Below are 115,343 nucleotides of genomic sequence, written 5' to 3'. Positions count from 1 at the left end.
AAGTCTTCCGTGCGTCTGTCCTTGTAACGACACCGGGAGACCACAGTGAAGGGAAGCTGTCAGTCGGCGATCTGGCTGTAATGGCAAAGAGCTATGGCCTTACCTCAGCTGAGCCAGGCTGGAATGCTGTTAAGAAGAATGACCTGAACAATGATGGCAGAATTGAAATCGTGGATCTGATCATGATGGGCCGCATGATTTTGAACAAATAAGCATGTTGATGAGTAACGGGAGGGGGACGGCTTTATGCCGTCCCCTTCTTTTAGATAAGGAGGCAGTGTGGGAAAAGCGGAAACATGTCAGGTAAGTGGTATCCAGACAGGCGGCGGAAGACGGGATAGTAGCGGAATTCCGGTGAGAAATAGTCATTTGCTACCCCTTGTTTTTTTGATTTTTTCGCTTATTTGTGGTATGGTTGATACAGCTAAAGATGGAATCCACTCACATCCGGCGGGGGTTTAAAGGGTGCTTGCTTTTTCAAACCTTGCGCATGGTGTGATTTTTTTTATTTCTGTCTTGGCCTGTACACTCATATATATAGGAGTGTATGGAAGGTGGACGAGGGATCAGAACACCAAGTCCCACGGCCCAGGCTGGTATAAGAGAGGCGAAGCGTTTGAATGCCGCCTGTGGTATTCCATTCGAATCTAGCCGAGGAGGTTGCATAGCTGTGTATTATTCCCGTAAGAAAGTGGAAGAGGTTCCCGAGGAATTGACCGATATCTGGTCGTGTACCAATGACGGCTGCAACGGATGGATGAGAGACAATTTTGCTTTTGCGGTTGAACCGACTTGTCAGCTCTGTCAATCGCCCATGACCAAGGAGGCCAGGATGCTTCCCCAGCTCGTTAACACGAATCAGGACCAGCGCGCTGTGCGGAATGCAGTTAAATAAAAGCTTGCCGGCCGGCAGCAGTTCTTACCAGGAACTGCTGCCGGCCGTTTGCTTTTCTAAGCCCGGGATATTCGAGCGGCCTATACGCTGCTGATCCTGGCGAGCTCCGCTCTTGTCAGTCGGATAATATCGGCTATGCTTTGTTCCAGAGTAAGGAGGGTCTGTTTGCGGGTGTTGACTTGTCCGCTTAGCGCAAGTGCCTTGCTCAAGGACTTGTGCGCGTTAACGCCATCGCGCTTGCGGAGCGCCTGCTTCGCTGAACTCCACTCCGCAGCAAGCGATTTGGACAAGCTGCTGATTGTGCTTCTCTCCGCCTTCCTCTTAACCTTCACCGTATCAATTCCCGCAAGCATGCCGCGCAGGCGCTTCTTGCGCTCCGCCGCTTCTGCACGGGCGGCCTTAAGCTTAGCCTCCCTGTTCTTAATATCCTGCTTGGCAAGCTGGACGGCGGGCTTGATCTGGCTTGCCTGCGAGCGCAGTGCGGCTGCAAGCTCCTTTTGTCCGAAGGATTTGGCAGCTGCGGCTTGTTTGGACAGAGATTGAGAGAGAGCCAGCAGGGGCTTGTACTGCTGCTTGGTTTGTTCAAGCTCCTTCTTAAGGAAATCAATCCGAGCAGCTCCCACCTGCTGAATCTGCTTGCGTACTTCAAGCAGCGCTCCCTCACTGCTGTACTGCAGCGATTTGACGGTTTGGTCCACGCTTCGCTCTGCCTTAATTGAAGCGCCTAGCTGCTCATAGGTCTTGGACAGACTTGCGGCGAGCTCGGGGCCGGATGTTTCCATGGTCTTGTTAAGACTGGCCCGTACGGAAGCTGTCAATTCAATGGGCGCAGCGCCGGCCGGAAGCGGGATTACGAGCAGAATGAGCATGGCGCACAGGAGCTGCGCAAGCCGTTTGTACAGTGTTAGTAATGGCATGATAACCTTACACCTCCTTGAGTTGTGAGATGGAGCAAGCGGCGGGCAGACGCACAAAAAAAGCACCCGTAAGAGACGCCTATTGGCGATTCTTACGGGTGCTTCCGTCGTAAGCCGTGCTTATTCATCTGCTGCAACTATATCAGGCATACCCATAGTAAGTCAAGGAATTCCAGTTGACTAAAGCTTATGGCTGTCCAGTCGTCTGAGGCTCCTCAGCCTGATAGCCGTTAAGCTCAACCGTTACCTTTTCCATCACAGGCGGGTCTGCCGGACGGTTATTAGCTCCTGCCGGCAGGTTGACGATGGCATCCACCGTCTCCATCCCTTCGGTTACAGCTCCAAAAGCAGCATACTCGCCGTCCAGATGGGAGGCATCCGCGACCATAATGAAGAACTGGGATCCGGCGGAATCGTAAGATGAGCCCAATCGTGCCATGGAAATTATCCCGCGAGTGTGCTGCAAATTGTTCTGATACCCGTTCTTAATAAATTCACCTTTGATGCTGTAGCCGGGCCCCCCTCTTCCATTCCCGTCAGGATCTCCGCCCTGAATCATGAATCCTGGTATGACGCGGTGAAAGACCGTCCCATTGTAGAAGCCTTTACTCGCAAGGGAGATGAAATTGTCCACTGAATTCTTGGCGACCTCAGGGTACAGCTGGACCTTAATCATACCGCCGTCCTTCATCTGGATTGTGACGACTGGATGGGGAGCGGTCTCGTCGATCTGCCCGGCACTAGCTGGAACTCCTGCATTGTTTTGACCATCGGTTCCGTCACTGGTCTCCGGCCTTGGCCCGCAGCCTGCGGCAGCCGTCAACAGCAACACGAGGGCGGCAATGAGCAGAGGCTGAATCCATCTGTGTGTTTGAGTGTTCATGTCGTATAAGCCCACCTTAATTGAAGTGTTAGACTAACTTATTATACGGCCTGGCCGGGTAATGGTACAAATTAGCCGGGCCCCGTCCATTCGAACAGGCAGCTGAGCCTCTGAGGCATATAGTAAGTGATATAAGCTGCAAGAAGACGGGAGTGATTCAGTATGATACTCATGCATCCGGAGGCTCAGTATGTTCAGCGGCTTATGGGTCAGGTGGTCGGCGTAACGCTGAGGAACGGTCAGTATTATATTGGCCGTATAGTTGGTGTGAAGGATGGGGAGCTTGTATTGGCTGGCATACGCGGGGAAGGCCGTGTGACGGGAAAGGGAGGCAAGCGAGATCAAGCCCAGATATCCGGTTTCCTCGGCACTCTGCTCGGCGGGGCGCTAGGTGCCCCTTCAGCAGCGGGTGCTGCTGGCGGGGCTTTGCCAGGTATGTTTGGCCTAGTCGGCCGGGCCTGGCCGACTATTAAGATCGGCCTGGGTATGCTGCGTTACATTTGGCCGCTGGTTGGCAGATTTATTTTCAAATAAGAAAGGATTTAATAGGGCAGGCAGGCCGCCAGTGTGCAGACATTGGCGGTTTTTGCAGGGGAATTGCGGACAAGTACATAGTAATATCATTGGAATGCATTAATTACTGCGTGAAAAACAGACGGATTTGTCGATATGAAGGAAATTGTAAAGAAATTATTAAGATTTTGTTGCGCTTCCTCATCCGACTTATTATTATGGAAATTGTGACTTGGTGACAATAGCATTCGAGCGATGTCGAAAGTTCTATTGGTTACATGGGATGAAACGGGTCAGAAACGGAAACGATAGGCTTCAAAGCTAGGGTTTCTATATTTTAGGGAGGCAGCGGAATGGATTGGCAGGATCTGATATTTAAGTTTGTCGGAGGACTCGGTATTTTCCTGTTCGGTATCAAGTATATGTCCGAAGGCTTGCAAAAGACCGCAGGGGACAAGATGAGAAATCTGCTGGCGACCTATACGTCTAATCCACTGCTCGGCGTGCTGGTGGGTATTGTCGTAACCATCTTGATTCAGACTTCCACCGGAACGACGGTTATGGCGATTGGACTTGTTAACGCAGGCCTGATGACCCTGAGGCAGGCAATAGGCGTCATTATGGGGGCCAATATCGGTACCACCATGACGGCTTTTATTGTGGGGATCAAGATTGAGAATTACGCGCTGCCGATTATCGCGGTGGGTGCATTCTTCCTGTTCTTTATCAGCAAGAAGAGATATCAGTACATAGGACAGATTGTATTCGGTTTCGGCACGCTGTTCCTGGGTCTATCCATCATGGGCGGTGGGCTTAAACCGCTTAGCAAGCTTGATGTATTCAGCAACTTTATGGTCGATCTGTCGCACAATCCCGTATTGGGGGTCATTGTCGGCACCGTATTTACGATGATTGTACAGAGCTCGAGTGCCACAATCGGTATTCTTCAAACAATCGCGGACGAAGGCATGATTAACCTGAAGGCAGCACTGCCGGTTCTATTCGGCGATAACATCGGTACGACCATTACAGCTGTTCTGGCTTCAATAGGCGCAACAGTTGCGGCAAAGAGGGCGGCTTTGGTCCACGTTATATTTAACGTATGCGGAACTATTATCTTTACGCTTGCTCTGCCGCTGGTTTATAACCTGGTGGTCTGGCTGGGCGAGGATGTGAATATCCGTATGCAGATCGCCTACGCACATGGCCTGTTTAATGTCACCAACACGATAATCTTCCTGCCGCTGATTCCGGTGCTGGCGTGGATCGTGACCCGGCTTATTCCGGGCAGCATGCAGGAGCTGGAATTCAAGCCGAAGTTTCTTGATCCGCGCTTGCTGGCCACACCATCGGTCGCACTGGGACAAGCCCAGCATGAGATTATTCGTATGGGCGGATATGCACGGGAAACCTTGAACGACGCATCTTCCTTCTTCTTCGGACGTGATCCGAAGGTGGCAAGCCTGGCGATGCAGAAGGAACAGCTAATCAACGAACTGGACCGCAAGATCACGGAATACATGGTCAAGATTCAGCAGAACGGGCTTCCGGAGGGTGAATCCGAGAAAGCTTCTGTGCTGATGCAGACGATTAATGATATTGAGCGGATTGGAGATCATGCCGAGAATATCGTAGAGCTGTCGGAATTCAGTGTGACGAATAAGGTTGACTTCTCCGAGGATGCGATGCAAAATCTGCGGGACATGCTTGAGCTGGCCGATAAGACGGTCGAGCGGGCCTTGTACGCGCTTGAGCATGGAGACAGGGAAGCAGCTGAGCAGGTGCTTGCTTATGAAGCGGAGCTGGACAGGATGGAAGTGATGTACCGCAAGGGCCACATTCAGCGTCTGAACCAGAATCTGTGCACCGGTAACTCAGGTGCTGTCTTCCTGGACATCCTGAGCAATCTGGAGCGTGTGGGCGACCACAGCAAGAACATTGCACAGTATATTTTGTACGGAGAATAAGGGTGGAAGCAGCGCGTTTGCCGGAACCGGCAGGCGCGTTACTTTTTTTTCCACTTTTTGTGTAAGATTTCCGTAAAGAAGGTTGATATTGGAATTTTCCTGTGCTATTATGGGGCTATCCGAACGTGAACTCCGTTACAATTCATGTGTTGTAAAAGGTGATCAGCTTGGATTGGTACCTTTTACAATATGTGAATTTTTTTATGCATGTTTAAAAAAGGACCATATTAATAACCTATTTGGAGGAATATCCATGCAAACAGGAACAGTGAAATGGTTTAACGCGGACAAGGGCTTCGGCTTCATCGAGGTTGAAGGCGGCAATGACGTATTCGTGCATTACAGCGCGATCACAGGCGAAGGCTTCAAGACGCTGGACGAAGGCCAACGCGTAGAATTCAACGTTGTTCAAGGCAACCGCGGACCACAAGCTGAGAACGTTGTAAAGCTGTAAGATCCTGCATCTCAAACCACGGGCTCTTTCCGCAATCGCGGAGGGGCTCTTTTATATGCTTGTATAGTGGCAAATAATGGGGGCATGGCAATAGGGCTATGCTCCTTTTTGTGCTGCGCGCGATATAGGTTCCGGTGGTCTATACGAATGGTAGAGACAAATTGATATAATGGAAGTATCCAATGCGGTGGTGACGAAGGGGTACAGCTTGGCACACCAGCGGATGTTATCTTACCGGACTGCCGGTACCTAGAACAGCATGAATTACACCAAGAAACGGGAGGAATCGGCTTGAAGAACGAAACATCCAATAGGGGTGAACGGCTTTTCAAATTTATGAAAGCGCTATTCGTTGTGCCTCTTGTACTGTCGCTGATTATAGCGGGTCTATCGGTTGAAGTTATGGCCGGCAGGGATAAGAAAGCGCCGACGGCGCCGGCTTCCCTGCAGCTGACAGGCGTCACGGATACGACGGTCTCGCTATCCTGGAGGCCTTCGACTGACAATGTTGGAGTGATAGGTTACTGGGTTTATCAAGGTACAGCGCTAATTGCTACTACCAAGAACACCGCCTTCACGGCAGCGGGACTGCTGCCTTCCAAAGCCTATTCGTTTTCCGTGAAAGCCGTCGATGCGGCAGGCAATGTATCTGGTGCAAGCAACCGGGTGAGTGTCACTACGTTGAGCGGAGCAGTATCGGAACCCCAACCATATTCGGCAACAGAGCCGGCACCGGCCCCAGCGCCGGTAACTGAGCCGGTTCAACAGCACCGCCAGGCCGTAATCGGCTACTACACGGGCTGGTCGACTTATTCGGGCAGACAGATTGCCGATCTTGACGGGTCTAAGCTGACACATATCAATTATGCATTCGCGAACATTGGAGCTGACTACAAGATAACACTTGGGGACTCCTATGCCGATGTGGAGAAGCGGTTTACCGGTGATCAGACCGGACAGCCGTTTTACGGGAATTTTAATCAGCTGCTGAAGCTCAAGCAGCGCTACCCGCATCTGAAAACATTTATATCCGTTGGAGGCTGGTCCTGGTCGGGAAGGTTCTCGGATGCTGCGCTTACGGATGCATCCCGCACGGTTTTTGCCAACAGCGCGGTTGAATTTATCGTAAAGTACGGCTTCGATGGCGTCGATATTGATTGGGAATATCCGGTAGTAGGCGGGGCGCCAGGCGGTGTGAACAGGCCTGAAGATAAGCAGAATTTCACGCTGCTGATGCAGAAGCTCAGAGAGAAGCTGGATGAGCAGGGAGCGAGGGACGGCAAGCGGTATCTGCTGAGCTTTGCGGGAGGAGCAGGAGCTTACTACGCGAACAACGTGGAGCTGGCGAAGCTGCAGAGCTATGCGGATTTTGTCAATATTATGAGCTACGATATCCACGGCCCGTGGGATACCCGGACAGGATTGAATGCTCCGCTGTATAAGGACCCGGCAAGCGTATTCGCCGGTGCGACAAGCGTGCATGATACGGTCCAGCTTTATATCAGGTCAGGTGTTCCTGCGGCCAAGGTTGTAATGGGTGTTGCCTTCTACGGATACAAGTATGATAATGCCGCAAATGTAAACGGAGGCCTGTACCAGACGTATTCCGGATCTGCTGCGGTAACCTACTCGGAAATTACGGCCAACTACCTGAACAAAGGATATGTCCGCTATTTCCATAAAGATTCACTTGTCCCTTACCTGTTCAACGGCTCTAGCTTTATCACCTATGATGACCCGGAGTCAATGAGGATCAAAGGGGAATATGTAAGAAATCAGAGCCTCGGAGGGGCAATGATCTGGGCGCTCAGCCAGGATTCGGTCAGCGGGGAGCTGCTGCAGGCACTTCATACAGGTATTCAGCCATAATCTATATCTCATCGTATAACCAGGGGCCAGCCGTCTTGACGGCTGGCTTCTTACTTATGTCGGCTTTGGCTTCATGTCGACTTGTTTGGCTGTGAGCATGGATTTCAAAGAGGGGTTCACGGGAGTAGCCCTAATGTGGGAAGTGTGGCTTCAGTATGATTAGTGAGAAAAATAACAGGGGCTGTAGCGCTTTTTCTTTCGCCATAAAATATCAGCATCCGACAGAAAATATTCATATCTCTGGGTCGTTCGAAGCAAAGCACAGGCTTTATATTGAATTGATAATGATAATCATTTACAATCTTCTCAACTTTGAAATATTAGTATTTCAAGCAGCGTATAACCGGAAGGAGAGAATTTATAGATGCCAGATAATGCGTATTATCTGGGAAGCCAGATGCGCAGAGAATCGAATGCGCGTTCATATCCGCGCCGTATTCCGATCGCCATTCGGGAAGCGCGAGGTATCTATGTTACAGATGCAGACGGAAGGACATATCTGGACTGCTTGTCAGGAGCGGGGACGCTGGCACTCGGACATAATCATCCTGTTGTGGTAGAGGCGCTGAGGGAGACGCTGGATTCGTCACTTCCGCTTCACACGCTGGATCTCACTACACCTGTCAAGGAACAGTTTGTGGATGAGCTGTTCAGCCAGCTGCCGGCTGAATTCGCGAAGAGGGCCAAAATTCAGTTCTGCGGACCGGCAGGAGCCGACGCTGTGGAAGCGGCGGTTAAGCTGGTGAAGACAGCGACAGGCAGACGAACGATGGCTGCTTTTCACGGAGCATACCACGGCATGACCAGCGGTGCGCTCGGTCTGACCGGTTCCCTGCATGCTAAGCAGCATGTGGCAGGTCTGATGCCGGATGTGCATTTCCTGCCATATCCATATGCGTATCGCTGTCCGTTTGGTCTTGGCGGGGAGCAGGGGCATGAAGTAGGATCCAGATATTTGGAGCGGGTCTTCGCGGATCCATCCAGCGGCATACTGCCGCCAGCCGGTATTATTGTGGAGGCCGTTCAGGGGGAAGGCGGGGTCATCCCGGCACCGGAGCCTTGGCTGCGTGAGCTTCGAAGGATTACGGCGAAGCAGCAGATTCCGCTTATCCTGGATGAGATTCAGTCGGGAATCGGACGAACGGGTGCCTTCCTGGCATTCGAACATGCCGGTATTACGCCAGATGTGATTGTGCTGTCCAAGGCGATAGGCGGGAGCCTGCCGCTGGCCGTGGTGGTCTATGATGAATCGCTGGACAAATGGGAGCCCGGCGCGCATGCCGGAACGTTCCGCGGCAATCAGCTGGCAATGGCCGCCGGGCTGGCGGTAATCCGGTATATCCGTGAAAACAGGCTTGCGGCGCACGCCGAACAGCTTGGCGCAAGGCTTCGTGTACAACTGGAAGCCATCCAGTCGGAAACTGGCTGCATCGGCGAAGTGAGAGGCAAGGGGCTGATGCTGGGAGCGGAAATTGTGGACCGACGGCTGCCGCAAGACTGCATTGGCAGCTATCCGCAGCACCCGGAGCTGGCTAGAAGAGTGCAGCGTTACTGTCTAGAGAAGGGACTTATTCTCGAGCTTGGCGGCCGCTATGACTCGGTTGTCAGGTTCCTGCCGCCGCTTACGGTGACGGACGAGCAAGTAGATGAAATTGCTGCTATTTTTCATGAAGCTGTGCTTGCGGCTGAGCGGGAAGTGCTGGAGCCTGCAGAGGCAATGGGATGAAGGGTGACGACGATATGAGTTCAGACGTCAAGCAGCAACCGTTATTTTTGCATACAAGCGAGTCTTCTCAAGCGGCATACCGGGCAATGATGGCAGGTGCTGCCGATGTGCTGGTCAGGCATTACGCCGGGCTGGAGCAGCCGTACAGCGGGCTGGGGCCGGAAGTACTGACGACACTGATTGACAATATAGAGGTCTGCCCCGAGGAAGAAGGCATGCCGATACCGGAGCTGCTGGAGCTGGTCGGTTCGGCGCTGCTGCGGCATTCGGCGGTAGTGACCGACCCGCTCTGCATTGCGCACCTGCACTGCCCGCCGCTTATGCCGGCGCTTGCCGCAGAGGCGCTGATCGCCGCTTCCAATCAGTCGATGGATTCCTGGGACCAGAGCATGGCGGCTACCCTGCTGGAGGAGAAGCTGATCCGCTGGCTGAATGGACTGTTTGGTTACGGCCAGCATGCGGACGGCGTCTTTACGAGCGGCGGAACACAGTCGAATTTCATGGGCGTCATGTTAGCCCGTGACCACTATGCGCTTGAGCGCTGGGGATGGAATGTACAGCAGCAGGGGCTGCCGCCGGAAGCGGGCAAGCTGAGGCTGCTGTGCTCGGAGGAAGCGCATTTCTCGGTCAAGCAGGCAGCTTCTCTGCTGGGCCTCGGCCATCAGGCGGTTGTGCCGGTCAAGACCGATGCCGATAAACGCATGTGCCCGGAGCGTCTTGACGAGACAATAGGCAGACTGCTGCGGGACGGCCTGCATCCCTTTGCCATTGTGGCGACGGCGGGGACGACGGATTACGCGGCCGTTGATCCGCTGGCAGCGATCTCGAAGGCCGCTGTGCGGCATGGCCTATGGCTGCATGTCGATGCCGCCTATGGCGGTGCGCTTGCCCTCAGCAGCCGATATAGCGGACTGCTGGATGGTATCGGGCACGCAGATTCGATAACGGTCGATTTTCACAAGCTCTTCTTCCAGCCGATCAGCTGCGGAGCCTTCCTGCTCCGTGACAAGCGGCGCTTTCGCTTGCTGCGGCTGACGGCGGATTATCTGAATCCCGAGGATGAGGAGGAGGCGGGGCTGCCCAACCTGGTCGTAAAGTCGGTTCAGACGACCAGGCGCTTCGATGCCCTTAAGCTGTACATGTCACTTAAGCATCTGGGCCGTCGGCAGTTCGGTGAGCTGATTGACAGTACGATCCGGACGGCGAAGTCAGCCGCAGAGATGATTAGCAGGGAATCCTGCTTCACCTTGATGGCGGAACCGGTAATTAACACAGTGGTGTTCGCCTACCGGCCGCAGCTGGCTGAAGGCCCTGAAAGGCGCAGTTTTGGGCAGGCCACGGTATCAGGAGCTGGGCGTACCGCCGCAGACCAGCTCAATCTACTGATCCGGGAACGGCTGTTAGCCGAAGGTGCTGGCGTCATAGCGAGGACGAAGTCGGACGGCCGGATATGTCTGAAGCTGACGATCCTCAATCCTCTGACAGGGCCGCAGCATATCTCGGCTTTACTGGAGAGAATCCGGACAATTGGATGGGAGCTTGAAACAGGAATTCCTAGCGGAAAGGAGACAGTGGCAAGATGATGGATGCGGTACAGGTCGCGGGACAAGCGGCGATGCAAGGATTGCTGAACTGTTATATAAGGGAGACGGGAGCAGGCGAGTGGCTGAAGTCCGGTAGAGACGGGGCTTCAGAGGAGCTGCAGCTGCTGCTTCCGGGGCAGCAGATCGAAGTGCGGGCGGCAGCCGGTTACCGGTCGCCAACAGGCAGACATCTGTTCCACAGCTTCCGCTATCGTGCAGGCGGCAGCCAGTCGGGAACGGCAGACGATGCGTGGGTGGAAGCGGATTATATGACACTGGCGGCTCTACTTTATAAAGAGCTGGCCCCGGGGGGATCAGCGGCAGCGGTTCACCGCGAGGAGCTGATGCTGCGCACGATCCAGAGCTGCCAGAACGTGGCGGCTTTTATAGAAGCGCGAGGCGGGGACAGGGAAGAGCTTTATGGAGAAGCGTTTGATTTCATCCAGGCGGAGCAGTCCCTGTTGTTTGGGCACCTGATTCACCCGACGCCGAAGAGCCGCCAGGGAATTGAAGGACCAGCCCGCATGGAATATTCGCCCGAGATGAAAGGGAGCTTCCAGCTGCATCTATTCAGGGCTCATGCCTCGATCGTGAAGGAGGATTCAGCGCTGCCGCAGACAGCGACAGAACTGGTGAAGGAGCATTACCGCAGAGATCCCGAGGCGGACCCGGCCTTCGTCGCCGCCTACTGCGGCCATGACGACTGGTCGCTGCTGCCGGTGCATCCGCTGCAGGCCGCATGGCTGCTGAAGCAGCCGCATGTGCAGGCTTGGCTTGCCGAAGGCGTGCTGCAGAACCTGGGACCTGCGGGCAGTGGCTGGCAGGCGACCTCCTCGTTAAGAACCGTCTATCATCCGGATGCGGATTATATGATCAAGGGCTCAATTCCGGTTAAGGTAACGAATTCGCTGCGGGTTAATCTGACGAAGGAGCTGGACCGTGGTGTGGAGGTGTCCAGACTGCTCCGGGCGGGTCTTGGCGAGCTGAAGGAGCGTTTTCCCCGCTTCCGTATTATCGGTGATCCGGCATATCTGACGTTGAAGCGTCCGGGATTTGAGGAATCGGGCTTCGAGCTTGTGCTGCGCGACAATCCATTCCGTGGCAGCAGAGCACAAGGGGTAACACTGATAGCAGGGCTCGGTCAGGACCCGCTTCCGGGCAGCGCCAGCAGGATTGGCGTGCTAATTCGCTCTATAGCGGAGCGCGAAGGCCGGACAACGGCTGAGGTGAGCCTGGACTGGTTCCGCCGCTATATGAATGTGTCGCTGCGTCCTATGCTCTGGCTCTATATGACATGGGGAATTGCGCTTGAAGCGCACCAGCAGAACAGCGTTGTTCAACTGGAGGAAGGGTACCCGGCCCGGTTCTACTACCGGGATAACCAAGGCTACTATTTCTGCCGTTCAACTGCCCATCTTCTGGAGCGTGAGCTTCCGGGCGCCGGGGAGAAGAGCCAGACCGTCTGTGATGACGCGGTGGCCGATGAGCGGCTCCGATATTACTTGTTCTATAATCATCTGTTCGGGCTGATCAACGGCTTCGGTACGGCCGGCCTGATTGATGAGCGGCTGCTGCTTGCCGAGCTGCGAACCGCGCTCGAACGCTTCAAGCCGTTCGACCGCGAGCCTTCAGGCTTGCTGGACAGCCTGCTTCATGAGCCGGTGCTTCCCTGCAAGGCCAATCTGCTGACAAGGCTGCATGATATGGATGAGCTGGCAGGCGCTATGGAGACGCAATCGGTATACGTGCCAATCGATAATCCGCTCGTAAAGGAGGTCAGATTATATGACGGCAGCTGTGTTTCAGCTGAAGCATCCGGGGATCGGGAAGACGATCGCCTTCCGTCCGGTGTCGCTGGAGCTTGATTTTGACCGGCTGTTGAAATGGCAGCATGAGCCGCATGTCATTCCATACTGGAGGCTTAATATTCCGGAGGAGCAATACCGGGAGTACCTGATATCCTCCCTGGCCAACCGCAATCATACCTTGTATATCGGAATGCTCGATGACGTGCCGATGAGCTATTTTGAGTCGTATTGGGCTGCGGGGGACAGGATCGGGCAGTATTACGAAGCAGGTGAGCAGGATCAGGGAGTTCATCTGCTGATTGGACCGCCTGACTATCTGGGAAAAGGCTACGCGCTTCCGCTGCTGCAGGCGATGGTGTGCTTCCAGTTCCGCCATGCTGCTACGGACACCATTGTAGCCGAGCCTGATATCCGCAACAGCAGGATGATTCATATCTTCAAGCGCTGCGGCTTCCGCTTCGATCGCGAGGTGGAGCTGCCCGAGAAGACGGCGGCGCTGATGTTCTGCAGCCGTCAAGATTTTGAGAGGAGCTGGACAGCTGATGATCAACCCGCAACCGGATAAACAGGAGCTTCTCCGTTCCGAGCAGGCTGATATGGCGGATGGAGAGCCATATGATTTGCTGGGCATCGGGATCGGGCCATTCAACCTCGGGCTTGCCGCCTTGCTGCAGAAGACCGCTGTAAAGGCGGTGTTCTGCGAGCGGAAGCCGCAGTTTGACTGGCACTCCGGCATGCTGCTGGAAGGAACGACCCTGCAGGTGCCTTTCTTCGCTGACCTGGTTACAATGGCTGATCCTACCCACCCGCTCAGCTATTTGAATTATCTGCATGAGCATGGAAGGCTGTATCACTTTTATTTTCTTGAACGGTTCCATATTCCGCGAAGAGAATACAATCATTACTGCCAATGGGCGGCATCCAAGCTGCCCTGCTGCCAGTTCGGCAGCGAGGTCGCAGATGTGCGCCTCGTGGAGCGCGGTGGCGTGAAGCTCTTCGAGGCCGTCATTCGTGATACGGCAAGCGGCGCGGCGCGCCGTATTCTTGCCCGCGACCTGGTGCTCGGCGTGGGCAGTGTGCCGCATGTTCCAAGGCCGATGAGCGGCTTTGGCATTACGGAGGGCGTATTCCATGCTGCGGATTACCTCGGGTACCGGGAGCGCTGCTTGGCCGCGCGCAAAATTACGGTCATCGGCTCGGGCCAGAGTGCCGGAGAGGTGTTCCTGGATCTGCTGCAGGAGCAGCGTAATTACGGTTACCGGCTGGATTGGCTGACACGGTCAAAGGGCTTCCTGCCGATGGAATACTCGAAGCTGGGGCTTGAGCATTTCTCGCCGGACTATACGTCCTACTTCTATAACCTGCCGGCAGCAGTGAAGGACCGGGTGCGTGCGGGTCAGGACCTGCTGTATAAGGGGATCTCCGCGAAGACAATCGCCGATATTTATGACCAGCTGTATGATGCCGGGGTGGGCGGGGATCAGCCGGATGTCGGCCTGCTGGCCCTGACCGAGGTTGAAGGCATTCAGCTGGCTGCAGGCGAGGATGCGGCACAGTGCCGCCTCTCCTGCCGTCATATCGAGCAGGGCAGATCCTTTACCCACGACAGTGAGATTGTCATTCTGGCCACCGGGTACCGTCATGCTGTTCCAAGCTGTCTGGAGCCGCTGCGCAGCCTGCTGGTCTGGGATGAACAGGAGCGGTTTGAAGTAACAGAGGACTACCGGCTGGTCTGGAAGGACCGTGAGGTGGCGAACCGGATCTATGTGCAAAACGGCGAGCTCCACACACATGGTGTCGGTGCACCGGATCTCGGGCTTGGTGCCTACCGTAACAGTGTGATTATCAACGGGCTGACAGGCCAGACCGTCTACCCGCTGCGCAAGCGGAATGTGTTCCAGCAGTTTGGGCTGCAGGCGGCAGAACATACAGCAGCTGCTGCCGCGGAACCGGCAGGAGCTGCTGGTTCAGACGGCATGGCGGAAGCGGCTGGAGCTTACCCCGAAGGGAGCGGGAAGGCATGAGCGGAAGTGGGAGCCTGTCTCTTGCTGCAAACGATGGGGAGGCAGCCGGCCTGGAATATGGCGGCTGTAACCGCCCGGCCGTCGAAGCCGCAGCAGACGGGTACACCGCAGTCAGGCGGCGGGTATTCCGGCAGCTGATTGAATCCGTTCTGTATGAAGGCATTGTGCAGGCGGGCAAGGAGGAGCCGGATGACAGCGGCATTATGTTGTTTCGGCTGCATGGCCTTACAGCCGGGATTGAGCCGGTGGTGTATGAATGCAGGGGCAGGATAACCTCCTCATTCGGGCGTGTGCGGCTGAGTGATGCGCCTGTCCTTAGAAGGACAGAACAATCCGTGAAGGAGGCGGATTCTCCTGCTGCCTTCGTGGAGGAGGTGCTTGGCCAGACAGAGGCGGACAGATTAAAGCTTGCTGCATTCGCCGGTGAGCTGGAGCAGACGCTGCTGCATGACACACTTGCTTACGAGGAGCGGATCAGACGCGGGCTGCGGCTTCAAACGCTCGATTATGACGAGTTGGAGAGCGGCGCATTGAACGATGGCCATCCCTATCATCCAGCTTACAAGTCCCGTATCGGATTCGACCCCGCAGATAATCGCGCCTTCGGCCCGGAATTTCAGCCCTCCATCACACTGATGTGGGCTGCGGTGCGGCTGACGGATTCCGTGGCGGTAATCGACAGCGAGGCAGGAAGCCTTGAGGAGCTGTGGCGCCAAGAGCTTGGCGAGACTGTCCTGGAGCAGTTCCGGCATAGACTGATGGAGAAGGGCTGCGACCCGGCTGCCTATGGGTTGCTGCCTGTCCATCCGTGGCAGTGGCGGGAGCATATCAGCCGGCTGTTCCTGGCCGATATACGCAGCAAGCGAATCATCCCCCTTGGTGAAGCGGGGGACTGTTATCTTCCCCAGCAGTCAATCCGTACAGTGGCTAACCGGATGAATCGCGGCAAGCCCTACGTGAAGCTGTCGCTGAACCTGATTAATACATCGAGCAGCCGCCAGCTGCTTCCTCTGTTCGTCGAGAATGCGCCAGTTGTAACCCGCTGGCTGAAACGGGCGGCGGCACAAGACCGGTACCTGACAGAGGAAGCGCGGCTTATTCTGCTTGGTGAATTTGCGGGTGTATCGTACGCGCCGGATCAGGCAGCTGCAGGGCTCCTGGCAGGGCAGAAGAGAGGAGCGCTTGGCTGCATATGGCGGGAGAGTCTCTCCGCCCAGCTGGAGGAGGGGGAGACAGCGGTGCCGTTCACAATGCTCTGTGCGCTGGAGGCGGATGGCCGGCCCTATATCTCTTCCTGGCTTGCCGAACACGGGGCGGATCAGTGGCTGGAGCAGCTGATGGAAGCCTGCGTTCTGCCTGTGGTGCACCTGGCGGTGGTACAGGGGATTGCGCTGGAAGCCCACGCCCAGAACATGGTGCTGATTCACCGTAACGGACGCCCGGTACGGGCGGCTTTGAAGGATTTTCACGAGGATGTGCTGTTCTATCGCCCGGCGCTGCTGCATCCTGAACTGTGTCCGCCGTTCACAGAGGATACGGGCTTTGAGGCGGGCAGAATGGATCAGGTCCGCTATTTGACGCTTGGCGCGTTATTCTTTATAAATCTTAGCGAGCTTGCCCTGCTCCTGGCTGAGCAGTTGGGCTATGAAGAAGACAGGTTCTGGGATATTGCGGCCGGGTCGCTGCTGCGGCATATGGAACGGTTCCCGGAACACGCGGACCGTTTTGAGGCGGTGAATCTGTTCGCGGAGACGACCCGTGTGGAGCAGCTGACGAAGCGCCGTCTGTATCCGGAGGGGCATGGTTTGATGCATGAAGTGCCAAATCCGCTGTACACAGCGGCGAAAAGGAGGGGGATTCATGCTAACCGCAGGACGGGAGCGTATCGGAAAGCCGACGTTTGAAAGGCGCTGGAGCAGCTATCGCAGTCATGAAGCGCTGGGTAATCCGGCGGGCAGGAGGTTCGCCCTCTGTGTGAAGGACCCGGCAGAGCTGGTGGCCCTCGTAATGTATTTGCGGGAAAAGGATGGCTCCGCGCTGCTGCTGCATGGCGGTATGCCGCTGGAGACGGCACTGGCCCATGCCCGCAGGGCAGGGTGCTGCGGATTGATATACGAAGAAGCCGAGACTTATCTGTCTGTCGAAGACGTTAAGGGGTACGCAGAGAGCAGCCATGGCGGGTGCGGCGGCAAGCCGTCGCTGTTCCAATACAGCTCCGGCACGACCGGTGAGCCGAAGCTGATCGGCCGCAGCTGGGAAGAAATCGGCATAGAGCTTGCCGCCTACAACGAAGCGCTTCAGGCCGACCCGTCATGGAAGCCGGTCGTATTAGCTTCTGTCAGCCACTCTTATGGGCTGCTGTGCGGCGTACTGGCTTCCCTGGCAAGAGGCAGCGAGCCAACGGTGGTGCCGAATACGAATCCGAAGCTTGCGCTTGGCATCATCCGGGACACACCAGCGCATCTCATCTATGCCGTACCGATTCAGCTGCATCTGCTGGCTTCGCTTGCAGCAGGCGAGCAGCGGTTTCACCGGCTTATGACTTCGGGAGCGCCGCTGCCTGCCCCGCTGTGGGAACAGCTCGCGCAGCGCTCGGATGCCGTACTGCAGCAGTACGGCTGCTCGGAGGCGGGCTGCCTGACGATCAGCCGGGGGATGCTGGCGCCGGGCGATATTGGTCAGCCGCTGCCGCATGTACAGCTGACCGCCGGTCCCCGGGCGGATTCTCCCGGCGAGCTCATCGCAGATATTGGAGGCCGCATAATTCGTACCGGGGATGTGGGATACAGGAATGAACAGGGTCATATCATGCTGATGGGCCGCGCTGATGATGTCATTAATATCGGAGGCTTGATGGTGTATCCGTCCGAGGTGGAGGATACGCTCCTGCGGATGCAGGGCGTGCGCGAAGCGGTAGTCTACCGCGGCAGGCATCCGGTCATGGGCGAGATGGTGAAGGCGCAGGTTGTAGCCGATCCCGCTGTAACGTCGGACATGATTCGCGCATGGTGTCTGCAGCAGCTGGCGCCTTATCAGGTGCCCGGCGCAGTCGCATGTGTAAGCAGCATTGAGAAGAACGGAAATGGCAAAGTAAGCCGGAAGTTACTGGAGGCAAAGGAGGCGGCATTATGAACCGGGAGCAGCTGAAGGAGAGGCTGCAGGAGCTGATAGCCGGTATGCTGCAGGAGATGGGAGCCGGTCTGGAGGAGACAGCGGGAGCAGACGGAAGCAAGCATGGCCCGTTGGCGGGTACGCTGCGTGAAGAGCTCCGGCTTAACGAGGATTTGCGGCTGGATTCGGTCATGCTGCTGCAGTTGCTGGTGCTTATTGAGACAAAGCTAGGCCTGCAGGTGCCGGAGAATGAAGTGGACCCGGGTATCTTCGATACGGTGGGGTCACTGGTTGATTTTATGCAAGAGCTGGACAACACGAACATACCCGATCCTGCTCCTGGGCCGGGGGTCCGTTAAGGAGGCCGCAATGAAATTTGGCTGGAAGGATATCAGGATTAACGTGCACTGCCTGGTCAGCTGTTACTGTGATATTATCAAGCGCCGCAGCGGGGTTGATTACCGGCCCTTCTACTTCAATGTGTGGGATTCGGCCTTTGATGTGACGGAGGAAGGCAATCTGACCTATTATTCGGATCCGGCCAGTCTGGGCTTCTATCATCACTGGGTGGAGAAGCTCTTCGGACTATGCCCGGTCTATTGGTATGATGCGCTGCAGGGTCCGGAAGCAGGTGCTGCCCGGCTATCCGAGCTGCTGGACGAACGGCCGGATTACCGTTTCGTGATGCCGCATCTGGACATGTTTTATCTGCCGGACCGGGACACGGGTTTTAATCTGAAGCCTTTCCCGCATTATGTATTTGTGGAGCGGGCTGGTGATGATTCGGAGCAGCTAGTGATGCTCGATCCGGATTTTCGCTGGGAAGGCCGCGTTCCAAGGAACCAGGTCATGGAAGCGTTCATCAACAATCCAGACCCGGGCGGCTGGTATATTGATGCGGAGACTGTCAAGGAGCCTTCGCGGGCACTTATCAAAGCGTATTTTGACGCAGGGTTCAAGCCGGATGTGAACGAGCTGATAGACCGCCTTCGGGAGATCGTGACCTCGGTGGAACGGGGAGGTTCGGCGGCTTCGCTGACAGCAACGGTGAAGCATCTTAAGGTAATCGTCATCCGCAAGTACAGCTACGACTATGCGCTGATGTATTTTCACGATCATCTGGAGCTGCCTGAAGAGCATTACGAGCAGTGGGCGCAGACGATCCGGGATCTGGTGCAGCAGTTCACGTCGGTTCAATATCTATGTGTCAAAATGGCGATGACCGGCCAGTCCGCCCTGCAGGGACAAATTCTTGCCAAGCTGGATGAGGCGGACCGGACGGAGCATCTGCTTAAGCTGGAGATGGAGCGGCTGATGCAGGAGTGGTGTGTAAGATACGGCGTGCAACCGGAAGCAGCCACAGGTTTATTATAGATAAATAATAGGGGCAGGAATGAGCAGAGAAACGGGGTGTAGAACGTGAAGCTGTCATTGTGTACGATCTCCTTCCGCCATCAGCTGATCTCGTTTGGCGATATCGTCCGTTTTGCGGGGCAGCACCGGTTCGACGGCATAGAGTTGTGGGGAGCGCATGCCCTTCACTTGTATGAGCGGGAGCGCGAGGAGGCGCTGGCGCAGCTGGGTGTGATGCGAAGCAATAGCCTGGCGGTCTCCATGATCAGCGATTATATTGATATAGGCGGTTCGGCGGACCGTCAAGCGTCCCTGGAGAAGGGCGGCCGATTAGCGGATATGGCCCGCTGGTTCGGCGCCCGGCGAATCCGGATCTTCGCCGGAACGAAGGCAAGCAATGAGATGACGGACGAAGAACGCGCCGATTGTGTGCGGCTGATTCGTGATTTGTGCGAGGGGTGTGCGGGCAAAGGGGTGGAGCTGCTTGTGGAAACCCATCCCGGCACCCTTGCGGATACGCTGGCGTCAACGGTCAGGCTGATCCATGAGGTGGAGCATGAAAGTCTTGGCATTAACCTCGATTTCCTTCATCTGTGGGAGTCGGGAACTGATCCGGTGAAGGCGTTCCGGGAGCTGGAACCATGGGCCCGCCACTTCCACCTGAAGAATATCAGCTCAGCGGATAAGCTGGACGTCTTCCTTCCGCATCACGTGTACGCCGCGGGTGCCAGCCGTGACGGTATTGTGCCGCTCGGTGAAGGGGCAATCGATTATGCTCCGGTCCTGCAGCAGATCGCGGATACAGAATGGTTCGGTTCTCTGGAATGGTTCGGTCATGATCCGTGCGGGGTGCTGGCGGCAGAGTCTGCCCGGCTGCAGCGTATCCGCGGGGAAGCGGGGCGCCATACGGAACCGGTAAGGTAATGAGGGGCCTTGCCCCGCCTTAATTGAAGATACAGCCTAATAACAACGGTACAGCCAGCTTAAAGCTTGCTGTGCGGTTGTTTTTTTGTGCTTGCTTGAAATGCCATCCGGTACATGAGTGTATTATGCATGAATCGTACGATTTTAGGCATGGTAAGGAGTGGAGAAACTTAAGCGGAGGGAGGAAATGTTTATTATTACTACTGACCGGGTTGTGCTGGCTTTCGTCTGGTTTCTTGTCATCGGCTCGTTCTTCCTCCTAGTTCCAGGCCGTAAGAAGAGGGAGTCGCTTATCGTGTTCTTTTCCTGCCAGATGCTTACCTGGTCGCTTAGCCTGCTGTTCGTTGAGTATGGTCTAATTACGAACCCTGTGCGGGAATTTCAGGATGCCACCCAGACGAATTTTACTTTTAACTACGCGTTTTTTCCTATGATCGCGGTGTTTTACAACCTTTGGTTCCCTGAACGGACGGGCCGAACCCTGAAGCTGGCGTATATGGTTCTGGTCCCGATGATTGCAACTGTATGTACGCTGCTGGTAGAGCATTATACAAACCTGATTCATTATAAACATTTCCGCTGGTATATGAACTGGTTTGTTTTTGCGGCGGGTTACTATGCCATGCGCCGTTACGCGATATGGTTCTTCTATAATTCAGGTCCCTTCAGGAAAGGCGGTCAGTCCGTATGACTTGGATATCGGAATGGCAGTTTGACCACTGGTTTCTGGCTTCTGTCTATGCGGTCTGCTTCATCCTTTTGTTCCTAATCCCCAAGGACCGGCGCAGACAAGCCCATGCCGTCTTTCTGTTCCAAGGCTTTATGACCTGGATACTGGGGCTGTTTGTTGTGGAAATGGGCTGGCTGGATTACCCGGTGCGGGAATTCAACCGGGGCACGCAGACCAGCTTTTTATTCGAATATCTGGCTTATCCGACGGTAACAGCCTATTTCAATGTTTATTTCCCGGCCGGACGGCCTGTCATCCGCCGCTTGCTGTATACTGGGGCTTACTGCACAGCGATAACGGTCCCGGAAATTTTCCTTGAGAAGTACACCGGGCTTATCGAGTATCACACCTGGACATGGTACTGGACGTTTATCAGCCTCTATCTGACCTTAATGCTGTCCCGATGGTTTCATAACTGGTTCTTCTATGGAGGTGGAAATGAAGATCCCGTATACAAAGGTCTGATAGGTTCTGAGCGAGCGGAGCAGCATAAGCCGGGACGGTAAAATGGCTGAGGCGACAGCTTTCTTCCGGGACCTCTTTTCTGTTAAGATCAGGACAGGAACTGCATAGGGGAAGGGGACCGGGTGCTGGATGATCCCGAGCTATATTCAGATTAAGGACAAGCTGGACCGGATGATGGTATCCGGTGAGCTGCCTGTAGGTAGGAAGCTGCCTTCGGAGCCTGAGCTGGCAGCTTCCTTCGGCGTGAGCCGGGAGACGCTGCGCGCCGCGCTGAAGCAGCTGGAGCAAGAGGGCAAGCTGCGATGCCGTAATGGTGTGGGACGCTTCGTGATCCGGCCGCTGCATTCAATTCCAAGCTCCATAGACAAGCTGAGCTCAACCTCCGAAATGATTCATACATCCGGTCTGCAGGAGACCGAGGTGCAGGAGTCAGTACGGATTGACCGGTGCCAGCAGGAATGGGCGGAGTATTTGAATCTGGAGGACGGTGATGAAGTAATTGTCATAGAGCGGATTCGCAAGGCAAATGACGATCCTGTATCCTTTAACATTAATGTGCTTCCGCATCATCTCGTCGGTACGGCTTTTGCCCGCAGACCGCTGCAGGGCTCGCTTATGACCTTCCTGGAGGAGGAGTGCAGCATTCGCCTGGTCAGCGCGATGAGTGAAGTCATTGTACCGCCGGCGAAGGATCTGCATGCGAAGAAGCTCCGCGTATCCCCGGAGGCGACAGTCCTGCTGCTGAAGCAGACGCATTTTGATGAAGATAACCGGCCTGTATTATTCTCATACGACTATTACCGCAACGATGTATTTAAGTTTTGGGTGAGGCGCTCCCGCTAACGGGGGCGTTTGCTGTTTAAAAGATCATAACAATTGATAGTGATAGGATAATAAAAAGTACCAGCAGAACGGTAACTGTACGAGGGAGTTTACGTTGGTTTTTGCTTTGGAACCAGCCGCTGAATTGAAGGAAGTTTCTATATACAAGGAAAAGAATAGTGAAATCGACAAGTGCAAGAAGCACTACGTAATTTTTAGCTTGCTCCGTTCCTAAAAGCTGTTCTTCGATTATCCACAAGATATACAAGCCGCCAAAAAGGATCACTAAAGCCCTCAGCCATTCTAGAAAAAAGTGTGATATGGAATTTTTCATAATATCCTCCTTACCATCCAATGCCAGTAATAACAGATAGCAATAGATAATAGTTTATTTTAACCTATAGACAAGCAATGGTGTGTGGACTCATTCTATAATCTAACGTCCGATCGATTTAACATATATTATTTCAAAAACTTATATAAAAAGAAGTAACCTTTATTTTATGGATGTGAATATTTACCTATACACTGGACACTTCAATAGGGTGTTTAGCGTATAGGTTTTTCTATTTTACAATTGTTTCATATGCCAATAACACGCCGCTAATAAAACATCCCGATAATCATAACCGTAAGCTGTCTAGACAGCTATTATGATAATCGGAGGATGGAAACATGAAGAAGAGGTTGTCCATGATGCTGTGCACCCTGGTGGCTGCTATGAGCCTCGCCGCTTGCGGTAACGGAAATAATGCCGGGAACGCCGGCAGCGCAGGCGGTAATGCAGGTACAGGCTCCAATGTGGAGGCCGCCGCGAATACGGCGAACGAGCCTCAGAAGGAAGCTCCAAGCTACAAGGTAACCGTTGCGACAGCAGGTGATACGAATATGACGGAGCTGCAGGAAGAAGCCATTGTTCCGGGTTTCAAGGAGCTGTACCCGGGTTCCGAGATTAATGTGGTAGGTACTGGAGCGGGCGACGCGGGCTCACAGAAGATTTTCGAGAAGCTGAAAGCCCAGAAGGATGCCGGCAAGACGGGGTGGGACATCGACGTGGCGATCGTGCATCAGAGCATGATGAAATCGCTGATTGAGAATGATCTGCTGGAACAGTACGTGCCGATGTCCGCCAACAAGGACTATGTCGTATCGGCAGACAGCAAGAACAGCCTGGGCACAGATGTGGACGGGTATGTTATCCCGCTGTTCCACAGCCAGATTGCGCTTGCCTACAATCCGGATAAGGTAACGGAGGTACCGGAGAACTTTGACCAGCTGGAGAAGTGGATCAAGGATAACCCGAAGCGCTTCGGCTATAACGGCGTACTGAACGGCATGAGCGGTGTGGGCTTCGTAACGGCCTATGCCTACCACAAGACCGGCGACTACACGCAGCTGACAGAAGGCCCGTATGATGCCGAGCTGGAGAAGAAATGGCCGGCGGTCATGAAAGAGCTGAAGGCGCTACCTGCAACGATCACGAACGGCAATAACGGCACACTCGACATGCTGAATCGCGGTGAGATCGACATGGGTCCGGTATGGGTGGACATGTTCCAGCTGTGGATCAGCGAAGGACGCCTGAACCCGAACCTGAAGCTGAAGCTGCCGGAGCCGGGTCTGCCAGGACAACCGATGTACATTGTCATTCCGAAGAATGCGAAGAACAAGGAAGCGGCACTGAAATACGCAGACTACCTGAGCTCTCCGGAAGTGCAGGCGGAGGTCATCGTCGGACGCAACACCTGGTACCCGGGCATTGATGCGAATGTGGTGCTCGACAAGGCCAGCGCCGAAGCGAAGGAACAGCTGTTCAGCGATATTTCCGCGGATGATCTGAACAACCGGGGCCAATCTCTCCCGCTGACGGACTACTTCAAGAATCTGCAGACCGCTTACGAGACGAACTAATTCAACAATAATAGGACGGTGCATGGATGAATAACGCGCAAACAGCACGTGCAGCCGGGAAGGCACGAACAGCGAAAATCCCATCGTCCATATGGAAATGGCTGGCCGGGGCGGGAATTGCCGCCCCAGCCGTTTCTATTGTGGGCATTTTTTTTGTATATCCTTTTATTCAGTCATTGACCGAAAGCTTCCGTACCGAAGATGGTACTTATACATTGGCGAATTACAGCAAGGCGTTCCGGCTCTATGCCGGTGATATGTGGTTTACCTTGTGGGTAAGCGGCCTGAGTCTGGGGCTGCTGCTGCTTCTGTCCGTGCTGCTTGGCGGACTGCTGCGATTGAAAACAGCCTCCCTCGTGGAGTTTCTCTTTAAAATCCCGCTCTTCGTTCCATTCGTCGTGGTGGGACATGCGATGCGGGTGTTTCTTGCTCCGCACGGCACGTTGAATTCGGCGCTTATGCCGCTTGGCTTGTATGATCCGGACCAGGTGCCGTCGATCGCCTTCTCTACAGCCGGCCTGGTGCTGGCGCTCGTATGGAAAAATATCGGCTTCGCGCTGCTGCTCGTGCTTGGCGCCTTCCGCGGCGTTGATAACAGCTACCTGGAAGCGGCACGCAATCAGGGGGCGGGGAGCTTCAGGCTGATCAAGGACATCCTCCTCCCGATGGGCCGGGGCTCGATCGGGGTTGTTGCCGTACTGACATTCAGCTCCATGATGGGCAGCTTCTCCATACCGGCGATGATGGGCAGCGCCGACGGCAAGCAGATGCTGATGGTGGACCTTTACTACCAGATCGTCTACCAGCAGGATTACGGCGTTGCCAACGCGCTTGGTGTCATCTCCTATCTGGTATCAATGGGAGCGGCCATTTACTACATGAAGAAGGTGGTGAAGGCATGAGCACGGAAACTGCTGCTGTACAACCGGCCGGTCCGGGCGTTATAACGGGCGCACGATGGCGCCGGCTGCTGCTGCGGATGATTCTGATGGCAGGGGCCTTGTTCCTGATCATGGGACCGCTGCTCAGTCTGCTGATCTGGTCATTTGCCGAGAAGTGGTATTGGCCAAGCCCCTGGCCGCTGGAGTGGGGGACCTCGTACTGGTCCAAAGTATTTGAAGGAAAAATGATGGATGCGCTTATATCAAGCTTCCTGATCGCGATAGCTGTCACGGTCATCTGCCTGATCATCAGCATACCGCTGTCCTATATGCTGGCCCGCTACCGGATTCCGGGCCGGACGATCCTGCTGCTGCTGTTCCTGCTGCCGCAGGCGTTCCCGCAGCTGCCTGTATTCTCGAACGCAATGGTGCTGATGTACCGCTGGGATCTCGTAGGAACATGGACCGGCGTCATTCTGATTCACCTGGTAGGTTCGGTGGTGTTCTGCATCTGGACGATGGTGTCCGTGTTTCAGTCCATACCGGAGTCGATGGAGGAAGCATCCACGATGCTGGGGGCTTCGAAGCTGAGATCGTTCTTCACCATTACACTGCCGCTGGCTGTTCCAGGCGTCATTGCTTCTTCCCTGCTGGTGTTCCTGTACTCGCTGGATGAATTTACAGGCAGCCTGCTCATCGGCGCACCGTTCAAAACAACGCTGCCGGTCTTCATGTATAACGCGGCGATGGGCTACGAAATGCAGATAGCATCGGTGACGGCCATCCTGCTGATGCTGCCGGGCATTATCCTGCTGCTGATGATGCAGAAGTTCATGAAGTCGGAATATCTAAGCGCATTCGGGAGGGTCTAAGATGCAGATTCGAATTGAGCAGTTGACGAAGACATACGCTAATCAGAGAGGGATAAACCAGATTGACTTGACGCTGCCTGAAGGCGGGCTGACTGCGATTGTAGGTCCCAGCGGCTGCGGCAAGACGACACTGCTGCGCACGCTTGCCGGATTGATCAAGCCGGACAGCGGGGCCATCCGCTTCGGAGGCAAGGATGTAACCTATGCGCCGCCGCAGCACCGCGGGGCCACAATGGTGTTCCAGAACTATGCGCTCTGGCCGCATATGTCGGTGTTCGACAATATAGCGTACGGTCTGAAGCTCCGCCGGACACCCGCCGCAGAGATTGAACGCCGAGTAACCGAGGTGCTGCGCCGCGTAGAGATTGATCCAGCGGATGTGAAGAAGAGGCATCCGCAGCAGTATTCCGGCGGCCAGCAGCAGCGGATCGCACTGGCAAGAGCGCTTGTCGTGCAGCCGCATCTGCTGCTTATGGACGAGCCGCTGTCCAATCTGGATGCCAAGGTCAGGCAGCGCCTGCGGGTAGAAATCCGCAATATTCAGCAGTCGTTCGGCATCACGGCGTTGTATGTAACGCATGACCAGGAAGAGGCGCTGTCGATGGCTGATTATGTAGTGCTGATGAACGAAGGCCGGATCGAGCAGGCTGGCACTCCCAAGGAAGTGTATTACCAGCCGTCGAGTTACTTCACGGCCCACTTCCTCGGTGACAGCCATACGCTGCATGTGCGGCGCGGCTCAGAGACGAGGAGACTGGTCGTCCGTTCCTGCGACATGGCGATTGGGAGCAGGGCAGAGCAGCTGCCTGCTTCAGCGGCCGGAGAATGGCCGCTTGTTGAGGCGGTGGAGGGAGGCTGGCAGCTGACCGGGGAAGTGACGAATCACTTGTTCATCGGTTCGTCCTACCGCCACATGGTCCGGGTTGGCAGCCAGGCCTTCTTCGCTGATGCGGATGAGGCCTGTGAGCCTGGCGTTTACCGGCTTCATCTGCCGGCAGAGCGGGCGTACTGGTTCGAGCTTGAGGAATCAGCGGCAGGAGCCGGACAGCGCCTGGCAGGTGCGTGACAGCATGAACGGATATCCGGAAACACAGCAGACCGCGGCGGCAAGCGTAGCCGCAGTATCTGCAGAGACCACTGTGAATGGAGACGATAATACGTCTGCAGTTGTATACTTTCTGAATGTCGGCTGGGGTGACAGCCATTGTATCCGTCTGCCATCAGGTCATCTGACCTTGATTGACGGCGGTGACGGGTCTCCGCTCCCGGGCAGTGGTGCATCCACTCCTATGGAGTGGATGCAGCAGGAAGGTGCGGAGCAGCTGGATATGCTGATCTTGACGCACCTGCACGAGAATCACCTCATGTGTCTGCTGCCGCTGACGGCTGCGAAGCGGATTACAGAGGCTGTGCTGCCGTATGAACTGTTTGATCTGCCGTCCCTTGATTTATTTAACGGCTGGGATAGGGAGGATTCGTTCGTGCAGCAGGGGCATCAGCTGCTGGACAGCTATCTCCAGCTTGTCCGCACGCTGGAAGGCCAGGGGACGCTGATTACTTACCGGAACGTCTATGCAGATGAGCAGAGCCGGCAGGTATGGTCCATTGAGGGCTATGTATTCGAGCATCTATATCCGTGGACAGGTGATCCGCTCCCGGCTTATGAATAGCTGGTAAATGGGCTTACAGGAGAACAGGCGGCATTGCTGTCCTTCTATGAGCTGTCCAATATGACAGCTCATTCTACCGGCTTGTGCCGGCTGAAACCGGACAGGCAGGATGAAGGCGTACTGTTCGGCGCGGATTAATTGGAGCCCGGCTGGCAGCATCCGGCGCAGCTGAGCAGTCTCGGATGCAGCGTGTTGTATTGAAGGTGCCGCATCACGGCATGGAGGATGGCATGAATGAAGGACGGCTGGCGTTTGCGGAGCCGAAGATTGCCGTCATCCCTAACAGCAGGGCCCAGGCGCTTCATCTTTACGGCATCTATGACGAGCTGTGCAGCGGGCGGCGGACGCAGTGGTATGTGACAGGTGACGTGTCGGGCGGTTTATCCGGCAGGCTTCAAATAATAAAGGGATAGATATTATTATCGGCACGGAGAATGCAGTGGAACGGACAGCCGGCGCGGCTGATTAAATACACTTAATAAGTGCAAAGGATGAGCAGTATGGAAGCACAACTGCTGCAGCATGCGATGCTGTGGGCGAGAGAAGCGGGCACACTAATGAAGAAGATGCTGGATGATGAGCTCCATATCGAGCAGAAGAAGAACGATTCGGATTTGGTTACGCAGGCAGACCGTCAGTGCGAGGAACTGCTGCGCAGCAGGCTTGCAGAGGTTTACCCCGGTCACTGGATTCTGGGGGAGGAAGCGGACAGCGGCATAGATTCCTACACTGCTTTTAAGCAGCAAGTCGGCGGGTATGGCTGGATTATTGACCCGATTGACGGCACGACGAATTACATCCATCGTATTCCCCATTTTGCGGTTTCGATCGGCATTGTGAAGGACGGACAGCCGGTAGCGGGTGTGGTCTACAATCCGCTTACTGATGAGTTGTTTCATGCGGTTAAAGGCGGCGGGGCATACCTTAATGACGCAAGGCTTCAGGTGTCGCAGAAAGAGCGGCGCCTGTCGGAGGCTGTGCTTGCGACTGGCTTTCATGCGGGTGACTGGCACGAGGAGTCCGAAGCACTTCCGCAGATAAGACGCTTCGTGGGCAGCTGCCGCAATCTGCGGATGAACGGAGCGGCGAGCCTTGACCTCTGCTGGGTCGCTTGCGGCCGTTTGACCGGCTTCTGGCACCGGGGGCTCCACCCTTGGGATGTAGCGGCAGGCAGCCTCATTGTGACCGAAGCAGGGGGACGTGTAACGGACCGGTTCGGAGCAAGTTTTCACCTGGCGATGGATTCACTCGTGGCCACGAACGGATGGACTCATGATGAGATAACAAGCATTATCCTTATGGATGTTAAAGAGTCGCTTAAAAATTGAGTTTTGACATATGTAGGGTTCGAATTTGGGTGGTAAACCCACTTACCCACTAAAAGTAATAAAAGAGGATTTGTGGAATAGTAAAAAAATCCCATATAAACAGTCATTAAGAAACTGGTCCTACTTATTTGTAAAATGTATCCTTTTATGTGAGGTTGATGGTTTTTTTGTGCATACTGAATGATTTGTATGTAGATTAAAATCATAAATCACTACCTCAATTACGAGGAAAGGAGGTGCTGTATTAGCTATGCTCAAAAAGACAATTGCTTTAGGAGTGGTAGCACTTGCTGTATTGGGGAGTTCCGCAGCTTACGCTTATAACTACAAATTCAAGTTTGACATGAATACTGGATTATGGCATGGTGCTGCCTACTCTAGTGAAGCGTATAAGTTTACAACAGATGAATCACCGGTGGTTAAAGTCTCCACTGTAGAGTCTAAAGTGCGTATGAACTTTTTGGTTGTTAATTCTGAGGATGAACAAAGGACGGATGTCTTCACTACGAAGACTTCCGGGACGCATTTATTCGAAAATTACGGTATGGCAATTAATAAAAAATACCGACTAAAAGCTTACACAGATGATGGAAGCTGGTATAATACTTATAATGTTACAGGGGCTTGGAATCCTGATTCCTATTAATCCCGCAAACATTCCCCGCTGCATTTAGTATGCGGCGGGGAATGTTTATTAAAAATATAGCCTTCAGGTGATCCTATGTTTTTAAGTGAACTTCGCAGGGCGCTAATGAATATTCGAATGCTGTCTGTGATTCTTGTATCGCTTTGTTTACTGTATTTGTCGGCCTACAACACTCTGCTCTCTACCAGCGTGTTTATTGATTCAGATGCCACGGATTTGAGTGTCCAAGGGCTCGAGAAAATCCATGAGTTTGGAAAAAACAAATATCATATTTGGACCCAGAGTTATATCTATTTGCAAACTATCTTTATATTCGCAGCTGTGCTTCCTTTCACAGCATCCTATATTCAAGAAAAAAATAGCAAGTATCATTACTTACAGATGATTAGAGTCGGAGAGAGGAAGTATCGAGCTATTAAATTCCTGGTGAACTGCCTAGCCGGAGGAATAGCTTTGCTTTTACCCGAGATTATATACTATATATTTCTCACTCTGTTAGCGAGAAATAAAGTTCTTGAACCATTCACTTTCCATCCCGAAGGTCTATATAGTAATCTGTTTACCGAAACTCCCGACCTCTATATATTCTTCATCTTTGGTGTCCATTTCTTAATTGGGTTTGCTTTCGCGGGCTTTGCTTATGGTATAAGTTCATTTTTTACAAAAAACATCTTGGCGTACGTTATTCCATTCGGCTTTTATTTAACATATGACATCATCGTTTCAAACAATGAAATAATGAACAGATATGCTTTGACCAATTTGTATAACTTTATGAGCAGTACTGACTATAGTTTGAGCGACTTTTCGCTGGCTATAATTGGGATGTTAGTTTTGGGGATATCTTTATACTATATTAATTATAGAATGGTAAATAAATATGGATAGCGTAGTAATTCGACGGTATATACGCTTTTTAACCACGATAATTGTTAGGAGTTCAAGGACGTGGTCTCTCCTTGTATTGTCGGCTGTTGTCCCAATTATAATGATGTATATAAATTCTTATCCTTCAAGTGCTAATGGTTGGAATCGTTTCTTTTTTACTTACGGCAATCACTATTTCCGCTATCTTTTTCTAATTCCTATTTATATTGCTATTGTAATGGATATAGTTAATGATGGACCAATTATGCAATATATTCTTCCTTCATTACGTTTAAAGAGAAACTGGCTCTTTACCAAGTTTGTTACTGTTTTTTTGTGGAGTATTGTTTATACATGTGCAACGTACGGAGTCAGTATGCAGGTAGCAGGTATATGGGGAAATGGTGATGCTTGGAGCGAGTATACATTGGGCGGTAATGACATGTACACATCATTCTATTTAAATCTGTTACCTAAACAAGCGGTACTATTATTTGTCGTTAGGTTTTTTATTGGTTTGTTGTTCATTAGCGCACTATATATTAGTCTTCAATGTATAACTAGACGCAGAAGCCATACCATTAGTATAGTTGCTGTTGTTACATACTTGGCTGTAAACATTGTTATGAAAATTGGAAACGTACCGATTCTGCGTTCGATTGATATAAGCAACTTATATGTGTTTCACTTTGAAAGCAGCTACAACTTGGCATGGTTTCTTATTCAATCTAATCTCCCGCTTTCAGTAGTTATTTCGGCATTTATTGGTATTTCAATGTGGTTGGTTAAGGAGGCTGATTATTAATTACTGTTCGAAATATTATCCGAATTGTCTTATCTTATCATCTCGAACAATCTTACCGCCAGTTGTTAATCTTTATTATTTGGCCGCTTTCTATAAGTATGATCCATTTGCTGTTTTCCAAAACGTTCGATAATTTTGGACTCCTGGATGCGGTGATCTTCAATTACGGGGGATACCCTGAACACAAAACTGCTATTATGCAATTGTTTGTTAGTATCTTTCCTTACTTGATGTTTAGTGCGTTTTTGGAGCTCTATATGTTACGTAATATGGGAGCTAAAGCACAACATTACCTAATTCGTCTTAATAACAAATATGAGTATTATTTCTCGCATTTTCTTAGCGTTCTAGTATTTGTTGTTATATATTTCATTACTTATAATGTTAGCCTATTTGGAATGGTTGCGTTAAAATTCCCGTTGAGTAGTATGATGGAACTGAGTGGTAGTAGGACTTATCCGATCTATCATATTATTGTAAACATACTATGTGTTCAAATTATTGGGACTTATACCATTTCACTTATACAGATAATCATCACTCAGATAACAAAGAAATTTCATATTAGTATTATTGTTATAGTAATTATATATATCTCACATTTCATCTATCCAAAGCTGTTATTTCCAATTGGTCAGAATGTTTATCTTACAAAAACAAATGTGTTGTCTTCTATAGGGCCCAACCTCTCTCTAACATTATTTTACCTAGTTAATTTGGTAGTTACTATAGTTGTCGGAAAATTAATTTTTAGTAATAACCGGGCTGTAATACTAGAGATTGATTGACTAACGAGGGAGTGAGTAGTATGGAAAGGTATGCAGTGAAAATTGACCGCCTGTCAAAAAAGTTCAGAGGGCGTATTATATTTGATAACGTATCCTTTGCTCTTCCGACTGGGCAAATATATGGTTTTATCGGACCGAATGGTTCAGGGAAATCCGTTTTTTTCAAAGTATTATGTGGATTTTTGACGCCTGATCAAGGGGAGGTCGAGATTTTAGGGGACAAAATAGGTGAAAAAGTAGATTTCCCTCAAGACACCGGGATAATAATTGAACAACCGGGTTTTTTGGATCAGTATACAGGTATGAGAAATCTCACCCTTTTAGCGTCACTAAGAAGAAGAGTTGGAAAAAAAGAAATACGTGAGACCCTTGTGACAGTTGGGTTAGATCCTGACAACAATCAACCGGTAAAGAAGTATTCACTTGGAATGAAGCAACGCCTGGCTATTGCCCAAGCCATTATGGAAAATCCAAGGTTGCTCATTCTTGACGAACCATTTAACGGTTTAGATAGGGATGGAGTTGAGCTCATACGTTCCTTACTGGTTAGGGAAAAGAACCAAGGAAAAACAATTCTTTTGACAAGTCATATTCAAGAAGATATCACGCTCCTGTGCGATCAGGTGTTCGAGTTTGGTAATGGAACTATCTTTAACATTGAGAATAGAACGTCTATATAGCTCAGTATACTCCAGGTTAGTAACGTTACCCTGCTTCACGTCTTTAGCTGGAAGGCAATATCTCCTATAATGGATACGTACCTATCCGAAGAAGGAGTGAACCAGTGATGAAGTACCGCAAGCTTGGTAAGAATGGACCTGAGATTTCGGTGATCGGCTTTGGCTCATGGGCAATTGGAGGGTCAGGCTGGGCGAGCAGCTGGGGCTCGCAGGATGATGAGCTGTCTGTGGAGAGTGTGCGGGCGGCATTGGATGCGGGTGTTACCTTCTATGATACCGCTGCCGTTTACGGCCTTGGGCATTCGGAGGAAGTGATCGGCAGGGCGCTCGGCAGCGACCGCGACAAGGTTGTACTGGCTACCAAGTGCGGACTGGTGTGGGATGAGGATAAGAATGTAACCCGCAATGGTACCTATGATTCCATTCTGCGGGAAGCAGAGGCTTCGCTGAAGCGCCTGGGGACAGATTACATAGACCTGTACCAGATGCACTGGCCGGACACTGGCACGAATGCACCGGCAGAGGAGACGATGCGGGCGATGGACAAGCTCGTCCAGGACGGCAAAGTGCGTTATGTCGGCGTAAGCAATTACGACGTGCCGTTATTAGAGAAATCGCTTACAGTCCGGCATGTGGATTCTCTTCAGCCGCCGTATTCGATTCTTCGGCCTGCAGTAGAGAAGGAAATTCTGCCGTACTGCCAGGAGAAGGGGATCGGCGTGGTTTCCTACAGCCCGCTGACTTCCGGTCTCTTGTCCGGCAATTACACATATGAAACAACCTTCGACGAGGGCGACTGGCGTTCCCGTTCGGCAGCGCATACCGGCGAAGGGCTCCGGAAGAACGTGGATAAGGCCAACCGTCTGAAGACGATTGCTGCCCGCTACGATATCACACTGCCGCAGCTGGCGGTAGCTTATGTGCTGGCTCATCCAGCACTGACAAGCGCGATTGTCGGTGTTCGCAAGCCGTCACATATTCTGAACATTCTGCCTGCCGCAGAGGTTGAACTGGATGAGGCCACGCTGCAGGAGATCCGCGCAATCGCCGCAGAATAATAATATCCTAACGTTATCAATCGCCCGGAAGGGCAGCGGCAAACGCCTGTACAGGTCTGCTTCAGAGCAGCCTTGTGCAGGCGTTATTTTTTGCGTGCCGAAAGCTAGCAGAACATGCCGCTTCGGAATAATTACCGGAATGTGGACATAAAAATTTATGGACATGGACTTATGGCATGGCTACCAGCAGCAGCGCAGATGGATTGTCGGCGTGCTGCTTTTTGGCGCGTCCGCACTAGCGGTATGTCTTCCCGCTGCGTTTGCCGAAGCTCTGCCGGCCAGCTCTGCAAGTGCCGGATAATTTCTCAGTGCATCAGGGGATAAAAAAATTCATTTGTTGGTATTTTAAAGGAGGTGAGGCTTTCAAAGGTTAGTGGCTCCTCCATGAAGTACAAGGATAACGGAACGAAGTCCATTCTATAACAGAGAGGGTTGAGAGTATGAAATCAGGAAGAAGAAACAGGGTCCTGTCTGCCTTTATTCTCCTTACGGCTCTGGCCATGATCGTGTCGGCTTGCGGCGGGAACAACAACGCAGGCCAGAACGGCGGCAATCAAGGAACGAACGATCCGCAGACCAATACGGGCGGCGGCAATAATGCGCCCGCAGGATCTGCTCTCGAGCAAGCTTATAACGGTGATTTTAAAGGTACGAAGGTCACGATGTTCGGTCCGTTCACAGACGCGGACGAAGTGAAGTTTACGGAGAGTATCCGGGCGTTCGAAGAGACGACGGGTATTGATATCGCTTATGAGGGCTCCAAGGAATTCGAAGCAACGATCTCTGTGCGGGTTAACGGAGGCAACGCGCCGGATATCGCCGATTTCCCGCAGCCTGGACTGCTTAGAGGATTCGTGAAGGACGGCAAGGTGATCGATGTCAGCACGTTCATGAGTGAGGAGCACCTGAAACGTCAGTATAACCAAAGCTGGCTGGATATGGCGTCGATGCCGGGGCCAAATGGTGATGTGATGGCCGGCGTATGGGCGCGAAGCAGTGTGAAGAGCCTAGTGTGGTATAACAAGCCCGAGTTCGAAGCCGCAGGCTATACGGTTCCAAAGACTTGGGATGAGCTGATGACTCTTACAGACCAGATCGCGCAGGACGGTGATCCGGCCTGGAGCATCGGTATTGAGAGCGGTGCTGCAACGGGCTGGCCGGCGACAGATTGGCTGGAGGATATCATGCTCCGGACCACTACGCCGGAAAATTACGACAAGTGGGTAGCAGGCGAACTGCCGTTCACCGACGACATTGTCAAGAATGCGGTGAAGCGGATGTCCGAAATCTGGTTCAATGATGACTATGTTTATGGCGGACGCAAAGCGATCGCGACCACATCATTCGGTGATGCGGTCCGCCCGCTGTTTGACAATCCGCCAAAAGCCTGGCTGCACCGGCAGGCCGGGTTCATTACGAGCTTCTTCCCGGAAGGCCTGTCGGCCGACAACTATGACTGGTTCCCGCTGCCTCCGATCAATGCCGAGTACGGTCAGCCTGCTCTGATCTCTGGCGATATTTATGCGATGTTCAATGATCGTCCTGAGGTTCGTGCGGTCATGGAGTTCTTCACTACGGCCGAGTCGCTGAAGACATGGATTCAATCGGGTGGCGTAACCGCGCCGATGAACGATGCCGATCCAGCCTGGTACCCGAACGAGCAGGAGCGCCGCATGGCTGAATTCCTGCAGACGGCGGACACGATCCGCTTTGACGGCTCAGACTTGATGCCCGGCTCTGTAGGCGCGGGTACATTCTGGAAGGGTATGACGGATTATGTCAGCGGAACAGCCGACCTGGACCAGGCGATGCAGCAGATCCAGACCGGCTGGAAGTAACTTTGTAAGAGGATAGCGGGAGACAGCCGGACAGTTAACAGCTGGCCGGGCTCCCGCTTTTTCCTACACACGAATCGGCTTCGGGTTTATACGTCAGGGGGGATTGTGCAATGGAAGTGCAGGTGAAGAAGGGAAAAGGCAATACTCTGCGTTTGCTCTTGCTGTCCGTGCTTGTGCCAGCGCTAAATATCGCGATACATTGGCTGATCTTTTTGTTTTTTCGTGATTCGGGTCTTCCCCCGGTCTTAAATGCGCTGATAGCCGTAGTTTGGGGAGCGCTCGGCATCTATTCAATTTACTATACACTCAATTGGGTGGTTGAGCAGTATCCGGACCAATGGAAGCGGAGAATATTGCCTTTTGTATTTATTGGTCCGGCTGTCCTTCTGCTGGGCTGGCTGCTGGTGCTTCCGACTCTGCGGACCCTGTACCTCAGCTTTCTGGACGCCGGCTCTCAGAACTTCGTCGGATTGTCCAACTATGCGGCCGTCTTTACAGACCGCCTGCTTGCTACCGCGCTGCGCAACAATCTGCTGTGGGTGTTCGTGGGTACGGTTCTGTGCGTCAGTATCGGCCTGCTGATTGCCATCCTGGCGGACCGGAGCAGCTTTGAGAAGGTGGCCAAGGCGATTATCTTCATGCCGATGGCTATTTCTTTTGTCGCAGCGGGTGTCATTTGGAAGTTCATTTACTACTACCAGCCGGAACAGCAGCAGATTGGTCTGCTGAACGCGATTGTAGTGGCGATGGGCGGAGAGCCGCAGGCGTGGATCAGTATGATTCAGCCTTGGAACAACCTGTTCCTGATTGCAATACTGGTCTGGATGCAGACCGGATTTGCGATGGTCATTTTTTCGGCGGCCATCAAGAGTATACCGGAGGATATGCTGGAGGCGGCGCGAATGGACGGAGCCGGGGAGGTCCGGATCTTCTTCAGCATTATGATTCCCTACATCTCGGGCACGCTGCTGTCCGTGACGACGACCATTATCGTCTTTACACTGAAGATCTTCGACGTCGTCATGATCATGACCGGCGGCCAGTACGACACGGAGGTTGTGGCGACACAGTTTTACAGGCAGCTGTTCATGTATCAGAATGCCGGCTACGGCTCCACGCTTGCGATTGTGCTGCTGATTGCTGTCATACCGGTCATCATGATCAATCTTCGGCAGTTCCGGAGAGAAGGGGGCTTCTAATATGCGTAAAAAAGGACCGCGGCGATCCAAGTGGCTGATCAACACCGTACTTGCGGTAATCTGTATAATCTGGTTTGTGCCTACACTAGGGCTCTTGGTTTCCTCATTTCGTCCTGCGGCGGACATACTGCAGACGGGCTGGTGGAAGATCATCCCCCACCGCGACTGGGCGGCAGTAGACACCATCACGCTCGACCGGGAAACCGATCTGCGCCAGCCGATTACAGTCAACGGGGTCACCTTCAGTGATGCCCAGCTTCGCGAAGGCGTGGTACAGGACGGGAACCGGCTGGTCTGGGAGAACCGCCGCGCGCGCACCATCAGCGTCCAGGAGAAGCAGTGGGTCATGATGACGAACTTCACGCTGCAGAACTACCAGACTGTGCTAGGGGGCAAGAGCTATCAGATTACGATGCCCGACGGGGGCACGAAAACAGAGCAGGGCAGCGGCATGTCCCAGTCATTCTGGAATACGCTCGCGGTCACGGTTCCGGCCACGGTCATCCCGATTTTTATCGCTTCCTTTGCGGCTTATGCCTTCGCCTGGCTGCGTTTTCCGGGGCGGAAGCTCTTCTTCATCATTATCATTGCGCTGCTGGTTGTGCCGCTGCAGGTAGCGCTGATCCCGATCTTGCGGGATTATACGTCGCTGGGTCTTAACGGAACCTATTTCGGCATATGGCTGGCGCACTCGGCATTTGGCCTGCCGCTGATTACCTACTTCATGTATAACTCGATCAGCCAGCTGCCGAAGGATCTATTCGAATCTGCTTTTATGGACGGAGCAACGAATTTCACCATATTCAGCCGGCTTATCCTGCCGCTGTCCGTACCCGCGCTGGCTTCAATCAGCATCTTCCAGTTCCTATGGGTGTGGAATGACTATCTGGTATCGCTCATCTTCCTCGGCAGCCAGCCGAATGTTCAGGTCATGTCTATGAAGATCGCCAATCTTGTCGGCTCCAGGGGCAATGACTGGCATCTGCTGACGGCGGCAGCCTTCATTTCCATGCTGATGCCGCTCGCTGTATTCTTTGCGCTGCAGCGCTACTTTGTCCGCGGCCTGCTGGGCGGATCGGTCAAAGGGTAAGGAGGTCTAAGAGGAATCTGACCCGCCCCGCGGGCTGACAGGGCTGCTGCCGCAGGAGCGGCAGCAGCCCTGTTTTATGATAACCGGCGCTATTGGCTGGACAGCGGTCTTTATAAGGAGTAAACAGATTACTACAGATTTCTAAGGAGGTAAGCCCATGCTTGGAAAGCCGGTATGGTGGAAGGAATCGGTCGTTTATCAGGTGTACTGGAGAAGCTTCTATGATACGGACGGAGACGGCTATGGCGACCTGCAGGGCGTAATCCGCAAGCTGGATTACATCCGCTCTCTGGGCATTACGATGGTATGGCTGAATCCGTTCAACGAATCACCGGACAAGGATAACGGCTATGACATTTCCGGCTACTACGGCATCATGCCGAAGGCTGGAGATGAAGCGGATTTTGAAGAGCTGCTGACGGAGGTTCATAAGAGGGGGATGAAGCTGATGATGGATGTGGTCTTGAACCACACCTCGAATCTTCACCCTTGGTTCCTGGAATCCAGGTCCTCGAAGGATAGTCCAAAGCGGGACTGGTATATCTGGAAGGATGGCCCGGCTGACAAGCCGCCGACCAACTGGCGGTCCTACTTCAATCCTTCCTGCTGGGAATATGATGAATCGACCGGACAGTATTACATGCATTCATTCGCGGTTGAACAGCCTGACTTGAACTGGGCCAACCCTGCGGTGCGGCAGGAAATGTACCGGATGCTCCGCTACTGGCTCGACAAGGGAATCGACGGGCTGCGGCTGGATGCGCTGGCGCTTCTGGCCAAGCCGGAGCAGTACCGTGACGCGGAGAACCCGCATGATATCCGTTATCTGACACATAATCCGGGCCTGCACGGCTACCTGCAGGAGATGAACCGTGAGGTGTTCAGCCGCTATGATATGATGACCGTTGGTGAAATCGCATATGCCACCCCTCAGAATGGGCCCTTGTTCGTGGATGAGGAACGGGGGGAGCTCCATACGCTGTTTCACTTTGAAGTGGCGGATGAAATGCCGGAGTGGGACATGCCCCGCTATAAGCGCATTCAGCGTACCTGGGCTGCTGCTCTGCGCGACCGGGGTGTCAACTCGCATTTCCTGAATAATCACGATCATGCCCGTCAGGTGACACGGTACGGCAATGACGGGAAGTACCGGGTCCAGTCGGCCAAGCTGCTTGCGACGCTTATCCACACATTGCCCGGTATTCCTTATGTCTATCAAGGGGAAGAAATCGGCATGACAGGCGTACGGTACGATTCAATCGGCGACTATCAGGATATCGCGATGCGCAACCGGTATGCCGAGGAAGTGGGCCTCGGGAAAGATCCGGCGGCTGTTCTCCGGTCGCTGCAGCCTTTGAGCCGCGATAACTCGCGGACACCGATGCAGTGGTCGGCTGCTGCGCAGGCGGGTTTTACGGAAGGGGATCCATGGATACAAGTGAATCCGAATTACCGGTCGATTAATGTGGAGCAGGCGCTGGCCGATCCGGACTCGGTTTATTACTACTACCGTGATCTGATTGAGCTACGCAAGCGGCATTCTGTCATGGTCTACGGGGAGTTTGAGGACATAAGCGGCGATGACCCGCATCTGTATGTCTACTACCGTATACTTGATAGTGTCCGCTGGACTATTATGTTAAATCACGCCGAAGAGAGCGGGTTCTTCAGCGTGCCGGTGTTTGCCGGCGGGGGCACTGAGCCTGTCCTCATCCTGGGAAATTACAAGGATAAGCCAGCCATTGATCTGAAGAGCGGGAGAGTGGAGCTGCGTCCCTATGAGGCATGTATATTCGAGAGTGATATGAAGACGTAAACCTTTTGGTGAAAAGCCGGTGAGTGTGGTATGATAGGGACCGGATTTTGCCCCCAGTGATGGGATAAAGCCATCCTGGCTCGTTTTCGCTCTCAGTGTGAGTAGAATCATACCTTTCCAACCATGGATTGGCGATAATCGGGATGGTATCCGCATAGGGGTACCAGCAGCATTCGTATCGGCATGATAATGGGAGGAAACAATGGAGCATCAATCTTTAATGATCGTAGAAAAGCTGGCTCTCAAGAAGCTGGGGATTTACCGGCACAGCAAGAGTAATTATTTGTTAAGGTCTATGCTGGCCAGCATGTTTGTTGGCTTTGGCGTAATCGTCGCTTTCAGAACGGGAAATTTCTTCTACATGGAGCATTCGCCATTTACTTATCCGATGGCGGCCATCACCTTCGGAGCGGCAATTATACTGATCTCTTACGGGGGCGGCGACCTGTTTACCGGCAACACCTTTTACTTTACGTTCGCCGCGCTGCGGAGGAAGCTTAGATGGCTGGATGTGGTCAAGCTGTGGGGAATGAGCTACGGCGGCAATATACTGGGAGCGGTCGCTTTCGCCTTGCTGATCTGGTTGACCGGGCTGTTTAATGATACGAGCGTCAACAGCTTCCTCTTCAGTGTAGTGGACAAGAAGATGAGTGCTCCGACAGTGGAGCTGTTCTTTCGGGCAATTTTGTGTAATTGGCTTGTCTGTCTGGCATTCTTCGTGCCGATGTCTATGAAGGCGGACGGGGCCAAGATGTTTGCGATGATGCTGTTCGTGTTCTGCTTCTTCATCTCCGGGTACGAGCACAGTATTGCCAATATGTGTACATTTGCCATCGCACTGGTGCTCAACCACCCGGGGACTATATCGTACGCGGGCATGATTCACAATCTGGTGCCGGTCACGCTTGGCAATCTGGTTGGGGGTGCAGTTTTCATGGGTTACATGTATTACCATGTTAACCGGCCATTCGAAGAGGATCAGGAGCAATAACGCCATAGATACCATGATGATACAGGCTTTGCCGGGATGGTTTGTCCCGCGGGGCCTGTTTTTTAGTGCTGCGCCGTTATCAATTACCTGTATATGGGACATAGTAAGGGGGATGGATGAAGAAAGGTGTGAGATGATAATGTTTGATCGTGAGCGGCTGTTCTCCGAGCAGGGGGTTAGGGAGCCGTTCCATGACGAAGCGCTGCTCAAGCTGCTCTGGGGAGAACGCTGGGGACTTCGTCATCCAACCGGCACATTGAAGAAGGTTCTCGTACACCGGCCAGGCCGGGAGATTCTGGAGCTGCACCGCAAACGGTATGAGGTGGAAGCCGGATCGCTCCTGCTGAAGAACGTTGCCGGGAGAATGATCAGCTCGAATGGAAGAGGACAACCGGACTTAGAGCTTGTCCAGAAGCAGCATGACCAGCTGGTTGAAGCTCTTCGTGCAGAAGGAGTTGAGATCGTTTACCTAGAAGGGGGATCGCATCTGCTGCCGGACCGGCTGTATACAAGAGACCTTGGCATGGTGGTTCCAGGCGGAATTATTATGGGTAGGTTCGCGCTGTATTTGCGGCTTGGCGAAACGAGATTTGCGGTCGAAACCCTGACGAGGCTGGGGATGCCCATCCTTGGTCTTATTCAGGGCAATGCCTTCGCTGAAGGGGGCAGCTTCTCGATGATCCATGATAACCTGGCCGTTGTGGGCAGGTCGGAACGCTTTAATCAGGCAGGGATCGAGCAGCTTCGGAATATACTGGACATTCACCATATTGAGCTGTTGGCGGTCGATCTGCCGGCCGGCAAAATCCATCTGGATGAAGCCTTTATGATGCTGGACCGGGATAAGGCTCTCATAAACAGGGACCTGCTGCCTTATTGGTTCCTTACGCATCTTCAGGATCTTGGCATCCAGCTCATCCACGTGGATCCGGAGGATCCGCTGTTAACGATAAACTGCCTGGCCGTTCGGCCAGGCAGGGTCATATTTCCGGCTTCGGGTGTCCGGACAAGCAAGTTGCTGCAGGAGAACGGGGTGGAGGTGGTGCCGGTGGACGTTTCCGAAATGTATAAAATGGGCGGGGGCATCCATTGTATGACATTGCCCCTCATCCGTCTGGATAATTAGTCAGCTGATTCCTCTCCAGCCCGGAGATAAGTTTCGATCAGGTGTAGGGCATTATCCTTGTTGCCGGCGTCGATCCGGATGCCGACAATCAGCTCCTTCCGATGCAGCGGCAGCTGCTCAGCCATTGGACTGCTGCTTAGATCAATGCCGTAGACATGCTCAGTTGGATCCTCCTGGGTTGAGGCTTTAAGGGCAGCCCCTGACGGCAGAATTTCTCTCCATTCTCCGCTGGTGTATTCATCCAGGCTGGTAAGAATGTCGTTGCGTACCATCCAATCAAAGATGGAGCGGTCCATGATGTAGACATCGGGATCTTCTGTTGCCAGCTGAATTACAGCCTTCTGCTGCATGGCGATATCCAGCTCACTGCGTGCATCCATGGAGAAATTAAGAATAGAAGTATCGACCCGCTCCCACTCCGGGAACTGGGCGAGCAGGGCTTCGTTCAGCGGCTCTGTCCGCTGGCTGCCGTCTTCCATATAGAACTCACCAAAGAATGAGGCGGTCAGGGCGGCAGGGGGAAGGCTGGCAAGCCGCTCCCGCTCGGCCTTGTTATCCATATAAGTGTTGACCCCGTAAATAATTATGGCTATTACGGCTATGGCTCCGATGACATGAAACTTGTAGTAGCTGAAGAAGTGGTCTATCTTCTCCGCCGTACCCGCAAACCTCTTGTACTTACCATACTGCTCCTGGTTGATGTGCTCTACGGTCTTGCGGTCCTCTGCCTCCAGAATGGCACGGTAGGCCCTGGTTACTTCAGAGAAATCGTCATTGGCAGCTCCGTCCTGCTGTGTCTGATTAGCACGCGACTGCCGAAGCAGCAGGGTATACCGCTTCTCGACCTCATCCTTCGTGGCTGTTTCGGGCAGGCCAAGCCGTTCATATGCTTTCTTCAGGTCATTCATCTCTCGGTTCACCTCGCTGTAGCGGAACATGAGTGGCGTTCGCTTGGGTTAATAGTATTATTGTATAACAAAATCACACGGTCAGCCATTTCGCTGCCGGTTATCCGGAATAATACAGGTACGCGAGATCAGCAGGCCGTTATCCTGTCCGCCCGCGGCAGTACCACTGTGAAGACCGTACCGCGGCCAGGTTCACTTTCAACCTCGATTTTTCCATTGTGATTCTCGATAATATTATAGCTTACCATCAGTCCAAGACCCGTCCCCTTCTCCTTGGTAGAGTAAAAGGGCTGTCCAAGCTTATTCAGCTTGTCCGCAGGGATTCCAGTCCCTTCATCCGCGATTTTGATATATACACTGTAATCATCTGCTTCAAGCGTTATACGAATTGTCCCTCCTCCCGCCATGGATTCCATTGCATTCTTCAGTAAATTGATGATCACCTGCTTGATCTGGCTTTCGTCGCAGTATACGAGATAAGGGCCGTGGTTCGGCATAATGATGATCTCGACATTCTTTAAGACAGCCTGGGGCTGCAGCAGAGAAATCACCTGGTCGATTAATGTACAGATACCGCTGCGGATGAACTGTACACTTCTCGGCTTAGCCAGCATGAGCAGTTCGTTGGAAATGTGTTCAATCCGGCTCAGCTCATCATTCATTATCGTAATGTAGCTGTCGCGTTTAGAATTGGAAGATGTGCCGGACCGCAGCAGGCTTAAAAAGCCTTTCAGCGAAGTTAGCGGGTTTCGTATCTCATGCGCTATACCGGCAGCAAGCTGACCGGCAATGGAGAGCTTCTCAGACAGTATAATGAGGTCCTTCGACTGAAGCTGTTCGGTCATATCCCGGAAGGTTAGAATGCCGCCGGCCCTGCAGCTGTCATTGAAGGGTACAGCTGTGTATTCCACCGGGAAGGTGGTTCCGTCGGCTCTTCGAAAGTGCCCTGCCATATTGCCGCTCTTCATCCCCAGCTTCATGGCCAGGCAAACGCTGCATGTCTCTTCGGGTCCAGGCGGGCTGTTAGGGCCCTCCGCGTGTATGCATGCATGGAACCCATTGGATCGGATGGTCTCAGCCGTGTATCCGGTCAGGAGCTCCGCCGCTTCGTTCCAGACCATAAGGTCTTCCTCTTGATGGTAAGCGTATACGCCTTCTTGGACAGCGGACAGGATTTGGGCCTGCATGGCAATTCTCTGCTGGTCTCTATTCGGGGGAGGGAGCATGGTATGTTCAACTAATTGGACGAGCGAATAAGGTGAACCGCTGCCGCCGAGACTCCTGCGAACACGGACCGAAAGCTGCTTTACGAAACCGGAGGGAGAAGTGTATAGGTCTTTGTGCTCACTCCAATGGTTATCCGAAGGTCCTGGCCGGAGAAGGTGATGGAACCGGGCCGGGAAGACAGCAAAAAAGTCCGACTGGTATAAATCATCCAGATTGCACCCGGTCAGGGATACAAAGGAAGGATTGACCATCAGCCAGCGGCCGTTCAGATCAATGATGGCTTTACCTGTCCAATCCTGCTGGAAGGCAGTCTTGTAAAGTTGAAGCTCATCTTCAGCTCTCAACAACTTCATACTGAATCTCCTGTCGTTTTTAACTTCTATTATCTACCACCTATCAACCTATTTCAATGGTATCGGCTGCAGGCTGCCAATAATAATTAATACGCAGGTCTTGGGTATATCGGAGGATGAGGGCATAAAACAGGCCGTTCCCTTATTGGCAAACGGCCTGCTTCATATAGTGAATGGGGGTTCTGTTCTAACGGCTGGAGCTTTCCGAAGAGGCCAGACTCTGGCGGAGCTTCTCAAGCTCAACGTCGATCCTGTTATCCCGCTGATCCGCTTCTGCACCCCGGTAAGCTGTGTGGTAAGGGCTGAAGCCAGAGCAGTCTGCGCCTGGACGGAAAGCGCGGATTTGTTCAGCTTCAGCTTCGCGCTGAATGATTTTCTCTTCCATGCGTCTAAATCCGCGGGCGGCGTCCCGACCGTCAAATGTGCAGTTGTTGTAAGGCGCCTGGTGATAAAATGCGGCCTTGCCGGCTCGCTGAACCAGCTCCTCACGCTTCTCGTGCATCCGCTGCAGCTCTGCCTCGGCCGCCTGAATGCGGCCCTCCAGATCTACTGCACGACTAGAGGCTTCTTCCTTCCAAATCTGATGCTGCTCAGCCTGAGCGGCTATGGCGATTTTATCGCTTAATGCCGCTCGTGCGTCCTGTTCACGGCCTTCTGCCAGAGCGGATGATGCCGCATTCTCAGCATGCTCCGCCATACGTGTGTACTCCTCCTGGCGGCGCTGCATTGAAAGTGCGGTTGCCTGCTCTCTCAGCAAGGCTGCGCGTGCTTCTTCAAGCTCCTCTTCCATCTGGCGGCTGTAATGGTTCAGCATCATCACCGGGTCTTCCAGCTTATTCAGCGCTTCATGGGCGGCTGCCTTCGTCACATCAACCAATCGCTGCAATATACTCATTCCAAGTTCACTCCTTCAAGTTGTGGCCGGCCACCAAGGGCGGGCGGAAGATTATTTTTAGTTATAGCGGTATCCGTTGAAAGGGTCAAAATCAGGGTTCATATGCAGCACGGGTGCCTTGGGCGTGATGACCGATGCAGCAATATAAATCAGCAGCATGCTGCCGCAGCTGAACAGAGTGGTTAAGAGGACGATAATCCGGATGAAGCTGGCATCCATCTTCAGCCATTCAGCTATGCCCCCGCACAAGCCCGACAGCTTGCGGTCTGTGCGTGACCGATACAGTTTGTTCATAACAAATCACTGCTCCTTGTTCAGAGTATGGACGGGCTGCAGGAGGTCGGCGGTGCGCCGTCTTCACTAGGGCCCAATCGATCGCTCGTTTATTTTCTTCATGTCTCTATTGTAGAGGGAAAGCGGGGGGGCTGGTAACGGACCCGCGGCGGTTTTCACACCTGGTCCGCAGTCGGGGATTAAGTGAGGCTCGGGACGGGCAAGCGATAAATATTTCTTATATGGTGATCGGTATATTTACATCGTTTATGTCTTGCGCAATTGTTTCGCGTGGGTTACAGTAACTTTACAGCTTATATGTCATGTTAGTTAACATCATTTAGCAAAATTCATCTAATATTTCGTAAACCTATGCGTGTAACATGTCAGGTAACCTTCCTGTATTAAGATTGTCTGACGTTTTGACAGAGGGGGATGGTTATGGAGAAACAGCGGCTGGTGCTTGTAGGCAACGGGATGGCAGGAGTCAGATGTATAGAAGAAATACTGGCAATATCGCCTGACCGGTTCGATGTGACGATAATAGGCTCGGAGCCTCATCCGAATTATAACCGTATCATGCTGTCCAAGGTGCTTCAAGGGGACACAGGAATCCAGGATATCGTTATTCACGACTGGTCGTGGTACAGGGACCGGGGCATCAATCTGCTGACCGGCGAAACCGTGGTCGGGCTCGACCCGGCGGGACGGACGGTATCCACTGACCGGGGAAGTGTAATCCCGTTTGATAAGCTGATTTTGGCAACCGGCTCCCTCCCGTTCATGCTGCCTCTGCCGGGTGCGGATAAACCGGGTGTAACGGCATTCCGTGATATTAAGGACTGTGAAACGATGATCGAGGCGGCAGCAGACTACCGCAAGGCCGCAGTTATCGGCGGTGGTCTGCTTGGTCTGGAAGCGGCGAGAGGGCTGCTTAATCTGGGAATGGAAGTGGATGTTGTTCACATTAACGGCTACCTGATGGAGCGTCAGCTGGACACCGAGTCCGGAACGATGCTGCAGCGGGAGCTGGAGCGGCAGGGAATGCGTTTTCTGCTTGAGAAGCAAACCGAGCGGATCTATGGCAGGAAACGGGCGGAAGGGCTTCAGTTTCGGGACGGTACGAAGACTGCAGCGGACCTGATTGTTATGGCCGTCGGTGTCAGGCCGAATGTGAAGCTCGCGCAGTCGGGCGGCCTTGAGGTTAACCGGGCGATCGTCGTGAATGACCGGATGGAAACCAGTGCAGATGGCATCTATGCGGTGGGAGAATGCGCCGAGCATAGGGGGATCGTGTACGGCCTCGTCGCTCCGCTGTACGAACAGGGCAAAATACTGGCAAAGGCGATCTGCGGAGAGGAGACTGCCGGCTATAAAGGCTCTGTCTTATATTCGCAGCTTAAGGTATCAGGCGTAGAGGTTTTCTCAGCAGGGGAGATCCGCGACAGTGAGGTGGATACCTGCCTCAAGCAGTATAACGGCATCAAGGGCACCTACAGGAAGATCACGGTTAAAAACGGCAGGATAGCCGGAGCGGTGCTGTTTGGTGACAGCAGCGAGGGCAGCAGGTGGCTGAATTATATTAAGCAGGGTGCAGATGCGAAGGTGCTGGACGAGGAGACCGCTGTAAGCGGCAGCGGCTCCGGCCTTGATGCCGCTGCGGCACTTAAGGACACCGACACCGTATGTTCATGCAATAGTGTGACCAAAGGGACGATCATTTCTGCGGTAATTGATGAAGGACTGCAGACCGTCGAGGAAGTGAAGGCGTGCACGCGTGCTTCCGGCTCCTGCGGCGGATGTAAGCCGCTGGTGGAGGCGGTTCTCCGGTATGCGCTTGAGCATGCGGATGAAGCGAAAGGCGGGCCGCTGCCGATGTGCGGATGCACCGGGCTTGGTGACGGGCAGGTGAGAGAGGCGATCCGCAGCGGCGGGTGGGCCAATGCGCAGGAAGCTATGGCAGCCCTTGGATGGAAGGAGCCGCATGGCTGTGATGTATGCCGTCCGGCGATCCGTTATTATACAGCGGTGTTTGGGCAGGAGCACACCAGATGCGGCGGTGAGAAGCTTGCGGACGGCAGCGTGGTCTTGTCCCCCCGCTTCTACGGGGGCATCGTGGATGCCGGGCAGCTCAGGAGACTGGCTGATCTATTGGAACAGCATAGGGTGCCGCTTGCCAAGCTGTCCCCAGATGCCGGACTGGATCTGCTGGGGCTTACCCCTCAGCAGGCGGGTGAACTCGAGGCACTGCTGCCTGAAGCCGTACGAAGTGCTTCATATGGGCATCCTGTCGGGACCGTAGTCACCTGCCGGGGTCTGGATTATGAGGAAGGTGCGATTCAGGATTCGGTCAAATTGGGGGCGGTGCTCGAGAGGCGTGTTGCCGGACTGGAGCAGCCGGCCCCTGTCAGAATTGCCGTGTCCTCCAGCCCGCTGCACCCGGCGGGTACACTGTCGAAGGATATCGGGCTTGTTGGCGTACCGGAGGGATATGAGCTGTACGTGGGCGGTCAGGATGGCCGTCTCCTGCGGGAAGGGGAGCTGCTCTGCACCGGATTAACGGCTGAAGGGGCGGTGGATATGACCGCAGCGCTGCTGATGCTGTACCGGGAGACGGCCGTTTATGGGGAACGAATGTATGCTTGGGTGGAACGCCATGGGATCATACAGCTGCGGGAGATGCTGTTTGATCCGGATTTCCGGAGCGGGCTTCTGGCCCGGCTGGGATTAATCATGGAACGGTTACCCATGAACGATAAACAGCCGGCATCGGCTGCAATGGTCAGGTGATTCTATGAAGATGGTAAATGAAACGTCGGGTCAGATGTCAGAAGCAGCCCAAACGTCAACCTTTGTTATGCAGTCTCAATGCCCATTCTGCAGTGTACAGTGCAAGATGGAAATCGAGCAGTCGCAGCAACCCGAAGATCCGTATAAGCGCCCGCGCTATACGGTAAGCGGGCTGCCGAACGCGGCATCCGAAGGCAGGCTGTGCGTGAAAGGGATGCATGCGTACCAGCATGCGCTGAGCAGCGAACGGTTAGCTTATCCAATGGCCCGCCGTGATGGGGTGCTGGAGAGGATTTCGTGGGAGGAGGCCTATGAACTCATCGCCGGGCAGATCCGCAAGTCCCAAGAGAAGTGGGGCATTGATTCGGTAGGCCTGTACGGCGGGGGATCGCTTACGAACGAGTCAGCCTACCTGCTGGGCAAATTCACCCGGGTAGCGCTGCGCTCCCGTTATATTGACTATAATGGCCGGTTCTGTATGTCGGCTGCCGCTTCGGCAGGCAATAAAGCGTTCGGCATTGACAGAGGGCTGACCAATTCTCTGAAGGATATTGAGGCGGCGGGCTGCATCATGCTCGCAGGGACGAATATTGCGGAGTGCCAGCCTACTCTAATGCCTTATTTTACAAGGGCAAAGGAGAATGGCGCTTATATTATTGCCATTGATCCGCGCCAGACCGGAACGACTGAATTTGCCGACCTTCACCTGAAGGTTAAACCCGGTATGGACGCAGCGCTTGCCAATGCAATGCTCCGCGTCATCTTCGATGAAGGCTTGACCGACCCTGGCTTCATCGCAGACCGGACGAACGGCATCGAAGAGCTGAAGGCCCATGTGTCGGCGATCGATCTGGAGGAGACCGCAGCGCTCTGCGGTGTGCCGGTAGCGGATATCCGCAAGGCTGCAGCTGCCTTCGGAAGAGCATCCGGGGCTATGGTGTTTACCGCAAGGGGTGTGGAGCAGCAGACGGATGGTTATATGGCGGTCAGAAATTTCATTAACCTAGCTTTGGTGACGGGTAATGCAGGCAAGCCGGGCGCGGGCTATGGTGCGGTCACCGGTCAAGGTAACGGCCAGGGCGGCCGGGAGCACGGCCAGAAGGCAGACCAGCTGCCGGGCTACCGCTCCATCGAGGACCCGGAGCACCGGGCTTATATCGCAGGGGTATGGGGAGTTGAGCCTGAGTCGCTGCCTGGCAAAGGCGTGTCCGCTTACGAGATGATGGAGAAGGTGCATGAAGGCGAGATCCGTACTCTGCTTGTCATGGGCTCGAATCCGATCGTGTCCAATCCGAATGCCGATTTTGTGGAAGAGGGCCTTAAGAAGCTCGACTATCTGATTGTGGCTGACATGTTCCTCTCCGAGACGGCTCGTCTGGCTGATCTTGTACTCCCGGTGACCTCCTATCTTGAGAATGAGGGTACGCTAACAAACCTTGAGGGACGTGTGCTGCTTCGGGAGGCGAGCCGTGCGCCGCATGGCGAGGCCAGGCACGATTGGCGCATTCTGTCAGACTTGGCCGAACTGCTTGGAACCGGCAGCAAGTTCAGCTATTCTTCGGCGGAAGACATATTCGAAGAATTAAGGGTAGCCAGCCGTGGAGGGATTGCTGACTATTACGGAATTACCTATGAACGGCTCCGCCGGGAAGAGGGGGTGTATTGGCCTTGTCCTTCGACCGATCAGCCGGGTGCGGCCCGACTGTTCGAGGACCGGTTTGCGCATCCTGATGGCCGCGCGGTATTAATGCCGGTACCGAACCATCTGCCGCCGGAACAGACGGACAGCAGCTATCCGCTCTATCTCACCACGGGTCGCTCGATGACGCATTATCTGACCGGTGTACAGACACGCAGAAGTGCGGGCCTTGCTGCCCGTGATGTCGAATCGTATGCAGAGCTGCATCCGAAGACAGCGCGCAAACTGGGCGTGCAGCCGGGTGAGCTGCTGCGGCTTACCTCACGTCGTGGCGAAATCGTCGTCCGCTGCCGCACGACTGCATCCATCCGGGAGGATACGGTTTTTGTTCCGATGCATTGGGGGGACGGCCAATGTGTTAACAAGCTGACCAATCCGGCTCTTGATCCAACATGCAAAATGCCAGGCTTCAAGGTGTGTGCCATTCGCGTGGAACCGCTGCTAAAAGCCAGGCAGGCTTGACCAGCTATTATATCCGGTAAGACGGCCTTCCTCTTGGGGGCCGTCTTTTTTCTTCCCCCAGGTACTGCGTGTTAATACAGGCTTAATGAACCGGTGCTACAGTGGGTCTATATCTCGTTATTCAGGGAGGACACGGCCAATGAGCCACAACATCATTAATTATGCCCACCGGGGAGCTTCTGGCACATCGCCGGAGAATACAATGGCAGCCTTCAAACGTGCGGTGGAGCTGGGGGCAACGGGAATTGAGACGGATGTGCAGATGTCACGTGACGGCATGCTTGTCCTGATTCACGATGAATCACTGAAACGTACAACCGGGGCAGAAGGAATGGTCGGAGCAGCCGATTTTGCGGAATTAAGCCAGCTGGATGCCGGTGCGTGGTTTGGTCCCGAGTTTGCAGGTGAGCGTATACCGCTGCTGGAAGAGCTGCTTGAGCTGGGAAAGCAGTACCGTTTGACGATCAATATTGAACTGAAGAATGGAATGGTCAGTTATCCGGGTATGGAGGAAGCGGTAATTGCAGCCGTAGAGGCTCACGGGATGGAGAAGCAGGTCATTCTCTCGAGCTTTAATCATTATTCTATGGTTCATTGCAAACAGCTGGCACCGGGCATCCGGACAGGGCTGCTGTATATGGAAGGGCTCTACAGACCCTGGGATTATGCAATCAGCGCGGCGGCGGATGCCCTGCATCCTTATTATCCTGCCGCAATGCCTGAGTGGATTGCTGAAGCGAAGCGCCATGGTGTCATCTGCAACCCCTTTACGGTTAACGACCCGGCTATCATGAAACGGCTTATCAAGGCCGGTGCAGCGGGAATTATTACGGATTATCCGGACAGGCTGGCCGCTCTGCTGGCTGAGGAAGGGGCTTAATGAACCGTTATGAAGAAGACCTGGCTGCTCGGCTTTGGTTTCTTTAGCATCAGCTTGACCTGGGCGCTGTATAACGCCTTTGTGCCCTTCTTTCTAGAGCCGTACCTGAAGAGCACGGCTATGATCGGGTTTATGATGACCATCGACAACTACTTTGCCATGTTTCTTCAGCCGTGGATTGGGAGACGCAGCGACCGTACCAATACACGGTTCGGGAGGCGAATGCCCTACTTGCTGGTCGGGATGCCGCTGGCTGCCCTGTTCGTCACGCTGGTGCCCTTCCATACCGGATTCCTGACCCTGATCCTGTTCCTTGTATTAATGAACCTGTCTATGAGTGTGTATCGCTCTCCTGTTATTGCTCTTATGCCGGACATCACCCCGGAAGCGAAACGGACACAGGCCAACGGGATCATTAATTTCATGGGAGGCATTGGTGCAATCATGGCCTTCGGCGGGGGCTCTATGCTCTACCAGGCGGATCGTTCTCTTCCATTCCTGGCCGCTGCTGCCGTGACGCTTGTATCGCTGTTTATCGTATTCCGGTTCATCAAGGAACGCAGGGGCCAAGCGGAGGAGGAGGGGGATGTTGAAACGGCTGATACTGTAGCCGGTGGCTTGCGCGGCCAGTCCCTCCGCAGTGAGCTGAACCGCACGACGGTCATGCTGCTTGCAGCGGTCTTCTTCTGGTTCGTCTCCTACCAAGGGGTCGAAGCGCTGTTCACTCTCTATGGTAAAAACCATCTTGGCATGGATGAATCGGCAGCCTCCTTCTCCTTGACCTTCTTCTCACTGTTCTTTGTGCTCTTTGCTATACCGAGCGGTATGATGGGAAGCCGGTTTGGTAAGAAGAACGTCATTGTGGCTGGCGTTTGCGGGCTGTTTCTTGTTTTCGCGGCAGTCAGCTTCGTGAAATCGCTTGTCATGCTGAGGCTGCTGCTCGCCCTGGGTGGTATTTTCTGGGCCTGTATCAATATCAATTCCTATCCGCTGGTTGTGGCAACGGGGAGGGAGAGCAGCATAGGGACAAGAACGGGACTCTATTACCTTGTTTCCTCGCTTGCTGCTATTGTTTCCCCGCCGCTGCTTGGACAGGTTATCGACTGGTTTGGTTATGCTGCGCTCTTCTACTGCGCGTCCGGCGGCCTGCTGCTTGCCCTGCTGATGCTGCTGCAGATACGGCAGCAGGACGACAGGAATGCCACAATTAACCTGCCCTCCAAGACCGCCCAATCTTAGATTAATCCGGCTGAATTATGACAAACCATCGCCCCGCCCCCTAATACTGTTATCCTGATTATTGCTGGCTGTGATCCGTTTAATAAAAAGGGTCCGTAATGGAAACAGCTAGTTAGACAGGAAAGACAAAGAAGGGGGCACGGCGGTGGTTTTTTATATTGCAGTGGTGTTTATTGCTTTGTTCGTTATTGTTGGCGCTTGGCTTCCTGAGCAGTTTGCTGCGGGAGCCAATGCGGCGTTTACGTTCTCGATTGAAAAGTTTGGCTGGTTTTATTTATTCGCGACGTTCGGCTTTCTGCTGTTTGCCTTGTTCCTGGCATTCGGCAAGTACGGGAAAATTCGGCTTGGTGCCGATGATGATGAACCGGAATATTCGACTCTTACCTGGTTTGCGATGCTGTTTAGTGCGGGGATGGGGATCGGCCTCGTATTCTGGGGAGTGGCTGAGCCGCTTACCCACTACGTTATGCCGCCGGAAGAAGCAGGGAGTCAGACAGCCGAGGCGGCCAGGCTCGCAATGCGCTACTCCTTCTTCCATTGGGGGCTCCATCCTTGGGGGATCTATGCGGTTATTGCCTTGGCGCTTGCTTATTTTCAGTTCCGCAAAGGCTATAAAGGACTTATTAGTGCCACCTTCAGGCCGCTTCTCGGCAGCCGGGTAGAAGGCCCGATTGGTAAAGCGATTGATACTCTGGCCATCCTGGCAACTGTGTTTGGTGTGGCAACTTCACTTGGACTTGGTGCACTGCAGATCAATGGCGGATTAGCTCATCTGTTTGGTTTGCCGACCACAGTAGGTTACCAGTTGGCCATCATTGGCGTTGTGACAGTCTTGTACCTGCTCTCAGCGACTACTGGACTTGACCGGGGGATCAAAATCCTCAGCAACCTTAACCTGCGTCTGGCTGTGCTTCTGCTGTTGTTCGTGCTGTTCGCGGGTCCGACTTCGTTCCTGTTCGACACCTTTACGGCTACGGTTGGCGGTTACCTGCAGAACATTGTTCAGATGAGCCTTCGGCTGACGCCATTCAGCCAGGGAACATGGGTAGGGGCGTGGACCTTGTTTTATTGGGCCTGGTGGATTGCCTGGGCCCCCTTTGTGGGAAGCTTCATAGCCCGCGTATCCAAGGGCAGAACAATCCGGGAATTTGTGCTGGGCGTCCTCTTGGTTCCTAGTGCTTTCGGATTTCTATGGTTTGCGGTCTTTGGGGGAACTGGGCTGCATATGGAGATGTTCGAAGGCATTCAACTGGGCGAAGTTGTGGCATCCGATGTCACGATGGCTCTGTTCGGCGTGCTGGACCATCTGCCGCTGGGCATGCTGCTGTCGGGACTGGCTACCCTGCTGATTCTCACATTCTTCATAACCTCGGCTGATTCGGCGACCTTCGTACTTGGCATGATGTCATCTGAAGGAGACCCCAACCCGGCTAACCGGATCAAGCTCACCTGGGGCATCCTGCAATCCTCTATTGCGGCCGTGCTGCTGCTAAGCGGAGGGCTTGGGGGGCTGCAGACGGCCTCTATAGTGGCGGCTCTGCCGTTTGCTGTTATTATGGTATTCATGTGCGTGTCACTTGCCAAAGCGCTTGAAGGCGAGAGGAAGGACATGCAGAGGCGGGAACGCCGGCGGCAGAAGAAGCTGGATGAATTGCTCGAGGAGCACACATAAGAGCGCATATGAATGAGCGCAGACTAGAAGAGCGTCCCTCCGGTCATCTTGCATGACGGAAGGGACGCTCTTATCTTTACTCAATAAGAGTTACTGCACAACCGTACGGTTCTTGCCGGACTTCTTCGCGGCATAGAGGCCGTTGTCGGCCATCTGGAATGCCTGCTCCTTAGTCTCGCCTGGCAAGCATTCATGAAGGCCGATGCTGATCGTGATCATGCGCCCATCAAGCTCGGGGATTGCGGTGGCGGCAACGGATTCGCGTATCTTCTCGACATGCTCGAAGGCCTTGTCGCTGTCGCCGCCTGTAAGGATAATCACAAATTCCTCGCCCCCGTAACGTGCAGCAAAATCATCAGGGCCGATATGCTCCTGAATCCGCTGGGCTACGCTCTTGAGCGCGATATCACCGGTGGCATGGCCATAGGTATCGTTAACGGATTTGAAGTTATCGATATCAATCACGGCAAGCTGCAGATGATACGGATTATCTCCGCTGTGCACCAGCAGCTTCTCCATATATTCATGATACGTCTTGTGATTATAGAGATTGGTCAACGGGTCGATCTTGGTCGTCCGGTCCATCAGCGCATTCCGGATCAGCAGGTCCTTCTCGGAATTAGTGGACTTCTCCAATGAATCAATTAGCTCCTGACCGCGGAGAATGACGCCAAACCCTGAGATTGCGGTACAGAGCAGGATAGAGCCATTAATAATGATCAGGCCCGTCATGGCAAACGATTCTTTCTGCAGCATGATCAGAGTGCTGGAGAATACAATACCGATCAAGGCGGAGAGGAGCAGGTAGCGCCGGTTCAGCATCAGCGTCGACACCAAGAGTGGCAGAATCATAATAAGTGGTGCAGCCGTCACGGAGAGGTGAATGAACAAGGTGATGACCATACCCATGATATTGGCTACTGCAAATAAGGCATGATCAGCATACCTGCCCATCTTACGCATAATGCATTCAAGCACGGTAAGGAGAGAGACAAGAATCGTATCGGGAAGAAGCATATAATGAATTAAGTACTGCTGAGACGAAAAACTGCTCTCCAGTAAGCTTTTGGACACATAGGTTAGCAGTTGCCCGGCGATTAATATGCCTAGTATGATCCAAAGCATGTTTATAAGGATACGTGTCCATCTATTATGAACGGCTGTAATTGGTGTGCTCATCGGAGCGCCCCTTTCTAAGAAGAGAAGTCTGCAAGTGTGGCGGGGTGCTGCTTCGAGTTATACATGAGAAATCAGTATACCTTTATAGTATCTCATTCGACATGAAATAACAAAAACATCTTTGCTGCCGATGGAAGATTTTAATGACCAGATTCTAAATTGACGAGCCAGTGGAACGTGGTATGATGAGTTGAGTTCGGTTCACTGAAGCTGCTTGTATTCAAACACAACTATATTGGCGGGTAGGTAGGGATGTTACGATGGGGAGAAACGCATGGTATTACGTCGGGCTTCTGGCGGCAGCTGCGATATGGGGAGCAAACTTTGGTTTTTCGCGATGGGCATTGGCATCCTTTGATCCCATCCTGTTTACCTTTTTGAGGTTCGGGCTGGCCGTGCCATTGTTCTTCGGCCTGCTGTGGTGGAAGGAAGGCAGCATAGGTGTGTCGGTTAAGGCTGGTCTGCAGCTGGCCGTGATAGGTGCGGTCGGTGTGGCAGCATTAGAGATTGCCGTTACGTATTCGATTAAATACACGACACTTGCGAATGCTTCGCTGCTCAACGTGGCGCCTTGGCCGATTTTTGCGGCTCTATTTGCTCCTTTATTCCTTAAGGAGCGGTTCACAAGCCGGCTGGCAGCTGGCGGTGCCGCGGCTCTCGCGGGCGTCTGTCTGATCATACTGGGAGGGGAAGGCGGCTTCGATCCATCGTCAGACCACATGCTGGGGAATGGCCTCGCTCTGATGGTAAGTGTCATCGGCGCCCTCTATAATCTGGCCTGTATGCCGCTTATGCGCACCTATTCAGCTTTGCGCGTCAGCGCATGGAGCATTGCGTTTGGCAGCCTATTCATGGCGCCGTTCACGGCAGGCTCCTGGTCAAAGGTAGATTGGTCTGGGCTTGGCGGTGTTCACTACGCTGTACTGGCGTATAATATCCTTCTGGCAACGGTAGCGGCATTCATTATATGGAATGCATGCATGTTCCGGGTCGGGGCGGCAAGAGCAAACTTCTTCCGTTATGCGGTGCCTCTGTCAGCTGTAATCGCCGGGCTGGTCATGTTCGGGGAGACGGTAACGATGGGGCAGCTCTTCGGCGGGGTGTTCATGGCTGCTGGCCTGGTCTGGATCAGCACTGAACGCAGGCAGCCGTTGGAGACGCCATCCGGATAGCCGGAAGAGCGTTTAGACCCGGGGGTTCCGGGGACGTACAATAAGCAGAAGCTTGGGCACCCGCACTTTTTTGCGGAGGAGGCCCAAGCTTCTGCTTTATTTTAATTATAAAAATCCAGCTGCCGGCCTCAGCTTCATTCTGCTTCCAGCATGCCAAGCATGGGGATTTGATACTGCATTCCACAGCCTACTTACAACTGCAGCAGGGGAGCAGCTCATTCCCGCTCAGGCAGCCGGCTGACATTAGCTGTGTGACAGCTGAAGCAGATGCAGTGCGCGTTCGAATTAGCGGGAAAGGCAAATTGCAGGCACGAATTTTACGAAGGGTCTTAGCAGCTGCTATGCCAGCTAAAGGTGAGGTTATGAACGGGATGCTGCTTGCAGGAGCAGGACCTTATTCGCTGCCCAGCGGGTTAGCATGGCAATCAGGAAGTAGATCGGGGCTGAGTAAGTGTAATGCCAGTTATAAGGGGCATAGATCCCCATCCATACGGCAATCGGCTCCAATACAAAGGCAAAGAGAAGAGCAAGCGTCAGGGCAAATAGTGTATATTGCTTCCAGGAATTGGTATACTGGTAAATCCACATAAATAAGAAGCCTATCATCAGATCGACCGAATACAGTCGGGAGCCCCAGGGCATCAGCATATGAGGGTAATCCCACAGCTGCAGCTCGGCACCCGTTACGTCGAGTGATACGCAGATCATCTGGGTCAGAAGACCGCATATAACAATCTGGGGCAATCTTGTTCTGTCCACCGTTCTGACCCAGAGGACCAGCACAGCAGTCAATGAGATAATGAGAAACCACCAGGGGAAGGTAAAGAGGACCTCACTCTTCCAGTACTCCCACCGCATGCTGCCCAGTTCCTTTTGTATCCGGTGAAGATCCTCTAATGTCACTTCCTGCATACAAGGCACCTCCTCCGCTGTTATTAAAAAATGCTCCCTCTAACCGGTGAATTTGTAAAAAAACCTGTTCTCATTGTGCGCTTTGTGGTAAAAAATAAACGTAATCCAGGATGTGAAAGACTGGATTACCGGATTACGGCTTGATCAACGGGTTTCTGCAGCGCTAGTTGGTTGATCTATAGCGGCCCTAAGAGGAGCTGGACAAGACAGAGGGGAGTGCGGCCGATGAATAAGCGTTTGACGGACAAGGCCGGCATGCGCAGCCATCTGAAGCCAAGGGGCAGGCTGGGCTGGAGAGAATATCTGTACGCGGGCGGAATGGTGCTTGCGTTCGGATTAATGGTGCTTGGGCAACTGGTCTGGCTGCCTGATCCGCTGAACTTTGGCAGCGGCAGACGCTGGATTGATATATTGAATGGACTGGTCTATATCCTGGCGGTTGTGCCGTTATTATGGACAGCTGCTGCGGCTGGCTGTATCGCGTCGACCCTGCGTGCGGGCCGGAGGCTTCATACGTCGAAGCGAAGCATGCTTGTAATCGTGCTGTCCTTGTCCGCCGTCGCTGCAATTATTACGCTGGAGACAGAGGCGGCCAGTATCAGCTGGGCAGCCGGACTTCTTGGGGCAGCCTGGCTGGCGGTGTTCATGGACCTTGCTAATACCGAGCGGCAGCTGACGAAGCGTTCCCGCAGAACCCTGGCGGCTTTTTGCGGAACGCTCGCCCTGATGGCCTTTCTCTTCTGGCCGACTAATTACATGGTGACATACCCGGGACTCACAATGGACATGAGCCGCTATGCACAGGCAGAGGGAGGCAAGACGGAGGGGCGCATCGACGGCGTGCTGATCTTTCACCGGCCGGCCTTTCCGGTGGACTGGCTGTATGCGAAGCTATTCCCGCATTACAGCTTCGAGCCGATTGAAGAGCTGGGCATGCCGCTTGGTGAATATGATGAGCTCGTCAGGGAGATGAAGACCGATGCGGATGCAGCGGCCAGCGCAATTGCTTATGAACGACTCGGGTCTGGCGCCGGTATTATTGCCCAGGGTGTCCGGGTGACGGGTATTGAAACCGGGAGTCCAGTGCTTGGTGTGCTCCGGGCAGGTGACATCGTGACAGAACTGAACGGGGAACCAGTACTGTCGGTAGTAGAGCTCAATGAACGGTTGAAGGATGTTCCGCCCGGCGGCTGGGTGCAGCTCACGGTGATGCGGGAGAAAGAGGAGGTTAAGTTTGCAGCTCCGACCAGAGCGGATAAGAACTTCCCGGAGCGTGCCGTTTTTGGTATCCGGGTCCAGAATGTGCTTTATCCCGATGTGCCTGGGCGAGTCTCCTTTCGCGATTATCTGGTGCATGAGGGCGGGCCGTCACACGGGGCGATGCTTGCGCTGGCGTTGATTGACCAGCTGACGCCGGAGGGGATTACCGGTGATATCCATGTAGCCGGGACCGGCACAATTGGACCGGGAGGCGTGGTCGGTACAGTCGGCGGCGTTGAGCAGAAGGCCTACACAGTGTACCGTGCAGGGGCTGATGTGTTCTTCGTTCCGGCGGGTCAGGAGGATGAGGCGCATAAGGGTGCGCCCGAGCTGGAAGTTGTCCCCGTTCGGAATCTGGATGATATCCTGAATTGGCTGAAAACAGCCGCATAGCCCCGCTAAGCAAGAAGCAGCGAATAAAAACGCGTTTAACTGCAATTAAGCGCGTTTTTCTTTTTGTCAGAGGCTGAATTACAATGAACAGGACTAGAGATTACAGCGGGGACGAGGGATTAACATGGGCTTATTACAAAAATTGAAATGGCCAAAACGCGCATCATTGCCGCCGGAGAGGCAGCTTTCCAAGGAGGCCGGGCTCACAATAACCATTCATGCCCTGTTCCAATTCGGCGCTTCAATGGCAGGTTTGTTCCTTAACTTGTATTTATGGCGGCTGACAGAAGACCTGGTTGTTAATGGCGTTTACAACATTATTGTTTATTTTCTGACTCCAATCGGATTTGCCGTGGGCGGCTGGATCGGTAAACGCAAGGACCGGATGGTGACGTACCGGCTTGGTATATTATCCATGGGCCTGTTCTTCCTGCTGGTTGTCTTGGCCCAGGAGCAGGTAGTCAGCTTCTATCTGCTGTTTGCGGTGCTTAACGGCTTCGCCTCGGGTCTTTACTGGATGGGCTTCCTGGTCTTGATGTATGACGTGTCCCATGACCGGAACCGGATCCGCTTCCTGGCACTCAATATGGTATTCTTCAACGCGGCGGGGCTGGCAGGCCCGGCTCTTGCCGGGTATATCATTGGAAGCAACGAGGGGCTGCGCGGATACATGATTACCTTCATGCTGGCATTTGTCATGTTCCTCATTGCGGCGGTCGTCAGTCTGCGCATCGGCACCATTACAACCCGCCACAAGGTTTATTATCTCAATCTCATGGGGCTGCTCATGCGCAAAAACCGCGTCTGGCTCCAATCGCTGATCGGTTTTTTCGTATTTGGGCTGTTTCAGGGCATTATGCTCTTCCTGCCGAACATTCTGCTGTACCGGACAGTCGGCAGGGAAGACCTGGTTGGCTACTTGGGCGTCTTCTTCTCGGGACTTGTGATCGCGTCCGGCTATGTCATCTCGCGCAAGGCCAAAGAGTCGGGAGCAAGGAGGTATATACTAGCCTCTTCCACCGGTGTCGTGCTGGGGGCTTCTTTCCTTGTTATTGACGTCAGCTTCTGGACGGTGGTCTTGTTCATGATTCTGTTCTCGATCAGCAACCCGCTCGCTATCAACACGCTGAATACATATTACTACCGTCTCATGGGCACACTTCCGCTCAAGGGGCAGCTTCGCAACGAGGTCGTAGTGGTGCGGGAGTTTTATCTGAATTTTGGCAGAATGATCTCAATAGCGCTGCTGCTGTTGTTCTCACAAGACCTCGAGTCGGCTTGGCTACCGGTGGTCTTGGTGGGCACAGCCTTGCTGCAGTACACCATATTCTGGATGATTGGGACGGGTCAAGGGGATGTTCAGAAAGCCGGACCGGGTAAATCGGGATAATTTGCGGCAGAAAAACATGATACAATATGTATTGACGTGTATACATTTTGTATTGCTGTGCTGCGGAATGGTAAGATAGTGCCAAAGGTTATCCCGAACGGAGTGATGAGATGCAGGATCAATCAGAAGATATGCTCTCAAGCGTCAATCAACCGGTACCCAGACTGGATAGCGGCCTGTCCGTCCCCCGCATTATTGGGGTAGGAGCTTCCGCTGGCGGCCTGGAGGCACTGGAGCAGCTTATCGGCCGCCTTCCAGACGATTTGGGGGCCGCCGTCGTCATTGTGCAGCATCTATCGCCTGATTATAAGAGCTTCATGTCAGAGCTTCTGCTCCTCAAGACGTCCATGAAGGTGCTTGAAGCCCGGAACGGCATGCAGGTGGTGAAGAATCATATTTACTTAATTCCCGCCAAGTCCTACCTGACCGTACACGGCGGTATGCTCCATTTGAAGGATTATCCGGACCAGCAGGGCATCCACCTGCCGATTGATGTGTTCCTGGAATCACTCGCGGCTGAACAGGGCAGCCAGTCCGTTGGGGTGATCTTGTCAGGAACGGGCGCCGATGGCACTTCAGGGGTTGAGGCTGTACATCGGGCGGGCGGTATAGTAATTGTTCAGAATGAAGAAACAGCCAAGTTCAATGGTATGCCCCGTAGTGCGATCCAGACGGGAGTAGCTGACTATGTTACATCGCCAGCCAAGATAGCGGACGAGATTGTGATGATATTGAAGTCGCCGTCCCCCGCTGATACAAGCGAGGATCAGCTCCGCAAGATTTTAACTGTCATCCGGAAGCAGAGTGGAATTGATTTCTCGTCTTACAAACAGAACGGCATGATGAGACGGATCGAGAGAAGGATGAAGATCGCCGGTATCCCGACGCTTAGGCTGTATCTGGAATATATGATGGAAAATACGGCAGAGGCAGTGATGCTGCAGAAGGATTTTCTTATCGGAGTCACGCATTTCTTCCGGGATAAAGAAGCATTCCAGGCTTTGTATGAGAAAGTTATACCGGGGATCTTCGAAACTAAGCTGCAGAACAGGGAGAAGGAAATTCGCATATGGATTGCTGGCTGCTCGACCGGGGAAGAGGCTTACTCCATTGCCATGCTGTTCAAGCAATACATAGACGAGCAGAAAAGTGATATGCAGGTACGGATCTTCGCAACGGATCTTGACCGGGAAGCAGTTGATTATGCTGGTGTCGGCGTCTACCCCAAACACATTGAGGAGCATGTGCCCGGACAGTATCTGTCGAAGTATTTTTTCTCTAAGGAAGGCGGCTACCAGGTCAGCAAGGATATCCGCAAAATGATTGTATTTGCCCCGCATAATATTATCAAGGACCCGCCCTTCGTAAATCTTGATCTAATTTCATGCCGGAATATGATGATATATTTCCAGCCCGATATGCAGAAGAAAATCTTAAGCTTATTTCACTTTGCCCTGAATACAAGGGGATTCCTGTTCCTCGGGCCAAGTGAGAGCATCGGCAAGCTGGACAACCTGTTCAAGGCTGTGAACCGCAAGTGGAATATATTCTGTCATAAGGAGCTTTACCAGTGGTCTCAAAGCCAGCTGAAGGAGGTTGTTTACCAGGATCCCGGCCAGGAGACGGCATCCAGTCATATAAGCCGGGAAAATATATTCGTGAACAGGCAGCAGCCTGCTGTCAAGAAGCCGGATGACCTGCATGTCCAGCTCGTTGAGGAGCTGCTTCCCCCTTGTGTGATCCTGAACGAGAAGAATGAAGTCATTCATACCATTGGTGATGTCAATAAATATATTAGCATGCCCAAGGGACGGGTAAGCCTCAACATTAACAAAATGATCGCGGCTTCCCTCTCCATGCCGCTCGGCACGGGTATCTATAAGGCCAGGCGGGAGAAGCAGAAGGTCACGTATATTGACATTAAGATTGGTGAGGGACATAACGGGCGCAGCATCAAGCTGACGATCCAGCCGCTGCTTGCGAAGCGTGAAATGCGCAACCTGATTGCCATTCTCTTCGAGGAGACGGAGCGGGCCGGCGACACGTCCGCTGGCACACACGACATGCAAGGGCTGAATGACGGAACGGATTACCGGATTCTTGACTTGGAGCGGGAACTGCAGTATACCCAGGACAGTCTGCAGGCGACCATAGAGGAGCTGGAGACGGCTAATGAGGAGCTGCAGTCCACGAACGAGGAGCTGATCGCTGCCAACGAGGAGATGCAGAGCAGCAACGAGGAGCTGCAGTCGGTGAATGAAGAATTGATCACGGTCAACTCGGAGCATCAGCGAAAAATCCAGGAGTTGATTGAGCTTAATAATGATATGGATAATTTTCTGCTGAGCACCAAAATCGGGACGATTTTTCTGGATACGGATATGTGCATACGCAGGTTCACGCCTTCAGCAACCGAAGTATTCCACTTAATGGAGGTGGATATCGGCCGTCCGATTCATCATATTTCCCACAAGCTGTGCTACGGCTCGCTCATCCAGGATGCGGCTTATGTGCTAGCGACCTCGGATGTGGTGCAGAAGGAGCTGCAGTGCAGCGAGGGCAACTGGTACAGTGTGCGTGTGCTGCCCTACCGGACGACAGACAACCTGATTCGGGGCGTTGTGGTGACCGTGGTCAAAATAACCGAGCTTAAGCTGGCCAATAAGGAGCTCCAGAAGCTCTCTTATGCGATTGAGCAAAGTCCCAGCATGATAATGATCACGGATTTTCGCGGCAAGATTGAATATGTGAATCCCGTATTTGTGAGGAAGACCGGCTACCAGGCAGAGGAGATAAGGGACAGGAGCCTGAAGGATTTTCTAATTGAAACCACCTCCGCGCCGCAGGTTTGCAGCAATATTGAGAAGCATATCTTCACAGGGGACAAGTGGACCGGCGAGCTGAAGCAGAGGACGCGGGATGGGGAATGGTACTGGGTGACCTCATCGGTGCTTCCGATCGAGAATGAGGATGGCGAAATCATTCATTACCTGAAGGTATCGGAGGATATAACGGAGCGGAAGAAGACGGAGGAGCTGCTGCGCAAATCGGAGATGCTGTCGGCTGTCGGAGAGCTGGCGGCTGGAATCGCTCACGAGATCCGGAATCCGCTGACTGCGCTTAAGGGATTTGTCCAGCTGATGAAGGCGCAGGGGGGCAATGAAACCTATATCTCGATCATGCTCTCGGAATTTAACCGGATTGAGCATATTATTAATGAGCTGCTGCTTCTTTCCAAGCCGAAGATGATCAATTTCCAGCCGCAGAACCTGCTGATGATTCTGAATGATGTGCTGCTGCTGATCGACACCCAGGCACTGCTGAACAAAGTGACGATTCATACGGAGCTGGATGCCGGCCATCCTTATGTCCACTGTGTTGAAAATCAGCTGAAGCAGGTGTTCATTAATCTGTTTAAGAATGCGATTGAGGCAATGCCTGAGGGAGGCAACATCTACGTCAGCATCACACGCAAGGATGACGGGGATATTTGCATGTCGATCCGGGATGAGGGATGCGGCATACCGGCAGACAAGCTGCCGCGTCTGGGCGAGCCGTTCTTTACGACGAAGGAAAAGGGCACAGGGCTTGGCCTGATGGTCAGCTACAATATTATCGAGGGTCATAACGGTGTTATGCGTATCCAGAGTGAGGAACACAAGGGAACCACGGTTACGATAGAGCTTCCCGCCTTGTAGGGCAGGCAGTCAAGCATTCCTCATTGCTTTAAACCGAACGCCGGAGGGTAATAAAAGCATGTACGCACCCGTTCTGGTGCACACTGTTATTGGGTGATTCTTGAAAGGAGTGGAAGAGCATGAGTGATGCAAAGAAGGTCGCATTTTTGCTTGCAGATGATTTCGAGGATTCGGAAATGAAAAATCCGTTCGAAGAGATGACGAAGAACGGACATAACAGCGTTATTATCAGCCTGAAGCAGGATGATGAATTGAAGGGCAAGAAGGGTACCGTCACATACAAATCGCATCTGGCTGCCAAGGATGCCAAAGCTTCCGACTATGCGGCAGTCATTATTCCCGGCGGCAAGTCGCCTTCCCATCTGATGAACGATAAGGATGTGCAGGCTTTTGTCCAGGAAGCGGATTCCAAAGGGATTACGATCGCGGCTATCTGCCACGGTCCACAGATTTTGGCCGCAGCCGGTCTGCTGAAGGGACGCACCTTGACCTCCTATCCGGGTATTGCAGATGAAATGAAGGAAGCGGGCGGCAATTTTGTTGATCAGGAAGTGGTCGTTGACGGCAATCTGATTACCTCACGCACGCCGGAGGATGAGCCGGCATTCATCCAGGCAACCATTGACAGACTAGGGGTCAATGCCTGGTAAGAAGGCGGGCTGACGGGACTTTCGGGCCGGGACACCTGATATAGACAGCTGAGAACGTCGGTCTGCCGGTATTAACCGGACAGGCCGGCGGTTTTTTTATGGTTGTTAAACCTCCGCTATACCTGGCAGAGCGTGCGAATCTTGGCAGCGAAATTAACCGGGCTCTATGTTACAATAAGCGGTGGTTAAAGCGGAGTGCTGGTTATAAGATTAGCGGATTCAATAGGTCGGGGGTCTACATGAAAAAGGAACGGATTGAGGAAATTACGCTGCTGCGTGCGCTGGCATTCATGGCCATTACCATGCAGCATTGCATCGCGGAGTACATATACAGGCCGGATATTATGCAGCCGGATGGTATCATGCTCGCCATGCTGTACCACTTTACGCGCTTTGGCACACCAACCTTCGTGTTTTTGTCGGGGGTGATTTTGTTTTACAATTATGCAGGGCGTAAGCTGGACTACGGTCCTTACCTGTACAAGCGCGCCCGGGATATCCTGCTGCCCTTCCTCGTATGGACGGTCATATACTGGCTCTCAGTGAGCTTGTATGCTGGATTGCCTGTTGGTGCATCGTCATCCTGGGCCGAGCTTGGCCGGCAGCTCATTCAGCCAACCTACGGCTATCACCTGTGGTTTATTCTGATGATCTTCCAGTTCTATCTGCTGCTTCCGCTCTTCCTGAAGGCGGGAGACAAGCTGGGGTCGTGGGTGAGCGCTGCTGGAAATCAAGAAGGTCGGCGCACCGCTGGTCTCCTTACTGTGGCTGGATTGCTGTATGGACTGCTGATGTGGTTTGCCTACTACCGGGCCGGCACCCTTACAGCTGAACTGCCGGATGGCTTGTGGAAATGGCTTCTCGTCAACCGGACGAAATGGTTCCCGTTCTATCTGTTCTATTTCATTCTGGGGGCATTGTGTGCCGTGCGGCTGGTGAAGTTTCGCGAGTATGCGGTGCGTTCGCTCGTCTGGAGCGGTCTCGTGTTCATTGGGCTGTATGTGTGGGCAGGCTACAGGCTGCTGCAGGCATCAACCGATAAGATGATGCTGGGTGTCTCTACCTACCTGCATCCCTTCGTCTTTATTCTTATTGTCTGCCAGCTGATGCTGGCCTATGGTATCGCCGTCCTGCTGAACCGCTATGGAGGCTTGTTCAAGCGTTTCATGCTGTTTGTAGGCAGTCATTCTTTTGGTGCGTTCCTTGCTCATGCCTTTGTGTTGATGCTGGTATCGGCGCCGTTCAAGCAGTCGCAGCTTGCAGGCTATCATCTTCCGGCCGCAGTGCTCACTTTCTTCGCAGTGGCGGCGATCTCAATCGGGCTTTCGGCCATGTTCAGCCGTCTGCCTTATGGCTGGCTGCTGAGCGGAGCGCAGGCGAGGAAGAGGCGTACGGTTCCGGCTGCAGGAGGATTTGCAGCGCAGCAGGTTTCCGAAACCGCCGGGGGCACGGAAGTTCCGCCGGTTAAGTCGCTTTAACTCTGATCGGTGGCGATTGATCTTAGCGTGCATTCAAAAGGCTGGGAGCAGGTTATAAGAACCTGTTCCCAGCCTTTTTCTGTCTGTCAGTATAGGCAAGCCCGATTTCAAGGCGTAACAACCGTTGAGGGTTGATTAAGAATGCTGCGCACATAAGCAGGTGCTTCTCCGGCAGGTATCGGCCGGCTGAACAGATAACCCTGCACAAAGTCACAGCGCCAGTCGCGGAGCAGGGTCAGCTGCTCATCGGTCTCCAGGCCTTCTGCCACCACAGGGAGATTAAGCATATGGACAAAGTTGATAATGGATTCGGTCATCCTGCTCTTGCTCTGCCGGCCGTTAAGATCATGAATGAACGACTTGTCGATCTTAACAAGGTGAATCGGGAACTTCTGCAAATAATTGAGTGAAGAATAACCTGTGCCAAAATCATCCAATGCAAACCGGATGCCCAGCTTCTCAAGCTGCGACATCGTTTCGGCAGCAGATTCGACGGAAGCCATCAGCCCGCTTTCTGTAATTTCGAGCTCGAGCCGGTCGGGCGGCAGCCCCGTTTCATTCAGAATGCGGACCACTCCAGCTGCAAAATCCGGATCCCCCAGCTGGACGGCGGATATATTAACAGACATGAGGGATTCCGGGAATAATGGCAGCAGCTCCTTGAGGTGGATCTCACAAGCCTGCCGCAGCACCCATTCACCAATCTCGATAATTGTACCGTTCTGTTCCGCAATGGGAATGAAATCAGCGGGGGAGACGGGGCCGAGCCGCGGGTGATTCCACCGGACAAGAGCTTCGAAGCCGCGCAGCCTTGAGGTGTCCGTATTGAACTGCGGCTGCAGATGAAGACTGATCTCCCCTCTTGCAAGAGCCGAGCGGAGCGCTTCCTGGATCTGGCTGAAGTGAACGCTCTTATCGGCCATGCTGGGCTCGTACATAATCGTATGGTTCTGGCCCTTCTTGCGTGCTTCATGCAAGGCAGTCTCCGCTTGACGAAGCATGGTCTCGACAGCATCCTTCTTGGCGGCTCCAACCGCTACGCCTGCTGTCAGCGTGAGATTGATTTCCATCCCATGAACCCGGTATGGCTGCATCAGCTCCTGCTTGATCTTCTTCAGCTCGCATTTGAGGTTTTCTGACATATTGTCGAGATTCTTCAGACACATGACGAATTCGCCCATGCCATAGCGGACCAGCAGGGGTTCGCCGAATCTGGCACGGATTCTGTCATACATTTGAATCAGCAGCTGCTCGCCGAGCGCATAGCCGTACAGGTGGTTCAGGTTCTTAAAATTATCAATTTGAGCAAACGCCACGGCGGTTCGTGAGCTCCCGCCTGCATAACGCTGCAACTCCGTTGAAATGTTCTTAAGATTGGTAATCTCCAAAAACGGATGTGAAAGCACGCGGAATTCTCCGGCCATCACATGACAGAACAGCAGTACAGTCAGCGGATATAGGATAAAGACCGGAAGAGCATAATCTTGGAGATACTTTAAGAATATATGGCCAGGGAGCATCATCATCCATGGGAGCATCTGCAGGGCGAGCAGGAAGCCAAGTCCCAGCAGAGGAAGATTAGACAACCGGCGGTTATTTCTATGCTCGTACCACCGGGCCAGCAGTCCCAGCAGCGCCGCTGTCATCACCGTGCCGACCCCGGGAATGAAGCCGGCGCCTTCAAGGTAATAACGCCCGGCCGCTACGAGAAGCACGGCAAGCAGCGCACCTCTTGTCCCCCCGTACAGTGCCGCCATCGCGACGAGGACGGCTCTTAAATCTACGATCACGCCATCGGAGACGATAACCGGATACTGCATAGATACGATTCCTGCGAGGCCGAAGAGAAGGCCGCATGCCCAAAGTTTGATGGTACAGTGCAGATGCACCATATATCGCCGCATATAGTTAGCCAGGAATATGAAGAAGCCGATATCTGCGGCATTGCGCAGCAGGTTCAAAAACACGGGCCACTCGAACAATGGGAGCATCCTCTCTGCCTTTTATATAAGGATTTGATGTCATACAGCGGTCAGCAAATATTGGTTAGGTCCAATGCAGATTGCAGCCGTGATTTTCATAGCTGTGCTGCTCTTCCATCTTATCGTGTCCTTGCGTTTGTAGCAAGGAAAAACAGATATAATTCGACAAAAATCCTTATGATTCTATCTACTGAGTGTCAAATGGGCTGATGAAAACAAATTTATTGTCAGATCGGTAAATTTCATACACAACATTAAATAAAAACGCTTACATTTAGGAGGCATATAGACAATGGGAAAAAGGTTGCTCCGGCTTCTAGCAGCCAGTCTGCTGGTGTGTATGACGGAGTTATCAACTATGGTCTTACCTTCGTTGGTGTAAGCCCTTACTGGCAGCTGATCATTAAAGGCCTAATCATTGTAGCGGCCGTTGCGTTCGACGTCCGCAAGTACATGGCGAAGAAATAATATCCGTTATTCATGATTCATCTTTCCCAGCAAGAAGGGGTGTTCCCTAAGTCATTAACGACTTAGGGAACACCCCTTCTTCCGTTGGGAGACAACAGATAATGCTGGCAAAAACCGACGAATACTAAGGTTAATGAACAGTATCCGTTGGGCACAGCGAGAAGGTATGCTCAGCCCGCGAGTAGGCGACACCTTCCATATAGACGGTGTCATTCGTTACGGCGTCAACCAGGATATGTCCGGCAATCCGCTCTTCATCCTTCCACACGGCAATAGGCTGCTTCTCATGAATGCAGGTCATGAACTCATCGTCGCTTCGCACAATCTCGGGATCGGCGGAGCCTCCCTGCAGCTCTGCAGCAACGATCTCTTCCTGCAGCAGAACGGCTGTCGATTCCAGCAGATGCTCGAACTGGCTGATGGATGGGGATAAGGTGTTAAGCTCCAGAATCTGGTGCTCCGCTTCCTCTAACAGCTCCTTGAGCTTCGCGAACATGGCAGAGAGCTGAGCCTTGGGATAGGCCCCCCAGTCATGAAGAGAAACTGCCGTACGCGCCGTTTCCCAGGCATGCTTAAGGGATGCCTGAACCTGCTTCAACTCCTCTCCTGCCCGGCTAAGGAACTGCTGAAACAGATACAGAACAGCAAGGGCTGAAGCGGCTTCCTGCATCCGCTCCGACGGCTCGCCGTCCCGCTGGACAGCGGCTATAAGCTTCTCTATTCGTGCAAAACCGGAACGAGAACGAAGCTCTGCGTCCCGGATTGTATCAATCAGCGCTTCGGTTGTTTGATTGGTAACCCATACGGCGTCCAGCAGCTTGGTATATTCCAATTGAATCACGCCCTTATTCCGTAATAACCGGCCGGATCAACGGCCGTCTAACCATCATTAACCGGATAGAGAGCATAAGAACCGGAAAACGCAAAGTTAACCTTCACACTTATAAGTTATGTTTGGTATATTGCAATGTTGAATAGCAGGTGGTATAGTATAGCAGTGGGTAGATGGAATATTCATCCTTTTCTTGCAACCAGCTATTCTACAATGAATAATAGTAAACACTGAAATATAGGAGATGGTGTCCGGTTATGAATGTTCAATTCAAGAAGGGCGTCCTGGAAATCTGCGTACTGGCGCTCGCCTCCCGCGAGGACCGGTACGGATACGAGCTAGCGGTCAAGATTTCCGAGAAGTTCGAGCTGGCTGTCGGCAGTATATATCCGCTGCTGAACAGGCTGACACAGGAAGGGTATTTTTCAACGTACCTCAGAGAATCAAGTGAAGGGCCGCCGCGCAAGTATTACCGGCTTACTCCGGAAGGAGCGGCATATATGCGGCATCTTGTACTCGAATGGCATGATTTTACGAGAGCAGTTAACGAAATTATTGAGGAAGGGATTCGATAAGCATGAACAAGGAGCAGTACATGGGAGAGCTGAACCGCCTCTTGACCATTGTACCCGAGCATCAACGGGCAGAATGGCTGTATGATTACGAGCTGCATTTTCGGATGGCTGCCGAAAATGGAATTCCCGAAGAGCAGGCGGCAGCTGAGCTGGGCGACCCGCGCCTGATCGCTAAGGAGCTGTTGTTAGGCTACCGGGTGCATCAAGCGGAGGATAATAGCACGGTGGTTTCCGTGTCTCGGGCAGTATTTGCGACTGTAGGCCTCGGATTTTTTAATTTGGTCTTTGTGCTGGGTCCTTTCATAGCTGTTCTGGGTGTTCTCATTGCCCTCTGGGCTGTATCCGGAGCCCTGCTGCTTGTAGCAGCCGCCTGCATATGGGAGGGATACAGAGGGGAAATGTTCTCCCTTCCGCAAGGCTTCTCGCTGGCTGCTGTCAGCTGCGGGCTCGGCCTGTTGAGCGGCGCAGGCACGCTTTCTCTTAGCCGCGGTTTTTTCAGCATGACACTGAAGTATTTAAGATTTAATACAAGACTTGTGAGGGGTGGGAGAGCATGAAGAAATCCGTAATAATCGGTCTGCTGCTGGTTATCGCTGGTGTGATGGGCGCATTTACAACCTTCAGCGGCAAGGACAACATCCTGTCGTTCGGCGGCAAAGAGGTGAATCTGGAGAAATCGGTTCCGGCGGCGGAAGTTCGCAGTATATTGGTAAACAGCGGGGGGACGGATATTCGTGTTATAAGAGGACGTGAGACGGGAACGATCCGTATGAATCTTGAAGGCGAAGCCAGTGGAAGGTATCTCGATGACATGGAGCTGAGTGCGGAGCTCAGTGGTGACGGCACACTGGAGATTAAGCCGGTTATTGGGGATAACTTCGTGATAGGCCTTAGTGTATTGAACGTGACTTTAACAGTTCAGCTGCCTGAACAGTTGTGGGATCAGGTAGAGGTGTCGGCAGGAAGCGGCGATATTACAGTTAAAGACGTCCAGGCGTCGCGTGCTCTAATCATGCATACCGGCAGCGGGAACATTGAGGCGGAGATGGTAGCGGGTGAAACGGTAGATGTGAGATCGGGCAGCGGTGATCAAGAGCTGGATGGTGTAAACGGAAAAAGGATGGTTATCGACGCTGGTTCGGGTAATATAACGGTTGCCTCTTACAAGCTAGAAGAGCTGGCATTCTTGGCTGGCAGCGGTAATGTAAGGCTGGTGAATGGCTCTGCCCGTCTGACCGGGGAGGCAGGTTCAGGCAATATCCGTTATGAAGCAGACAAACTGGAGGCGCATGTGCGGTTAATTGCAGGCAGCGGGAATGTGACGGTCCGGCTGTTAGAGAATCCGCAGTCCCTTCTGGTGGACTTCAAGACCAGCTCGGGGGACCGTGAGATCGGTTTTGAAGGCATGCAGGTATCCAGCCAGGATGAAGAAGGGGATATTACAGGCTCATTCGGCAGCGGTGAAATCGAACTTCATGTTGAAACCGGATCTGGCAATTTTCTGCTGGGACCGCGCTCCTGATCAATATATAACAAGGACTGCCCGCTGGGGCAGTCCTTGTTGCTGCTTTGATGCCAGTTAGGCAAAACGGTAGTAAATGACGAGGAAGGTCGCGAGCACAAAGATGAAGTTCAAGGTCACGAACACCATCTGGTCGATCCGGGTTTTGTGAATGGAGACGGGGGGCTTGTAGAAGCTGACGCCTTCAATAATGAATAGAATCAGAATAATGTGAATCATAAAATGGCCGACAAACTCGGTTATGCCGAACAGCATGGTCGTCGAGATGAAAATTAATGTCAGTACAAAGGCCAGCAGCCTGTTCAGAATGCCAACGACAAGAAGGTAGCCGACGACAAACTCAATAAAGCCCGCCATTACAATGAAGTCGGTTGCGGCAAAACCGAAGGTAGGTACGCCATGGCTGGCGATAATATCCTGAGCCATGGACGGATATACCCACTTCTCCACGGCCACCCAGCACAAGGATAGGCCTGTCCCCAGATAGAGGAGGGGAAAGCCAAGGCGCGACTCCCTCGTTTTTTCGAGCAGCAGGACACCAATAATAGCTAAATAGAACCCGTAATCGAGCATGTGGAAAAGCCCGGCTCTAAGTGTGACTTCAATGAACAGCACCAGCAGTACGGCCGCACCAGCCTTGGTCGCATAGCGGTGGGGGATAACCAGCAGAATAATCGTTACCCAAAGTAAGATGGTCGTGAATGCTGTATTCAATACAAATTCGGGTGCAAACAGGGAGCTGGAGAAAGCCTGTATCATTAAGGAGGCTGCTGTACCGTATTTCAGAATAATGCCGGTGTAAGGATGAAGCTTGTCCAGAGATTGCTCAATCTTCCGGGATATTGGAAGAGATGACAGGGCTGGAAGCACCTGGGTAAGGACAGCCAGCAGCACGGCGATTGCCACCGCCATCACCATGAAGAAGGGGGTTAGGATATTCTCAAAGGCCTCCTTTTGGGGCTCTACACTCGTAAACCATTTTACATGGGCAAAGGCTGTACCGGGAATGACGAAGCACACCATCACGGCCGTGATGACAGCCAGCCAGCGTTTTTGCATAGACGATGACCCTCCTGTGTGAAAATCAGTTTCATGGTTCCTATCTATATAAACATATTCATTAAGGCTAAAGCGCTATACGTAAGAAGAGGGGCGTTATTTCGATATATCATGCCCAAAAATACACTCTTTATTTGAGACCTGCCTCCCGGTATAATCGTTACCATAGCAGTCCGGTCAGCTCTAAATTTGTCACGATCTGTCGTGAATAGAATGAGAATATTCAAAAACACTCGATTTTAAAAGACAGCGTAAAGAACAACAGCGAACAGGGCATAACTAAACATGCCGTAAACGTCCTCAACTTTTCCAGATTACCCAGATAGAGGTTATATCGTTCTCATTCCCTTTAAGAATTCTAACAAAAATCTAACAATCATATTGTTGCTTTGAAACCGGATATAGTATAGTAGGTATAACAGGCAGGTGGCAATGCTAATAGCCCTACTTTAAAGGTGGAAAACCATGCAGAAAATACTTGTAATTGAAGACGACGCTATCATGGGCCATATGCTGTGCATGTACTTATCCGAAGAGGGTTATGACGTTAAGCAGGCGTTAACCGGGAAAGACGGGCTCCAGCTTATGGATGAGCTAAAGCCGGACGTTATACTGCTCGATCTCATGCTCCCGGATTGTGACGGAATGGAATTATGTGTCGATATCCGGAAACGTTCGGACGTACCCATCATGATCGTGTCCATGAAAACGGAGGTTTCCGAAAGAGTTCATGCCCTTAAGGCAGGGGCTGATGACTACCTGTGCAAGCCCTTCAGCCTGCACGAGCTGACCGCGCGCGTGTACGCACTTATCCGGCGGGCCCAAAGCGGAGCAAAATCAGTTGGGGCAGGGACCGATTTTAGGAGTGAGCAAGCAGAAGACATGACCACCCGCAGCGAAGAGATCAAGCTGGATATTGAGCGCCGCATGCTGATCGTCAGGGGCCAGCAGGTGGAGACGACATTTTCCGAGTTTGAGATCATGCGCCTGTTCATCAGCCATCCGGGGAAGGTTTACAGCCGGGAGGACCTGATCAATACGATAAGAGGATTCGATTCATTTGTCACAGACCGGGCGATTGACGTTCATATCGTCAATTTGCGCAAGAAGGTTGAAGAGAACCCGCGGTCACCCCGCTTCATTAAAACCGTATGGGGAGTGGGTTATAAGTATGTACAGGAATAGGGGTGAATTATATAACGGGCAGGGTACCGATCTTAAGCGGCAACGGGCGGATCGGTACCTTATTATTTAGGATACATCCAGATACAGCTTGGTTCCGTCATTATATTGGAAGATGGCCACGTCACGAATCATCTGCACGGATTTGATCCGCTTCCACTTCCTGCGGAAATCCAAATCAAGCGCAAGACTCTCCAGCTTGGTCTGCAACAGATCCAGTGATCCCTTATGCTCCTGGGGAATGAATACAGGCACGGAACGTTTGCTAAATGTGATTACTTTCATCATCGTACGCGACCTCCTATCTTTTGTTCTAGTATAGGGCTTATGGATTAGAACCTTATAAGACATGCATCAGCCATATATTTGTTTTATTAACAATTCCCTAACACTCCATTTCTTAACCTCTCCACGAGTGATTATTACCCCGTATTTGCTGTCATGCATCTCTAATTTTTCCAGCGAAGGTTGACGAATCGACAAGTCTTCACTACACTTATGAATATAAAATAAAATCATTCATATGTGCACAAACCTGAGTGGAAGCTGCTCGATCATGTGCAGATTAGAGGGGCGGGTTGAAGTTAAGTGAGGAGATTTGACGATCGGGAACGGGAAATCATTACAGCTAAGCTGCTTAGCGAGGGACGGAGACAGTTTGAGACTCTTGGGCTCAAGAAGACAAGTGTGGCAGATCTGACGAAGGCTGCGGGTATAGCCCAGGGCTCCTTTTATTTGTTCTACGGTTCGAAGGAGGAGCTGTATTATGACATTCTTCTTCAGGATGAGCAGGAGATTCGTGAACAGATGCTCGCCCCGCTGCGGGTGGGACGCGTCAGCCGGGAGGACTTCAAGCAGTTTCTGCGAGCCTCCGTTAAACTGATGGAGGAACGGCCGCTGCTGCGCCAGCTTTATGACGAAACGGTGATGGAGCAGCTGTTTCGTAAGCTGCCTGAGGAAAAGCTCAGTGAGAACTTCCGGAATGATGCTGACGACCTGCTGCCTGTTCTGCTGCGCGGGAAGGAACAGGGGTGGCTGACAGCCCAGAACCCTGAGACGGTTGTCAGTTTAATAAGGGCGGTTGTCCTGCTCTCCTTCCAGAAGCGTCAGATCGGTGAAGAGCAGTACGATGCAACATTGGAGCTGATAATAGATCTAATAGCACGCGGGCTGGTTACGGAAGGAGAGGGGCACGATGATTGAGGTTAACGGACTTGCTTACCAGTATCCGAACAGCAGCCGCCAGGTGCTAAAGGGAGTTGACTTTCATATTGCCAAGGGGGAAATATTCGGTTTCCTGGGTCCGTCAGGTGCGGGCAAGAGTACGACACAGAATATATTGATCGGCGCGCTCAAAGAGTATAGGGGCAGCGTCCGGGTACTGGGCTCGGAGATCAGGGGTGCGGGCAGCCGCTATTACGAGCGAATCGGTGTGGCCTTCGAATTTCCGAATTTCTACGGGCGTCTTACTGCGCTGGAAAATTTGCAGCTGTTCCGTTCGCTGTATAGCGGGATTACTGAAGATCCCATGAAGCTGCTGGAGGCGGTCGGTCTTTCCGGACATGCGAAGGAGAAGGTTGCAGGATTCTCAAAGGGCATGCGAATGCGTCTTAACCTGTGCAGAGCCCTGCTTAACCGGCCGGAGGTGCTGTTTCTGGATGAGCCTACATCGGGGCTGGATCCAGTGAACGCTAAGGTGCTGAAGGATATCATTCGGGAGAGAAGCCGGGAAGGAACAACCATTGTGCTGACGACGCATAATATGTCTGCTGCGGAGCAGCTATGTGACAGGGTGGCCTTCCTGGTTGAAGGAACCATCCCGCTGATTGATTCGCCACGCGCTCTTATGGTGGCCTTGGGCAGCCGTAAGGTTGTCGTCGAGTACAGGAGCCAGAACGGCAGCACAGAATCAGCCGGCTTTGAATTGGATGGCATAGGAAGTGATCCGGCATTCCACGCCCTGCTCAAGAGCGGAACCGTAGAAACGATCCATACCCGTGAGGCTACATTAGAGCAGATTTTCATTGAGGTAACAGGACGGGGGTTGTCCTGATGCCGGGTGCACCGATTTTGTTCTATGATATTAAGCTGCAGATGAGGCATGGCTTCTACACGGCTTACGGACTGATATGCGGAATCTATATCCTGTGCTTATATTTCATGCCTGCGAGTATGCGTGAAACAGCAAATGTTCTGCTTACCTTCTCAGACCCGAGTGCGCTTGGCTTCTTCTTCATCGGAGGTCTCGTGCTGCTGGAGAGGGGGCAGGGAGTCTATGACAGCTTATTCGTTACGCCTTACCGGCTGGAGCAGTACCTGATATCGAAGACGCTATCGCTCACCCTGCTGTCCGTCCTGTCTGCGGTATTGATCCATGTGGCCGTATTCGGCTTCACCGCCGGAGCAGCAGTGCTGGCTGCCGGCACCATATTAACGTCTGTGTTCTTCACGCTGCTGGGCTTGGGCGTGTCCGTCAAGAGCCGCTCGGTTAACGGCTTCTTCTTCCTCTCCTCCTTTTACTCCCTGCCATTCATGCTCCCTCTGCTGTCCTATGGGGGCTGGATCGGGGCAGAGCGGTGGCTGTTCGGATGGCTGCCAACCTGGGGCTCGCTTGTGCTGCTCCAATCTGCCTTCCAACCGGCGTCAGCAGGAATGCTCATTCAGGCATGCCTGGTGCTCGTCTTCTGGTCGGTGCTTGCCTTCTGGTGGGCGCGCCGCCAGTTTGCGCGTTATGTCCTGTCAGCAATAGGGGAGGGAAAACAATGAGATGGCAGCCAACCGGTTTACTGCGACTGGATGCTAAGCAGGCGACTCGAGACCCCATGTTAGGCTTGGCTTTATGCGCTCCAGTCTTATTGCTGCTTCTCCTTCGCTTCGGCTTGCCTGCGGCAGGGCAGCTGCTCGAAGCCGAGCTGGGATTTCTTCTAACGGATCATGAGCCGCTGCTGCTGGCCTTCTTCCTTCAGCTGGTTCCCCTTATGCTTGGCATGCTGACGGGGTTCGTCATGCTGGAGGAACGGGATGAGCGGCTTATTGGCTGCTATGCGGTCACGCCGCTCGGCAAGCGGGGGTACCTGGCGTACCGCTTGCTTCTGCCGTTCATTCTGTCCCTGCTGTTCACAGTCTTCCTCTTGCTGGCAGGAGGGCTCCGAACACCGCCAGCAGCGGAGTCGTCAGCGGCCGTTATGCTGTATGCCCTGCAAACACCTCTCTTTGCTCTCGTGCTGGCCGCCTGGGCGGATAATAAGGTCGAGGGTCTAGCCTTGGCCAAGGCAGCAGGGATCACTGTTCTCACTCCAGCTGCAGCGGCATTCATACCATGGCCATGGCAGCTGACTGCCGGTGTGCTCCCGTTCTATTGGCCTGCCAGGCTGATAATGGGGGCTGCGGGGAATGAAGGTGCTGGCGGATGGATGCATTCTCCCCTTCTGGCTGCTCTGATGGGACTTGTCATTACGGGGATATGGTTCGTGGCTGTGTACAGAGTTTATGAACGCAAGGTAGAGTCTAGGTGATAGGTAGCGGGTAAGCCGGTTATTGTTTCGCTTGATGCAATGCCGCGTGATTCCGAGGGCGCATTTTTGGAGAATACGGTGTCCTTGTGCGACTTCAGTGCCAGAATGTTGTACAATATGAGCAACACGGTCTGTTCGAAAAAAGGGTGTGATCTCGATCGGCGTTGCCAAATCATTCTTCACCAACATGTCTATTCTAATTACCTGCGCCTACTTGTTTAATCTTACGTATAAATATTTGTTTGCCCATGCTTCAGCATGGGTTAGGCAGAGCTTCACGGTCTTTATTTTTATTCTGTCGGGCTGGCTTGCCATGATGTTCGGCTTCCGGATGAATGAAACGGCTATATTTGATATGCGCTCTGTGCCGCTTATTTTTGGCACGCTTGTATTTCGTGATCCAAGGGTGCTGCTGATAATCGGGACAGGAATAGCCTTGAGCAGGCTTACTGTGAATGGTGTACACGCTTCCGCAATCACTGGTGCCGTCAACATTGCTTTAGTAGGGATTGCCGCAGCCTGCCTGGTCGTCTGGTTACGGGACAAAAACTGGTCCTTCCGCAATAGAGCCATCGTCGCTATTGTAGCTCTTAATACGCTGCATATGCTGATCATCTCGCTTAATGGTACGCTCCCTGCCCGGGTTTATCTCACGGAGGTGGCTGTCATTACCTATCCGCTTGGTATGCTGCTGAGCACCTTGTTTATCTTTATTATCCGGGATTTCTTCCAGGAACAGAAGAGATCCGATGATATGCGGAAGATGAATGAGATTTTGCGGCGGCAGACAAGGCAGCTCCGTGAAGCCAAGCGGGAGCTGGAGGATAAAGCGAAGCAGCTTGCGTTAAATTCGAAGTATAAGTCGGAATTTATGTTTAATATGTCGCATGAGCTCAAGACGCCGCTCAACAGCATCATTCTGCTGTCTCAGATGATACGTGAGACGGAGGATTACGGTGCAGACAATATGCAGTATGCAGGCCTGATCGAAACGTCGAGCAATGAGCTGCTGCAGCTTATTAATGATATTCTGGATATATCCTCCATTGAAGCCGGCAAGATGGAGATTGTAGCCGTTACCGTGCCGGTTGAAGAGCACGCGGATTTGCTGTACGCGCAATTTCACCCGGCTGCAGCAAAGAAGGGGCTGGCATTTACGGTGCATATAGATGCAGCAGTTCCGCCCATTATTCTATCCGATGGCCTGCGCCTGAACCAGATTCTGCGTAATCTGCTCGACAATGCGTTCAAGTTTACAGACCAGGGTGCAGTGGCGCTGGCAATCAGTGTAGATTCCATAGTGCCTGCGGCTGACCAGGCTCGGTTAAAGGCTGCTCGCACAGGCACCCCGCGGTATATGAGGGGGCCGCTTAAGGGGCAGCGGAATAACGCCGGGCAAGATGGGATCGGCGAGGAACTGTTCCGCCGTGCTGCATGGGCGAAGGGCAAACACAACCATACGGGGGGCATCAGGGATAAGGCACCGGCAAGGCAGCAGGAATGGATTGTCTTTACCGTGCTGGATACCGGGATCGGAATCGATCCGGACAAACAAAGTATCATATTCGAAACCTTCCACCAAGGGGACGGCTCCATTAATCGGCAGTATGGAGGAACGGGACTTGGGTTATCCATCAGCCTCCAGTTGGCCAGACTGCTTGGCGGCAGCTTAACGCTGGATAGCATCCCCGGCAAGGGCAGCATGTTTCAGCTTCGTATTCCAGCATTAGGTCTGGAGACCGGGACCTATGAAGAGAATGAAGAACTCAGGGCTGTTGCCGCAAGAATGGCCGATTAAGAGCGGCGTAATCAAAACAGGGGTAACGCTATCCGGCAGCGTTGCCCCTGTTTTTAATGTAATTGTCATGGCTGCTGCCTGTTACCATCCAGGGACAGCGTCCAGATATGATCGCGTAAGTCGGGCGGCTGGGCCTCCGTAGTCCAGCCGAGAGCGGAAGCCGCATACCGGAGAGGAATCATAGTGGTTCCGCTCGTGAGCTTGGCTGGCACTGGAGTGTCCACTGGAGAGCCGTCCAGACGGGCGGCGTTGGAGCCTACCGTAAGCTGCAGTTCGTGGCTTTCTCCCTTAAGGGTAAGCATCTTGTCCTCGGGGCTCCAGGCCAATCCGGCCTCAAGCAGTTCCGCTGCCTGCTTGGCAGGGACAAGCAGCTCACCATCTGCGGCAGTCTCGTGCCGGGAGAAGCTGACGGGCTGCAGCCGCTTGCCTTCTTGTTTGAATATCCGGTACCGGTGCAGTCCGTATGTCATGCTGGCTGCAGCTTCCCGAATCTGCTGGCGAAGCTGTTCGTTGAACTGTTCTACGTTGTCCAGTGTAACGCGGTACCGGGAATCATCCCGGCCGATCAGCCTGATAATCTGGCTATTAAGCTCCTGCGTATGATGTGATAAATCCTTGTAGAGGTCCAAATTAAAAGTCCAGTCCGCCTTGGCCTGAAAATCGTAGACTCGGACATTAGACATACGGCTGAACCGCTCCTGTATCCATTTCTTCATTGTCAGCTGGTTCTCAAACCTCTGCTCATTGGCTTCCTGCCATACCGCATGCCGCAGCACGCTATACGGGGGATAGTAGAAGATAAATTCCACCTCGCTGTAATCCTGTACAAGCGGCAGAATATAACGGTTGAAGTTCTCCTGTACAACTTCGATCGGAGTCTCACTCAGGCCAAAATACACCTCGCTCTGCCGGGCCTTCGCATAATGCTTCAAGACATGCTCTTCCCCGAATTGAACCCGTGAATTCCAGTTATACAGGTGCTCCAGTTCCTGCTTCCGATCATTTAACAATTGCCTTATAATTTCGCTAAACAGCTGACGGTAAGTGAATTCATTGAACCAGTACCGGTAATCATTCCAGAGCTTATCATCATACAGGTAGCCGGGGAAGGGGCCCTGGTCATCCCGCATGCCATCCCGCAGCGCAAAATAATCCAGGCCCCAAAGGACGCGCTTCGGCTTGCCTGTCTGCAGTGCGAGTCTGGCAATCTCGTATTGCTCAGCCGCCGTAGAGCCGCGTATGGACAGCTTAAGTGTCTGGCCGCCGAGGGCTGCATCGACCTCCGAGGGAAGAAAGTTCTCTGTCATCGAGGTCCCGATAATGATCGTATCGTATTCGTAATTCCTTGCCAGCCCGGGATTTTGGTAGCGCTGCTCCGATGAATAAATAGGCGGGTACCAGGAAGGCTTCCGGTAGTGCTGGAGCGGGTCCACTGCATAGACGAAGGAGCCCAGCAGTACGCCAAGCAGCAGCACGGAGGCTGAAAAGGCGGCCAGCATTCGCTTGGCATCCCGGCGGCGGCAGGCACGGCCGCTTCCAGAGGGTTTGTCCCGGGTCTGTCCAGGTCGGATCTTCATATGCTGTTCCTCCTCTAGAAGTTGAAATACAGGAAGGGTGTTATCCGGTTAAGATAGAGCATGGCTATAACGAACATAACCGCGATCGCTGCGCCAGCACGCCATGAAGGACGAAGCAATGCGAGCCGTTCAGCGGAATTAGGCGCCAGCAGCACCACGGGCATTAGGATGGCAAGCAGCAGAATCGCCGGGAGGTCTTGAATAAGACTGATGTTTCCGATTCCGTTAAGCCCTGCCAATCCCTTCAGCAAGCGGAATGCCTGGGACAGATTCTCTGCCCGGAAGAATACCCAGGTCAGGTTAATGAACAGGAACGTAAGCAGCCATCCGCACCAAGCCGGAAGCGGACGCACCTTTGAAGACCAGAGACGGTGGACGACCAGAGCTGCGCCGTGCAGAAGCCCCCATATAATAAAGGTCCAGCCTGCACCATGCCATATGCCGCCGAGCAGGAAGGTAATCATCAGATTCCGCATTGTAATGACAGTTCCTTTGCGGTTGCCACCAAGCGGTATATATATGTAGTCCCGGAGAAATCGGCTTAGCGTAATATGCCAGCGCCGCCAGAAGTCCTGGATGCTTACAGCCTTATAGGGAGAATTGAAATTTTGGGGGAGCCGGATATTGAAGAGTAGAGCAATGCCTATAGCCATATCCGTATAGCCGCTAAAGTCGAAATAAAGCTGCAAAGTATACGTGAGGACAGCAATCCAGCTGTCAATGGCATTAACAGCATTAGCGAAGCCGTCATTGGCATAAACGGCAAGCGTGTCCGCAATGACCACCTTCTTGAACAAGCCGATACAGAGAATATAACAGCCTCCTGCTGCATGGCTCCAATTCCACTTGTAGCTGCGAAGATGCCGAAACTGTGGCATCATTTCCTTATGGTGGAGGATGGGTCCGGCCACAAGCTGAGGGAAGAATGTGACGAACAATGTATAATTGAGCAGGCTGGATTCCCTTACCCTTCCATAGTAAGAGTCAACCACATAGGCAATCTGGGTGAACGTATAGAAGCTTATGCCAAGCGGAAGTGCCAGATTGAGCAGCGGTAAAGCACTGCCTGTCAGTACATTTACATTGTCAAGCAGGAAGTCGGCATATTTGTACCAGCCCAGCAGCAGAAGATTACCCGCTAACCCGGCTATCATCAGTCCCTTGCGGTAATAAGACGGGGGCGTTATGTCAGCAACGGAGCTGCGCTGCAGCAGCAGACCTACGGCATAGTTGAAGATGATCGAGCCGCAGATGAGCAGGACATAGCGGACATCCCACCAGCCGTAAAATACAAGTGATGCGGCAGTCAGCCAGACTCTAGAAGCCAAGATCAGGCGAAGCCGTCCAAGAAGAAAGTAACCTGCCAAGACAGCAGGGAGGAAGCCGTACAGGAATGTATAGGAGTTAAACAGCATCGATTGATCACGCCCGTCTCTGTCGTTAACTGCGTACAGCTATCATTGGCTGCGATTCATTAGGATTTCGACAGGAGAAATTGTATTCCTTCCATAATGCCCCATTTTTTGAAATGTTACGTCTATACCCTTGTACGTTAGAAGTTACATAGTGGAGACGAGCGAAGGAGAGGTTTGGTTGAGGGAGAGGCACAAGGAAGCCGCCAGTGCGGCCTGCAGGCGACTGGCGGCTTCGCGCAAATAGCTGGACAATGCTCCTACTTCACAACATGAACGGAGCATGCTGTATGCTGTATGACATGCTGACTTACGCTCCCCAGAAATAACTGCTTAAGGCCGCTGTTACCGCGGCTGCCGATCACGATCAGATCAGCCTGCTTATCGGCGGCGGTCTCGACAATCAGCGGGCCCGGGTCGCCTTGTTTGACCGTCACATTAGCCCTGATTCCAGGTGTGGCAGCAATAATGGATTTTGCTTCATCCCCGCGGTTTTGTGCTTCATGCGCGATGGCGGCGTTCGTCTCAGGCGCAGCGGGAACCATCGCTTCACCGACTGACGCAATCGGAATCTGATATACGTGAATTACTTCAAGTGAAGCATTCCAATGCGCTGCAAATTCAATCGCTTTATTCAAAGCACGCAAAGAAGGCTCAGAGCCGTCGTAGGCGACCAGAATAGTCCGGTAACTCATTGGTATCACCCTTTCCCAACGCTTCTTATAGTTACGCTTACCCCTATCGCAATTAGCGTGAAACGGAGGGCGGGTTGAGCCGCAGAACAAGAGTTGACAGTAAATATTAAATTTCGTATTATAGTAAAGGTCTTGCTGATGTAGCTCAGCTGGTAGAGCAACGCATTCGTAATGCGTAGGCCGGGGGTTCGAATCCCTTCATCAGCACCATGGATACAACCAGTCACGGCGCGATTCTCCGGATTATAGGGGAACGCGTCTTTTTTATTCATTCATTGTGCTGTAACGCTGGAGCTCCTTGCGGATCCTCATAATATTATTCCTGGTTTCCTTCACATGCTCGAGCGTGTTGGTGAGCCTTCCGAGATTATCCTGAAGAGCATCAAGCATATCGATATGGCGATGAGTGGCATTACGCAGACGCAGATTAAGCTGCTGCATCTCATTTTGCATACGGTTTTGGGTTGAACGCATAGGTAACTGATCTCCCCCTTAGAAATCGATATAGCCTCAGTATAATGGATTATAATTGTAAAAGTTGTCATAACCCGTCTGTCCTCTAAATAAAATAAAACGCTTCCAAAAGATTGCGTAAAAGCAGGTGAGAATAAAGCTTGCGGCATGCGGAAGAAAAAAAGATAGATGATGCTGTTTCGGACGGCGATTGTTTGGGTAAATAGTAGTTTTAAATAATTATAAATTTTTATATTCATTCGACATATTGCAGCAGAATAACCTAACACGCCTGTTTTATAATAAGAGAGTCTTTATATAACGGACTAGGAGAGATTAATATGTCCAGAACCGAGAGGGCGGATATTCACGAGGAAATTGACCAGCTTCGCTGCGAACTGAATATGTTCTCATCTGAAGATGCGGCCGACCTGTGTCAAGGACCTATATTAGAAATAAGCCAAAAGCTGGATGTCCTTATTGTAGATTATTACCGATCCTTTTATAAGCCGGTTCGATCAGGACCAATCTGCCACGGGTGACAGGAGGCGTCAGTATAGGTGCTGCCGGGTACATGCTGCAGTAAACAGCACAATAAACCGTAGAACTGCCGGTCAGGCATCGTTCTTACGGTTTATTGTGCTGCCGGGGATGGATGTCCGCATGCTTCCCGGCTTATTCAGCGGTGTCCTTGAATTGCAGCGCCAGCTGTCGAAACAGGCGGCTGTAGTAGCCTTCGGCCCGCGGCACTAACTCTGCGGCTGCTGCGGCAATGCTGCGCCGCCGGCTGCTTCCATCCGCCGTATTTCCAGCCCCTCGGCTGGCAGGACAGGCAGATGTCCATAAGGCAATCAGCTGATCGATGTCGGCTTCATAAATGCCAGCTACCGTAATATCATAATACCCCGGTTACGTATCCTTTCCCGCCTGCCGCTTCTGAAACACAACATGCAGCTTGCCCTCCCTGTGCTTGACGAGCCAGCAGTGGAAGGTCTTATGCCAATACCCCTGTCTATGTACTTCATCCCTTGACGCTTGTCCAATCCAGTTTAACTGCTCATCATAAATGTCGAACCGTTCCTTATTCATAGGGCTCAGGTCTCCAAAGGGCGAGGCTCTACCTCAAGCTGAGATGTGCAGTGTGCACAGCGTGTGGCTCGGATTGGTACCTTATGCAGGCAGTAAGGGCAGTCCTTCTCAGTCGGCTCCGGCGGGAGTTCCGGCTCATGGCTGCGAAGGCGGTTCATCGTCTTTACCATGAGGAAGACACAGAGAGCAATAATGATGAAATTGATAATGGTATTGATGAATTGGCCGTAGGCCACGACTGGGGACGAGGAAGCTTTTGCATCGGCAAGTGAAGCATACTCACTACCATCCAGAGTGAAGAAGAGATCGGTAAAGTTAACTCCGCCAAGCAAGAGGCCAATCGGCGGCATGATGATATCTTCAACCAGTGAGGTTACGATGCGGCCAAAAGCACCTCCTACAATGACGCCAACCGCCAAGTCAATGACATTACCCCTGACAGCGAATTTCTTAAATTCTTGTAAAAACGACACGGGCTATACTCCTTTCTGTTCCGGATGACCGCATTATACCTGATTTAATCCGGAAAGGCATCCATAGAAGCATGTCTGCCATGTTTCACAGATTATAAAGGATTTTCTTGGAATTTGTCGAATTTTAACAAAGATTACATAGGCGTATAGAGTGGGGTTGGTAGCTTGGCTGGTTTGTTTAGTTCTAATCAATCATTGTTTGTCTTCATTTCCTTGATGATCAGCATCATGTCCTCATACACAATGTTTCATTTTATCAGTCATTACAAAAGCGGGATGAGAGAGCGGCATTACGGCATGATCGGGGGAGCGGCGGTGTTTGGGTTCGGCTTGTCTTCCATGCACTTTGTGGGGATGCTGACCTGGGACTATATGATCTCGTTCGGCTGGCATCTCGGGCTTATCTTCGTTCTGGGTGCCGGCTTTGCCTACCTGGCCTATATCCGCCTCGGGGGAACCGGCAGTCTGCGCAGGATTATGGCCAGCCTGTACGTGTCTGCGGGCGCACTGGCCATCCATTACGTCAACATGATCAGCGGCCCAATCAGCCGCTTCCATATGGATTTGGGACTCTTCCTGATGTCTGTGCTGCTTATCCTGGCCGGGTCGTGGGGAGCCTTTTACCGCTTTGACCGTAAGGAAGGGAATTTCAAGCTGGTCAGCGCCATTCTGCTCGGCAGCTCGGTAGCGGGCATGATACTGATCGGCATGGAAGCCGTTACAATTGAATACAGGGACATCCTAACTGCTGATAAGTTAAATGATATGATGATGCTTCTGGTTATAATTATTGGCTTCGAAACGCTGTTCGTACCGCTTGGCAGCCTTGCGGCCTGGTTCATGAACCGGCGGTTTAATGTGGTGGACGAACGATACAAGCTGCTTGTCGAGAATTCCATGGACATGATTGCGATTATGAGGGATGGCAGGTGGGAGTATGTGAACAAGGCGGGACTACAGATGTTCGAAGCGAAGCGGGAGGAGGAGATGATTAACCGGTCTGTCTTCGATTTTCTGCATCCCGCCTATCATGAGCAGCTTCGGGAGCAGCTTGTAAATCTGAACGGGGATTACGACAATTCCCGAGCTCCAGAGGAGCAGGAATGGTATACCGTCACCGGGAAGCTGCTGTATACAGAGGTTGTCAAGACGCTGACGAGCTTTGGCGACAAACCGGCTATACAGGTCATTGTGCGCGATATTTCGGAGCGAAAGAAAAATGAGGAGCTGTTGATCAATTCGGAGAAGCTCTATGTTGCAGGTCAGCTTGCAGCTGGTATTGCCCATGAAATCCGGAACCCGCTAACCTCGCTGAAAGGCTTCCTGCAGCTGATGGCATCGGGCAGGGCGGCAAACAGCCAGTATTTCGATATCATGAAATCAGAGCTGACCCGTATTGAATCGATTGTAAGTGAAATGCTGATGCTGTCAAAGCCCCAGATCTATGAGCTGGCGGTAAAAGATATCCGGACGATTTTGAATGATACGGTCATTCTGCTGGAAGCGCAGGCCCTCATGCATGGGATAATGCTGGAACTTAAGCAGCATGGATCCCCGCTTTGGGTGAATGGGGTTGAAAATCAAATCAAGCAAGTCTTCATTAATATTATGAAAAACGCGATTGAAGCGATGCCGGATGGAGGAACAATATCAGTCACCTGTTTTGGCGAAGATGACACTGTGATCGTAAGGATCGTGGACGAGGGTCCGGGCATAGCAGGAGACCAGCTGCAGAAGATGGGCCAGCCTTTCTATACGACCAAGGATAAGGGAACCGGTCTTGGGCTAATGGTCAGCTACAAGATCGTTGATAACCATAAGGGAAAAATTCGGGTAGACAGCCGCCTGGGCACGGGAACGACAATGGATATTATCTTTCCTCTGGCTGACCGGGATGCTGCTGCCGGAGAAGCGGAAGCGCCAGGCGGTGAACAGAAGAATCATTCATTTGCAGGATAAGGCAGTGCGGAATAAAAAAAGCTGTCCCGGCTCTTAAGTGAGCCCGGACCAGCTTTCGTTGCTCTAAGGGGCTTTATACAGCTCCTCAGCCGATAATTAGATCTTCCTTCGGATAATGATAATGCTGCTTATTCTTGCGGCTTCGGAACATGAAGAGCAGGGAGAGCATTCCGATCCGGCCAATGAACATGATAATGATCAGCACCCATTTCCCTTCATTAGAGAGGGTGGGGGTAATTCCCATGGATAGTCCGCTTGTACCGAAGGCCGAGCATACCTCGAACACGATAGCCATTAAAGGCAGGTAGCCGGTCTCGGTGTAGCCGAGCACCATAATACCCATTACTACAAGCAAAGCGGCGGCTGTAAATACGACAAAGCTCTTCGTAACATCCTCCTGCTTGATCGCCCGCTTGAATGCCCTGACCTCGCTGCGGCCAAGCGCATAATTGAAGAGCGTCAGCAGGATCACTCCGAATGTTGTTGTCCTCACACCGCCTCCCACACTGGAAGGACTTGCCCCGATAAACATGAGAACCGATAGCAGCACCAGTGAGGAAACGCTAAAGGCGTTTATATCCATTGTAGCGAGCCCCCCGCTTCGGGTCGAAATCGAATTGAACAGCGCATAGAATAACTGTTCATGCCACGGAAGCGACTGGAAGTGGAGATTGTGCTCGAAGAACCAGATCCCAACAGCGCCAATGATCACCAGAACGAAGAACATGACCCCTGTCATTTTGGTATAGAGCGAGAACCGGAACTGCTTATGCTTGCCGAATAAGTACTCGCTCACCTCAATAAGTACAGGGAACCCGATTGCACCGAGAACCAGCAGCAGCATCGTGATGCCCTGTACGATATAATCGTTAGCAAAGCGGTACAGTGAATCGCCGTAAATATCAAAGCCTGCATTGGTGAAAGCCGAAATGCTGTGGAAAGTGCCATGAAGAAAGGCGGACAGCCAGTTATCAGCATAGCCAGCGGCCCTGAAGTACACGGATAACAGAACAGCGCCCACAGCTTCGATTCCGAGCGCAATCAAAAAGACAAGCCGCATGAGGTACACCAGACCTGATAAATTATGCCGGTTCTGGTCAACCATGATGAGCCGTCTGTACGACAGACTGATGTTGCGGCCCAGAACAAGCCAGAGGAATGCGCCAAGTGTCATAATGCCAATGCCGCCAAGCTGGAACATGAATAATAGCATGACTTTACCTGTTCCGCTGAAGGTCGCAGCTGTGCTGACCACAGTCAGGCCGGTTACACTTACGGCGCTGGTTGCGGTGAACAGGGCATCCATCCATGACAGCTGTGCTCCATCCCGGAGGCTGACCGGAAGCTTTAGCAGAATGGTGGATAAGGTCACGGCGATCAAGTATCCGAGCACGATAAACTGGGTTGGCGTCAGACGGGTGACATAACCGCGCAGGGAGGTGCGGTAACGGGTAACCCGGTTGCGAAGTGTCTTCAGGTCCATTTGGCCGCCCACAGCTTCATTTCCTTGATGATCCGGTGAAGGTCCTCCCCTTTGGGTGTGAGCGTGTATTCCACAGTTACGGGAACGGTAGGGAATACATGCCGCTCAAGCACGCCCTTATCCTCCAGATGCCTCAGTGTGCTGGTTAAGGCACGAGGGCTGACAGCCGGTATGGATTTTTGCAGCTCGCCGAATCGTTTGGTGCCGCCGAAGAGCTCACGGAGAATGAGGAATGCCCATTTGCCGCCCAGCACTTCAAGCGTTTTCTCAATATTGCATGCTATACTTGCAGGAGTCTTCGGTATGTAGTTATCCGGTGAAGAAGACATTCGTTAAACCTCCTATTGCATGAAGAGCTTTTCACTTCTACCCATCATATACGAACTGACATTGAATGAAAAGGGCGCAGCCATGCGGCAGTATGTGCCTGTAAAGGCAAAGAAGAGCCTTCCTCCACGGATTGTGGAAGAGGGCTCTTCGGATATTGTCTGTATGAACCGGTATGTTACTCGCGCAGAGCTTCACTTAGCCGGGTTGCCATGCCTGGTTTGGCTGTTCGTGCCAGCCGCTTGCGAAGCTGCAGGACTTCCTGGCGGAGCGCCTCGTTCTCTGCTTCAAGCTCATGAATTCTTGCCTGCAATGCTTCTGGCAGCTGCTGCTGCGGGTTGCTGTTCTTCTCTTGCATCTAATGATTCCCTCCGTCCCTGCTCTACAATTCGACGGGCACGGTCGGTTTCCTGCTCCGTTGGCGGCTGTACGCCTTCCAGAGGGTAGGGAAGATTCATCTTCTGCCACTTGTATACCCCCATTCGGTGGTAAGGAAGCAGTTCAAACTTCTCTACACCATCCAGGGCGCCAATGAAGCGGCCAAGCTCCAGCAGGTCTTCGAAGCTGTCCGTTACGCCAGGTACAAGCACGTGGCGGATCCACATCTTCCTGCCGCGGTTTGACAGATATCTCGCAAAACGCAGAATGCGATCGTTGGGTTGTGTCGTCAAAGCTTCATGCCGCTGCTTATTCAGCTGCTTCAGATCCAGCAGGACAAGATCAGCCGCATTGAGCAGACCAGTTGCTTCCGCGTGATCCGGGTCGCAAAATCCGGATGAATCAAGCGTTGTATGCAGACCAAACCGGCGCTTGATTTCCCGGAAAAGTGCGGCTACAAAGGGTGCCTGGAGAGTAGGCTCTCCACCGGTAACGGTTAAGCCGCCTCCGGACAAGCGGTAATACTTCAGATAAGGTTCGATTTCGGCAACCATATCTTCAACGGTGACCGGTTTGCCGGCTGAAGTATCCCAGGAATCAGGGTTGTGGCAGAATTGGCAGCGCAGCGCACAGCCCTGCATGAACAGTACAAAGCGGATTCCGGGACCATCCACGGTGCCGAACGTTTCGACCGAATGGATGCGGCCCTTAACAGCGTGATCAGGTTGACGAGTATTTGGCATGGCCATGACCTCCATTTCGGATGTAAGTTTAGACTTGGGTTGGCAGGCGGTACGTTCCGGAAGCAGCTATAGTACGTGTCCATGATACAAGTTACATACTGCCGTGGAAGGTACGGCTGATGACCTCCAGCTGCTGCTCGCGGGTCAACTTGATGAAGTTGACCGCATAGCCGGATACACGCACGGTCAGCTGCGGATAATTCTCCGGATGCTCCATGGCATCCATCAGCTGGGAGCGGTCGAATACATTTACATTCAGGTGATGTGCTCCCTTGCCCATGTAACCGTCGAGCATAGCTGTCAGATTACGGATCCGGTCTTCACGTTCACGGCCCAGCGCCTTCTCGACGATTGAGAATGTGTTGGAAATGCCGTCAAGCGCCTCATCGTAAGGAAGCTTCGCGACACTCGCGAGAGAGGCAAGTGCACCCTTGCGGTCACGTCCATGCATGGGGTTGGCGCCAGGTGCGAACGGTTCGCCGGCTTTCCGGCCGTCAGGTGTGGCACCGGTCTTCTTGCCATAGACGACATTGGATGTGATCGTCAGTACGGATTGAGTCGGGATAGCGCCGCGGTAGGCTTCGTGCTGGCGCAGTTTTGCCATGAAGGTCTCAACCAGTTCGACAGCCATTTGATCTACGCGCTCATCATTGTTGCCGTACTGTGGATATTCGCCTTCGATCTCGAAGTCCACTGCAATGCCTTGTTCATTGCGAATCGGCCGAACCTTCGCGTATTTAATGGCGCTCAGGCTGTCGGCTACAACGGAGAGGCCGGCGATGCCGCAGGCCATCGTACGGATGATTTCCTTGTCATGCAGAGCAAACTCAATGCGTTCGTAGCAGTACTTGTCATGCATATAGTGAATGACGTTCAGGGTGTTCATGTACAGACCGGCAAGCCAATCCAGTACGCGGTCATATCGCTTGGAAACCTCTGCGAAGTCCAGCACCTCGGTAGCGATCGGCGCTTCCTTCGGACCCACCTGCACGCCTAGCTTCTCATCCACGCCGCCGTTGATGGCATACAGCAGTGCCTTTGCCAGGTTGGCACGAGCACCGAAGAACTGCATTTGCTTGCCGATTCTCATAGCGGATACACAGCATGCAATGCCATAGTCATCGCCGTAGATCGGACGCATTAGGTCATCGCTCTCATACTGGATGGAGCTGGTTTCAATGGATACCTTGGAGCAGAAGTTCTTGAAGCCCTCAGGCAGGTCATTGGACCACAGCACGGTAAGGTTCGGTTCCGGTGCGGGGCCGAGTGTGTACAGGGTGTGCAGAATCCGGAAGCTGTTCTTCGTAACCAGCGTTCGGCCGTCTTCAGCCATACCGCCGATGGATTCCGTTACCCATGTCGGGTCGCCGCTGAACAGCTCGTTATAGTCAGGTGTCCGCAGGAACTTAACGATTCGTAGCTTCATGACGAAATGGTCGATGATTTCCTGCGCTTCCTGCTCTGTCAGCGTGCCTTCCTTAAGATCACGCTCGAAGTAGATGTCAAGGAATGTGGAGACCCGGCCAAGGCTCATTGCCGCGCCGTTCTGCTCCTTAATGGCAGCCAGGTAGGCAAAGTACAGCCACTGTACCGCTTCACGCGCATTGGCGGCAGGCCGGGAGATGTCATAGCCGTAGCTCATTGCCATCTGTTTCAATTCCTGCAGCGCACGAATCTGCTCACTGTGTTCTTCACGGGCACGGATCACATCCTCGCTCATCGCGAGTGCTTCCATTTCCTTCAGATCCTGCTTCTTCTCCTGAATAAGGCGGTCTACACCATACAGGGCAGCACGGCGGTAGTCGCCAATGATGCGTCCCCGTCCATAAGCATCTGGAAGGCCGGTGATGATTCCTGCTTTGCGGGCGTTGCGCATATCAGAGGTATAAGCATCAAATACGCCTTGGTTGTGTGTTTTGCGAATGTTTGTGAACAGGCGGACAATTTCCTCAGGCAGCTTGAAGCCGTAAGCTTCACAAGCGTCCTGTACCATACGCACACCGCCATAAGGCTGAATGCTGCGGCGGAACGGCAAGTCGGTCTGGACGCCGACGATCTTCTCGAGCTTCTCATTCAGGTAACCCGGGCCATGAGATACGATAGAGGAGGGAGTGTTAACATCTACATCCCATACACCTCCACGCTCACGCTCTTCACGGGTCAGGCGGCTGACGATATCCCACAGGTCAGCGGTTGCTTCGGTAGCGTCGCTTAGAAAATGCCCGTCACCCTCGTAGGGGGTAACATTCAGCAGAATGAAGTCGCGTACGTTTACTTTCTCTGTCCAGGCTCCGGTAACAAATCCACGCCAGGCGCCGGGAGTGCCGCCGGTTATCAGGTTTTTCTCTAGGGTAGACATATGCGCTGCCTCCTTATGGTTTATATTAAGGGCTTCCGGATGCGGACTCGCTTACTCGAACCTACCGTAAAATGCTTTGCGGTAAATCTCGGCAAGCTCGGTTACGAGCGGCATACGCGGATTGGCCGTCGTGCACTGATCTTCGAATGCACGGTCTGCCAGGTAGTCGGCTTTGGCTTCAAATGCGTCAGCGTTAACGCCAACCGCCTGAAAGCTCTCTGGAATGCCGAGCGAACGGTTCAGCTTGCGGATGGCTTCAATCAGGCTGTTAACGCCTTCGCTTACCGAACGGGCCGGCAGTCCGAGCATCCGCGCAATTTCCGCATAGCGCTCATCAGCTCTGAAGTGATCATATTTTGGGAATGATGCAAACTTGGTCGGACGCTGTGCATTGTAACGGATAACATGAGGCATCAGAATAGCATTGGTACGGCCATGGGCTGTATGGAACTCGGCCCCGAATTTATGTGCGAGGCTGTGGTTGATGCCAAGGAATGCGTTGGCGAAGGCCATGCCTGCAATCGTCGAGGCGTTGTGCATTTTCTCGCGGGCGACAGGATCACCGGTCGAGAATGATTTCTCAAGATTTTCGAATACCAGCTGGATTGCTTTCATTGCAAGGCCGTCCGAGTAGTCGTTCGCCATTACCGATACATAAGCTTCGATCGCGTGTGTCAGGACATCCATGCCGGTGTCGGCTACAACTGTCTTAGGCAGTGTATAGACGAATTCCGGATCAATGATCGCCACATCGGGTGTCAGCTCGTAGTCTGCCAGCGGGTATTTGGTGTTGCCTTTGTTCTTGTCGGTGATTACCGCGAAGGAGGTAACCTCAGAACCTGTACCCGATGTTGTCGGGATGGCAACGAATTTCGCTTTTTGGCCGAGACGCGGATATTTGTAGATCCGTTTGCGGATGTCCATAAACTTCTGCTTCAGGCCGTTGAAGTCTGTATCGGGGTATTCGTAGAACAGCCACATAGCTTTTGCGGCATCCATTGGCGATCCGCCGCCGAGAGCAATGATGCAGTCCGGCTGGAAGCGTTCCATAACAGCTGTCCCGCGGCTCACTGTGTCTACCGACGGATCGGGCTCGACATCGGAGAATACTTCAATCTGTACAGGCAGCTGACGCTTGCGGAGATAGTACTCCACTTTTTCAACGTAACCGAGCTTCATCATCATCTCGTCGGTGACAATCAGAATGCGTGAGATATCCGGCATTTTGGCCAGGTACTGAGTTGAACCCTTCTCGAAGTAGATCTTTGGCGGAATCTTAAACCACTGCATGTTAACGGTTCGGTCGGCAACACGCTTGATATTAAGCAGATTAACAGCCGAGACGTTCGAAGTTGTCGAGTTCGAGCCGTACGAACCGCAGCCTAGCGTTAGCGAAGGCAGGTTCGTGTTGTAGATGTCGCCGATTGCGCCGTGCGTCGAAGGCGAGTTCACGATAACGCGGCCGGTCTGCAGTCTCTTCGCATAGGCTTCAATAATGCGCTGATCGTTCGAGTGGATAACCGACGAGTGGCCCATGCCCCCGAAGCGGACGATCTCTGCAGCACGCTCGACGCCCTGTTCTGCCGTCTTCACTTTGTAGCAGGCCAGGATCGGGCTGAGCTTCTCTGCGGACAGCGGGAATGCTTCGCCTACACCGTTCAGCTCGGCTACCAGGATCTTCGTGTCAGCTGGTACTTTAATGCCTGCCATTTCGGCGATTTTAGCAGCTGGCTGACCGACGATAACGGCGTTGACAGCGCATTTCTCGGAGTTAATTGCGAGCTTGGATACGGCTTCTGTCTCCTCTTTGTTCAGGAAGTAGCATCCGAGGACAGACATCATCTTCTTCACCTGGTCATAGACCGGTTCTTCTATAATGACGGCCTGCTCGGAAGCACAGATCATGCCGTTGTCAAACGTCTTGGACAGGATCAGGTCTGTTACAGCCTGCTTCAGGTTTGCTGTCTTGTCGATTAAGCAAGGCACGTTACCAGGTCCGACACCAAGAGCCGGTTTACCAGTGCTGTAAGCTGCTTTAACCATTCCAGATCCCCCTGTAGCGAGCACGAGTGCCACGTCCTTGTGATTCATCAATTGCTGTGTGCCTTCAACAGAAGGCTGTTCAACCCACTGAATGCAGTTCGCAGGAGCGCCTGCCAGTACAGCTGCGTCAAGCAGAGTGCGGGCGGCTTCCACGCTGCACTTCTGTGCGGAAGGATGGAAGGCGAATACGATCGGGTTACGGGTCTTGATCGCGATCAGCGCCTTGAACATCGTGGTGGAAGTCGGGTTGGTTACCGGTGTAACACCGGCGATGACGCCGACTGGCTCAGCAATTTTCTTGTAGTTCTCGTAGTGATTCTCTTCAATAACGCCGACTGTCTTTTCTTTCTTGATGCTGTGGTAGATATACTCGGTAGCGAAGATATTCTTCGTGATCTTGTCTTCATAAACACCACGGCCAGTTTCCTCTATTGCCATCTTGGCGAGCAGCATATGCTTGTCGAGTCCGGCGAGTGCCATCTCCTGAACGATGTGGTCAATCTGCTCCTGGTTGAGCTCCATGAACTCTTCCTGGGCTTGCTTTGCACGCTTGACGAGGGCGTCTATGTTCTCTTGGACCGTCTGCTGTTCCTGAACTTTCGTTTCTTTTACCGCCATTTTTCGCCGCCTCCTTAGGGGATTGGTGCTTTAGTTAATGTCTTGATATCATCATACGCTTCCCGTTCGATAACATCTGTGAAATTAATCACAAAGCATTCGGTGCACCATCGTGATAATTGGCCCATTAGCGGAGTTCACTTAAATTCGGCACATTTCCTTCGGACAGGCTGGACAGTCGGGGCATCCGGCTATGGCGCGAAGCTCATCAATCTTCAGGATGCGGATCATGCCGCCTCCCGCAACCTGGATCACTCCGTCATCCTTCAGTGCGCCGAGCATTCTGTTGACACTCTCCCGTGTGGTGCCCACCAGCTCTGCCATTTCGGTGTTCGTCAGCTTAATGTCAATCAAAATGCCTTCCCCGGTTACGATGCCAAAGCTGTTGCTGAGCCGGATCAAAGTGGAAGCGAGTGCGCCTTGCTTGCCAAGCATAAGCAGGTCGCGCAGCTTGGATTCTGTGAGGCGGTGCATCAGACTCATCCACATTGCAAACCGGAATGCGAACTCACCGCTCTTGCTCATCAGGAGCTCCAGCTGCAGACGGGAAACGACGCCGACCTCAACAGCTTCCATGGCCTGTGCGCTGTACCGGTGCGTGGTGTCCCAAGCATCAATGTCGGCCAGCAGGTCATTCGGCTGAAGAATGGACAGCAGCAGATCCTTGCCATCGTCTGCAGACTTCCGCAGCTTAATCAGACCTTTGCGGACCAGGTAGACGGAATTGGCAGGATCCCCCTCCCAGAAGAGATAGGCTCCGGCATCATATTTCCGGATATTCATAATGGAAGCCAGCTGATCAAGCTGTCCGCTTGTAAACAGTGATGCATTCCCGTCATGGCCGCTAAAGCCGCTCTTCATTTTCTGTGCGCGTTCGGTTTCGTTTGCGTAGTAGATGCTCATGTCACCGTGCCCTCCTTTTGCTCTCGCTTTGATACCTTTATGATAAGACCTGCCGTGATTTTTGGTAATCGGGGGATTTCCTGAAAAAATACTGCGTAAAATCCTGAATCACCCGTGAGGAAAATCACACGCCCGGCGTAGGGGTTTTCCCTGGTGGTATGGGGAATAGGGCTTTGAGCGAAGATAAGGTAATAGAAGAGGCGCTTTTCAGGGAATTCCCTGAATGATATCTGAGCTGTGAAGGATTACAATGAATACACCACCTATGCAGTGCCTTGAGCGGCAGAAAGGAGGCGGCATGTATGGAGAGTGTAAAGGCGGATATTCTCAAGGAAATCGAGCGCCTTAGGCAGGAGACGGGCAGCGATTTCGCTGGGCTTGGCTGGATAGACTCTTCAGTGAGAAGGATGGCGTGGCGTTTTGCGCTGGGCAGTGTAAGCACGCGCACATTAAATATGACGCAGCGGATCAACGCGGGGCTATCCGGTGCCGCCATCCGGTCCGGACGGCCTGCTCTGATGAGCCCGAACGCCTTTGATGCAGCGGGTCAGAGGGAGGCGGAGCCGGTCATGCTGGCGGAGTCCCTGCAGGCAGCTGCGGTACTGCCGCTTTGTGCGGCAGGCGATATCAGGGGCGTACTGCTGCTCGGGAGAAGATCGGGAAGCTTCTACACCAGGGAAGAGCTGGACCAAGCGTTCGCACAAGTGGAAAAGCTGGCCGGGCGGATGCTGCAGCTGCAGGCTATGCAGCTCGGTATATCCTGACAGGCCCGATAATAGCGGTCGCAAGCATATAAGTGCAGCGGGAATCCTCCATTGCGGGGATTCTTTTTCTTTTGATAAGATGATAACAGTAACGCAGAGAATGAACGGTGCTTCTGCCTTGGCAGGATGCTGAAAGGGGAACGGGCCATGATAAGGGTACTGATATGTGACGACCATGCGGTTGTCCGCTCCGGGCTGGCGATGCTGCTCCATGGCAAGCATGATATTGAAGTAGTAGGAGAAGCGTCAGAGGGGGATGAAGCCATCCGTATGGCACTGGAGATTCAGCCCGACGTTGTGCTGATGGACCTCAGTATGCCGCATGGCAAGGATGGGATGACGGCGACAGCCGAGCTTAAGAAGGAGCTGCCCGATACGGCTGTGCTTATTCTTACGATGCATGACGATGATGAATACTTGTTCCGGGCCATCCAGATCGGAGCCTCAGGCTATATATTGAAGAATGCGCCGCATGAGGAGCTGCTGGCTGCCATTCAGTCCATAGCTGCCGGCAATGCATACCTCTATCCGACGGCAACCAAGCGGCTGATGAGCGAATATCTGCAGCGGTTGAAGCAGGGCGGGGAGCCGGCAGGCGCCTATGAGACGCTGTCCGAGCGGGAGAAGGAGATACTAGGCTGGATCGCCAAGGGCTATTCCAACAAGGAGATCGCCGATAATCTGGTGATCAGTGTCAAGACAGTGGAGACCCACAAGAGCAATTTAATGGAGAAGCTTGGACTTAAGACACGCCCGGAGCTGATTAAATTTGCCCTGAAAAAAGGACTGCTGAACTTTGAATAGAGACGGCGGGAACAGGGGTTACCGGGAAGTCATAGGCGAGAACGTCAACTATCTTCTTGCCCAGCTCGATACCCATATTGAGGATGCCGGGGTGCGTGAACATCTTCACGTGGCGCTGAGGCAGCTGGCGGATGTCAAATTCGCTCTGGATGAATCCTCCATTGTAGCGATAACAGACGCGAGGGGTATCATCCAATACGTAAATGACAAGTTCTGCGAGATATCTCAGTACAGCCGGACGGAGCTGCTCGGGGAGGATCATCGGATTATCAATTCCGGGTACCATGACAAGGCCTTCATGCAGGAGCTATGGAGAACAATCGGAAGAGGCGAGGTCTGGCGCGGAGAGATTAAGAATCGCTCGAAGAACGGCACTTACTACTGGGTGGATACGACCATTGTGCCTTTTATCAATGAGAGTGGCCGGCCTTACCAGTATCTTGCTATTCGTAATGAGGTAACGCAGCTTAAGCAGGCGGAGCATGAACTGAAACAGATGATGGCAAAGGTCATGCATATTCAGGAGGAGGAGCGCAAGCGGTTCTCCAGGGAGCTGCATGACGGAATCGGACAGAGTCTGTTCTCCCTGCTTATCCAGATTGATCGCATGATTGGCGAGCATCAGGAGCTTTCGGAGCTCGGAATGCTGCGCAGCGAGGTTTCCAACATGATGGAGGACATCCGGAGCTTGGCTTGGGAGATGCGTCCATCAGTGCTGGATGACCTTGGAGTCGTGCCGGCTATCCGGACTTATGTCGATACTTACTCTCAGCATTACGGCATTGCGATTCGGCTATCGAATAATCTGAAGAGCCGTCTTGATGTGATGGCGGAGACGACCATTTACCGGGTTATTCAGGAGTCGCTCACCAATATTGCCAAATACGCGGATGTGTCTGAGGCAGAGGTTGCAGTGGAAGAGAAGAATGATGAGGTGGAGGTACGCATTGTAGACCGCGGCAAGGGCTTTACAAGAAGCCGGGGGGGACGCGGGGTCGGTCTGTTCAGCATGGAGGAACGCGCGCGGGGGATTGGCGGACGGTTGACGGTGGATTCCGAGCCAGGGATTGGCACGGAAGTCAAGCTGATCGTTCCTAAGAGGTAACAGTTATAAGGATGCGTTATAGGCTGAGCCCTTGCACAGGAGAGCTCAGCCTTGTTTCATTTCGGGTGCTTCTTCGCTTTCATTCGTTCGCATGTATCTTTTGCCGCCCGGCACAGAACAGCCTGACAACTTGCTCGGCGGCCTGCTCAATCAACAGCGAGGCGCGGCTAACCGCCGCTTCAAGCGGCATGGGCTCAGCCGTGATGCTGAACACGGCTGTAACGCCTATGGTGTAAAGCTCGTTAATATCCGGGCCTGCCGCACCGGACAAGATGACGGTGGGAACACCATAACGCGCCGCTAGCCGGGCAACACCGCAGGGGGCCTTGCCATGAAGCGTTTGGGCATCCGTACGCCCTTCGCCGGTCAGGACCAGATCGGCAGACCGAATATGCGCTTCGAGCCCTGACATCTCTGCTGCAATGTCACAGCCGGGGACCATTCGTGCTCTGAGATACGCGATCAGGGCACCGGCCATACCGCCGGCAGCGCCGGCCCCTTGGCAGTTGTGGAGCCTTACACCGGTGGCCGCCTCTGTGTGGTCTGCCCATATCTTCAGGCAGTCATCGAGACGTCCGGCAATCTCCGGAGATGCGCCCTTCTGCGGTCCGAATACTGCAGAAGCGCCACACGGTCCAATAAGCGGGTTATCCACATCGCAAGCAGCGACGAAGGAGGCTTCCTTAATACGAGGATCGAGATGGCTGGCATCGACCTGGGCGAGCCGTTCGAGCGCCGCCCCGCCAGGGGGAAGATTCTCTCCGTGCTTGTCTAAGAGCCGGATGCCCAGCGCCTGCAGCATGCCGGCTCCCCCGTCATTGGTGGAGCTGCCGCCAAGCCCGAGGACGAAGCTGCGGCAGCCCATATCAAGACCGGCCGCAATAAGCTGTCCAACTCCGTAGGTGGACGTTATAAGCGGGTTTCTCTCCGGTTCCGCCAGGCGGTGGAGCCCGCATGCTTCCGCGGTCTCGATTATGCAGGTTCCGCTGTCCTTCAGGATACCGAATCTTGCGGGTACAGGCCGCCCCAGCGGGTCGGATACCATAACGGTGCGTGAAGTCCCGCCAGAAGCTTCAAGCAGGCAATCGAGCGTGCCTTCACCCCCGTCGGCAATCGGCGCCCTCGTCACCCGGCAGCCGGGCAGTGCAAGACGTACTCCCCGTTCCATGGCTTCCGCAGCCTCACGGGCAGTAATGCTTCCCTTATAAGAATCCGGTGCGATTACGATATGCATAACAGCATCCTCCTTATATGGGTTATGCTTACTTATGGCCGTTACACTTGTTCCTGATGCTGGCGGCGGGTACGCAAGCGCCGCCTGATCCGGAGAAACAGCCAGACGAACACGGTACCCAGGCAGATGAGAAGAATGAAGGCAGCGATGAAGGTTCCAGTGTTAGGGCCATATACGATCAGCTTGACCGGTGTTTCGGCAGTCGGAGAAATGCTCCATGTCAACGAACGGCCGCCTCTCTCCGAGACGTCAGCATTGTGACCAGCCGGAGGATAAGGCATGCTTAGCGAGACATCGAGATCGACCCGGCGCTCTGCCAGCCGTCTGACAAGAGAGGGCAGTTTGAGGTAACGCTCATACAGCTGGCTGTTCACGAGCACCTCTTCAGGCTGAATGAACATCTCTATCGTATGGATATTATAGATCCACCTATGATCACGCTTGTAGGTCAGGCGAAGACCGGTTATATCAAGCTCATATTCGTCTCCCAGTTTGCCGGTGAAGATTTCGGATCGGTTGTAATGGCGCTTAAAGGTCCAGGTTGTCATGTCGCCATCGTTCACCGAGGATGTCTCAAAGCCGTATTCCTGTATGCGCTGGCTGAGGCTCTTCATAATGAGATCAGCCGGAAGCTCAGATTGGGAGGGAAGACCGATAGAAGCCCAGATGTCCACGTTACCGGTTGCGGAAACATCAACAGCCGCATTGCCTTCTACACATCCGCTTACCGTTCCGGCGGCCAGCAGTATGGTAAGGCTGAGCAGGAAGCAGCGGATGGTCCGCAGGCAGCTGCTGTAATGTGAATTTGCTTTCATGCCCATCACCTGTCTGTATGAGGGATTTGTAAATATATGCTTCGAGCATAACAGGATAGACGTGCGCTGTAAAATGGGCCGGCTCCTTGTGCCGGGCGCTGCGAAGCTGCCCCATCAGCATGCGTACCGGGGTCTTGTATGGTATGATGAGTGAAGTAGAGAAGCTGGCAGCCCCTGCAGGCATCCGGTTTATATTAATGATAGAACGAGGAATTATTATGCCGATAATGACAATTGAACATATTACGAAGAGCTACGGAGACAAGATGCTGTTTGAGGACGTCACCTTTGGAGTGGATGAAGGCGATAAGATCGGCATCATCGGCGTCAACGGTGCCGGCAAATCAACCTTCCTGAAGGTGCTCGCGGGAGTAGAACCTCCCGACTCGGGCGGTATTACGAAGAGTACGAAAGCTACGGTCAGGATGCTGGCCCAGAACCCGGAGTATGATCCGGAAGAGACCGTGCTGGAGCATGTATTTCGCGGCGATCTTCCAGAGCTGCATGCGGCGCGCGAGTATGCGGAGGCGCTAGAGCTTTCGGCGCTGCAGCCTCAGAGCCAGGAGCTGCAGGAGCGGCTGATGAAAGCAAGCCAGCAGATGGATGTGCTGGGTGCCTGGCATATCGAGAGCGACGCCAAGGCGGCACTTGGAAAGCTGGGCATTCACCAGTTCGATGCCAGGATGGGTTCGTTGTCCGGCGGTCAGCGCAAGCGTGTGGCGATGGCGGCTGCCTTAATCCAGCCAGCGGATTTGCTCATTCTCGACGAGCCGACGAACCATATCGATAATGAGTCTGTCGCATGGCTGGAGCAGGCGCTTCAGAAGCGCAAGGGCGCGCTGTTGATGATTACGCATGACCGTTATTTCCTTGACCGGGTCAGCAACCGCATCATGGAGCTGGACCGGGGCAGGGCGTTCTTCTATACGGCGAACTACAGCCGGTTTCTGGAGCTGAAGCTGGAGCGCGAGGAACGGGAGGCGGCTACGGAAGCCAAGCGGCAGAACCTGCTGCGCAATGAGTTGGCCTGGATCAGGCGGGGAGCCAAAGCCAGAACGACCAAGCAGAAGGCGAGAATTGAACGGTTCGAAGCGCTCCAGGACGATGCGCCGCAGAAGGCCGGCGGCAAGGTGGAGCTGTCCGTTGCCTCAACTCGTCTAGGGAAGAAAATTATCGAGATCGACCATGTGGCCAAGCGCTATGGCGACCGGGAATTGATCCGTGATCTGAGCTACATTGCTGTACCGGAGGACAGGGTCGGTATTATTGGCCGCAACGGCACCGGCAAGTCGACACTGCTAAAGCTTATTGCCGGAGAGATTGAGCCGGACGCAGGCAGTGTTGAACGCGGGCCAACGGTTACTATTGGATGGTTCCGCCAGGAGATGGATGAGCCGGATCCTTCCAAACGGGTAATTGACTATATCCGGGAGGCTGCGGAGCAGGTCAGAACCGGGGATGGCACCACCGTTTCCGCTTCGCAGATGCTTGAGCGGTTTTTATTTGACGGTCCTATGCAGTGGACGCCGATCGGCAAGCTTTCGGGCGGCGAGAAGAGGCGGCTGCAGCTGCTTCGCGTCCTGATTGCGGCACCAAACGTACTACTGCTGGATGAGCCAACCAATGATCTTGATATTCCGACGCTTAATGTGCTGGAGGATTACCTAGATGAGTTTCCGGGCGTTGTATTCGTCGTCTCCCACGACCGTTATTTCCTCGACCGCACGGTTCACCGGATTCTTGCCTTTGAAGGCGACGGGACAGTCAGCCATCATACAGGCAACTATTCCGAGGTAGCGGAGCGCACGGAGAAGGGCTCACAGAGGGAAGAGGCGCGGGGCGCTGAAGCGAAGGAACGGGCAGACGCTCCCTCACGTGAACAGTCACGCGAGAAGCTGCGGATGAGCTATAAGGAGCAGAAGGATTTTGAACAGATCGACGGCTGGATCGCGGAGGCGGAAGAGGCGCTGGACAGGGTAGGAGAGGCAATGGAGCAGGCGGGAAGTGATTCAGTACGGCTGCAGGAGCTCATGCAGGAGCAGCAGCAGCTGGAGACCAAGCTGGAAGAGCTGATGGACCGCTGGACCTACCTGAATGAGCTGGCGGAGCAGATCGCACAGCAGAAGAAATCCTGACCGTAAACATAAGAAAGGCCCGCTGGTCTCAAGTTCGACCGGCGGGCCTTGTCTATGTGTGATGTCTTAACCGTTGAACGCACGAAGCATCCATACATGCTTCTCAAGCGAGGTGTGGATCGCCAGCAGCATGTCGGCTGTTGTCTCGTCTCCGGCTTCCTGTGCAAGCGAGATGCCATCCTTGAGCTCCTGGATAATCGTCGTGAAATCCTTGATGACGGCATCGACCATCGCGACAGCGTTCTCGCTGCCGTCTGCTTCCTTCACGCTCGACAAGGACAAGTAGTCGGTCATTTTGGCAACCGGCTGGCCCTGCAGAGCAAGAAGACGCTCGGCAATCTCGTCGATATGCAGTGCAGCTTCCTCATACAGCTCCTGAAATTTGGCGTGTAGGGTAAAAAACTGCTGGCCTTTCACATACCAGTGGTAGTTGTGAAGCTTGACGTACAGGACGCTCCAGTTGGCGATTTGTTTGTTCAGTACATTATGGATGTTATTCATTGTAAGTCCTCCTTTTAGTTAGCCGCATTCCATCATACCTTAGGTAGATCCGTTTATTCAGTGACACAGGTTGCACCGGGTCACGTAATAACAGGATAACCTGATACAATATTTTAAATATTACTATATAATAATTATTATAAATAAGGATGGGGATTTGTCAAGAAATAAAAGGCGGCGAAACAGTTGAGCGGGTTAAACGGTTCCCACGGCAAAACCGCCTTGTCCGCTGCGTACAGGGTGAAGGCGGCTTGCTGTGGAAGGACTTTTTATTGGAAGCTGCGGTTGTACTGCGAATTGGACTGCATCCCGCTGCCCGTAATTGAAGACGTAAAGGACTGTACGTTATTTTCCAGCTGATTGCACAGCTGTGACACATGCTGCATTTGCTGAATAGCGGATTGATGACCCTGCAGAGCGGTCTGAATCGATTGAACGGCTTGATGCTCGCGCTGAGCCAGCTGCTCCAGCATGGATGCGTTTTGCTGCTCCTGCTGCAGCATTTGCTGATACAGCTGGGAAGCTTGCTGCGTTTGCTGAATCAACTGCTGGACGACCTGCTCGCACTGTCTGATCTGCTGGGCAATGCTGTTAGTTGCGTACATGGAAAGGTACCCTCCAATAATCCGATTTTTTGACGGAACTGCTGTCCCTGGATTAGGATGGCATTATAGTGACAAATTATGCAGGGTAGAGAGTAAATTCTAACTTCACGAGGTGGGAAATCATATGGAATGGAACTTCGTATTCAGGGTGGATCATCTCAACAAGACAGGCGAGGAGCGCAACCTGAAGGGGCTGTTGTTCACGGATGATAAGAATCCGCCGTCTGCGGAGGCGATTCTTACGTTTTTGAAGGACTGCGGTTATGACGTACGGGTTAAGGATGCGGAACAGCTGATTTTCCAGGATGAAAATCCGGACAACCCTGTGGAAATCAGGATCGTGAAGCTCGGAAATGAGGAAGAAATGCACAGTGATACTGCGCTTCGTTATCTGGCGGAGCAGTTCCGCCGCCCGGGGCCGCAGATTGGCGGATAGCAGCTGACGCCTTGCAGCACGAAGGGCGGCGATGCGGCTGACGCTAGCCTTGGAGGATTTTCACCATATACGTACGGGTTCTGGGCCCGTCGAATTCGCAAAAATAAATGCCCTGCCACCGGCCAAGCTGCAGGTCTCCTCCGTCAATCAGGACCGTCTGGCTTGTCCCGGTCGTCAGTGCCTTCAGATGCGAGGCTGTATTTCCCTCTGCGTGGCGGTATTTCGGATGCTCCCAGGGATACACCTCATCCAGCCTCATCAGAATATCATGCTTGACGTCGGGATCTGCATTTTCCTGAATGGTAATACCCGCGGTTGTATGGGGACAGTAAATGATAGCAATTCCGTCCTGTACCTCCGAGCGGGCGGCAAGAGATTTAACCTGGCGGGTAATGTCGATCATCTCATCCCTGCGTGAAGTGCGCAGGGTTTCCGTGAATGTGAACATTCAGAAACAGCTCCTTTACTGATAATGAACTTCTCCAGATAGTGTGGCATGGCATGGGAACCGGTGTCAATCAGCCTGGGAGACGGATGCTCCATTCCCTCTCCAAAAGCAGATAACAGAGCTCAGAAAGGGCTAGGGAATCTCTGAGTCGGTATGATAAGATGGCAGTACACAAAGTCCACTTTGACTGAAGGGAGACTTAACTAAGAATGAGTCGTAAGAAAATACGGAAAGCGGTGCTGCCTGCAGGCGGACTCGGTACACGGTTTCTGCCGGCAACCAAGGCTCAGCCCAAAGAAATGCTGCCGCTTATTGATAAGCCCGCTATCCAATATATCGTTGAAGAGGCGGTAGCCTCCGGCATAGAGAGCATCATGATCGTAACCGGCCGCAACAAGCGCGCGATCGAAGACCACTTTGACAAGTCGGTTGAGCTTGAGGCTACGCTTGAAGAGAGAGCCAATGAGGAGCTGCTTGCAATGGTTCAAGAGGTTTCGCATATGGCCGATATTTATTATGTCAGACAGCGGGAGCCGCTTGGACTTGGCCATGCTGTGCTGTGCGCCAGAAATTTTGTGGAAAATGAGCCGTTTGCTGTTCTTCTTGGTGATGATATTCTCGTTTCCGACCCGCCTTGTCTAAAGGATATGATTGACCGGTACTATCTTACCCAGTCGTCGGTTATAGCTGTGACAGAGGTCCCATGGGAGCATACGGACAGGTATGGAATCGTATCGCTTGAGCCCGGCAGGGAGGATGGCGCGATCCGGGAGCTGGTTGAGAAGCCGCCGCTGGGACAGGCGCCATCCAATCTTGCGGTCGTCGGACGGTATGTGCTTACGCCGGATATATTCACATATCTGGAGAACGCCCAGCCAGGCAAGGGAGGAGAGATTCAGCTGACTGACAGTCTGCAGAGGCTGAATACTGTGTCGCAGATGTGCGCTTATCCTTTCAAGGGAAAGCGTTATGACGTAGGTGACAAGCTGGGCTTCGTACAGGCGACGATTGACCTGGCCCTTACAAGGGATGATCTCTCCGAGCAAGTGCTGGCCTATATGAAACAGCGGATAGCAGAATTAAACTAACAGATACTTGTGATTGAGTACCCCCCTGGGGTATGGTATGATGGGGTTAACGGGGGTGAGGGAATGGCAGAACAGCAGAAAAATACAGCATCGGCGCCTGCAGCAGCCGAACTGACAGGGGAAGAATGCTGCTCGAATACGCATTTGGACGGGGATGAGCGCAGGAGCCACCATAGTGATAAGCTGAAGAGCAATCTGATTTCCCGCCTCAACCGCATAGAGGGACAGGTGCGAGGTGTGCGTGGAATGATTGAGCGGGACGTCTATTGTGATGATGTCTTGAACCAGATTGCTGCAGTCCAGTCTGCTTTGAACGGAGTCGGCAAGCTGCTGCTCGAAAGCCACATGAAAGGCTGTGTAGCGGGCCGGCTCGAGTCAGGCGACCGGCAGGTGCTCGACGAGCTGCTTGGCACCATACACAAGCTGTTAAAGTAAAATAGAAGGTTGAAGCCGTGCACCGGACAGGTGCACGGCTTTTTGCAGTAGGTTAAGCCGAGTGCTCTAGTGCTGAGAAATGTATCATCCTTTTATAAGAAAATCCGCTGTCAGGCAGTAAAAAAACAGGCGTCAAGCCTTGACTTTGATAATGAGAACCATTATCATTATGGAAGATAAGATTATTAATGACCAATGATTTTTTTCATATAGACGAAAGCCTGATCATAAGGGAGATGTTGGACCAATGGAGAGACTGTACACCCGCCAGCTTGATATCAGCTATGATGACCGGCTTATTGTTGAGCGGCTGAATCTTGTTGTGCCTTCCGGTAAAATAACCGCTCTGGTTGGAGCGAATGGATCGGGTAAATCAACGATTCTGAAGACAATGGCGCGGATCATGAAGCCGAAGGGCGGGGGAGTCTTCCTGGACGGCAAGGTTATCCATGAGCAGTCGACGAAGGAAGTCGCGAAGCAGCTTGCAATACTTCCCCAGAACCCGGTTGCGCCGGATGGCTTAACTGTTCAAGAGCTTGTCGGGTACGGACGTTTTCCTCATCAGAAGGGCTTTGGTTCCCTAAGCAAAGCAGATAAGGAAATTATCGAGTGGGCGGTGACGGTGACTGGAATGACGGCTTTCGCAAGCCGCCCGGTCGATCAGCTGTCAGGCGGACAACGCCAGCGTGCCTGGATTGCGATGGCGTTGGCGCAGCAGACCGATATTCTGTTCCTGGATGAGCCGACAACATTCCTGGACATGGCTCATCAGCTTGAGGTGCTTAAGCTTCTCCAGAAGCTGAATGAGGAAGAGAACCGTACCATTATCATGGTAGTCCATGACCTTAATCACGCGACCCGCTATGCGCATCACATGGTAGCGATTAAATCCGGCAAGGTTGCCGGTGAAGGAACGCCGGAGCAGGTCATGACTAAGGATGTTTTGCGTGAGGTATTTGGTATTGAGGCGGATATTATCTACGACCCACGTACAGGTGTACCGCTGTGCCTGCCATTTGAGCTGTCAACAGAAGGCAAGGCGGCAGCAGAACCGGATAAGGAAACCGCCCAGCCGAAGCGCCGCGAGCTTATTGGAGCAGCAGGGTAGCAAACGGCTGTGCGCAATAGAATGGATCACAACGAGGCCCGTTAACCGTTACAGGTTACCGGGCCTTTCGTTATGATGCAGCTCTACCGTTAAGGCAGAAGGGTCAGGCCAATAGAGGCGCCAGGGGGAACTGCTGTGGACAGCAGAGCTGGCGGCACATGCTGACCGTTCAGCCGGATGGTGTACGATATGCCGCTGCCCGCTCCCATGTATATGCCTCCGACAGAGAGCAGCTGCCCGTTCCAGGAAAAGCGGACAACACCTGTTTCAACAAGAGCCTGATGCACGGTTAAGCCTGGCCGGTAGCGTACCGAATAGGGCTGGGTGATCCATGGAAATGCGGTGCCGCCGTTGATTACGACAGTGATGAAAGAAGCGGGCGCTTCCGGAGGCTGCGGGTATGGATAGGGAGCAGGGTTTGGCTGCCAACCCAGCCAGCCAAGCCAGGGAGCGAACGGCAAATTTCCATAGGAGCCGCTTGGGTGCACTCCCGGACTCACACTGCCGGCAGGCGGCGTTACTGCAGAAGTGCCAGGATTGATGTTTCCTCCTGCTGACGGCGGGGGTGGCGGGGGAGTAGGGGATCCAGGATTAATGCTGCGTTCTTCCCTGATGGAAGCTCTGCCTTGTTTGTTAAACGCTGATGACATGACATGCACTCCTTCTCAACCGCATCTCAAGCAGACGTTACTTGGCGGTTATTGATGCTCACATAATATGCGGCACCCGCCTAAGTCGTGAGTACCGCGCGGCATAGGGAATAGGGATACGGATATGGATATGGCTTGCCCGCCTGGGTTAACGTGCCTATAATGAAGCCATCAATGACCTAAGAAAGGCGGAATAATATGAGTCAGCTGTTGGATATGTTGAACAAGCATAAAATCGTAGCAATTTTTCGCGGTTATGAAGGGGAACAAGCGGATTTGGCAGCTCAAGCGCTGATAGATGGCGGTATTCGGTTGATTGAAGTGACTATGAATTCGAATGACGCCCTTGCGACGATCGGCAGATGGCGTGAGCGCTTCGGGGGGACTGCCCGTATTGGTGCGGGTACTGTGCTCGATGTGGAGATGGCGCGAGAAGCGGTCGCTGCAGGCGCTGAATATCTGATCTCTCCTAATCTTGATGAAGGGGTTATTACATTCGGCGTAGAGCAGGGGGTATCCGTTTGGCCGGGCGTTATGACACCAACTGAGATTGTCCGTGCCTGGAAGGCAGGCGCCGAGGCGGTCAAGATTTTTCCGATGGGGTCATTGGGGTGGAAGTATCTCGCTGAAATTAAAGCCCCGCTTAATCATATACCGATGCTGGCCACCGGCGGGGTTGACCTTGACACGATCGGCCAATATTTCAAGGCTGGAGCTTCAGCGGTTGGCATGGGCAGCAAGCTGCTGAACCCGGATTGGATTCAGAGTGGCGAGTGGGGCAGGCTTACCGAACAGGCACGCAGGTTTGTGTATGCGGTCTCAGAGCAGCAGGCGGATTAGCGTTAAAGAACCTGGTATATCAAACACAACAAAAAAAGGGCCTGCGGCTGAGAGTGCCGCAGGCTGCAAGAGAGAATATATACTAAAGGGGGGTCATGTCAATCATTATAGAACTCTAAGCTGAATCCTACCTGAAGGTAATATTACAGTTTCATTACAAAGGTGAAATCGTTTACAGCATTTTACACTAGTGGAAAAGCAGGTAAAATTAAATTCTCTAGTTAGGCAGACAGGCTCGCAGACAGAGGAGAGGCAAGAGAGTAATTGAGAAGAAATCCTGGTCCTGTTCCCATGATAAATTGAAGGGAATAATAAGCAAAGAAGCTGCTGATTATGCGTAGAAGGAACGCTTCCACACACAACGGAGCCGCCGCAGCTCAGGGTGTATTGTGTCCCTTTGAGCTGCGGCGGCTCTTGTCTAATGATTAGTAGACGCTTGCTCTGATGGAATCAGGATATTGTCCCCACCCGGCTGCATCGATCATCAGAGTATGATTAATGTCTTACTGGACTGTATGACTCTATTCATTTATGCAGAGAGTGTTCAACCGCATTAAGGTTTAATCCAAACAACTATATACCATACTAAGGGAAATGCTGGTGAGGTGATATGGCGGAAGAGAACATCTTGTGGGCGTTGCTGGTCTTACCGCTGTTGTCCTTGTTCTTCCTGAAGCGTTCCGAGCTGAGACGTTTTCTGCCGGTGGCCTGGTTTGTAACCGTTGTTAACTCGCTTGTTTACCAGGCCGCCCATTACTATAAGTGGTGGGATGAGCAAGGATTGTTTGGCTGGGATAATATCATACCGGTACCATGGGTCTACTCGTCTTATATGGTGGCAACTATATGGATATTTAAATTTACCTACGGCCGGTTTCTGCTTTATTTAACGGTAAATGTTACTTTGGACGGTATTTACTCCTTCGCCTGGTATCCGATTCAGCAGAAAATAGGACTGGCGGGCACCGGGGGGCTTCCACCGTATGCGCCTTACCTGATGATGCTGGCTGTATCCGTACTGATCTACCTGTATCAGATGTGGCAGGAGGATGATGGCAGGACGGAGCGGCTTTAATCCCGTATGACGACTTTCGTGCCGATGGGGATATGACGATAGAGCCATTCCACATCGGTATTCCGCATGCGTATACAGCCTGACGAGACACTGCTGCCAATTGAATAGGGCCTGTTGGTTCCATGGATGCCGTATTTATATCCGCCGGTATAAGGGATACTGAGCCCCATCCATCTGGTTCCAAAAGGATTGCGCTTATCGCCGCCGGGTATATTCCCTGGCAGGTACCAGGGATTCACAATCTTATTGGCAATAGTAAATACTCCGCTTGGCGTCAATGCTCCCCTCCCTGTAGCTACCGGGAAGGTGAGGACAGATTTGCTGTTCAGTATGACCTGCAGATAGTGGCTGGATTTATCAATGAGCAGATAGACCTCATCTTCGGAATCTGCTATCCGGTATGGTTTCCCGGATTCCTTGACGCTCCTGTTGGCCGGAGTAGTGGAATCGGCGGGGACAGCGGCGGATATGGGATTAACATAGATAATGGCGGCTATTGCCAACACAGCTGCCGCTATCCATTTTTGCCGGCTGAACATATTAACCCCTCCATAGCAGTACGCATGTTATACGTCTTAGTTTGGTCATGGGACGGGATAATTATGTTAAAGGTAGAGTTACAGCTGGATCTGATTGCAGGACTGCCTTTATAGACTGGCGGGAGTTGGATATAATGGGGATATAGCTGGAAATTACGGGAGGACTGAGATGAAAAGACGGCGTCTCTTAAGAACGCTAATAATCGTCTGTATCACGTTGGGCCTGTGGGCAGCTGGCAGCGGCAATGAGTTCAAGCTGTTTACCGTCTACGCGGAAGCTGTGACGGCCTCCGATATGCAGGAGCTGGAAGCTTCAGTCGAGGCTGCGCTCCGCAAGCGGAGCGGCGTACTGCATTTTGACTACACAGGGGATAAGCAGGAGCTGTCTGAGGGGATCAAGCAGACCATCCGGCAGGCTATATCCCGGGACGAATACACAGCCTATATCGTTGATTCGTATTTTTACTCCATCCGTTCCTGGGGCGGAAGCTCGAAGGTGAAGCTGAACCTGGAATACAGGGAGACACTGGAGCAGACGGCCGAGGTGGACAGGCAAATCAGGCAGGTGCTGAAACAGCTGATCCGCCCGGATATGAACGAGCACCAGAAGGTTAAGGCCATTCATGATTGGATTGTGCTTCGCCTTTCCTATGATACCAAGCTTGAAAATTATACCGCTTACTCAGCACTGCGCAGCGGCAGTGCGGTCTGTCAGGGATACTCTCTGCTGGCTTATAAGATGCTGCATGGGGCCGGCATCCCCGTCCGGATCGTAGAAGGTACGGTTGCTACGGGGGATCACGCCTGGAACCTCGTTCAGCTGGACGGCCGCTGGTACCATCTCGATATCACATGGAACGATCCCGTCCCCGATGTGAAGGGACAGGTTCGTTATGACTATTACCTGCTGACTGATGAACAGATGCGCATAGACCATGAATGGACGAAGCCATATCCGCCATCGGCTGACGCGTACTCTGCAGCGCTGGCCAGCAAACAGGCAGGTGACCCGGCAAGGGCAGCTTTTTACAAGCAGCTGGAGGAGGTGCTCAGCTATAAGTGGCTGAAGCCCGAGTACACAGCGGCTACTTCAGATGTCCTGCAACGCCGTATTGAGCAGGCTGCCAGCGAGGGAAAGGAGAGCGTCAAGCTCCGTTATCTGCCGGGCGGGCAGCTGAAGAAGGATTTGGAGGCTGTCATGAGGAACATTCCGCGGATGGCTTCCTACAAAGCTTCTTACTCGCCGTTTGGTTCGGAGGGAGCGGTGCTGCTGGAGCTTTCGTTCGAGCTGCATGAGCGGGATTCTTAGAAAGTCTATATAAGGCAGGCCGACCAGAGTCCGCAATACGGTAAACGCCGCAGATCGTGAGGATCTGCGGCGTTTTCTATTAGACTTATCCGTTTAATAACTGGGTAATACTCTTATGCTTTGGTCTGGCCAGAGCTGCGGCTTGCAGTCATCTGCTGCCAAACGGAGCCTGCGGCTTCTTCGCCACGCTGGATGCGCTCAAGTGCAATCTGTGCCTGCAGACGGACTTCAAATTCCTCATCCTGGGCAGCTTCCTGCAGGGCTTCAAGCGCCGTTTCATCGCCGGCCTCATAGAGGAAACGCGCTGCGCGCCAGCGGACCAGCTTGTTCGGGTCACGCAGGGAATCGATCATCGGCCCGACTGCGGACGGGTCACCGAGATCGGACAGGGTGTCACCCGCTGTCCTGCGGACGGAAGGTGTCTTGTCCTTGAGCGCGGAGAACAGGTGCGGCAGGGCTTCCGGCATCCGCAGGTCACCCAGATATACGACCGCAAGCCGGCGTATGGATGCCTTCTCGTCATGGAGTGCCGATGCGATCAGGGACAGGAGCTCAGGCGTTGGCTGAGTGCGCTCCAGAGCGGCGTAACGGGTCTGCCAGTCAGGGCTTCGCAACGCTTCGGCCAGCTCTTCGGCTGTGAGCGGCCGAGGGCGCACCGGAACTGCAGGAGCTTCCGTCTCGCCATTCTCATCTCTGGCAGCCAATCGGGCTGCTTCTATGAGTCCGTTGAGACGCTCCTCGGGGTAAGCCGCCGCAAGCTCCTGTGCAACCTCGGCTGCAATCTCGTCCGGTTCTCCATAACGGATACCGTATTCCTCAAGCTTGCGCTCCATGATCATTGTGGCGCCGGCTGCTTCACGGACAGCTCTTCCGAATGGTTCGGGCAGTGCTAGCCGTGACTCGTGATCCGCCATGCGGACACGGATCTGGATGGGAATGCCGCGGTAGGTCTGTACGAGCACATGGGCTTCTCCAAAGCCGGTATTCGTCTCGTCCGCCCGCTGAACTCCTCCCTCGCCGCCGGCTTCATCCCCGGCTTCGAACAGCGCACGGGCATCGCTTAAGATACGCTGCCAGTCTGCGCCCGGCTTGCGGTCGAGCGCAATGAAGTCGGCCGTCCGGAAGACGCTGCGCACGCCTTCAATCGCGAGGAGCCCGCGGAAGAACTCGGGGGCTTCATCCTTTTGCTCCAGCGTGTAGGTTGCTCTGCGGCCGGAGGGCCATTTTTCATCGACATTAAGCTTCATAGAGTTCGGGCTTGGTGTCGGTTCGATTGATAACAGCTTCATGGTAGAAGACCTCCTTCTTGTCTGATTTTCTCAAGATAATGATGGAGTGAAGAATCATACTATTAGTGTAGACCAATTCGCTGCGAATACCAAATGTGCCAGCATGCTGGCATGACCGCCATATTTGCTCTGCGCGAGCCGAATTGATATCTTATAACGAGAAACGTTCTACGGGAGGGAATGGCTGTATGCGGAAAGACCGTTATGTGAACCTGGACCCCGTATTTACGGAAAAAACAATGAACCATTTCAACAGATGGCGTCAGGAGAGAGCGCGCAAGGCTAGGGAGAAGGATTACAGCTACATTGTGCCAAATGTGAAGCCGGACCTGACTTATCTGCACCATAACCGCACAGAGCCGGCGCTGACTTGGATCGGTCATTCGACCTTCTTGATTCAGCACTCGGGACTCAATATTGTGACGGACCCTGTATGGTCCACACAGCTTGCCCTACATAAGCGGATGGCGCCGCCGGGAGTTGCTATTGAAGATATGCCGCCGATTGATGTTGTACTGGTGTCCCACTCCCATTATGACCATCTGAGTGTATCCTCCCTGCGTCGTTTGAGCGGTTCCAAAACGATACTGGTGCCAGGGGGCTTGAAGAGCAAGCTTCAGTTCAAGGGCTTCATGAAGGTCAAGGAGCTGGAGTGGTGGGAATCGGTAACGATAAGGGGGCTCAAGTTTACGTTTGTTCCTTCCCAGCATTGGACACGGCGCAATCCGTGGGATATGAATAAATCGCATTGGGGCGGCTGGGTGATCGAGCCGACAGCTGCTCATGCTGCAGCCGCGGTCGGACAATCTGCAGTTGAGGTGCCGGAAGAGCCGCAGGTCGGCAGTTATGATGACCGACCGGTAGTGCCGTCGTCTCCTGTCATCTATTTTGCCGGTGACAGCGGGTATTTCCGGGGGTTTGCAGAGATAGGACGCCGCTTCAAAATTGACGTGGCGCTGATGCCGATCGGCGCTTACGACCCCGAGTGGTTCATGGGACCGCAGCATGTTTCGCCAGAGGAGTCACTGCAGGCTTTCCTCGACACCAAAGCAGGCTGGTTTGTGCCCATGCACTACGGATCGTTCAAGCTGGCGGATGATACGCCAAAGGAAGCGCTTGACAGGCTTGAGGCCGGCAGAGGAAGGCTGAATATTCCCTCCGACAAGCTGGTCATTCTGCCGCATGGAGAGACATGGAAGATGAACGGAAGCCATCATGAGGGCTAAAAAAGCAGACAACAACGCCAATCCCCGACATGGTGGCCGGGCTGCCGTGAGCGGTATAATACAAGAATGACGAACTTTTGTTAAGGGAGGATCTGTACCCATGTCATCTACGATACGACTGGGTATTATCGGTGCAGGTGCCATCGGTAATGTCCACATGGAAGTGTTCGGACGGATACCTGACGTAACGCTTGCAAGCGTTACGGACGCTTATCTTCCACTTGCCGAGCAGCGGGCGAAGGAGCATACGATACCTGTTATTCATCAAAGCCCTCAGCATATGCTGGAGGATCCCGAGATAGATGCGGTAGTAGTCGCGGTTCCGAACAAGCATCATGCACCGCTGGCTATCGAAGCGCTTCGCCAGGGCAAGCATGTCCTGCTGGAGAAGCCGATGGCCAACAGTGCGGACTCGGCGCGCGAGATTCTTGAAGCAAAGGAGCAGTCCGGCAGGATCTTGATGCTCGGCCACCAGATGCGGTGGACGGGTCTAAGCCGTGCGCTTAAGCAGCATATTGACAAGGGCGGTCTGGGACGGATCTATAATGCGAAGGCGGGCTGGATGCGCAAGAAGGGGATTCCCGGCTGGGGCTCCTGGTTTACGCGCATGAATGAAGCCGGCGGCGGCCCGCTGATTGATATCGGTGTTCATATGCTCGATCTTGCCCTGTATCTGATGGGCAACCCAAAGCCGGTCTCGGTCTACGGCACGACTTACGCGGAATTCGGTCCGCAGCGCAAGGGGATCGGTACCTGGGGAACGCCCAACTGGGACGGTTACTATGATGTCGAGGATCTGGCTACAGCCTTGATCAAGATGGACAACGGCGCCACTCTGTCGCTGGAAGTGAGCTGGGCGGCACATGCGGCGGGGATGTCCGAAGAGCCGTTCATTCATCTGATGGGCACGGAGGCGGGCGGAGCCATGATCGGCGGCCGGGGATTGCTGGTCCATCATGCGTTCGACCAGATCGTAGAGACTGAGGTGGAGCCTCTCGGCGGGGAGGATGACAGAACCTTGCTGGGACGCCACTTTATTGAATGCATCCGGGAGAACAAAGAGCCGATTACATCAGCGCTCTCCGGCTATACGAATAATCGGATACTGAGCGCCATCTATGAATCCTCCCGTTCGGGCAATGAAGTGAAGCTCAACTGGGACTAGCGCATCCAGGCGCGAAACTCAGAACAAGCATTCCGTTTTCCTGCTGCCGGCAGGCGGAATGCTTGTTTTTGGCTGAAGAAGTACAAGCTGGGGCGTGGTTCTGGCCTGCTGCCTTATGCTATAATGGTAGGATGAACAAGATTTTGAACATAAGGACGGGATTTATAACATGATAAGTACAAGTGGA

General features: G+C 53.1%; 107 protein-coding genes, 1 tRNA gene and 1 pseudogene (2 of these 109 cut by a window edge). 75 read left to right on the top strand and 34 right to left on the bottom strand.

Translation table 11 applies throughout. The annotated features are described in order from the left end of the window. Positions 1 to 212: the final stretch of a rhamnogalacturonan lyase family protein gene (locus L1N82_RS23495; protein WP_328284490.1), read on the top strand. It extends 5,965 nt beyond the left edge of the window; the window shows 212 of its 6,177 coding nt (coding positions 5,966-6,177); its start codon lies beyond the left edge, outside the window; the stop codon is at positions 210 to 212. A gap of 458 nt (positions 213 to 670) precedes the next feature. Next, positions 671 to 895, top strand: coding sequence for a cold-shock protein (locus L1N82_RS15855; RefSeq protein ID WP_235288425.1), 225 nt, complete (start codon positions 671 to 673; stop codon positions 893 to 895). A gap of 80 nt (positions 896 to 975) precedes the next feature. Here L1N82_RS15855 and L1N82_RS15850 read toward each other — a convergent pair whose 3' ends face one another. Both L1N82_RS15850 and L1N82_RS15845 read right to left on the bottom strand, forming a co-directional pair. Next, the gene (locus L1N82_RS15850; RefSeq protein WP_235288424.1) at positions 976 to 1,812 is read right to left on the bottom strand and encodes a hypothetical protein; all 837 of its coding nucleotides are present in this window, start codon (positions 1,810 to 1,812) and stop codon (positions 976 to 978) included. Between the two features lie 187 nt (positions 1,813 to 1,999). Further along, positions 2,000 to 2,695 carry a peptidylprolyl isomerase gene (locus L1N82_RS15845; RefSeq protein ID WP_235288423.1) on the bottom strand — a complete coding sequence of 232 codons (696 nt, stop codon included), beginning with the start codon at positions 2,693 to 2,695 and terminating at the stop codon, positions 2,000 to 2,002. A gap of 162 nt (positions 2,696 to 2,857) precedes the next feature. Between L1N82_RS15845 and L1N82_RS15840 the strand changes: the two genes are divergently transcribed. From L1N82_RS15840 to L1N82_RS15760, 17 genes are all read left to right on the top strand, one after another. Continuing rightward, on the top strand, positions 2,858 to 3,229 hold the full coding sequence (locus tag L1N82_RS15840) for a hypothetical protein (protein WP_235288422.1): 372 nt from the start codon (positions 2,858 to 2,860) through the stop codon (positions 3,227 to 3,229). A gap of 332 nt (positions 3,230 to 3,561) precedes the next feature. Then, positions 3,562 to 5,175 (top strand): Na/Pi cotransporter family protein, encoded by a 1,614-nt coding sequence (locus L1N82_RS15835; RefSeq protein ID WP_235288421.1) that lies wholly within the window; start codon positions 3,562 to 3,564, stop codon positions 5,173 to 5,175. Positions 5,176 to 5,428: 253 nt separating this feature from the next. Beyond that, entirely contained in the window at positions 5,429 to 5,629 is a 201-nt protein-coding gene (locus L1N82_RS15830) for a cold-shock protein (RefSeq protein ID WP_235288420.1), read from the top strand. Between the two features lie 291 nt (positions 5,630 to 5,920). After that, positions 5,921 to 7,498 (top strand): glycoside hydrolase family 18 protein, encoded by a 1,578-nt coding sequence (locus tag L1N82_RS15825; RefSeq protein WP_235288419.1) that lies wholly within the window; start codon positions 5,921 to 5,923, stop codon positions 7,496 to 7,498. Positions 7,499 to 7,862: 364 nt separating this feature from the next. Continuing rightward, positions 7,863 to 9,224 (top strand): aspartate aminotransferase family protein, encoded by a 1,362-nt coding sequence (locus L1N82_RS15820; protein WP_235288418.1) that lies wholly within the window; start codon positions 7,863 to 7,865, stop codon positions 9,222 to 9,224. A 14-nt stretch (positions 9,225 to 9,238) separates the two neighbouring features. Beyond that, positions 9,239 to 10,807 (top strand): pyridoxal phosphate-dependent decarboxylase family protein, encoded by a 1,569-nt coding sequence (locus tag L1N82_RS15815; protein WP_235288417.1) that lies wholly within the window; start codon positions 9,239 to 9,241, stop codon positions 10,805 to 10,807. Beyond that, entirely contained in the window at positions 10,804 to 12,672 is a 1,869-nt protein-coding gene (locus L1N82_RS15810) for an IucA/IucC family protein (protein WP_235288416.1), read from the top strand. The genes L1N82_RS15815 and L1N82_RS15810 overlap by 4 nt, the downstream gene beginning before the upstream one ends. Then, positions 12,593 to 13,180, top strand: a complete 588-nt coding sequence (locus tag L1N82_RS15805) for a GNAT family N-acetyltransferase (protein WP_235288415.1) — start codon at positions 12,593 to 12,595, stop codon at positions 13,178 to 13,180. The genes L1N82_RS15810 and L1N82_RS15805 overlap by 80 nt, the downstream gene beginning before the upstream one ends. Before the next feature lie 31 nt (positions 13,181 to 13,211). Continuing rightward, positions 13,212 to 14,639 carry a lysine N(6)-hydroxylase/L-ornithine N(5)-oxygenase family protein gene (locus tag L1N82_RS15800; RefSeq protein ID WP_235288472.1) on the top strand — a complete coding sequence of 476 codons (1,428 nt, stop codon included), beginning with the start codon at positions 13,212 to 13,214 and terminating at the stop codon, positions 14,637 to 14,639. Further along, positions 14,636 to 16,543 (top strand): IucA/IucC family protein, encoded by a 1,908-nt coding sequence (locus L1N82_RS15795; RefSeq protein WP_235288414.1) that lies wholly within the window; start codon positions 14,636 to 14,638, stop codon positions 16,541 to 16,543. Before L1N82_RS15800 ends, L1N82_RS15795 begins: the two co-directional genes overlap by 4 nt. Then, the gene (locus tag L1N82_RS15790) at positions 16,500 to 17,771 is read left to right on the top strand and encodes an AMP-binding protein (protein WP_235288413.1); all 1,272 of its coding nucleotides are present in this window, start codon (positions 16,500 to 16,502) and stop codon (positions 17,769 to 17,771) included. The genes L1N82_RS15795 and L1N82_RS15790 overlap by 44 nt, the downstream gene beginning before the upstream one ends. Positions 17,772 to 17,827: 56 nt before the next feature. After that, the gene (locus L1N82_RS15785; RefSeq protein ID WP_235288471.1) at positions 17,828 to 18,109 is read left to right on the top strand and encodes a phosphopantetheine-binding protein; all 282 of its coding nucleotides are present in this window, start codon (positions 17,828 to 17,830) and stop codon (positions 18,107 to 18,109) included. A gap of 10 nt (positions 18,110 to 18,119) precedes the next feature. Continuing rightward, positions 18,120 to 19,124: a DUF6005 family protein gene (locus tag L1N82_RS15780; protein ID WP_235288412.1), complete on the top strand. Its 1,005-nt coding sequence runs from the start codon at positions 18,120 to 18,122 to the stop codon at positions 19,122 to 19,124. 45 nt (positions 19,125 to 19,169) lie between these two features. Further along, a complete protein-coding gene (locus L1N82_RS15775) occupies positions 19,170 to 20,027 on the top strand; it encodes a sugar phosphate isomerase/epimerase family protein (protein WP_235288411.1) in 858 nt (285 codons plus the stop codon). 187 nt (positions 20,028 to 20,214) lie between these two features. Then, complete coding sequence (locus tag L1N82_RS15770; RefSeq protein WP_235288410.1) at positions 20,215 to 20,718, top strand: CBO0543 family protein; 504 nt, start codon at positions 20,215 to 20,217, stop codon at positions 20,716 to 20,718. After that, a complete protein-coding gene (locus L1N82_RS15765; RefSeq protein ID WP_235288409.1) occupies positions 20,715 to 21,263 on the top strand; it encodes a CBO0543 family protein in 549 nt (182 codons plus the stop codon). Before L1N82_RS15770 ends, L1N82_RS15765 begins: the two co-directional genes overlap by 4 nt. 88 nt (positions 21,264 to 21,351) lie before the next feature. Beyond that, complete coding sequence (locus tag L1N82_RS15760) at positions 21,352 to 22,065, top strand: GntR family transcriptional regulator (protein ID WP_235288408.1); 714 nt, start codon at positions 21,352 to 21,354, stop codon at positions 22,063 to 22,065. A gap of 16 nt (positions 22,066 to 22,081) precedes the next feature. On the opposite strand, the gene L1N82_RS15755 is transcribed toward L1N82_RS15760, so the two are convergent. Continuing rightward, positions 22,082 to 22,378 (bottom strand): hypothetical protein, encoded by a 297-nt coding sequence (locus L1N82_RS15755; RefSeq protein ID WP_235288407.1) that lies wholly within the window; start codon positions 22,376 to 22,378, stop codon positions 22,082 to 22,084. Between the two features lie 341 nt (positions 22,379 to 22,719). Between L1N82_RS15755 and L1N82_RS15750 the strand changes: the two genes are divergently transcribed. The 18 genes from L1N82_RS15750 to L1N82_RS15665 all read left to right on the top strand — a co-directional run bounded on the left by L1N82_RS15750 (position 22,720) and on the right by L1N82_RS15665 (position 41,610). Next, on the top strand, positions 22,720 to 23,955 hold the full coding sequence (locus L1N82_RS15750) for an extracellular solute-binding protein (RefSeq protein WP_235288406.1): 1,236 nt from the start codon (positions 22,720 to 22,722) through the stop codon (positions 23,953 to 23,955). Positions 23,956 to 23,981: 26 nt separating this feature from the next. Continuing rightward, the gene (locus tag L1N82_RS15745) at positions 23,982 to 24,857 is read left to right on the top strand and encodes an ABC transporter permease (RefSeq protein WP_235288405.1); all 876 of its coding nucleotides are present in this window, start codon (positions 23,982 to 23,984) and stop codon (positions 24,855 to 24,857) included. Further along, positions 24,854 to 25,708, top strand: coding sequence for an ABC transporter permease (locus L1N82_RS15740; protein WP_235288404.1), 855 nt, complete (start codon positions 24,854 to 24,856; stop codon positions 25,706 to 25,708). Before L1N82_RS15745 ends, L1N82_RS15740 begins: the two co-directional genes overlap by 4 nt. Position 25,709: 1 nt before the next feature. After that, positions 25,710 to 26,774 carry an ABC transporter ATP-binding protein gene (locus tag L1N82_RS15735; RefSeq protein ID WP_235288403.1) on the top strand — a complete coding sequence of 355 codons (1,065 nt, stop codon included), beginning with the start codon at positions 25,710 to 25,712 and terminating at the stop codon, positions 26,772 to 26,774. Beyond that, a complete protein-coding gene (locus L1N82_RS15730; RefSeq protein WP_235288402.1) occupies positions 26,728 to 27,378 on the top strand; it encodes a ComEC/Rec2 family competence protein in 651 nt (216 codons plus the stop codon). The genes L1N82_RS15735 and L1N82_RS15730 overlap by 47 nt, the downstream gene beginning before the upstream one ends. Positions 27,379 to 27,560: 182 nt before the next feature. Next, positions 27,561 to 27,791 carry a hypothetical protein gene (locus tag L1N82_RS15725; protein WP_235288401.1) on the top strand — a complete coding sequence of 77 codons (231 nt, stop codon included), beginning with the start codon at positions 27,561 to 27,563 and terminating at the stop codon, positions 27,789 to 27,791. An 87-nt stretch (positions 27,792 to 27,878) separates the two neighbouring features. Further along, positions 27,879 to 28,706: an inositol monophosphatase family protein gene (locus L1N82_RS15720; protein ID WP_235288400.1), complete on the top strand. Its 828-nt coding sequence runs from the start codon at positions 27,879 to 27,881 to the stop codon at positions 28,704 to 28,706. A 250-nt stretch (positions 28,707 to 28,956) separates the two neighbouring features. Beyond that, positions 28,957 to 29,352, top strand: a complete 396-nt coding sequence (locus tag L1N82_RS15715; protein WP_235288399.1) for a hypothetical protein — start codon at positions 28,957 to 28,959, stop codon at positions 29,350 to 29,352. Positions 29,353 to 30,316: 964 nt separating this feature from the next. After that, positions 30,317 to 31,024: a hypothetical protein gene (locus L1N82_RS15710; protein ID WP_235288398.1), complete on the top strand. Its 708-nt coding sequence runs from the start codon at positions 30,317 to 30,319 to the stop codon at positions 31,022 to 31,024. An 808-nt stretch (positions 31,025 to 31,832) separates the two neighbouring features. Continuing rightward, entirely contained in the window at positions 31,833 to 32,492 is a 660-nt protein-coding gene (locus tag L1N82_RS15705; RefSeq protein ID WP_235288397.1) for an ATP-binding cassette domain-containing protein, read from the top strand. Positions 32,493 to 32,599: 107 nt separating this feature from the next. Next, positions 32,600 to 33,550, top strand: a complete 951-nt coding sequence (locus tag L1N82_RS15700; protein ID WP_235288396.1) for an aldo/keto reductase — start codon at positions 32,600 to 32,602, stop codon at positions 33,548 to 33,550. 163 nt (positions 33,551 to 33,713) lie between these two features. Beyond that, positions 33,714 to 33,851 carry a hypothetical protein gene (locus L1N82_RS15695; RefSeq protein WP_235288395.1) on the top strand — a complete coding sequence of 46 codons (138 nt, stop codon included), beginning with the start codon at positions 33,714 to 33,716 and terminating at the stop codon, positions 33,849 to 33,851. 139 nt (positions 33,852 to 33,990) lie between these two features. Next, positions 33,991 to 35,388, top strand: a complete 1,398-nt coding sequence (locus L1N82_RS15690; protein ID WP_235288394.1) for an ABC transporter substrate-binding protein — start codon at positions 33,991 to 33,993, stop codon at positions 35,386 to 35,388. Positions 35,389 to 35,498: 110 nt separating this feature from the next. After that, positions 35,499 to 36,587 carry a carbohydrate ABC transporter permease gene (locus L1N82_RS15685; protein ID WP_235288393.1) on the top strand — a complete coding sequence of 363 codons (1,089 nt, stop codon included), beginning with the start codon at positions 35,499 to 35,501 and terminating at the stop codon, positions 36,585 to 36,587. A gap of 1 nt (position 36,588) precedes the next feature. After that, positions 36,589 to 37,677: a carbohydrate ABC transporter permease gene (locus L1N82_RS15680; RefSeq protein ID WP_235288392.1), complete on the top strand. Its 1,089-nt coding sequence runs from the start codon at positions 36,589 to 36,591 to the stop codon at positions 37,675 to 37,677. 157 nt (positions 37,678 to 37,834) lie between these two features. After that, positions 37,835 to 39,493, top strand: a complete 1,659-nt coding sequence (locus tag L1N82_RS15675; protein ID WP_235288391.1) for an alpha-glucosidase — start codon at positions 37,835 to 37,837, stop codon at positions 39,491 to 39,493. 202 nt (positions 39,494 to 39,695) lie between these two features. Next, the gene (locus L1N82_RS15670; protein WP_235288390.1) at positions 39,696 to 40,484 is read left to right on the top strand and encodes a formate/nitrite transporter family protein; all 789 of its coding nucleotides are present in this window, start codon (positions 39,696 to 39,698) and stop codon (positions 40,482 to 40,484) included. Between the two features lie 133 nt (positions 40,485 to 40,617). Then, on the top strand, positions 40,618 to 41,610 hold the full coding sequence (locus tag L1N82_RS15665) for a dimethylarginine dimethylaminohydrolase family protein (RefSeq protein WP_235288389.1): 993 nt from the start codon (positions 40,618 to 40,620) through the stop codon (positions 41,608 to 41,610). Here L1N82_RS15665 and L1N82_RS15660 read toward each other — a convergent pair. The 4 genes from L1N82_RS15660 to L1N82_RS15645 all read right to left on the bottom strand — a co-directional run bounded on the left by L1N82_RS15660 (position 41,607) and on the right by L1N82_RS15645 (position 45,287). After that, positions 41,607 to 42,518, bottom strand: a complete 912-nt coding sequence (locus L1N82_RS15660) for a DnaJ domain-containing protein (RefSeq protein ID WP_235288388.1) — start codon at positions 42,516 to 42,518, stop codon at positions 41,607 to 41,609. The two genes, L1N82_RS15665 and L1N82_RS15660, sit on opposite strands and share 4 nt — an antisense overlap. A gap of 128 nt (positions 42,519 to 42,646) precedes the next feature. Further along, positions 42,647 to 44,098, bottom strand: coding sequence for an ATP-binding protein (locus L1N82_RS15655; protein WP_235288387.1), 1,452 nt, complete (start codon positions 44,096 to 44,098; stop codon positions 42,647 to 42,649). A gap of 187 nt (positions 44,099 to 44,285) precedes the next feature. After that, on the bottom strand, positions 44,286 to 44,993 hold the full coding sequence (locus L1N82_RS15650) for a PspA/IM30 family protein (protein ID WP_235288386.1): 708 nt from the start codon (positions 44,991 to 44,993) through the stop codon (positions 44,286 to 44,288). A 57-nt stretch (positions 44,994 to 45,050) separates the two neighbouring features. Continuing rightward, positions 45,051 to 45,287 (bottom strand): PspC domain-containing protein, encoded by a 237-nt coding sequence (locus L1N82_RS15645; protein WP_235288385.1) that lies wholly within the window; start codon positions 45,285 to 45,287, stop codon positions 45,051 to 45,053. A 420-nt stretch (positions 45,288 to 45,707) separates the two neighbouring features. Between L1N82_RS15645 and nirB the strand changes: the two genes are divergently transcribed. The 5 genes from nirB (at position 45,708) to L1N82_RS15620 (ending at position 54,008) form a co-directional block, all read left to right on the top strand. Then, positions 45,708 to 48,056 carry a nitrite reductase large subunit NirB gene (gene nirB, locus L1N82_RS15640; protein ID WP_235288384.1) on the top strand — a complete coding sequence of 783 codons (2,349 nt, stop codon included), beginning with the start codon at positions 45,708 to 45,710 and terminating at the stop codon, positions 48,054 to 48,056. A gap of 4 nt (positions 48,057 to 48,060) precedes the next feature. Further along, positions 48,061 to 50,217 carry an assimilatory nitrate reductase catalytic subunit NasC gene (gene nasC / locus L1N82_RS15635; RefSeq protein WP_407946761.1) on the top strand — a complete coding sequence of 719 codons (2,157 nt, stop codon included), beginning with the start codon at positions 48,061 to 48,063 and terminating at the stop codon, positions 50,215 to 50,217. 139 nt (positions 50,218 to 50,356) lie between these two features. After that, the gene (locus L1N82_RS15630) at positions 50,357 to 51,097 is read left to right on the top strand and encodes a glycerophosphodiester phosphodiesterase (RefSeq protein ID WP_235288383.1); all 741 of its coding nucleotides are present in this window, start codon (positions 50,357 to 50,359) and stop codon (positions 51,095 to 51,097) included. A gap of 9 nt (positions 51,098 to 51,106) precedes the next feature. Beyond that, entirely contained in the window at positions 51,107 to 52,336 is a 1,230-nt protein-coding gene (locus L1N82_RS15625) for an SLC45 family MFS transporter (protein WP_235288382.1), read from the top strand. Between the two features lie 145 nt (positions 52,337 to 52,481). Beyond that, positions 52,482 to 54,008, top strand: a complete 1,527-nt coding sequence (locus L1N82_RS15620) for a glycine betaine uptake BCCT transporter (protein WP_235288381.1) — start codon at positions 52,482 to 52,484, stop codon at positions 54,006 to 54,008. Between the two features lie 90 nt (positions 54,009 to 54,098). Here L1N82_RS15620 and L1N82_RS23490 read toward each other — a convergent pair whose 3' ends face one another. Next, the gene (locus tag L1N82_RS23490; protein ID WP_235288380.1) at positions 54,099 to 55,082 is read right to left on the bottom strand and encodes a GGDEF domain-containing protein; all 984 of its coding nucleotides are present in this window, start codon (positions 55,080 to 55,082) and stop codon (positions 54,099 to 54,101) included. 365 nt (positions 55,083 to 55,447) lie between these two features. Here L1N82_RS23490 and L1N82_RS15610 point away from each other — a divergent pair, with 365 nt between their 5' ends. Continuing rightward, complete coding sequence (locus L1N82_RS15610) at positions 55,448 to 56,359, top strand: DMT family transporter (RefSeq protein WP_235288379.1); 912 nt, start codon at positions 55,448 to 55,450, stop codon at positions 56,357 to 56,359. A 360-nt stretch (positions 56,360 to 56,719) separates the two neighbouring features. On the opposite strand, the gene L1N82_RS15605 is transcribed toward L1N82_RS15610, so the two are convergent. Further along, complete coding sequence (locus tag L1N82_RS15605; protein WP_235288378.1) at positions 56,720 to 57,271, bottom strand: hypothetical protein; 552 nt, start codon at positions 57,269 to 57,271, stop codon at positions 56,720 to 56,722. Between the two features lie 225 nt (positions 57,272 to 57,496). On the opposite strand from L1N82_RS15605, the gene L1N82_RS15600 reads away from it, so the two are divergent. The 5 genes from L1N82_RS15600 (at position 57,497) to L1N82_RS15580 (ending at position 66,140) form a co-directional block, all read left to right on the top strand. Next, positions 57,497 to 58,924: a PDZ domain-containing protein gene (locus L1N82_RS15600; RefSeq protein ID WP_235288377.1), complete on the top strand. Its 1,428-nt coding sequence runs from the start codon at positions 57,497 to 57,499 to the stop codon at positions 58,922 to 58,924. A gap of 142 nt (positions 58,925 to 59,066) precedes the next feature. Further along, a complete protein-coding gene (locus L1N82_RS15595; protein ID WP_235288376.1) occupies positions 59,067 to 60,314 on the top strand; it encodes an MFS transporter in 1,248 nt (415 codons plus the stop codon). A 110-nt stretch (positions 60,315 to 60,424) separates the two neighbouring features. Further along, a complete protein-coding gene (locus L1N82_RS15590) occupies positions 60,425 to 64,012 on the top strand; it encodes a chemotaxis protein CheB (protein ID WP_235288375.1) in 3,588 nt (1,195 codons plus the stop codon). A gap of 119 nt (positions 64,013 to 64,131) precedes the next feature. Continuing rightward, a complete protein-coding gene (locus L1N82_RS15585; protein WP_235288374.1) occupies positions 64,132 to 64,662 on the top strand; it encodes a type 1 glutamine amidotransferase domain-containing protein in 531 nt (176 codons plus the stop codon). 239 nt (positions 64,663 to 64,901) lie between these two features. Continuing rightward, positions 64,902 to 66,140 (top strand): acyltransferase, encoded by a 1,239-nt coding sequence (locus L1N82_RS15580; RefSeq protein WP_235288373.1) that lies wholly within the window; start codon positions 64,902 to 64,904, stop codon positions 66,138 to 66,140. A gap of 107 nt (positions 66,141 to 66,247) precedes the next feature. Here L1N82_RS15580 and L1N82_RS15575 read toward each other — a convergent pair whose 3' ends face one another. Further along, positions 66,248 to 68,107, bottom strand: a complete 1,860-nt coding sequence (locus L1N82_RS15575) for an EAL domain-containing protein (protein ID WP_235288372.1) — start codon at positions 68,105 to 68,107, stop codon at positions 66,248 to 66,250. Positions 68,108 to 68,467: 360 nt separating this feature from the next. On the opposite strand from L1N82_RS15575, the pseudogene L1N82_RS23270 reads away from it, so the two are divergent. Next, positions 68,468 to 68,590, top strand: a pseudogene (locus L1N82_RS23270) (beta-methylgalactoside transporter); the annotation flags it as partial. A 130-nt stretch (positions 68,591 to 68,720) separates the two neighbouring features. Here the strand turns inward: L1N82_RS23270 and L1N82_RS15570 are convergent. After that, a complete protein-coding gene (locus L1N82_RS15570; RefSeq protein WP_235288371.1) occupies positions 68,721 to 69,431 on the bottom strand; it encodes a hypothetical protein in 711 nt (236 codons plus the stop codon). Positions 69,432 to 69,679: 248 nt separating this feature from the next. Between L1N82_RS15570 and L1N82_RS15565 the strand changes: the two genes are divergently transcribed. The 3 genes from L1N82_RS15565 to L1N82_RS15555 are packed head-to-tail and all read left to right on the top strand — an operon-like array spanning position 69,680 to position 71,519. Further along, the gene (locus L1N82_RS15565) at positions 69,680 to 69,997 is read left to right on the top strand and encodes a PadR family transcriptional regulator (RefSeq protein ID WP_235288370.1); all 318 of its coding nucleotides are present in this window, start codon (positions 69,680 to 69,682) and stop codon (positions 69,995 to 69,997) included. A 2-nt stretch (positions 69,998 to 69,999) separates the two neighbouring features. Further along, complete coding sequence (locus L1N82_RS15560) at positions 70,000 to 70,554, top strand: HAAS signaling domain-containing protein (RefSeq protein ID WP_235288369.1); 555 nt, start codon at positions 70,000 to 70,002, stop codon at positions 70,552 to 70,554. Continuing rightward, a complete protein-coding gene (locus tag L1N82_RS15555; RefSeq protein ID WP_235288368.1) occupies positions 70,551 to 71,519 on the top strand; it encodes a DUF4097 family beta strand repeat-containing protein in 969 nt (322 codons plus the stop codon). The genes L1N82_RS15560 and L1N82_RS15555 overlap by 4 nt, the downstream gene beginning before the upstream one ends. 57 nt (positions 71,520 to 71,576) lie before the next feature. Here L1N82_RS15555 and L1N82_RS15550 read toward each other — a convergent pair whose 3' ends face one another. Beyond that, a complete protein-coding gene (locus L1N82_RS15550; protein WP_235288367.1) occupies positions 71,577 to 72,578 on the bottom strand; it encodes a hypothetical protein in 1,002 nt (333 codons plus the stop codon). A 465-nt stretch (positions 72,579 to 73,043) separates the two neighbouring features. Between L1N82_RS15550 and L1N82_RS15545 the strand changes: the two genes are divergently transcribed. Then, complete coding sequence (locus L1N82_RS15545) at positions 73,044 to 73,763, top strand: response regulator transcription factor (RefSeq protein ID WP_235288366.1); 720 nt, start codon at positions 73,044 to 73,046, stop codon at positions 73,761 to 73,763. A gap of 66 nt (positions 73,764 to 73,829) precedes the next feature. Here L1N82_RS15545 and L1N82_RS15540 read toward each other — a convergent pair whose 3' ends face one another. Next, positions 73,830 to 74,048, bottom strand: a complete 219-nt coding sequence (locus L1N82_RS15540; protein WP_235288365.1) for a hypothetical protein — start codon at positions 74,046 to 74,048, stop codon at positions 73,830 to 73,832. A gap of 300 nt (positions 74,049 to 74,348) precedes the next feature. Between L1N82_RS15540 and L1N82_RS15535 the strand changes: the two genes are divergently transcribed. The 5 genes from L1N82_RS15535 to L1N82_RS15515 all read left to right on the top strand — a co-directional run bounded on the left by L1N82_RS15535 (position 74,349) and on the right by L1N82_RS15515 (position 79,073). Next, complete coding sequence (locus L1N82_RS15535) at positions 74,349 to 74,963, top strand: TetR/AcrR family transcriptional regulator (RefSeq protein WP_235288364.1); 615 nt, start codon at positions 74,349 to 74,351, stop codon at positions 74,961 to 74,963. Beyond that, on the top strand, positions 74,956 to 75,813 hold the full coding sequence (locus L1N82_RS15530; protein WP_235288363.1) for an ABC transporter ATP-binding protein: 858 nt from the start codon (positions 74,956 to 74,958) through the stop codon (positions 75,811 to 75,813). Before L1N82_RS15535 ends, L1N82_RS15530 begins: the two co-directional genes overlap by 8 nt. Next, a complete protein-coding gene (locus L1N82_RS15525) occupies positions 75,813 to 76,526 on the top strand; it encodes a fluoroquinolone export ABC transporter permease subunit (RefSeq protein WP_235288362.1) in 714 nt (237 codons plus the stop codon). Before L1N82_RS15530 ends, L1N82_RS15525 begins: the two co-directional genes overlap by 1 nt. Beyond that, positions 76,523 to 77,275, top strand: a complete 753-nt coding sequence (locus L1N82_RS15520; RefSeq protein WP_235288361.1) for a hypothetical protein — start codon at positions 76,523 to 76,525, stop codon at positions 77,273 to 77,275. The genes L1N82_RS15525 and L1N82_RS15520 overlap by 4 nt, the downstream gene beginning before the upstream one ends. Before the next feature lie 187 nt (positions 77,276 to 77,462). After that, positions 77,463 to 79,073, top strand: a complete 1,611-nt coding sequence (locus tag L1N82_RS15515; RefSeq protein WP_235288360.1) for an ATP-binding protein — start codon at positions 77,463 to 77,465, stop codon at positions 79,071 to 79,073. A 65-nt stretch (positions 79,074 to 79,138) separates the two neighbouring features. Here L1N82_RS15515 and L1N82_RS15510 read toward each other — a convergent pair whose 3' ends face one another. The 3 genes from L1N82_RS15510 to L1N82_RS15500 form a co-directional block, all read right to left on the bottom strand. Continuing rightward, positions 79,139 to 80,650: a copper amine oxidase N-terminal domain-containing protein gene (locus L1N82_RS15510; protein WP_235288359.1), complete on the bottom strand. Its 1,512-nt coding sequence runs from the start codon at positions 80,648 to 80,650 to the stop codon at positions 79,139 to 79,141. Between the two features lie 14 nt (positions 80,651 to 80,664). Beyond that, positions 80,665 to 82,065 carry an MBOAT family O-acyltransferase gene (locus L1N82_RS15505; RefSeq protein WP_235288358.1) on the bottom strand — a complete coding sequence of 467 codons (1,401 nt, stop codon included), beginning with the start codon at positions 82,063 to 82,065 and terminating at the stop codon, positions 80,665 to 80,667. 257 nt (positions 82,066 to 82,322) lie between these two features. Continuing rightward, a complete protein-coding gene (locus L1N82_RS15500; protein ID WP_235288357.1) occupies positions 82,323 to 82,757 on the bottom strand; it encodes a universal stress protein in 435 nt (144 codons plus the stop codon). A gap of 134 nt (positions 82,758 to 82,891) precedes the next feature. Here L1N82_RS15500 and L1N82_RS15495 point away from each other — a divergent pair. Continuing rightward, positions 82,892 to 82,967: transfer RNA gene (locus tag L1N82_RS15495), tRNA-Thr, on the top strand. Between the two features lie 54 nt (positions 82,968 to 83,021). Here the strand turns inward: L1N82_RS15495 and L1N82_RS15490 are convergent. Further along, positions 83,022 to 83,231, bottom strand: coding sequence for a hypothetical protein (locus L1N82_RS15490; RefSeq protein ID WP_235288356.1), 210 nt, complete (start codon positions 83,229 to 83,231; stop codon positions 83,022 to 83,024). Between the two features lie 320 nt (positions 83,232 to 83,551). Here L1N82_RS15490 and L1N82_RS15485 point away from each other — a divergent pair, with 320 nt between their 5' ends. Then, on the top strand, positions 83,552 to 83,752 hold the full coding sequence (locus L1N82_RS15485; protein WP_235288355.1) for an aspartyl-phosphate phosphatase Spo0E family protein: 201 nt from the start codon (positions 83,552 to 83,554) through the stop codon (positions 83,750 to 83,752). Positions 83,753 to 84,119: 367 nt separating this feature from the next. On the opposite strand, the gene L1N82_RS15480 is transcribed toward L1N82_RS15485, so the two are convergent. Further along, positions 84,120 to 84,299 (bottom strand): NUDIX hydrolase, encoded by a 180-nt coding sequence (locus L1N82_RS15480; RefSeq protein ID WP_235288354.1) that lies wholly within the window; start codon positions 84,297 to 84,299, stop codon positions 84,120 to 84,122. 5 nt (positions 84,300 to 84,304) lie between these two features. Beyond that, the gene (gene mscL, locus L1N82_RS15475; RefSeq protein ID WP_235288353.1) at positions 84,305 to 84,772 is read right to left on the bottom strand and encodes a large conductance mechanosensitive channel protein MscL; all 468 of its coding nucleotides are present in this window, start codon (positions 84,770 to 84,772) and stop codon (positions 84,305 to 84,307) included. A gap of 243 nt (positions 84,773 to 85,015) precedes the next feature. On the opposite strand from mscL, the gene L1N82_RS15470 reads away from it, so the two are divergent. Then, a complete protein-coding gene (locus L1N82_RS15470; protein ID WP_235288352.1) occupies positions 85,016 to 86,731 on the top strand; it encodes an ATP-binding protein in 1,716 nt (571 codons plus the stop codon). An 85-nt stretch (positions 86,732 to 86,816) separates the two neighbouring features. On the opposite strand, the gene L1N82_RS15465 is transcribed toward L1N82_RS15470, so the two are convergent. The 7 genes from L1N82_RS15465 to L1N82_RS15435 form a co-directional block, all read right to left on the bottom strand. Further along, complete coding sequence (locus tag L1N82_RS15465; RefSeq protein ID WP_235288469.1) at positions 86,817 to 88,214, bottom strand: TrkH family potassium uptake protein; 1,398 nt, start codon at positions 88,212 to 88,214, stop codon at positions 86,817 to 86,819. Beyond that, positions 88,205 to 88,543 carry a winged helix-turn-helix transcriptional regulator gene (locus L1N82_RS15460; RefSeq protein ID WP_235288351.1) on the bottom strand — a complete coding sequence of 113 codons (339 nt, stop codon included), beginning with the start codon at positions 88,541 to 88,543 and terminating at the stop codon, positions 88,205 to 88,207. The genes L1N82_RS15465 and L1N82_RS15460 overlap by 10 nt, the downstream gene beginning before the upstream one ends. A 176-nt stretch (positions 88,544 to 88,719) precedes the next feature. Further along, positions 88,720 to 88,899: a hypothetical protein gene (locus tag L1N82_RS15455; RefSeq protein WP_235288350.1), complete on the bottom strand. Its 180-nt coding sequence runs from the start codon at positions 88,897 to 88,899 to the stop codon at positions 88,720 to 88,722. Next, positions 88,835 to 89,662 carry a pyruvate formate-lyase-activating protein gene (pflA, locus tag L1N82_RS15450; protein WP_235288349.1) on the bottom strand — a complete coding sequence of 276 codons (828 nt, stop codon included), beginning with the start codon at positions 89,660 to 89,662 and terminating at the stop codon, positions 88,835 to 88,837. Before pflA ends, L1N82_RS15455 begins: the two co-directional genes overlap by 65 nt. Positions 89,663 to 89,753: 91 nt before the next feature. Beyond that, positions 89,754 to 92,021 carry a formate C-acetyltransferase gene (pflB, locus tag L1N82_RS15445; protein WP_235288348.1) on the bottom strand — a complete coding sequence of 756 codons (2,268 nt, stop codon included), beginning with the start codon at positions 92,019 to 92,021 and terminating at the stop codon, positions 89,754 to 89,756. A gap of 51 nt (positions 92,022 to 92,072) precedes the next feature. Continuing rightward, positions 92,073 to 94,682, bottom strand: coding sequence for a bifunctional acetaldehyde-CoA/alcohol dehydrogenase (gene adhE, locus L1N82_RS15440; RefSeq protein WP_235288347.1), 2,610 nt, complete (start codon positions 94,680 to 94,682; stop codon positions 92,073 to 92,075). A gap of 141 nt (positions 94,683 to 94,823) precedes the next feature. Beyond that, on the bottom strand, positions 94,824 to 95,585 hold the full coding sequence (locus L1N82_RS15435; protein WP_235288346.1) for a Crp/Fnr family transcriptional regulator: 762 nt from the start codon (positions 95,583 to 95,585) through the stop codon (positions 94,824 to 94,826). A 302-nt stretch (positions 95,586 to 95,887) separates the two neighbouring features. Between L1N82_RS15435 and L1N82_RS15430 the strand changes: the two genes are divergently transcribed. The 3 genes from L1N82_RS15430 (at position 95,888) to L1N82_RS15420 (ending at position 98,258) form a co-directional block, all read left to right on the top strand. Next, positions 95,888 to 96,349: a GAF domain-containing protein gene (locus L1N82_RS15430; protein ID WP_235288345.1), complete on the top strand. Its 462-nt coding sequence runs from the start codon at positions 95,888 to 95,890 to the stop codon at positions 96,347 to 96,349. A 147-nt stretch (positions 96,350 to 96,496) separates the two neighbouring features. Further along, positions 96,497 to 97,153, top strand: a complete 657-nt coding sequence (locus L1N82_RS15425) for a response regulator transcription factor (RefSeq protein WP_235288344.1) — start codon at positions 96,497 to 96,499, stop codon at positions 97,151 to 97,153. Beyond that, the gene (locus L1N82_RS15420) at positions 97,146 to 98,258 is read left to right on the top strand and encodes a PAS domain-containing sensor histidine kinase (protein ID WP_235288343.1); all 1,113 of its coding nucleotides are present in this window, start codon (positions 97,146 to 97,148) and stop codon (positions 98,256 to 98,258) included. Before L1N82_RS15425 ends, L1N82_RS15420 begins: the two co-directional genes overlap by 8 nt. A gap of 79 nt (positions 98,259 to 98,337) precedes the next feature. Here the strand turns inward: L1N82_RS15420 and L1N82_RS15415 are convergent, their stop codons facing one another. Then, positions 98,338 to 99,492 carry a glycerate kinase gene (locus L1N82_RS15415; protein WP_235288342.1) on the bottom strand — a complete coding sequence of 385 codons (1,155 nt, stop codon included), beginning with the start codon at positions 99,490 to 99,492 and terminating at the stop codon, positions 98,338 to 98,340. Between the two features lie 41 nt (positions 99,493 to 99,533). Beyond that, positions 99,534 to 100,307 carry a hypothetical protein gene (locus tag L1N82_RS15410; protein ID WP_235288341.1) on the bottom strand — a complete coding sequence of 258 codons (774 nt, stop codon included), beginning with the start codon at positions 100,305 to 100,307 and terminating at the stop codon, positions 99,534 to 99,536. A gap of 218 nt (positions 100,308 to 100,525) precedes the next feature. Here L1N82_RS15410 and L1N82_RS15405 point away from each other — a divergent pair, with 218 nt between their 5' ends. Next, the gene (locus L1N82_RS15405) at positions 100,526 to 102,442 is read left to right on the top strand and encodes an ABC-F family ATP-binding cassette domain-containing protein (RefSeq protein ID WP_235288468.1); all 1,917 of its coding nucleotides are present in this window, start codon (positions 100,526 to 100,528) and stop codon (positions 102,440 to 102,442) included. Between the two features lie 66 nt (positions 102,443 to 102,508). Here the strand turns inward: L1N82_RS15405 and L1N82_RS15400 are convergent, their stop codons facing one another. Both L1N82_RS15400 and L1N82_RS15395 read right to left on the bottom strand, forming a co-directional pair. Then, complete coding sequence (locus L1N82_RS15400) at positions 102,509 to 102,943, bottom strand: Dps family protein (RefSeq protein ID WP_235288340.1); 435 nt, start codon at positions 102,941 to 102,943, stop codon at positions 102,509 to 102,511. Positions 102,944 to 103,212: 269 nt separating this feature from the next. Beyond that, on the bottom strand, positions 103,213 to 103,548 hold the full coding sequence (locus L1N82_RS15395; RefSeq protein WP_235288339.1) for a hypothetical protein: 336 nt from the start codon (positions 103,546 to 103,548) through the stop codon (positions 103,213 to 103,215). Positions 103,549 to 103,672: 124 nt separating this feature from the next. Between L1N82_RS15395 and L1N82_RS15390 the strand changes: the two genes are divergently transcribed. Beyond that, positions 103,673 to 103,984 (top strand): hypothetical protein, encoded by a 312-nt coding sequence (locus tag L1N82_RS15390; RefSeq protein WP_235288338.1) that lies wholly within the window; start codon positions 103,673 to 103,675, stop codon positions 103,982 to 103,984. A 43-nt stretch (positions 103,985 to 104,027) separates the two neighbouring features. Here the strand turns inward: L1N82_RS15390 and L1N82_RS15385 are convergent, their stop codons facing one another. Beyond that, on the bottom strand, positions 104,028 to 104,432 hold the full coding sequence (locus tag L1N82_RS15385) for a secondary thiamine-phosphate synthase enzyme YjbQ (protein WP_235288337.1): 405 nt from the start codon (positions 104,430 to 104,432) through the stop codon (positions 104,028 to 104,030). Positions 104,433 to 104,641: 209 nt separating this feature from the next. Here L1N82_RS15385 and galU point away from each other — a divergent pair, with 209 nt between their 5' ends. The 3 genes from galU to L1N82_RS15370 all read left to right on the top strand — a co-directional run bounded on the left by galU (position 104,642) and on the right by L1N82_RS15370 (position 107,063). Next, entirely contained in the window at positions 104,642 to 105,520 is an 879-nt protein-coding gene (gene galU, locus L1N82_RS15380; RefSeq protein ID WP_235288336.1) for a UTP--glucose-1-phosphate uridylyltransferase GalU, read from the top strand. Positions 105,521 to 105,583: 63 nt separating this feature from the next. Then, on the top strand, positions 105,584 to 105,955 hold the full coding sequence (locus tag L1N82_RS15375; RefSeq protein ID WP_235288335.1) for a metal-sensitive transcriptional regulator: 372 nt from the start codon (positions 105,584 to 105,586) through the stop codon (positions 105,953 to 105,955). Positions 105,956 to 106,202: 247 nt separating this feature from the next. After that, positions 106,203 to 107,063, top strand: coding sequence for an ABC transporter ATP-binding protein (locus tag L1N82_RS15370; protein WP_235288334.1), 861 nt, complete (start codon positions 106,203 to 106,205; stop codon positions 107,061 to 107,063). 89 nt (positions 107,064 to 107,152) lie between these two features. On the opposite strand, the gene L1N82_RS15365 is transcribed toward L1N82_RS15370, so the two are convergent. After that, entirely contained in the window at positions 107,153 to 107,713 is a 561-nt protein-coding gene (locus L1N82_RS15365; RefSeq protein ID WP_235288333.1) for a hypothetical protein, read from the bottom strand. A gap of 198 nt (positions 107,714 to 107,911) precedes the next feature. Here L1N82_RS15365 and L1N82_RS15360 point away from each other — a divergent pair, with 198 nt between their 5' ends. Both L1N82_RS15360 and L1N82_RS15355 read left to right on the top strand, forming a co-directional pair. Further along, on the top strand, positions 107,912 to 108,553 hold the full coding sequence (locus L1N82_RS15360; RefSeq protein WP_235288332.1) for a bifunctional 4-hydroxy-2-oxoglutarate aldolase/2-dehydro-3-deoxy-phosphogluconate aldolase: 642 nt from the start codon (positions 107,912 to 107,914) through the stop codon (positions 108,551 to 108,553). Positions 108,554 to 109,163: 610 nt separating this feature from the next. Then, positions 109,164 to 109,628: a hypothetical protein gene (locus L1N82_RS15355; RefSeq protein ID WP_235288331.1), complete on the top strand. Its 465-nt coding sequence runs from the start codon at positions 109,164 to 109,166 to the stop codon at positions 109,626 to 109,628. Here the strand turns inward: L1N82_RS15355 and L1N82_RS15350 are convergent. Continuing rightward, entirely contained in the window at positions 109,625 to 110,167 is a 543-nt protein-coding gene (locus L1N82_RS15350; RefSeq protein WP_235288330.1) for a L,D-transpeptidase, read from the bottom strand. The genes L1N82_RS15355 and L1N82_RS15350 overlap by 4 nt on opposite strands. A 169-nt stretch (positions 110,168 to 110,336) precedes the next feature. On the opposite strand from L1N82_RS15350, the gene L1N82_RS15345 reads away from it, so the two are divergent. Further along, positions 110,337 to 111,476, top strand: a complete 1,140-nt coding sequence (locus L1N82_RS15345) for a transglutaminase domain-containing protein (RefSeq protein ID WP_235288329.1) — start codon at positions 110,337 to 110,339, stop codon at positions 111,474 to 111,476. Positions 111,477 to 111,589: 113 nt separating this feature from the next. Here L1N82_RS15345 and L1N82_RS15340 read toward each other — a convergent pair whose 3' ends face one another. Next, a complete protein-coding gene (locus tag L1N82_RS15340) occupies positions 111,590 to 112,765 on the bottom strand; it encodes a conserved virulence factor C family protein (protein WP_235288328.1) in 1,176 nt (391 codons plus the stop codon). Positions 112,766 to 112,953: 188 nt separating this feature from the next. Here L1N82_RS15340 and L1N82_RS15335 point away from each other — a divergent pair, with 188 nt between their 5' ends. The 3 genes from L1N82_RS15335 to L1N82_RS15325 form a co-directional block, all read left to right on the top strand. After that, positions 112,954 to 113,991, top strand: a complete 1,038-nt coding sequence (locus L1N82_RS15335) for an MBL fold metallo-hydrolase (RefSeq protein WP_235288327.1) — start codon at positions 112,954 to 112,956, stop codon at positions 113,989 to 113,991. A 100-nt stretch (positions 113,992 to 114,091) separates the two neighbouring features. Then, the gene (locus L1N82_RS15330; RefSeq protein WP_235288326.1) at positions 114,092 to 115,156 is read left to right on the top strand and encodes a Gfo/Idh/MocA family protein; all 1,065 of its coding nucleotides are present in this window, start codon (positions 114,092 to 114,094) and stop codon (positions 115,154 to 115,156) included. Positions 115,157 to 115,325: 169 nt separating this feature from the next. Then, positions 115,326 to 115,343, top strand: the start of a protein-coding gene (locus L1N82_RS15325) for an ABC-F family ATP-binding cassette domain-containing protein (protein WP_235288325.1). The gene runs 1,602 nt beyond the window's last position; 18 of the gene's 1,620 nt are visible here — the first part of the coding sequence; its start codon is at positions 115,326 to 115,328; its stop codon lies beyond the right edge, outside the window.

The organism is Paenibacillus tarimensis (assembly GCF_021532315.1).
Taxonomy (GTDB): Bacteria; Bacillota; Bacilli; order Paenibacillales; family Paenibacillaceae; genus Paenibacillus_I; species Paenibacillus_I tarimensis.
Note: the sequence above shows the minus strand (reverse complement) of the source record. Positions and strands in the feature narration are given on the sequence as shown.

Bases quoted from the DNA above. Each gene is read 5' to 3' on its own strand.
- L1N82_RS15850 (WP_235288424.1), bottom strand. From the start codon at position 1,812: ATGCCATTACTAACACTGTACAAACGGCTTGCGCAGCTCCTGTGCGCC.
- L1N82_RS15845 (WP_235288423.1), bottom strand. From the start codon at position 2,695: ATGAACACTCAAACACACAGATGGATTCAGCCTCTGCTCATTGCCGCC.
- L1N82_RS15840 (WP_235288422.1), top strand. From the start codon at position 2,858: ATGATACTCATGCATCCGGAGGCTCAGTATGTTCAGCGGCTTATGGGT.
- L1N82_RS15835 (WP_235288421.1), top strand. From the start codon at position 3,562: ATGGATTGGCAGGATCTGATATTTAAGTTTGTCGGAGGACTCGGTATT.
- L1N82_RS15830 (WP_235288420.1), top strand. From the start codon at position 5,429: ATGCAAACAGGAACAGTGAAATGGTTTAACGCGGACAAGGGCTTCGGC.
- L1N82_RS15820 (WP_235288418.1), top strand. From the start codon at position 7,863: ATGCCAGATAATGCGTATTATCTGGGAAGCCAGATGCGCAGAGAATCG.
- L1N82_RS15815 (WP_235288417.1), top strand. From the start codon at position 9,239: ATGAGTTCAGACGTCAAGCAGCAACCGTTATTTTTGCATACAAGCGAG.
- L1N82_RS15810 (WP_235288416.1), top strand. From the start codon at position 10,804: ATGATGGATGCGGTACAGGTCGCGGGACAAGCGGCGATGCAAGGATTG.
- L1N82_RS15805 (WP_235288415.1), top strand. From the start codon at position 12,593: ATGACGGCAGCTGTGTTTCAGCTGAAGCATCCGGGGATCGGGAAGACG.
- L1N82_RS15800 (WP_235288472.1), top strand. From the start codon at position 13,212: ATGGCGGATGGAGAGCCATATGATTTGCTGGGCATCGGGATCGGGCCA.
- L1N82_RS15795 (WP_235288414.1), top strand. From the start codon at position 14,636: ATGAGCGGAAGTGGGAGCCTGTCTCTTGCTGCAAACGATGGGGAGGCA.
- L1N82_RS15790 (WP_235288413.1), top strand. From the start codon at position 16,500: ATGCTAACCGCAGGACGGGAGCGTATCGGAAAGCCGACGTTTGAAAGG.
- L1N82_RS15785 (WP_235288471.1), top strand. From the start codon at position 17,828: ATGGGAGCCGGTCTGGAGGAGACAGCGGGAGCAGACGGAAGCAAGCAT.
- L1N82_RS15780 (WP_235288412.1), top strand. From the start codon at position 18,120: ATGAAATTTGGCTGGAAGGATATCAGGATTAACGTGCACTGCCTGGTC.
- L1N82_RS15770 (WP_235288410.1), top strand. From the start codon at position 20,215: ATGTTTATTATTACTACTGACCGGGTTGTGCTGGCTTTCGTCTGGTTT.
- L1N82_RS15765 (WP_235288409.1), top strand. From the start codon at position 20,715: ATGACTTGGATATCGGAATGGCAGTTTGACCACTGGTTTCTGGCTTCT.
- L1N82_RS15760 (WP_235288408.1), top strand. From the start codon at position 21,352: ATGATCCCGAGCTATATTCAGATTAAGGACAAGCTGGACCGGATGATG.
- L1N82_RS15755 (WP_235288407.1), bottom strand. From the start codon at position 22,378: ATGAAAAATTCCATATCACACTTTTTTCTAGAATGGCTGAGGGCTTTA.
- L1N82_RS15750 (WP_235288406.1), top strand. From the start codon at position 22,720: ATGAAGAAGAGGTTGTCCATGATGCTGTGCACCCTGGTGGCTGCTATG.
- L1N82_RS15745 (WP_235288405.1), top strand. From the start codon at position 23,982: ATGAATAACGCGCAAACAGCACGTGCAGCCGGGAAGGCACGAACAGCG.
- L1N82_RS15740 (WP_235288404.1), top strand. From the start codon at position 24,854: ATGAGCACGGAAACTGCTGCTGTACAACCGGCCGGTCCGGGCGTTATA.
- L1N82_RS15735 (WP_235288403.1), top strand. From the start codon at position 25,710: ATGCAGATTCGAATTGAGCAGTTGACGAAGACATACGCTAATCAGAGA.
- L1N82_RS15725 (WP_235288401.1), top strand. From the start codon at position 27,561: ATGCAGCGTGTTGTATTGAAGGTGCCGCATCACGGCATGGAGGATGGC.
- L1N82_RS15720 (WP_235288400.1), top strand. From the start codon at position 27,879: ATGGAAGCACAACTGCTGCAGCATGCGATGCTGTGGGCGAGAGAAGCG.
- L1N82_RS15715 (WP_235288399.1), top strand. From the start codon at position 28,957: ATGCTCAAAAAGACAATTGCTTTAGGAGTGGTAGCACTTGCTGTATTG.
- L1N82_RS15705 (WP_235288397.1), top strand. From the start codon at position 31,833: ATGGAAAGGTATGCAGTGAAAATTGACCGCCTGTCAAAAAAGTTCAGA.
- L1N82_RS15700 (WP_235288396.1), top strand. From the start codon at position 32,600: ATGAAGTACCGCAAGCTTGGTAAGAATGGACCTGAGATTTCGGTGATC.
- L1N82_RS15695 (WP_235288395.1), top strand. From the start codon at position 33,714: ATGGACTTATGGCATGGCTACCAGCAGCAGCGCAGATGGATTGTCGGC.
- L1N82_RS15690 (WP_235288394.1), top strand. From the start codon at position 33,991: ATGAAATCAGGAAGAAGAAACAGGGTCCTGTCTGCCTTTATTCTCCTT.
- L1N82_RS15685 (WP_235288393.1), top strand. From the start codon at position 35,499: ATGGAAGTGCAGGTGAAGAAGGGAAAAGGCAATACTCTGCGTTTGCTC.
- L1N82_RS15680 (WP_235288392.1), top strand. From the start codon at position 36,589: ATGCGTAAAAAAGGACCGCGGCGATCCAAGTGGCTGATCAACACCGTA.
- L1N82_RS15675 (WP_235288391.1), top strand. From the start codon at position 37,835: ATGCTTGGAAAGCCGGTATGGTGGAAGGAATCGGTCGTTTATCAGGTG.
- L1N82_RS15670 (WP_235288390.1), top strand. From the start codon at position 39,696: ATGGAGCATCAATCTTTAATGATCGTAGAAAAGCTGGCTCTCAAGAAG.
- L1N82_RS15665 (WP_235288389.1), top strand. From the start codon at position 40,618: ATGATAATGTTTGATCGTGAGCGGCTGTTCTCCGAGCAGGGGGTTAGG.
- L1N82_RS15660 (WP_235288388.1), bottom strand. From the start codon at position 42,518: ATGAATGACCTGAAGAAAGCATATGAACGGCTTGGCCTGCCCGAAACA.
- L1N82_RS15655 (WP_235288387.1), bottom strand. From the start codon at position 44,098: ATGAAGTTGTTGAGAGCTGAAGATGAGCTTCAACTTTACAAGACTGCC.
- L1N82_RS15650 (WP_235288386.1), bottom strand. From the start codon at position 44,993: ATGAGTATATTGCAGCGATTGGTTGATGTGACGAAGGCAGCCGCCCAT.
- L1N82_RS15645 (WP_235288385.1), bottom strand. From the start codon at position 45,287: ATGAACAAACTGTATCGGTCACGCACAGACCGCAAGCTGTCGGGCTTG.
- nirB (WP_235288384.1), top strand. From the start codon at position 45,708: ATGGAGAAACAGCGGCTGGTGCTTGTAGGCAACGGGATGGCAGGAGTC.
- nasC (WP_407946761.1), top strand. From the start codon at position 48,061: ATGAAGATGGTAAATGAAACGTCGGGTCAGATGTCAGAAGCAGCCCAA.
- L1N82_RS15630 (WP_235288383.1), top strand. From the start codon at position 50,357: ATGAGCCACAACATCATTAATTATGCCCACCGGGGAGCTTCTGGCACA.
- L1N82_RS15625 (WP_235288382.1), top strand. From the start codon at position 51,107: ATGAAGAAGACCTGGCTGCTCGGCTTTGGTTTCTTTAGCATCAGCTTG.
- L1N82_RS15610 (WP_235288379.1), top strand. From the start codon at position 55,448: ATGGGGAGAAACGCATGGTATTACGTCGGGCTTCTGGCGGCAGCTGCG.
- L1N82_RS15605 (WP_235288378.1), bottom strand. From the start codon at position 57,271: ATGCAGGAAGTGACATTAGAGGATCTTCACCGGATACAAAAGGAACTG.
- L1N82_RS15600 (WP_235288377.1), top strand. From the start codon at position 57,497: ATGAATAAGCGTTTGACGGACAAGGCCGGCATGCGCAGCCATCTGAAG.
- L1N82_RS15590 (WP_235288375.1), top strand. From the start codon at position 60,425: ATGCAGGATCAATCAGAAGATATGCTCTCAAGCGTCAATCAACCGGTA.
- L1N82_RS15585 (WP_235288374.1), top strand. From the start codon at position 64,132: ATGAGTGATGCAAAGAAGGTCGCATTTTTGCTTGCAGATGATTTCGAG.
- L1N82_RS15580 (WP_235288373.1), top strand. From the start codon at position 64,902: ATGAAAAAGGAACGGATTGAGGAAATTACGCTGCTGCGTGCGCTGGCA.
- L1N82_RS15565 (WP_235288370.1), top strand. From the start codon at position 69,680: ATGAATGTTCAATTCAAGAAGGGCGTCCTGGAAATCTGCGTACTGGCG.
- L1N82_RS15560 (WP_235288369.1), top strand. From the start codon at position 70,000: ATGAACAAGGAGCAGTACATGGGAGAGCTGAACCGCCTCTTGACCATT.
- L1N82_RS15555 (WP_235288368.1), top strand. From the start codon at position 70,551: ATGAAGAAATCCGTAATAATCGGTCTGCTGCTGGTTATCGCTGGTGTG.
- L1N82_RS15550 (WP_235288367.1), bottom strand. From the start codon at position 72,578: ATGCAAAAACGCTGGCTGGCTGTCATCACGGCCGTGATGGTGTGCTTC.
- L1N82_RS15545 (WP_235288366.1), top strand. From the start codon at position 73,044: ATGCAGAAAATACTTGTAATTGAAGACGACGCTATCATGGGCCATATG.
- L1N82_RS15540 (WP_235288365.1), bottom strand. From the start codon at position 74,048: ATGATGAAAGTAATCACATTTAGCAAACGTTCCGTGCCTGTATTCATT.
- L1N82_RS15530 (WP_235288363.1), top strand. From the start codon at position 74,956: ATGATTGAGGTTAACGGACTTGCTTACCAGTATCCGAACAGCAGCCGC.
- L1N82_RS15525 (WP_235288362.1), top strand. From the start codon at position 75,813: ATGCCGGGTGCACCGATTTTGTTCTATGATATTAAGCTGCAGATGAGG.
- L1N82_RS15520 (WP_235288361.1), top strand. From the start codon at position 76,523: ATGAGATGGCAGCCAACCGGTTTACTGCGACTGGATGCTAAGCAGGCG.
- L1N82_RS15515 (WP_235288360.1), top strand. From the start codon at position 77,463: ATGTCTATTCTAATTACCTGCGCCTACTTGTTTAATCTTACGTATAAA.
- L1N82_RS15510 (WP_235288359.1), bottom strand. From the start codon at position 80,650: ATGAAGATCCGACCTGGACAGACCCGGGACAAACCCTCTGGAAGCGGC.
- L1N82_RS15505 (WP_235288358.1), bottom strand. From the start codon at position 82,065: ATGCTGTTTAACTCCTATACATTCCTGTACGGCTTCCTCCCTGCTGTC.
- L1N82_RS15500 (WP_235288357.1), bottom strand. From the start codon at position 82,757: ATGAGTTACCGGACTATTCTGGTCGCCTACGACGGCTCTGAGCCTTCT.
- L1N82_RS15490 (WP_235288356.1), bottom strand. From the start codon at position 83,231: ATGCGTTCAACCCAAAACCGTATGCAAAATGAGATGCAGCAGCTTAAT.
- L1N82_RS15485 (WP_235288355.1), top strand. From the start codon at position 83,552: ATGTCCAGAACCGAGAGGGCGGATATTCACGAGGAAATTGACCAGCTT.
- L1N82_RS15480 (WP_235288354.1), bottom strand. From the start codon at position 84,299: ATGAATAAGGAACGGTTCGACATTTATGATGAGCAGTTAAACTGGATT.
- L1N82_RS15470 (WP_235288352.1), top strand. From the start codon at position 85,016: ATGTTTCATTTTATCAGTCATTACAAAAGCGGGATGAGAGAGCGGCAT.
- L1N82_RS15465 (WP_235288469.1), bottom strand. From the start codon at position 88,214: ATGGACCTGAAGACACTTCGCAACCGGGTTACCCGTTACCGCACCTCC.
- L1N82_RS15460 (WP_235288351.1), bottom strand. From the start codon at position 88,543: ATGTCTTCTTCACCGGATAACTACATACCGAAGACTCCTGCAAGTATA.
- L1N82_RS15455 (WP_235288350.1), bottom strand. From the start codon at position 88,899: ATGCAAGAGAAGAACAGCAACCCGCAGCAGCAGCTGCCAGAAGCATTG.
- pflA (WP_235288349.1), bottom strand. From the start codon at position 89,662: ATGCCAAATACTCGTCAACCTGATCACGCTGTTAAGGGCCGCATCCAT.
- pflB (WP_235288348.1), bottom strand. From the start codon at position 92,021: ATGTCTACCCTAGAGAAAAACCTGATAACCGGCGGCACTCCCGGCGCC.
- adhE (WP_235288347.1), bottom strand. From the start codon at position 94,682: ATGGCGGTAAAAGAAACGAAAGTTCAGGAACAGCAGACGGTCCAAGAG.
- L1N82_RS15435 (WP_235288346.1), bottom strand. From the start codon at position 95,585: ATGAGCATCTACTACGCAAACGAAACCGAACGCGCACAGAAAATGAAG.
- L1N82_RS15430 (WP_235288345.1), top strand. From the start codon at position 95,888: ATGGAGAGTGTAAAGGCGGATATTCTCAAGGAAATCGAGCGCCTTAGG.
- L1N82_RS15425 (WP_235288344.1), top strand. From the start codon at position 96,497: ATGATAAGGGTACTGATATGTGACGACCATGCGGTTGTCCGCTCCGGG.
- L1N82_RS15415 (WP_235288342.1), bottom strand. From the start codon at position 99,492: ATGCATATCGTAATCGCACCGGATTCTTATAAGGGAAGCATTACTGCC.
- L1N82_RS15410 (WP_235288341.1), bottom strand. From the start codon at position 100,307: ATGAAAGCAAATTCACATTACAGCAGCTGCCTGCGGACCATCCGCTGC.
- L1N82_RS15405 (WP_235288468.1), top strand. From the start codon at position 100,526: ATGCCGATAATGACAATTGAACATATTACGAAGAGCTACGGAGACAAG.
- L1N82_RS15400 (WP_235288340.1), bottom strand. From the start codon at position 102,943: ATGAATAACATCCATAATGTACTGAACAAACAAATCGCCAACTGGAGC.
- L1N82_RS15395 (WP_235288339.1), bottom strand. From the start codon at position 103,548: ATGTACGCAACTAACAGCATTGCCCAGCAGATCAGACAGTGCGAGCAG.
- L1N82_RS15390 (WP_235288338.1), top strand. From the start codon at position 103,673: ATGGAATGGAACTTCGTATTCAGGGTGGATCATCTCAACAAGACAGGC.
- L1N82_RS15385 (WP_235288337.1), bottom strand. From the start codon at position 104,432: ATGTTCACATTCACGGAAACCCTGCGCACTTCACGCAGGGATGAGATG.
- galU (WP_235288336.1), top strand. From the start codon at position 104,642: ATGAGTCGTAAGAAAATACGGAAAGCGGTGCTGCCTGCAGGCGGACTC.
- L1N82_RS15375 (WP_235288335.1), top strand. From the start codon at position 105,584: ATGGCAGAACAGCAGAAAAATACAGCATCGGCGCCTGCAGCAGCCGAA.
- L1N82_RS15370 (WP_235288334.1), top strand. From the start codon at position 106,203: ATGGAGAGACTGTACACCCGCCAGCTTGATATCAGCTATGATGACCGG.
- L1N82_RS15365 (WP_235288333.1), bottom strand. From the start codon at position 107,713: ATGTCATCAGCGTTTAACAAACAAGGCAGAGCTTCCATCAGGGAAGAA.
- L1N82_RS15360 (WP_235288332.1), top strand. From the start codon at position 107,912: ATGAGTCAGCTGTTGGATATGTTGAACAAGCATAAAATCGTAGCAATT.
- L1N82_RS15355 (WP_235288331.1), top strand. From the start codon at position 109,164: ATGGCGGAAGAGAACATCTTGTGGGCGTTGCTGGTCTTACCGCTGTTG.
- L1N82_RS15350 (WP_235288330.1), bottom strand. From the start codon at position 110,167: ATGTTCAGCCGGCAAAAATGGATAGCGGCAGCTGTGTTGGCAATAGCC.
- L1N82_RS15345 (WP_235288329.1), top strand. From the start codon at position 110,337: ATGAAAAGACGGCGTCTCTTAAGAACGCTAATAATCGTCTGTATCACG.
- L1N82_RS15340 (WP_235288328.1), bottom strand. From the start codon at position 112,765: ATGAAGCTGTTATCAATCGAACCGACACCAAGCCCGAACTCTATGAAG.
- L1N82_RS15335 (WP_235288327.1), top strand. From the start codon at position 112,954: ATGCGGAAAGACCGTTATGTGAACCTGGACCCCGTATTTACGGAAAAA.
- L1N82_RS15330 (WP_235288326.1), top strand. From the start codon at position 114,092: ATGTCATCTACGATACGACTGGGTATTATCGGTGCAGGTGCCATCGGT.